General features: G+C 50.2%; 103 protein-coding genes and 1 other RNA gene (1 of these 104 running past the window's edge). 63 read left to right on the top strand and 41 right to left on the bottom strand.

Going from position 1 to position 115343, the window contains the following annotated elements:
• Positions 1–73 precede the first annotated feature (73 nt).
• Complete coding sequence (locus V3O24_RS11600; protein ID WP_331307344.1) at positions 74–1189, top strand: ISAs1 family transposase; 1116 nt, start codon at positions 74–76, stop codon at positions 1187–1189.
• A 159-nt stretch (positions 1190–1348) separates the two neighbouring features.
• Here the strand turns inward: V3O24_RS11600 and V3O24_RS11605 are convergent, their stop codons facing one another.
• The 3 genes from V3O24_RS11605 to flgA form a co-directional block, all read right to left on the bottom strand.
• Positions 1349–1843 (bottom strand): flagellar protein FlgN, encoded by a 495-nt coding sequence (locus tag V3O24_RS11605; RefSeq protein WP_104423753.1) that lies wholly within the window; start codon positions 1841–1843, stop codon positions 1349–1351.
• Positions 1844–1845: 2 nt separating this feature from the next.
• The gene (gene flgM / locus V3O24_RS11610) at positions 1846–2151 is read right to left on the bottom strand and encodes a flagellar biosynthesis anti-sigma factor FlgM (RefSeq protein WP_104423712.1); all 306 of its coding nucleotides are present in this window, start codon (positions 2149–2151) and stop codon (positions 1846–1848) included.
• A 91-nt stretch (positions 2152–2242) separates the two neighbouring features.
• On the bottom strand, positions 2243–2938 hold the full coding sequence (flgA, locus tag V3O24_RS11615; protein ID WP_104423711.1) for a flagellar basal body P-ring formation chaperone FlgA: 696 nt from the start codon (positions 2936–2938) through the stop codon (positions 2243–2245).
• A gap of 295 nt (positions 2939–3233) precedes the next feature.
• On the opposite strand from flgA, the gene flgB reads away from it, so the two are divergent.
• The 11 genes from flgB (at position 3234) to flgL (ending at position 15230) form a co-directional block, all read left to right on the top strand.
• A complete protein-coding gene (gene flgB, locus V3O24_RS11620) occupies positions 3234–3626 on the top strand; it encodes a flagellar basal body rod protein FlgB (RefSeq protein WP_104423710.1) in 393 nt (130 codons plus the stop codon).
• Between the two features lie 2 nt (positions 3627–3628).
• A complete protein-coding gene (flgC, locus tag V3O24_RS11625) occupies positions 3629–4042 on the top strand; it encodes a flagellar basal body rod protein FlgC (RefSeq protein ID WP_104423709.1) in 414 nt (137 codons plus the stop codon).
• A 10-nt stretch (positions 4043–4052) separates the two neighbouring features.
• Positions 4053–4733 carry a flagellar hook assembly protein FlgD gene (locus V3O24_RS11630; protein ID WP_331307345.1) on the top strand — a complete coding sequence of 227 codons (681 nt, stop codon included), beginning with the start codon at positions 4053–4055 and terminating at the stop codon, positions 4731–4733.
• Between the two features lie 15 nt (positions 4734–4748).
• Complete coding sequence (locus V3O24_RS11635; RefSeq protein WP_104423707.1) at positions 4749–6551, top strand: flagellar hook protein FlgE; 1803 nt, start codon at positions 4749–4751, stop codon at positions 6549–6551.
• An 82-nt stretch (positions 6552–6633) separates the two neighbouring features.
• The gene (gene flgF, locus V3O24_RS11640; protein ID WP_104423706.1) at positions 6634–7383 is read left to right on the top strand and encodes a flagellar basal-body rod protein FlgF; all 750 of its coding nucleotides are present in this window, start codon (positions 6634–6636) and stop codon (positions 7381–7383) included.
• 149 nt (positions 7384–7532) lie between these two features.
• Positions 7533–8321: a flagellar basal-body rod protein FlgG gene (gene flgG / locus V3O24_RS11645; protein WP_104423705.1), complete on the top strand. Its 789-nt coding sequence runs from the start codon at positions 7533–7535 to the stop codon at positions 8319–8321.
• Positions 8322–8337: 16 nt separating this feature from the next.
• Positions 8338–9024 (top strand): flagellar basal body L-ring protein FlgH, encoded by a 687-nt coding sequence (flgH, locus tag V3O24_RS11650; protein WP_258076615.1) that lies wholly within the window; start codon positions 8338–8340, stop codon positions 9022–9024.
• A gap of 15 nt (positions 9025–9039) precedes the next feature.
• Complete coding sequence (locus V3O24_RS11655; RefSeq protein ID WP_181049871.1) at positions 9040–10140, top strand: flagellar basal body P-ring protein FlgI; 1101 nt, start codon at positions 9040–9042, stop codon at positions 10138–10140.
• 56 nt (positions 10141–10196) lie between these two features.
• On the top strand, positions 10197–11252 hold the full coding sequence (flgJ, locus tag V3O24_RS11660) for a flagellar assembly peptidoglycan hydrolase FlgJ (protein WP_104423750.1): 1056 nt from the start codon (positions 10197–10199) through the stop codon (positions 11250–11252).
• Between the two features lie 43 nt (positions 11253–11295).
• Entirely contained in the window at positions 11296–13788 is a 2493-nt protein-coding gene (gene flgK / locus V3O24_RS11665) for a flagellar hook-associated protein FlgK (protein WP_331307346.1), read from the top strand.
• Positions 13789–13799: 11 nt separating this feature from the next.
• Complete coding sequence (gene flgL / locus V3O24_RS11670; RefSeq protein WP_331307347.1) at positions 13800–15230, top strand: flagellar hook-associated protein FlgL; 1431 nt, start codon at positions 13800–13802, stop codon at positions 15228–15230.
• Positions 15231–15379: 149 nt separating this feature from the next.
• Here the strand turns inward: flgL and V3O24_RS11675 are convergent, their stop codons facing one another.
• The 4 genes from V3O24_RS11675 to V3O24_RS11690 form a co-directional block, all read right to left on the bottom strand.
• Positions 15380–15622 (bottom strand): hypothetical protein, encoded by a 243-nt coding sequence (locus V3O24_RS11675; protein ID WP_104423703.1) that lies wholly within the window; start codon positions 15620–15622, stop codon positions 15380–15382.
• A gap of 124 nt (positions 15623–15746) precedes the next feature.
• Complete coding sequence (locus V3O24_RS11680; protein ID WP_331307348.1) at positions 15747–16475, bottom strand: ABC transporter ATP-binding protein; 729 nt, start codon at positions 16473–16475, stop codon at positions 15747–15749.
• The gene (locus V3O24_RS11685; RefSeq protein ID WP_104423701.1) at positions 16472–17218 is read right to left on the bottom strand and encodes an ABC transporter permease; all 747 of its coding nucleotides are present in this window, start codon (positions 17216–17218) and stop codon (positions 16472–16474) included. Before V3O24_RS11685 ends, V3O24_RS11680 begins: the two co-directional genes overlap by 4 nt.
• Before the next feature lie 62 nt (positions 17219–17280).
• Positions 17281–18240: an ABC transporter substrate-binding protein gene (locus tag V3O24_RS11690; RefSeq protein ID WP_331307349.1), complete on the bottom strand. Its 960-nt coding sequence runs from the start codon at positions 18238–18240 to the stop codon at positions 17281–17283.
• 309 nt (positions 18241–18549) lie between these two features.
• Between V3O24_RS11690 and V3O24_RS11695 the strand changes: the two genes are divergently transcribed.
• A complete protein-coding gene (locus V3O24_RS11695; protein ID WP_331307350.1) occupies positions 18550–19032 on the top strand; it encodes a C40 family peptidase in 483 nt (160 codons plus the stop codon).
• Between the two features lie 168 nt (positions 19033–19200).
• Here V3O24_RS11695 and V3O24_RS11700 read toward each other — a convergent pair whose 3' ends face one another.
• The 5 genes from V3O24_RS11700 to V3O24_RS11720 are packed head-to-tail and all read right to left on the bottom strand — an operon-like array spanning position 19201 to position 25169.
• The gene (locus V3O24_RS11700) at positions 19201–19398 is read right to left on the bottom strand and encodes a formate dehydrogenase subunit delta (RefSeq protein ID WP_308472013.1); all 198 of its coding nucleotides are present in this window, start codon (positions 19396–19398) and stop codon (positions 19201–19203) included.
• Positions 19399–19427: 29 nt separating this feature from the next.
• On the bottom strand, positions 19428–20279 hold the full coding sequence (gene fdhD, locus V3O24_RS11705; RefSeq protein ID WP_104423697.1) for a formate dehydrogenase accessory sulfurtransferase FdhD: 852 nt from the start codon (positions 20277–20279) through the stop codon (positions 19428–19430).
• Entirely contained in the window at positions 20272–23121 is a 2850-nt protein-coding gene (gene fdhF / locus V3O24_RS11710) for a formate dehydrogenase subunit alpha (RefSeq protein ID WP_104423696.1), read from the bottom strand. The genes fdhD and fdhF overlap by 8 nt, the downstream gene beginning before the upstream one ends.
• A gap of 21 nt (positions 23122–23142) precedes the next feature.
• The gene (locus V3O24_RS11715; protein ID WP_331307351.1) at positions 23143–24696 is read right to left on the bottom strand and encodes an NADH-quinone oxidoreductase subunit NuoF; all 1554 of its coding nucleotides are present in this window, start codon (positions 24694–24696) and stop codon (positions 23143–23145) included.
• Complete coding sequence (locus V3O24_RS11720) at positions 24693–25169, bottom strand: formate dehydrogenase subunit gamma (protein ID WP_104423748.1); 477 nt, start codon at positions 25167–25169, stop codon at positions 24693–24695. Before V3O24_RS11720 ends, V3O24_RS11715 begins: the two co-directional genes overlap by 4 nt.
• Positions 25170–25519: 350 nt before the next feature.
• Here V3O24_RS11720 and V3O24_RS11725 point away from each other — a divergent pair, with 350 nt between their 5' ends.
• Positions 25520–25867, top strand: a complete 348-nt coding sequence (locus V3O24_RS11725; protein ID WP_331307352.1) for a phenylpyruvate tautomerase MIF-related protein — start codon at positions 25520–25522, stop codon at positions 25865–25867.
• Positions 25868–25949: 82 nt separating this feature from the next.
• Here V3O24_RS11725 and V3O24_RS11730 read toward each other — a convergent pair whose 3' ends face one another.
• Entirely contained in the window at positions 25950–26348 is a 399-nt protein-coding gene (locus V3O24_RS11730) for a hypothetical protein (RefSeq protein ID WP_331307353.1), read from the bottom strand.
• A gap of 131 nt (positions 26349–26479) precedes the next feature.
• Between V3O24_RS11730 and mobA the strand changes: the two genes are divergently transcribed.
• The 3 genes from mobA (at position 26480) to V3O24_RS11745 (ending at position 29822) form a co-directional block, all read left to right on the top strand.
• A complete protein-coding gene (gene mobA, locus V3O24_RS11735; protein WP_331307354.1) occupies positions 26480–27079 on the top strand; it encodes a molybdenum cofactor guanylyltransferase MobA in 600 nt (199 codons plus the stop codon).
• A 687-nt stretch (positions 27080–27766) separates the two neighbouring features.
• Positions 27767–28981, top strand: coding sequence for an argininosuccinate synthase (locus tag V3O24_RS11740; RefSeq protein ID WP_331307355.1), 1215 nt, complete (start codon positions 27767–27769; stop codon positions 28979–28981).
• A 226-nt stretch (positions 28982–29207) separates the two neighbouring features.
• A complete protein-coding gene (locus V3O24_RS11745; RefSeq protein WP_331307356.1) occupies positions 29208–29822 on the top strand; it encodes a hypothetical protein in 615 nt (204 codons plus the stop codon).
• A 97-nt stretch (positions 29823–29919) separates the two neighbouring features.
• Here V3O24_RS11745 and V3O24_RS11750 read toward each other — a convergent pair whose 3' ends face one another.
• Together V3O24_RS11750 and cysG are read right to left on the bottom strand one after the other, a co-directional pair.
• Entirely contained in the window at positions 29920–30258 is a 339-nt protein-coding gene (locus V3O24_RS11750) for a cytochrome c (protein ID WP_104423689.1), read from the bottom strand.
• Positions 30259–30424: 166 nt separating this feature from the next.
• Positions 30425–31810, bottom strand: coding sequence for a siroheme synthase CysG (gene cysG, locus V3O24_RS11755; protein ID WP_331307357.1), 1386 nt, complete (start codon positions 31808–31810; stop codon positions 30425–30427).
• A gap of 76 nt (positions 31811–31886) precedes the next feature.
• Here cysG and V3O24_RS11760 point away from each other — a divergent pair, with 76 nt between their 5' ends.
• Positions 31887–32117, top strand: a complete 231-nt coding sequence (locus V3O24_RS11760) for a sulfurtransferase TusA family protein (protein ID WP_104423687.1) — start codon at positions 31887–31889, stop codon at positions 32115–32117.
• A gap of 79 nt (positions 32118–32196) precedes the next feature.
• On the opposite strand, the gene V3O24_RS11765 is transcribed toward V3O24_RS11760, so the two are convergent.
• The gene (locus V3O24_RS11765) at positions 32197–32715 is read right to left on the bottom strand and encodes a DNA-deoxyinosine glycosylase (RefSeq protein ID WP_331307358.1); all 519 of its coding nucleotides are present in this window, start codon (positions 32713–32715) and stop codon (positions 32197–32199) included.
• A 193-nt stretch (positions 32716–32908) separates the two neighbouring features.
• On the opposite strand from V3O24_RS11765, the gene V3O24_RS11770 reads away from it, so the two are divergent.
• From V3O24_RS11770 to V3O24_RS11815, 10 genes are all read left to right on the top strand, one after another.
• Positions 32909–35758, top strand: coding sequence for a response regulator (locus tag V3O24_RS11770; protein WP_331307359.1), 2850 nt, complete (start codon positions 32909–32911; stop codon positions 35756–35758).
• A gap of 300 nt (positions 35759–36058) precedes the next feature.
• Positions 36059–38215 carry a flagellin gene (locus V3O24_RS11775; protein WP_331307360.1) on the top strand — a complete coding sequence of 719 codons (2157 nt, stop codon included), beginning with the start codon at positions 36059–36061 and terminating at the stop codon, positions 38213–38215.
• A 600-nt stretch (positions 38216–38815) separates the two neighbouring features.
• A complete protein-coding gene (locus tag V3O24_RS11780; RefSeq protein WP_331307361.1) occupies positions 38816–39298 on the top strand; it encodes an SRPBCC family protein in 483 nt (160 codons plus the stop codon).
• A 43-nt stretch (positions 39299–39341) separates the two neighbouring features.
• Positions 39342–39797: a PAS domain-containing protein gene (locus V3O24_RS11785; protein WP_104423747.1), complete on the top strand. Its 456-nt coding sequence runs from the start codon at positions 39342–39344 to the stop codon at positions 39795–39797.
• Between the two features lie 29 nt (positions 39798–39826).
• Positions 39827–40657, top strand: a complete 831-nt coding sequence (locus tag V3O24_RS11790) for a sterol desaturase family protein (protein ID WP_331307362.1) — start codon at positions 39827–39829, stop codon at positions 40655–40657.
• Between the two features lie 47 nt (positions 40658–40704).
• Positions 40705–41661, top strand: a complete 957-nt coding sequence (gene msrP / locus V3O24_RS11795; protein WP_331307363.1) for a protein-methionine-sulfoxide reductase catalytic subunit MsrP — start codon at positions 40705–40707, stop codon at positions 41659–41661.
• Complete coding sequence (locus V3O24_RS11800; protein ID WP_104423680.1) at positions 41661–42338, top strand: protein-methionine-sulfoxide reductase heme-binding subunit MsrQ; 678 nt, start codon at positions 41661–41663, stop codon at positions 42336–42338. Before msrP ends, V3O24_RS11800 begins: the two co-directional genes overlap by 1 nt.
• A gap of 333 nt (positions 42339–42671) precedes the next feature.
• The gene (sodB, locus tag V3O24_RS11805; RefSeq protein WP_331307364.1) at positions 42672–43253 is read left to right on the top strand and encodes a superoxide dismutase [Fe]; all 582 of its coding nucleotides are present in this window, start codon (positions 42672–42674) and stop codon (positions 43251–43253) included.
• Positions 43254–43398: 145 nt separating this feature from the next.
• Complete coding sequence (locus V3O24_RS11810; RefSeq protein WP_331307365.1) at positions 43399–43869, top strand: SDR family NAD(P)-dependent oxidoreductase; 471 nt, start codon at positions 43399–43401, stop codon at positions 43867–43869.
• Between the two features lie 5 nt (positions 43870–43874).
• Positions 43875–44375, top strand: coding sequence for a DUF3455 domain-containing protein (locus tag V3O24_RS11815; protein WP_331307366.1), 501 nt, complete (start codon positions 43875–43877; stop codon positions 44373–44375).
• Between the two features lie 147 nt (positions 44376–44522).
• On the opposite strand, the gene V3O24_RS11820 is transcribed toward V3O24_RS11815, so the two are convergent.
• From V3O24_RS11820 to arsC, 5 genes are all read right to left on the bottom strand, one after another.
• A complete protein-coding gene (locus V3O24_RS11820; RefSeq protein WP_104423677.1) occupies positions 44523–45446 on the bottom strand; it encodes a 2-dehydropantoate 2-reductase in 924 nt (307 codons plus the stop codon).
• On the bottom strand, positions 45439–46143 hold the full coding sequence (hda, locus tag V3O24_RS11825; RefSeq protein WP_331307367.1) for a DnaA regulatory inactivator Hda: 705 nt from the start codon (positions 46141–46143) through the stop codon (positions 45439–45441). The genes V3O24_RS11820 and hda overlap by 8 nt, the downstream gene beginning before the upstream one ends.
• 2 nt (positions 46144–46145) lie before the next feature.
• On the bottom strand, positions 46146–46499 hold the full coding sequence (locus tag V3O24_RS11830; protein WP_181049869.1) for a DUF2069 domain-containing protein: 354 nt from the start codon (positions 46497–46499) through the stop codon (positions 46146–46148).
• Positions 46500–46632: 133 nt separating this feature from the next.
• Positions 46633–47223, bottom strand: a complete 591-nt coding sequence (gene wrbA, locus V3O24_RS11835; protein WP_331307368.1) for an NAD(P)H:quinone oxidoreductase — start codon at positions 47221–47223, stop codon at positions 46633–46635.
• Positions 47224–47235: 12 nt separating this feature from the next.
• Positions 47236–47583 carry an arsenate reductase (glutaredoxin) gene (gene arsC, locus V3O24_RS11840; RefSeq protein ID WP_331307369.1) on the bottom strand — a complete coding sequence of 116 codons (348 nt, stop codon included), beginning with the start codon at positions 47581–47583 and terminating at the stop codon, positions 47236–47238.
• A gap of 77 nt (positions 47584–47660) precedes the next feature.
• Between arsC and ubiA the strand changes: the two genes are divergently transcribed.
• The gene (gene ubiA / locus V3O24_RS11845) at positions 47661–48545 is read left to right on the top strand and encodes a 4-hydroxybenzoate octaprenyltransferase (RefSeq protein WP_331307370.1); all 885 of its coding nucleotides are present in this window, start codon (positions 47661–47663) and stop codon (positions 48543–48545) included.
• A gap of 43 nt (positions 48546–48588) precedes the next feature.
• Here ubiA and V3O24_RS11850 read toward each other — a convergent pair whose 3' ends face one another.
• Positions 48589–49497, bottom strand: a complete 909-nt coding sequence (locus V3O24_RS11850) for a YihY/virulence factor BrkB family protein (RefSeq protein WP_181049868.1) — start codon at positions 49495–49497, stop codon at positions 48589–48591.
• Between the two features lie 248 nt (positions 49498–49745).
• Here V3O24_RS11850 and V3O24_RS11855 point away from each other — a divergent pair, with 248 nt between their 5' ends.
• The 4 genes from V3O24_RS11855 to V3O24_RS11870 are packed head-to-tail and all read left to right on the top strand — an operon-like array spanning position 49746 to position 52458.
• Positions 49746–50045: a DUF6763 family protein gene (locus V3O24_RS11855; RefSeq protein ID WP_104423672.1), complete on the top strand. Its 300-nt coding sequence runs from the start codon at positions 49746–49748 to the stop codon at positions 50043–50045.
• Positions 50046–50061: 16 nt separating this feature from the next.
• Complete coding sequence (locus V3O24_RS11860; RefSeq protein WP_104423671.1) at positions 50062–50907, top strand: ATPase; 846 nt, start codon at positions 50062–50064, stop codon at positions 50905–50907.
• An 18-nt stretch (positions 50908–50925) separates the two neighbouring features.
• Positions 50926–51990: a homoserine O-succinyltransferase gene (locus V3O24_RS11865; RefSeq protein WP_104423670.1), complete on the top strand. Its 1065-nt coding sequence runs from the start codon at positions 50926–50928 to the stop codon at positions 51988–51990.
• On the top strand, positions 51991–52458 hold the full coding sequence (locus tag V3O24_RS11870; protein WP_104423669.1) for a nucleoside deaminase: 468 nt from the start codon (positions 51991–51993) through the stop codon (positions 52456–52458).
• 85 nt (positions 52459–52543) lie between these two features.
• Here V3O24_RS11870 and V3O24_RS11875 read toward each other — a convergent pair whose 3' ends face one another.
• The gene (locus V3O24_RS11875) at positions 52544–52948 is read right to left on the bottom strand and encodes a hypothetical protein (protein ID WP_104423668.1); all 405 of its coding nucleotides are present in this window, start codon (positions 52946–52948) and stop codon (positions 52544–52546) included.
• Positions 52949–53193: 245 nt separating this feature from the next.
• Here V3O24_RS11875 and purM point away from each other — a divergent pair, with 245 nt between their 5' ends.
• Positions 53194–54237 (top strand): phosphoribosylformylglycinamidine cyclo-ligase, encoded by a 1044-nt coding sequence (gene purM / locus V3O24_RS11880; RefSeq protein WP_331307371.1) that lies wholly within the window; start codon positions 53194–53196, stop codon positions 54235–54237.
• 195 nt (positions 54238–54432) lie between these two features.
• On the opposite strand, the gene V3O24_RS11885 is transcribed toward purM, so the two are convergent.
• Positions 54433–57081 carry an EAL domain-containing protein gene (locus V3O24_RS11885; protein ID WP_331307372.1) on the bottom strand — a complete coding sequence of 883 codons (2649 nt, stop codon included), beginning with the start codon at positions 57079–57081 and terminating at the stop codon, positions 54433–54435.
• A 360-nt stretch (positions 57082–57441) separates the two neighbouring features.
• Between V3O24_RS11885 and V3O24_RS11890 the strand changes: the two genes are divergently transcribed.
• On the top strand, positions 57442–57789 hold the full coding sequence (locus V3O24_RS11890; RefSeq protein ID WP_104423665.1) for an FUN14 domain-containing protein: 348 nt from the start codon (positions 57442–57444) through the stop codon (positions 57787–57789).
• A 789-nt stretch (positions 57790–58578) separates the two neighbouring features.
• Here the strand turns inward: V3O24_RS11890 and ntrC are convergent.
• Together ntrC and glnL are read right to left on the bottom strand one after the other, a co-directional pair.
• Entirely contained in the window at positions 58579–60009 is a 1431-nt protein-coding gene (ntrC, locus tag V3O24_RS11895) for a nitrogen regulation protein NR(I) (RefSeq protein ID WP_104423664.1), read from the bottom strand.
• On the bottom strand, positions 60002–61057 hold the full coding sequence (gene glnL / locus V3O24_RS11900; protein WP_104423663.1) for a nitrogen regulation protein NR(II): 1056 nt from the start codon (positions 61055–61057) through the stop codon (positions 60002–60004). Before glnL ends, ntrC begins: the two co-directional genes overlap by 8 nt.
• A 491-nt stretch (positions 61058–61548) precedes the next feature.
• Between glnL and V3O24_RS11905 the strand changes: the two genes are divergently transcribed.
• The 10 genes from V3O24_RS11905 to V3O24_RS11950 all read left to right on the top strand — a co-directional run bounded on the left by V3O24_RS11905 (position 61549) and on the right by V3O24_RS11950 (position 76132).
• Entirely contained in the window at positions 61549–62766 is a 1218-nt protein-coding gene (locus tag V3O24_RS11905; protein ID WP_331307373.1) for an FAD-dependent oxidoreductase, read from the top strand.
• Positions 62767–62874: 108 nt separating this feature from the next.
• Positions 62875–65517 (top strand): molybdopterin-dependent oxidoreductase, encoded by a 2643-nt coding sequence (locus V3O24_RS11910; RefSeq protein ID WP_331307374.1) that lies wholly within the window; start codon positions 62875–62877, stop codon positions 65515–65517.
• Between the two features lie 292 nt (positions 65518–65809).
• Positions 65810–66406, top strand: coding sequence for a nucleotidyltransferase family protein (locus V3O24_RS11915; RefSeq protein ID WP_331307375.1), 597 nt, complete (start codon positions 65810–65812; stop codon positions 66404–66406).
• Positions 66403–67191 carry an XdhC family protein gene (locus V3O24_RS11920; protein WP_331307376.1) on the top strand — a complete coding sequence of 263 codons (789 nt, stop codon included), beginning with the start codon at positions 66403–66405 and terminating at the stop codon, positions 67189–67191. Before V3O24_RS11915 ends, V3O24_RS11920 begins: the two co-directional genes overlap by 4 nt.
• A 154-nt stretch (positions 67192–67345) precedes the next feature.
• Entirely contained in the window at positions 67346–67813 is a 468-nt protein-coding gene (locus V3O24_RS11925) for a (2Fe-2S)-binding protein (RefSeq protein ID WP_331307377.1), read from the top strand.
• Complete coding sequence (locus V3O24_RS11930; protein WP_331307378.1) at positions 67810–70158, top strand: xanthine dehydrogenase family protein molybdopterin-binding subunit; 2349 nt, start codon at positions 67810–67812, stop codon at positions 70156–70158. The genes V3O24_RS11925 and V3O24_RS11930 overlap by 4 nt, the downstream gene beginning before the upstream one ends.
• Positions 70159–70539: 381 nt before the next feature.
• Positions 70540–71091 (top strand): DUF4912 domain-containing protein, encoded by a 552-nt coding sequence (locus V3O24_RS11935; RefSeq protein ID WP_331307379.1) that lies wholly within the window; start codon positions 70540–70542, stop codon positions 71089–71091.
• Between the two features lie 5 nt (positions 71092–71096).
• Positions 71097–72743 carry a 1,4-alpha-glucan branching protein domain-containing protein gene (locus V3O24_RS11940; protein WP_331307380.1) on the top strand — a complete coding sequence of 549 codons (1647 nt, stop codon included), beginning with the start codon at positions 71097–71099 and terminating at the stop codon, positions 72741–72743.
• A 172-nt stretch (positions 72744–72915) separates the two neighbouring features.
• On the top strand, positions 72916–74421 hold the full coding sequence (locus tag V3O24_RS11945) for an endonuclease/exonuclease/phosphatase family protein (RefSeq protein WP_331307381.1): 1506 nt from the start codon (positions 72916–72918) through the stop codon (positions 74419–74421).
• Between the two features lie 118 nt (positions 74422–74539).
• A complete protein-coding gene (locus V3O24_RS11950) occupies positions 74540–76132 on the top strand; it encodes a phospholipase D-like domain-containing protein (RefSeq protein ID WP_331307382.1) in 1593 nt (530 codons plus the stop codon).
• Between the two features lie 65 nt (positions 76133–76197).
• On the opposite strand, the gene glgA is transcribed toward V3O24_RS11950, so the two are convergent.
• Entirely contained in the window at positions 76198–77631 is a 1434-nt protein-coding gene (glgA, locus tag V3O24_RS11955; protein ID WP_331307383.1) for a glycogen synthase GlgA, read from the bottom strand.
• A gap of 194 nt (positions 77632–77825) precedes the next feature.
• Positions 77826–80000 (bottom strand): 1,4-alpha-glucan branching protein GlgB, encoded by a 2175-nt coding sequence (gene glgB / locus V3O24_RS11960; protein ID WP_331307384.1) that lies wholly within the window; start codon positions 79998–80000, stop codon positions 77826–77828.
• Positions 80001–80091: 91 nt separating this feature from the next.
• On the opposite strand from glgB, the gene glgC reads away from it, so the two are divergent.
• From glgC to malQ, 3 genes are all read left to right on the top strand, one after another.
• Positions 80092–81372 carry a glucose-1-phosphate adenylyltransferase gene (glgC, locus tag V3O24_RS11965; protein WP_104423650.1) on the top strand — a complete coding sequence of 427 codons (1281 nt, stop codon included), beginning with the start codon at positions 80092–80094 and terminating at the stop codon, positions 81370–81372.
• Positions 81362–83056 carry a glycoside hydrolase family 57 protein gene (locus V3O24_RS11970; RefSeq protein WP_104423649.1) on the top strand — a complete coding sequence of 565 codons (1695 nt, stop codon included), beginning with the start codon at positions 81362–81364 and terminating at the stop codon, positions 83054–83056. Before glgC ends, V3O24_RS11970 begins: the two co-directional genes overlap by 11 nt.
• 163 nt (positions 83057–83219) lie before the next feature.
• Positions 83220–84719 (top strand): 4-alpha-glucanotransferase, encoded by a 1500-nt coding sequence (gene malQ / locus V3O24_RS11975; protein WP_308472014.1) that lies wholly within the window; start codon positions 83220–83222, stop codon positions 84717–84719.
• A gap of 52 nt (positions 84720–84771) precedes the next feature.
• Here the strand turns inward: malQ and V3O24_RS11980 are convergent, their stop codons facing one another.
• From V3O24_RS11980 to V3O24_RS11995, 4 genes are all read right to left on the bottom strand, one after another.
• Entirely contained in the window at positions 84772–85641 is an 870-nt protein-coding gene (locus tag V3O24_RS11980; RefSeq protein ID WP_104423647.1) for a quinoprotein dehydrogenase-associated putative ABC transporter substrate-binding protein, read from the bottom strand.
• 123 nt (positions 85642–85764) lie between these two features.
• Positions 85765–87621 carry a methanol/ethanol family PQQ-dependent dehydrogenase gene (locus V3O24_RS11985; RefSeq protein WP_104423646.1) on the bottom strand — a complete coding sequence of 619 codons (1857 nt, stop codon included), beginning with the start codon at positions 87619–87621 and terminating at the stop codon, positions 85765–85767.
• Between the two features lie 422 nt (positions 87622–88043).
• Positions 88044–88769, bottom strand: a complete 726-nt coding sequence (locus V3O24_RS11990; RefSeq protein ID WP_331307385.1) for a UDP-2,3-diacylglucosamine diphosphatase — start codon at positions 88767–88769, stop codon at positions 88044–88046.
• 119 nt (positions 88770–88888) lie between these two features.
• On the bottom strand, positions 88889–89401 hold the full coding sequence (locus V3O24_RS11995) for a peptidylprolyl isomerase (protein ID WP_331307386.1): 513 nt from the start codon (positions 89399–89401) through the stop codon (positions 88889–88891).
• A gap of 218 nt (positions 89402–89619) precedes the next feature.
• Between V3O24_RS11995 and cysS the strand changes: the two genes are divergently transcribed.
• Together cysS and V3O24_RS12005 are read left to right on the top strand one after the other, a co-directional pair.
• On the top strand, positions 89620–91101 hold the full coding sequence (gene cysS, locus V3O24_RS12000; RefSeq protein WP_331307387.1) for a cysteine--tRNA ligase: 1482 nt from the start codon (positions 89620–89622) through the stop codon (positions 91099–91101).
• Between the two features lie 214 nt (positions 91102–91315).
• Positions 91316–91963: a DUF2959 domain-containing protein gene (locus V3O24_RS12005; protein ID WP_331307388.1), complete on the top strand. Its 648-nt coding sequence runs from the start codon at positions 91316–91318 to the stop codon at positions 91961–91963.
• Between the two features lie 3 nt (positions 91964–91966).
• Here V3O24_RS12005 and V3O24_RS12010 read toward each other — a convergent pair whose 3' ends face one another.
• On the bottom strand, positions 91967–92392 hold the full coding sequence (locus V3O24_RS12010; protein WP_104423641.1) for a hypothetical protein: 426 nt from the start codon (positions 92390–92392) through the stop codon (positions 91967–91969).
• Positions 92393–92521: 129 nt separating this feature from the next.
• Here V3O24_RS12010 and V3O24_RS12015 point away from each other — a divergent pair, with 129 nt between their 5' ends.
• The 8 genes from V3O24_RS12015 to V3O24_RS12050 all read left to right on the top strand — a co-directional run bounded on the left by V3O24_RS12015 (position 92522) and on the right by V3O24_RS12050 (position 101553).
• A complete protein-coding gene (locus V3O24_RS12015; protein WP_331307389.1) occupies positions 92522–94252 on the top strand; it encodes a GTPase in 1731 nt (576 codons plus the stop codon).
• Positions 94233–95849: a GTPase gene (locus tag V3O24_RS12020; RefSeq protein ID WP_331307390.1), complete on the top strand. Its 1617-nt coding sequence runs from the start codon at positions 94233–94235 to the stop codon at positions 95847–95849. Before V3O24_RS12015 ends, V3O24_RS12020 begins: the two co-directional genes overlap by 20 nt.
• Before the next feature lie 283 nt (positions 95850–96132).
• Positions 96133–96524: a transfer-messenger RNA gene (gene ssrA / locus V3O24_RS12025) on the top strand.
• 330 nt (positions 96525–96854) lie between these two features.
• Positions 96855–97643: a hypothetical protein gene (locus V3O24_RS12030; protein WP_331307391.1), complete on the top strand. Its 789-nt coding sequence runs from the start codon at positions 96855–96857 to the stop codon at positions 97641–97643.
• Positions 97636–100941 (top strand): DEAD/DEAH box helicase, encoded by a 3306-nt coding sequence (locus V3O24_RS12035; protein ID WP_331307392.1) that lies wholly within the window; start codon positions 97636–97638, stop codon positions 100939–100941. The genes V3O24_RS12030 and V3O24_RS12035 overlap by 8 nt, the downstream gene beginning before the upstream one ends.
• A gap of 84 nt (positions 100942–101025) precedes the next feature.
• On the top strand, positions 101026–101238 hold the full coding sequence (locus V3O24_RS12040) for a hypothetical protein (RefSeq protein ID WP_331307411.1): 213 nt from the start codon (positions 101026–101028) through the stop codon (positions 101236–101238).
• Positions 101190–101300 carry a hypothetical protein gene (locus V3O24_RS12045; RefSeq protein ID WP_331307393.1) on the top strand — a complete coding sequence of 37 codons (111 nt, stop codon included), beginning with the start codon at positions 101190–101192 and terminating at the stop codon, positions 101298–101300. The genes V3O24_RS12040 and V3O24_RS12045 overlap by 49 nt, the downstream gene beginning before the upstream one ends.
• Positions 101275–101553, top strand: a complete 279-nt coding sequence (locus tag V3O24_RS12050; protein WP_331307394.1) for a BrnA antitoxin family protein — start codon at positions 101275–101277, stop codon at positions 101551–101553. Before V3O24_RS12045 ends, V3O24_RS12050 begins: the two co-directional genes overlap by 26 nt.
• A gap of 136 nt (positions 101554–101689) precedes the next feature.
• Here the strand turns inward: V3O24_RS12050 and V3O24_RS12055 are convergent, their stop codons facing one another.
• The 4 genes from V3O24_RS12055 to leuC form a co-directional block, all read right to left on the bottom strand.
• Positions 101690–101884 (bottom strand): (2Fe-2S)-binding protein, encoded by a 195-nt coding sequence (locus V3O24_RS12055; protein WP_104423635.1) that lies wholly within the window; start codon positions 101882–101884, stop codon positions 101690–101692.
• A 51-nt stretch (positions 101885–101935) separates the two neighbouring features.
• The gene (locus V3O24_RS12060) at positions 101936–103480 is read right to left on the bottom strand and encodes an alpha-isopropylmalate synthase regulatory domain-containing protein (RefSeq protein ID WP_104423634.1); all 1545 of its coding nucleotides are present in this window, start codon (positions 103478–103480) and stop codon (positions 101936–101938) included.
• Positions 103481–103741: 261 nt separating this feature from the next.
• Positions 103742–104353 carry a 3-isopropylmalate dehydratase small subunit gene (leuD, locus tag V3O24_RS12065; protein WP_331307395.1) on the bottom strand — a complete coding sequence of 204 codons (612 nt, stop codon included), beginning with the start codon at positions 104351–104353 and terminating at the stop codon, positions 103742–103744.
• A 14-nt stretch (positions 104354–104367) separates the two neighbouring features.
• Complete coding sequence (gene leuC, locus V3O24_RS12070; RefSeq protein WP_104423632.1) at positions 104368–105765, bottom strand: 3-isopropylmalate dehydratase large subunit; 1398 nt, start codon at positions 105763–105765, stop codon at positions 104368–104370.
• 368 nt (positions 105766–106133) lie between these two features.
• Between leuC and V3O24_RS12075 the strand changes: the two genes are divergently transcribed.
• The 3 genes from V3O24_RS12075 (at position 106134) to rimO (ending at position 109975) form a co-directional block, all read left to right on the top strand.
• Positions 106134–107405, top strand: coding sequence for a dicarboxylate/amino acid:cation symporter (locus V3O24_RS12075; protein ID WP_104423744.1), 1272 nt, complete (start codon positions 106134–106136; stop codon positions 107403–107405).
• Between the two features lie 234 nt (positions 107406–107639).
• Positions 107640–108476: a thermonuclease family protein gene (locus tag V3O24_RS12080; RefSeq protein WP_331307396.1), complete on the top strand. Its 837-nt coding sequence runs from the start codon at positions 107640–107642 to the stop codon at positions 108474–108476.
• Positions 108477–108664: 188 nt separating this feature from the next.
• Positions 108665–109975 carry a 30S ribosomal protein S12 methylthiotransferase RimO gene (gene rimO, locus V3O24_RS12085; protein ID WP_331307397.1) on the top strand — a complete coding sequence of 437 codons (1311 nt, stop codon included), beginning with the start codon at positions 108665–108667 and terminating at the stop codon, positions 109973–109975.
• A gap of 150 nt (positions 109976–110125) precedes the next feature.
• Here the strand turns inward: rimO and V3O24_RS12090 are convergent, their stop codons facing one another.
• The 4 genes from V3O24_RS12090 to V3O24_RS12105 are packed head-to-tail and all read right to left on the bottom strand — an operon-like array spanning position 110126 to position 113480.
• Complete coding sequence (locus V3O24_RS12090) at positions 110126–110383, bottom strand: hypothetical protein (protein ID WP_104423629.1); 258 nt, start codon at positions 110381–110383, stop codon at positions 110126–110128.
• A gap of 37 nt (positions 110384–110420) precedes the next feature.
• Positions 110421–112232, bottom strand: coding sequence for a Na/Pi symporter (locus tag V3O24_RS12095; protein WP_104423628.1), 1812 nt, complete (start codon positions 112230–112232; stop codon positions 110421–110423).
• A 54-nt stretch (positions 112233–112286) separates the two neighbouring features.
• Positions 112287–113111 carry an MOSC N-terminal beta barrel domain-containing protein gene (locus tag V3O24_RS12100; RefSeq protein WP_331307398.1) on the bottom strand — a complete coding sequence of 275 codons (825 nt, stop codon included), beginning with the start codon at positions 113109–113111 and terminating at the stop codon, positions 112287–112289.
• An 18-nt stretch (positions 113112–113129) separates the two neighbouring features.
• Positions 113130–113480: a hypothetical protein gene (locus V3O24_RS12105; RefSeq protein ID WP_104423626.1), complete on the bottom strand. Its 351-nt coding sequence runs from the start codon at positions 113478–113480 to the stop codon at positions 113130–113132.
• A 322-nt stretch (positions 113481–113802) separates the two neighbouring features.
• Between V3O24_RS12105 and V3O24_RS12110 the strand changes: the two genes are divergently transcribed.
• Together V3O24_RS12110 and V3O24_RS12115 are read left to right on the top strand one after the other, a co-directional pair.
• Entirely contained in the window at positions 113803–114996 is a 1194-nt protein-coding gene (locus V3O24_RS12110) for an ABC transporter substrate-binding protein (RefSeq protein WP_331307409.1), read from the top strand.
• A gap of 2 nt (positions 114997–114998) precedes the next feature.
• On the top strand, positions 114999–115343 hold the 5' end (the start) of the coding sequence (locus V3O24_RS12115) for a PQQ-dependent catabolism-associated beta-propeller protein (RefSeq protein WP_331307410.1). The gene runs 618 nt beyond the window's last position; only the first 345 of its 963 coding nucleotides appear in the window; its start codon is at positions 114999–115001; the stop codon falls past the right edge of the window.

The raw sequence follows: 115343 nt of genomic DNA on the forward strand, positions 1-115343 counted from the left end.
CAGGGCAATCGCGCTTAAAAGTGCTTGAAAATATAATTTAGATGAGGTAATAATCCTATCATTTTGATTTTCAATGACAGCAAAACCAACACCTTCTATTATCCATCACTTTTCAAGCATTGAAGACCGCAGAGTAAACAGGCAAAAGAAACATCAGCTGCAAGATATTTTCTTCATTAGTATCTGCGCAATGATTTGCGGAGCTGATAACTGGGTTGCTATTGAAGAATTTGGTCTGGCAAAAGAAGAATGGTTCACCGAATTACTGGGTTTAGAAAATGGCATACCTTCGCATGACACCTTCGGCGAAGTTTATGCAGCCATTGATACTGAGCAGTTTAGCCTCTGTTTTTCCCGCTGGGTTGCTGATATAGCCAACATAACCGAAGGGGAAGTGATTGCGATAGATGGCAAGTGCTTAAGGCGCAGTTTGGACAAGGCCTCAAAAAAAGCCGCCATTTACATGGTCAGCGCTTGGGCACAGCAAAACAACTTGGTTTTAGGCCAAGTTAAAGTCGATGATAAATCGAATGAAATCACGGCCATTCCAAAATTACTTTCACGGCTTGATATAGCAGGGGCAGTGATTACTATCGATGCGATGGGTTGCCAAAAGAAAATAGCCAAGCAGATTAAACAGCAAGGCGGTGACTATGTGTTTAGCCTGAAAGGCAATCAAGGCAACTTGCATGACGATGTTAAAACCTTTTTCACTTCGTCTTTAGCGCCGGCAGTTGCCTCTGTTAGCTATGATGGTGAACATGGGCGTATTGAAACACGCACTATTCGTGCGACAGCCGATATAGCTTGGCTACAAGAGCGACATGACTGGAAAGGCTTGCAAAGCATTATCGCCGTCACCTCAAAAAGAGAAATCGGTGACAAGGTGGCTGAGGAAACACGCTATTTCATCAGCAGTCTTGATGTGAACGATCCGAAGCGATTAGAACGCGTGGTGCGGGCGCATTGGTCAATAGAAAACAATCTTCACTGGGTTTTGGATATTGCCTTCGATGAGGACAGCAATCGGACTCGCAAAGGGCATAGTGCTGAAAATCTAGCTGTTATCCGGCATATTGCCTTGAATCTGATCAAGGCTGAAAAAACGTCTAAAGTCGGTATCAAGATCAAACGGTTAAAGGCCGGATGGGACAATGATTATTTACTTCGTATCATCGGAATAATTTAAGCGCGATTGCCCTGTCCGTAGCGCCCCGATAAGTCTAAAGTTCTTGGTTGCCGGACAGAATGTTGCCAGATGGCGGCAGCGGATCGCCGAATTCGATAATAGAAATGGAAAGGGGGTTTTGAAAAGAATTGCCGGTATCAACCGGTACAGATATAGAGTTTATACCGAAATCAGGGTGTGGCTATGCCGGTCGCTTTGGGTCGATCCATCGGAGCCATAAGTGTTTGTAAATTCCGGTTTGCCTTTTAGAATATCCAGGGAGCGTTTGGTGTGGCGGGATAAAAGGTCGATACTGGCGCCGTTTTGTTCATTCAGGTTTCGGCATTCTGTGCAGGTGAGCATGAGCTGGGTCCAATTGCTCATTGATTGAGTGGCTAACAGGCCCGCTGTGACCGCCCTTTTAAAATATTCGTTGATACCTGCCTGATCGTTAGGCAGATTTTCGGTTGCCAAAACTTGAGTGAGTTGCGCGTTGAACTGTTCCATTTGCGCAACCAGCTGTTTTTTATTGGCAGCGATAGTGTTGATCAGTTCCGCCTGCTGTGTTTTTTTTAAGGCATCAGCTTCCTGAATAAGCTCATGATGCAGCTGTTGAGCCAGCTGGAGAGCATTGATGATTAGTTTTTCAGTAATCGGATATGTTTGCTCTATCATGTTCATGTGCTGTTTTCTTGAGACATTAATTTCTCAAATTGAATGAGTTTCTTTGCGGTCTTTTCAGTATTGACCGAATAGCTTCCGTCCGCGAGTGCTTTTTTTACCGCATTAACCCGATCAATATCTACCCGTGGCGTAGCTGAGCCAAGCGTCTTTTTCATTTCCTGCGTTGCGGCTGTCAATGCAATGCTATCGCTTTTCTCTGTGGTTGTAATAGCAACTTTTTTTTCGCCGTCGACTTCCGCTTTTGAGGGCGTTTTGATGGGAGTCGGGCTATTTGCTCTACCGGTTATCTCGATAGCCATGTCAAATTCCTTAAGATATTTTCATTTGCAAAAGTTATCGGCAGTGCGGTCAAAAACTTTAATAGTTTATTTGGCGAGATCATGTGTGAATTTAATATTTAACAGCGACCAATCCAGGTTCGATGACTGTTGCATTAACGATGCGCCCCGAGGACTGATTTTTAACGCTGATAAGTTGGCCTTTAATGCCATCCATCATCGCGACTCCGTTCATCCTGATCGAAAGATCCGCTCTCGTTGTGGTAATAATAACCTTATCTCCTCTTTTGACAAGTTTGGGTTCGACCAAGTGCCTAAAGCTAAGAATGCTTCCGGCATCTAATTGACGCGAAGCCTGTTTATTCTCAACGGGCTCTATTTCCGTGACAAAGTCGTCCCTGAGATTGGATACGTCTCTTTTTTCGATAGCAAGATGTTGTCGGGTGACAATTTCACCTCGACGCACCGTTTGAGATAAAACCACGACCATTTGATAAGACTTGATGACTGCGGACGTGAAAATCGACCATTTTTTTTCTGTATTACAACGCACGCCTACAGTCATTCTGCCGGCCTTAATGATATTGGTCGCTTTGAATGCTTCTAGCGGTTCGGCGCATTGAGGCAAATTTAGCCTGCTGTCCAATGGAATCAGCGTCACCTCATATTCACCCGGCAGGTTGATATTCTGCGCAATATATTCTTTAACCGCTTCACCAATAGATTCGTGCGATTGGGAACCTTGTTCCGCATGAGATGCGGAACAAATAAAGGCCAATACCAAAATGAGCGGGATGTTTTTTGTCATCGTTGAAGTTTGTTTTATGACGTATGTCAAATATTACGCACAATTGGTGCCAAGTTATTTTTCAGGTGTCAGTCAATTTATTGACGTATGCCCCCGGCCTGTTTGTTGCTTTATCTGTTTTACTGTTTATTGGCGGCTATTTTTTGCCGGATGACGGAGAGTATTTTAAGCGTAATCGCCAATAAATGAGCGGAAAATGACTTAATAATTCATATCATGATGATTTATATGTATTTAAAATTTATGGCATGTGCCGTGCTTTTATTTCTGCATACATAATCAGGAGGTAACTATCATGGCTATTAATTTTGACACAGCTCTTGGCATTCATTCTAAGGCCTTGGCTTTTCGAGAAAAACGAGGCGAGATACTGGCCGCTAATTTAGCAAATGCAGATACACCCAACTTCAAGGCGCGAGACTTGGATTTTAAGTCGGTTTTAAATCAAAGCCTGGCTTCGGGGGTACCCATGGAGCGTACTCATCAAGGGCATATTACACCACAGCAGCAAGTATTTGGAGCTAATGTCATGTATAGAAATCCCAATCAGGTGTCATTGGACGGCAACACCGTCGAACCCCATATCGAACAATCTAAATATGCTGAAAATGCGGTGCAGTATCAAGCCAGTTTACAGTTCCTCAGTAACAAATTTACCGGTCTTATGACCGCAGTGAAAGGTCAATAGTCATGTCTTCAAGTATATTTGATATTGCCGGTAGCGGCATGAATGCACAGTCGTTAAGACTTAATCTGGTCGCAAGTAACATATCGAACGCGAACAGTGTCGGTACCGATGCAAATGACGTTTACAAATCCAGGCAGCCGGTGTTTGCCGCTGAATTAAAGAACGTCATCGATAAGCAGAACGCTACCAGCAAGGTGAAGGTATTGGGAGTCGTGGAAAGCCAGGCTTCAGCTGTGATGGAGTTTGCTCCGAATCATCCGTTGGCCAATCAAGACGGCTTCATTTTTAAATCGAATGTTAATACGGTTGAAGAAATGGCCAATATGCTGTCTGCATCGCGCTCTTATCAAAACAATGTAGAAGTCCTGAACACGGCAAAACAGATGATGCTTCAGACTTTAAGAATGGGACAGTAAGGAGATAAAGATGGCTATTCAAGGTACAACAACTGATTACAGCAGCTTAACCGTTACGCCCAAAAAAGATTCCGAGGCGACTAGAAAAGCTTCATTGGGGCAAGAGCAGTTTTTAAAATTAATGACTGCACAGATGACGCATCAAGACCCATCAAGTCCGATGCAAAACGGTGAATTTATTACGCAAATGGCGCAGTTTGGGACGGTATCCGGCATCCAGGATTTGCAAAAATCGTTTGCCGATTTTGCCAGCTCGATCAACTCCAGTCAGGCATTGCAAGCAACGAGTTTAGTGGGGCGCTATGTATCCGTTCCCGGAACGAAAGCGGTGTTGCCGGCCGGCGGCGAGATAAAGGGCGCTATTAATTTATCGGACAGCTCATCCAGTGTTAAGGTCAAAGTCACCAATGCCAACACCGGGGAAATTGTACAAAATATAGACCTTGGCCAGCATAGCGCCGGAAAAGTACCTTTTGTCTGGGATGGTGTGAATTCAAATGGCGCCATGGCCAATCCCGGCGTGTATAAAATTGAGGCGACAGCCTATATCGATGGAAAAAATACGGTATTGGAAACAGATCTGAATGCGCAGGTTGACAGTGTCACTATGGGCAACGGTTCCACTGGCATGAAAGTCAACCTGACCGGATTGGACAGTGTGGATTTTAATAAGATTAAACAAATTCTTTAGGATTGGGGGTGTAACATGGGTTTTGCAACAGCATTAAGCGGATTAAAAGCCGCATCGACAAGTTTACAGGTAACCGGAAATAACATTGCCAATTCTCAAACCACCGGTTTTAAAGAATCGCGGGCGGAATTTGCCGATGTGTATGCTTCCAGTCTCGGCGGAGTCAGCAAGACTCAACCAGGAGCCGGCGTAAAAGTCACAGAAGTGGCGCAACAGTTCAATCAGGGTAATATCGAGTCCACCCAAAACAGCCTTGATCTTGCGATCAGCGGCAACGGTTTTTTTGTGTTGGCCGATGACGTGAATCTTCCCGATCCTGCCAATCCATCAGGGCCGGTCGATCCTTCGGTACCCAGCGCATATACCCGTAACGGTGCTTTTCAGTTAAACAGCGCGGGTAATGTAGTGAATGACAAGGGCCAGTATTTATTGACGTTTGCGCCCAACGGTACGACTGAAGCCGAGGGTTTCAGCGTCGGTGTTTTCAGGCCGCTAACGATCGATACCGCTCAGGGTTTGCCCAGCGCCACCGAAAATATCAATATGAAGTTGAATATCAACGGAGCTGCAAGCCAACCGTCAACGACGGTGTTCGACCCTAGAAATCCTTTGTCCTATAACAACACAACATCGATTACTACTTACGATACTCAGGGTAATGCGCATATCGCATCGACCTATTATGTCAAAACACCGGTCGCTAACGTATGGGATGCTTATTTGTTTCTCGATGGCTTCGGCATTACCACGGGCGGACAGGCTGTGCCGCCGGCAACGGCGCCGGACTCGACCGTATCGTCAACGGTTGACCAGCCTGGATTACCCATACCGATGACTTTCACCGCATCGGGCTTGCTTGATGAAGTCGGCCCTCGAGCGGCCTCGGTTAAGGCTGCGGCGATTGTGACGACGGGGGCCACGGCGGTTACCGATACTACGACGGCGTCTGCTGCGGCTGCGTTGATGGATTCAACGGCCATTCCGGTTGGAGCATATACCGCGCCGCTTGCCGCCACCGCTCTAGCCAAGGCCGTAGCGGCATCTACGACGGCGGCTAATTTTGCCGCCGCCGCGGCCGCCATTAACAGTACGCCTGCCGCCGCAGCGCTTGCCGCCACGGCTAAAAGTACCGCCGCCACTGCGGCGGCATCTGCAGCGGCTTATGCTACGGCTGCGGCGACCGTTACTGATCAAGCTACTGCCGACGCTGCCGCCATTCTTGCCAATACTGCGCAGACTGATGCAGCTACTGCGAAGGCTGCGGCCGATGCTTATAAGCTTGCTGTTGATGCGGCCTCTGCCGGCGCTTCGCAAGCGACCAAGGTGGATTTTGGCAACATTGATCTATCGCTTATCGATCCTAATATAAGTGTTGAGGATATGGCGTTCGATGTGGATTTTTTCGGCACCACCCAATTCGCGACGCCTTTTAGTGTCAATGGACTGGATCAGGACGGCTTGCCTGCCGGTAATTTGACAGGTATTGATGTTAACGATACCGGTGTGGTGTTTGCAAGATACAGTAACGGCGGCTCCAAGGCTTTGGGCCAAGTCGCTCTGGCTCGGTTCCAAAGCAATCAGTCGCTGGCCAAATTAGGGGATACCTCCTGGGCTACGACTTCAAGCTCGGGAGCGCCTATTTATGGCGCGGCCGGCGATAATAATTTCGGCGGGATTCAATCGTCAGCCCTGGAAGGCTCCAATGTGGATTTATCCGAGCAGTTGGTTAAGCTGATTATCGCGCAGCAGGCTTATCAGGCTAATTCTCAAACGATCACCACCGAAAAAAGCTTGATACAAACTATTTTGAATGCATAGTTTTTAGCTTGATATAGTTGGAACGATGTTTGCTTTTTATTCTGTTATAAGATTCTGGTTTTAAGGTAAAAGGGGAGCTGTTATGGACCGTAGTTTATATATTGCAATGAGTGGCGCCAAGCAGTCGTTACAGGCGCAAAACTCAAACGCCAATAATTTGGCGAATATGCAGACAACCGGCTTCAAGTCTGATTTGGAATGGTTCCAGAGCAGGCCCATGAACGGTGCGGGCTACCCTACCCGGGTTTTTGCGATGATAGAAAAACCCGGAACCGATTATTCCCCTGGCGCGATGCAGACGACGGGCCGCGATCTGGATGTGGCCATCAATGGTAAGGGATGGATTGCCGCTCAGGGGGGAGATTATGACAGTAAAGAAGCTTATACGCGTGCAGGCGATCTGCGTATTACGCCGGAAGGCTTGTTGAAAACCGGCGCCGGTTTGAAAGTGCTGGGACAGAATGGACAAATCACCATTCCGCCCGCCGAAAAGGTGACTATCGGAACTGACGGCACTATCAGTATTATTCCAATGGGTTCCGGTAATGCGACAACGCTGGTGCAGATTGACCGGATTAAACTGGTCAATCCTGAGATCGGCGAGCTGGAAAAACAAGGTGACGGTTTATTTCATACTAAAACCGGCGAACCGTTGCCGGTCGATGCCAGTGTCAGTTTGAATACCGGAACGTTGGAAGGCAGTAACGTTAATGCCTTTGTCGCGATGACGGAAATGCTGGAGTTGTCGAAAAACTTCGAGCTGCAAACCAAGGTGATGAAGACTGTCGATGACAACTCTGCAATGAGCGCCAAGTTGATGCAAATGGGATAGGTATCGCGGATCGGGATTTATGTGCGGAAAGCCGGGTTTAGCCCGGCTTTTTTTTAAGCTGAGTTCGGGCTTTGTGTGGATATGGAAAGATGGCACGAACCATGCTTTCAATTTAACTGAGACAATAAATTGGCACACAGGAGATTATCATGACAGAACGCTCATTATGGGTAGCTAAGACCGGTCTGGATGCCCAACAGACGAGAATGGCGGTTATATCCAATAACTTAGCGAACGTTAATACTATCGGTTTTAAGAAAGACCGGGCCATGTTTGACGATCTTATGTATCAGAATATTCGCCAAGTCGGTGGGGATACCACGCAGAATATACAAGCGCCAACGGGGACGCAGCTGGGAACCGGGGTTAAAACGGTTTCAACCGAAAAAGTTCATACTCAGGGCAATGTCCAGCAAACGGATAATGCGCTGGATGTGGCAATTAATGGCCGGGGCTTCCTGCCGATTTTAATGCCTAACGGTGAGACGAATTATACCCGTGACGGCTCGTTAAAATTAGATTCAACAGGGCAGCTGGTTACCTCCGGCGGATTAACGCTGAATCCGGCGATCACTGTGCCGGCCGACGCGATGAGCGTAACGATCGGGACCGACGGAACCGTATCCGCTTTGTTGCCGGGTACGACCGCGCCGAGCAATTTGGGACAAATTCAGCTCGCTAACTTCATCAATCCTACCGGGTTGCAAGCGGTTGGCGACAACCTTTACCGGGAGTCTGCCGCCAGCGGTGCGCCGATACTAGGAACGCCGGGGCAAGGCGAATATGGAACTTTGAATCAAGGGTCATTGGAAACGTCCAATGTCAATGTTGTTGAAGAGTTGGTTAACATGATCGAAGCTCAACGGGCTTATGAAATGAACTCCAAAGCGATTTCAACAGCCGATCAGATGTTGTCCTTTGTGACACAGCAATTATAACTAGAGGGTGATGGCCATGATGACTAAAAAACCTAACTTTACCTTAAGCATCGTTGCCGTCACGCTGTCGCTGCTAAGTGCTTGTGTAACTCCGCCGCAAAGAGATCCGGCATTTGCTCCGGTTGCGCCGGCCGATTTACGGCCGCCGGTACAAAGCAGCGGATCGATCTATCAGGCCGGATACGATATGCGTTTGTTTGAAGACCATACGGCAAAAAGGGTTGGGGATGTGCTAACCATTACGCTGTTGGAGAGAACCCAAGCGCAAAAGACTGACGACTTTGATGCTAAAAAGAACACTGCGATGTCAGCCGAAGTTCCCTCGATGTTCGGTATTGCGGCATCCGCTTTGACCGGGCAAAGCGTTAGAACCACCTTAGCGTCCAAAAAAGAATTTACAGGGACGGGCTCAGCCGATCAAAGCAATAGTTTAACCGGCGACATTTCCGTTACCGTCGTCAGCGTGTTGCCAAACGGCAATTTAAGCGTTCGGGGCGAGAAAAGAGTCACCCTGAATCAGGGGGATGAGTTTGTCAGGTTGTCCGGCATTGTCAGGCCGGTCGATATAAACGCAGCCAATATTATCACCTCGGACAAAGTGGCCGATGTAACCATTATGTATGTCGGCGAAGGCGCTATAGCGGACGCCAGCAAAATGGGCTGGTTGGCAAGGATTCTTCAAAGCCCATGGTTCCCATTCTAAGCTAAGGATTTTGACATGAACGCATTACATAAATATTTTACTCCGCTCATACTGGGCATTGTCTTTAGCGGGCCGGTTCATGCCGAACGCATCAAGGATATTGCCACTATCGAAGGCGTGCGGAGTAACCAGCTGGTAGGCTACGGTTTGGTCGTCGGGCTGGATAAATCCGGGGATAAAACCCCATTTACCGGGCAAAGCCTACGCAGTATGCTGGCGCGCCTGGGGATGACCTTGCCTCCCGGTATCGACCCTAAAGCAAAAAACATTGCGGCGGTTTCCATTCAGGCGGATCTGCCCGCATTCGCCAAGCCGGGTCAAACAATTGACGTTACCGTCTCTTCACTGGGCGACGCAAAAAGCCTGCGCGGCGGCACCTTGTTAATGAGTCCTTTGAAAGGGGCTGATGGACAGGTTTACGCTATCGCACAGGGCAGTCTGGTTGTGAGCGGCCTCAGTGCTTCAGGTAATGACGGCTCAAGCGTTACCGTCAATAATCCCAATGTGGGCCGCATCCCTAACGGTGCAATTGTCGAGCGCGTGGTTAACTCGTCTTTTTCTGACGGCGATGCCTTGATTTTTAATTTGCATAGTCCCGATTTTACTACCGCCAATCGCATGGCGGAGTCTATTAACAGGGTGTTGGGCGTTAATACGGCAAAGGCGCTTGATGCGACTTCTGTCAGGGTTAATGCGCCGGTGGATCCCACCCAAAAAGTGTCATTTGCTTCAGTGGTCGAAAACATGATGGTTACGCCGGATGATGCAGCGGCGCGCGTGATCGTGAACTCTCGTACCGGGACTGTCGTCGTTAACGGTAAAGTCAGGGTGCAGCCAGCGGCGGTGTCTCACGGCAGTCTGACCGTGACGATTACTGAAGATCTCCAGGTCAGTCAGCCTAACGCGTTTTCCAATGGCCAAACAAGGGTTACGCCTAAATCCGACGTAAAGGTTGAAGAAGAAAAGAACCACATGTTTGTGTTTAATCCCGGTGTCTCCCTGGATGAAATTGTTCAGGCAGTCAACAATGTAGGCGCCGCGCCCAGTGATTTAGTGGCTATTCTTGAAGCCCTGAAATCGGCAGGCTCCTTGCATGCGGAATTAATTGTTATTTAAAGCTGTTGTCGACCGTGGCGGATTGCTATCGCGATCCGCCTTACGCGGAGGTTGTTATGTTAAGTGGACCACAAAATGCCGATGTTTATACCGACTTTAGCGGTTTGGCCAAATTAAAAACCCAAGCCAAGGAAGCATCGCCGGAAGCATTGAAAGAAGTTGCCAAGCAATTTGAATCAATTTTTCTAAACAACGTGCTTAAAAGTATGCGTGAGGCAAAATTGGCCGACGGCATTATGGATAACGATCAAAGCAAGTTTTACGGCGAAATGTATGATCAACAATTGGCTTTGCATTTGTCAGGTTCTCCCGGCGTTGGTCTGGCTGACTTAATTGTCAAGCAACTGAGTCCCGATAGAGTTAAAAATGAAAAACAGGATATTGAAGATTATCTGAATAAATTCGGCGGTGTCTCACGAGGCGGTTCCGCACAGGCTCATGCCGCTAACCGGCAAGTGAGTGGCAAAGCCGACAGTTCTGCGGCCGGTTCCACAGACGATCAGGCTAAGATCAGCCCTTATACTCAGGATAGAAGTCCGTTTGATGAGATCACCGACATTCCGTTAGATAGCGATTCCGCGATGAACGGACTAAAGTCGGGGCGCACCGGGCCGATACAGTCGGCGGAAGAGTTTGTCAGCCGTTTGCATCCCTATGCCGAACGGGCCGCCAGGGAATTGGGCGTGGAACCCAAAGTTTTGTTGGCGCAAGCGGCCCTGGAAACCGGGTGGGGACGTTCGGTAATAAGAAACAGCAACGGCAGCAACAGCTATAACTTGTTTAATATCAAAGCCGATAAATCCTGGCAGGGTAAGCAGGCGCAAGTGGCGACACTGGAATTTGATCAGGGTATCGCTAAAAAAGTGAATGCCGGATTCAGATCCTACGATTCATACGAAGAAAGTTTCAGGGATTATGTGAGTTTTATAAAAAATAATCCACGCTATGGCGAGGCATTAAAAAAAGTCGGCAATGCGGAACAATATATGCATGAATTACAACGGGCGGGTTATGCAACCGACCCGAAATATGCCAACAAGGTAATAAGTATTTATCAGGGCGTTACGATGGCCGATTTTGAGCCCGATGTCATCATGGCGATGAATCAATGAGCAGATTAAGCGTGGCATCTAACTCCCGGAACAGGACGCTATCATGAGTGGATTATTATCAACATCATTGACAGGCTTAAGAGCCGCCCAGCGCTCATTGGAAGCTGTACAGCATAATATTTCCAATGTAAATACAGAAGGCTACAGCCGTCAGCGCGTGGAGCTTGGCGCCAGGCCCGCGCAATTTACCGGCGACGGATATATCGGCCAGGGCGTAAACATCAATAATGTCACGCGCAGTTACGACCAGTTCATTAATAAGCAACTGAGCTCCAGTCTTTCAGCGTTCGGCGAAGTGGATCGTTACCATCAGCTTGCTACCCGCGTTGATAATATAATGGCTGACGCCGGTACGGGCATAGCGCCCGTCATGAAACGTTTTTTTAATGCCGTCAATGAATTGGCGAATGATCCTTCATCGATTCCTTCCCGGCAGGTGCTGTTGGCTGAAACGGACGCTTTAACACAAAGCTTCAATACCATGAGCGGTAGATTTGAAGACATACGCGCGCTGAATAATAACGATATAGCCGTCATGGTTGACGAGATTAATTCTTTAGCTACGTCAATAGCCGATCTCAATGTGCAAATCGTCAATGACTTAGGCAAAACACAAGGCTTTAGACAGCCCAATGACTTATTGGACAAGCGGGATGCTTTGATTTCTTCATTATCTGAAATAGTCAACGTTTCTGTCGTTCAACAGAATGACGGTATGACCAGTGTTTTTATCGGTAATGGACAGGCCTTGGTTCTTAATGGCGGGGCGGCCGCGTTTACTACGCTTCAGTCGGAATTCGATCCGGGCCGTCTGGAAATCGGGATTAAGACGGTTAACGGCATCATGGAAATGACCGATCAGATAAGCGGCGGTTCGCTGGGCGGGTCGTTAAGATTCCGGGATGAGGTATTGGATCCGGCGCAGCAGAAACTGGGCCGGGTTGCCGTCGGTCTGGCGATGGATTTTAACGCCGTCCATAAAAGCGGCTTCGATTTGAGCGGCGCGGCAGGCCTGGACTTATTTAATTTTTCCGGCGTTGAAGTTCCTGTTATTCAAAGTTCGTCCAATAGCGGTAGTGCAGCGGTTACGGTTAATTTTCAGGATACCAATCCATTGGCGTCAGGAAGCCTGGATTTCAGCGATTTTAATTTGAAGTATGTCAATTCAGGCGGCGGGGTTGATTATACCCTGACCAGGATTCGGGATAATAAGGTGATTAACCTTACGGCTACCGATACTGTGCCGCCTACCGGCGTTTACAGCTTGTCGTTTGCGGCCACTCAGCCGTCAAATTTTGATCCAACCGATTTTACGCTGTCGACCAGCATCTCGCCCGGCGCTTTTACGCAGGCAGTGTCAAGCGGTACGGCGGCGGTAGCGCAAGAGGAACAGATCGGCGCATTTACAACTGCGGTGTCCAACGGCGCGGATACCTTTACCATGAACATCGACGGGATCCCCTTCTACACCGAGCCCGGCTCGGTCGGCGGCACCGTAACCGGCGCCGAACTGGACACCGCGCTGAATGCTTTTCTGGCCCAACCCGCCAATGCCGGAGCCTACACCAAAGTAAGCGGCTCTTTCAGCGGCGGCGACTTGGTGTTACGCAAGTTCTCCGGTACGGCGATTTCCGTTAACATCACCAGTAACTTCGCCACCACCCCCGGCGCTTTCGCGGCCAATACCGTCAATGTTGCGGGGTCGGTTGCCGTCGCCGCGACCGGCGGTCCCTTTACCCTGGAGGTCGACGGCCTGCAAATTTATACCGAAGCGGCATCGATCGGCGGCACGGTTACAAAGAACGAGCTTGATGCCGCACTGAATACATTCCTGACTACCGGAAGAGGGGCCGGCGTATATGTCAAAACCGGATCGTTTGCGACTAACGACCTCGTGCTCAGCAAGGCCGGTTCGGCATCCACTCTTACCATCAGCAGCAACTTCAGCGGCGTAGGCAGCACCCCCGGCGCGTTTTCAGGATCGACTACCGGCGTGACAGCCGTTCCGGCGGGCATTGATATAACGGTTGATTTGAGTGGGGGTAAAACCATTTCAGTCGGGGATCAATTTGTAACCCGGCCAACCTACAGTGCGGCCCAGAAGATTGGGGTTAATATCGATGACCCGAAAAAAATCGCGGCAGCCACCAATGTAGAAGTTGATCCGGTGACCAAATTGCCGGTGTTCCCCGCATCCATTATCAAAGGGGCGATGCCCAACGATAATAGGAATGCAATACTGCTGGCGGGTCTTGAGAATAGATTGGGCATGTTAGGCGGGAGCGCCTCGTTTAGCGATGCTTACGGTCAAATTGTTTCCGGTGTCGGAACCTTGACACGGACAGCCGAAGTCGGTGCTTCGGCGCAGGAAACCTTATTAAATCAGGCAAAGGACTCCAGAGAGAGTCTTGTCGGTGTAAACTTGGATGAAGAGGCCGCTAACCTGATAAAGTTTCAACAAGCTTATCAGGCATCCGCACAATCGATTTCAATGGCTAAGTCCTTATTCGATACTTTGATCGGCGCAGTTAGATAGGAGCGATAACAATGAGAATTTCAACAGCTTGGGCGCAACAGCTTAATGTTAACGCGATGGCCGGCCAGCAAGCTAAATTGGCTAAGGTGCAGCAGCAATTAAGCACCGGACTTAAAGTATCGACACCTGCCGATGACCCGGCCGCCGCGGTAAAGGTTTTGGATTTGCAGGCGACGATTGCCCAAACCACCCAGTATCAAAGCAATATCTCGACTGCCCGCGGGCGATTGAATATTGAGGAATCCGCGCTGGCAAGTTCAGCTAACATATTGTCACGCGCCAAAGAACTGACGCTTCAAGGTAAGAACGATAGTTTAAACAGCAACGACAGATTGGCGTTGAAGTTTGAAATAGATCAGTTGATTCAGGAAATGGCCGGCGTGGCAAATACCAAAAACGCCAATGGCGAATTTATTTTTTCAGGCGATTTTTCGACGGTACCCGCTTTTGCGCTACACCCTACGACAGGTGAATATGTGTACCAAGGCGGCCCGCAGCAGCGTGTTCTGCAAATTAGTCCTACCCGGCAGGTAGCCGACGGCGATTTAGGCTTCAATGTATTCGAAAATATAAACTCTACCAGTCCGGGGGCTGACGAGAACGGCAAGCGCAGTATTTTTAACACCTTAAAGTCGCTGTCTGATGGCTTGGCGGGGACTTTTAAGGCCACTCCGGCCCAAATCAGCGGCGACAGGTTTTTGCGCTATGGCTTGGATTATTCTGATCCTCTTTTGCCGCCGACTAAATTTGAGTTGGTGGGCAATATAGAGATGCTGCCTGCTACGGCGCCGCCGTCAGTCATCCCGCTTCCGGCCGCACAAATAGATCTGAGCGGTAAAGCCTTTGCTAATACCGAGGATGTGGTCACCGAGATCAATGCGCAGCTTTCAGGGGCGGCCGGTTTACTGCCTGCCGCTTTTGTCGCCCCTAACACGAATTTGCCTGTCGGTTCGCATTATAGCGATGTTATGCAGGCCCGGAGCAACGGCAATAGAATTGAATTTGGCGCGGTAACTGCCTATGTTACAGAAGCCACGGGCGTTAACACCAGCATCAAGATTAATAACACGTCAGGAACTTTTTTAACCGATGCCGGTTTTGTTGACGGGCAGAGTAATACGGGGGTTGACGTACCCGGTGCGGCAACGTCAACGAGCCAGATTTTTCAAGACCAGCTTGACGGTGTGTTAAACGATCTTGACGCGGCGCTGAATAGCTTTTTGGAAGCAAGAACCAGTGTCGGGGCAAGGTTGAATGCTTTGGATAATCAAGAGGCGCAAAATGAAAAGTTTGTATTAGACACGAAGACCACACTTTCCGAGACTCAGGATCTTGATTACGCCGATGCAATCAGCAGGTTTCAATTGCAATCTACCGCGTTGCAGGTCGCTCAGCAGACTTATGCCCAGGTAAGCGGGTTATCGCTGTTCAAATATCTCTAACGCAGGGCTTGATCAAACGTCAGGATCAAGGGTTTGGACGCCATAGCGGGGATTGATAGGACATCAGTCCCCTTTTTTTGTCCGAAAAAGAGGGGAAGGCCGGTAAAAGGTGAATCCGGTTTAGACGCACCTTTTATTAAAAAGCGAGGTTACGGATAAATTACTTTGGGCGTGAAGCTGGCGGCCGGATATTTAGGGTCGAACTCGGTTGCCTTTTCTGCGGGTTTTTGGTCTGAACATTTAGGTGAAGATTTGATCGCATCTTTGTCGATATAGACGACTTTAGGTTGAAAATTTGCAGCGGGATATTGGGCATCGCTCTCAGCCGATGCGGTCAATGAGGCCAATGCAATAACGGTAGTCGTCAATCCTAAGATAATTACTTTTTTCATATGATATTAACCCTGGGTAGTTTGTACGGTAAGCCCTGTAAGAATCCCCTCTAACATGGCTTGACGGTCAAGAGTATCGGATATTTTGAACGATGCCGCAACTGTTTTTCGATCCGGGAAACGGTCACAAAAGTTGTTTTATTTCAGGATGATGTTGTAGCAACTGCTGCCTGAATGCTTCAATAGCAAGCTCATTGTTCCGCTCGTTTCGGGGGATAGGCACGATGATTTCACTGATGGCTCGCATCGGCGTTGCCGATAAAAATACCAGCCGGTCAGCCAACGCAATGGCCTCGCGCAGATCATGGGTGACAAATAAAACCGTGTGCGGGCGTTGTTGCCACAGTTTCAGCAGCAGTTCCCTGACGTGCCTTGCGGTCGGCGCATCCAGCGACACAAACGGCTCATCCATCAGCAACACGTCGGGATCGACAGCGAACGCGCGGATGATTGCGACCCTGCGGCTCATGCCCAATGACAATCGTTCGGGATAAACCTGTTGCGCTTGGGTCAGTTGCATGGCCTCAAGCAAGGCGTCGATGACCTCGGGAGGCTGCGGTCGATCCAGCGCCAGCTCAATATTTTCCCTGACCGTCCGCCAGGGCAGCAGGCGGGGATTCTGGAAAACGTAGCCGATCTTGGGGTGCGTGTGTCGCCGTCCGACCAGAATTTCGCCATCGTAATCATTATCCAGACCGGCAATAATATTCAGCAGCGTGGTTTTGCCGCAGCCGGACGGGCCGACCAGGCAAATAAATTCATTCGAGTTCAGCGACAGCTCAAGGTTGGCGATGCTTGGCTTCGTCGCTGTCGGATAGGTTTTGTTGTTGATATTGATTTGGATGTCGGTCATCTGCGCCACCGCAGCGCTTTTTTGTCCAGCGGTTTTAAAACCAGCAGCTCTATCAGCTGAATCACGGCAACAAAAGCGATCGTATAAGCCAGAATACTTGCGACATCAAACAGTTGAAAGAACAGATGCAACTGGTAGCCCATGCCGTTGCTGCGGCCTAATAACTCGACCACCAGAATAATTTTCCAGATCAAGGCCAGACCCGAGCGGGTTGCGCCCATCACAAATGGATGCAGTTGCGGCCAGATCACATGAACCAGCGTTTTGCGCTTGCCGAAACGGTAACAGCGCGCCATATCCAGCAAATCCTGATCCAGCGCGCGCGTGCCTTCCCGGATCGTGACAATCACATTGGGCAGCTTGTTGATCACCACGGCGAGGATCGCCGCCGATTCAACCAGGCCGAACCAGACATAGCACAGGATAATGGTGACCAGCGCCGGAACATTTAGGAAAATCACCAGCCAGTTGTCAAAGAACGCATCGAGCTTTTTATTGCGTCCCAGCACGATGCCGATCGCGCAACCCAGCAGCATCGCAATGGTAAAACTGACCACCAGCCGGAGCAAGGTCACGCCCAAATGAAAAGGGAGTTGCCCCGATACGCAGCCTTGCCAGAAAACGTTGGCGACGGTTTCGGGAGACGGCAAGGTGTTGCTGTTTAAATAAGCGGCAAAACCTTGCCACATTGCCAAGAAAGCCAGTAATGACAAGGCGGGTAAAAAAATCTTAAGATTGATCAAGTTGCAATTATTGGGCAGTTAGAAAAATAGCATACAGATGCCAAAGGCGGCAGTTGAATAGTTTATTCAGCCGACCAGAATGTTCCGGGTTGCAGGGTATCGGAATGGCCTGTTAACTGTTTATTGCTTAAGGTGTGGAGCATCGTATAAATGCGCCCCGCCGCTTGTTGTTGTTCTTGTCCCCAGTGCTCAATGTTGCCCTCACAATAACGCTGACGAAGTTTGGTTTGGGTGGGTAAGTCATCCGTCTTGGTTAACGGGATTATTTTTTGCCAGGCGGCATCGGAGGTGCACAGCTGGTTTTTAGCTTGCTTGCCGGCCTTGAAGAAACTGTTAATCGCTTGTTTGCGGCTCATTGCCCAACTTTCTTTGAAAACATAGCCGAGGCTGGGAACATTCTCTTGAATGCCTAAACCTTTTAAGATGTCTCTGCCGTCAATTATCTGGCGATAGCCTTGAGCCTCAAGCTTGGCCGCAAAATGCCAGTAGGTGAGGGCGGCATCGACGCGGTTTTGCTTGATTTGCTCGCTGATCAGCGGCGGCGCACCGAAGACTTTTTCCACCGAGGCATTCAGGTCCAGCTGTTTTTGTTTGGCCAAGGCTTGTAGCAACAGCCAGTTTTTGTCCAGCTCGCCTCCGGCAATCCCCAATCGTTTGCCGTTGAGATCTTTTATGGAATGGATAGGGCTGTTTTCGGCTACAACCAAGGCGCCCGAGGTATCCGAATAGGGATAAAAAGTAAAATCGGAGCCGGTGGCGCGCAGGCTGGAAACCCAAATCCAGTCAGACACAATCATATCGACAGCGCCGGATTGCAGCGCGATTTTGCCGGCTTCAGCATTGGCGACGCGCTGTATTTCCAGTTGAAAATCAGTTTGGGGATTATCCTGTATAGCCGCAACCTCCCAATCGACCGTGCCGGAAGCCTGAACGCCAAGACGGATGACTGTTTTTTCCGCCGCATAACTGCCGGATGAGGCAAGCAGGCATAGACTGATAAAGAACAAGGCATTAAATTTCATGAAAGCTGTCTCTATGGCTAAAGTGAAAGATGACTATTCTATCGTATGCAGCGCTTGGTGCGGGGATGTTTGTGCTGTTATGAGTCTTGGCGATTCAACAAAAAGATGATGTCGGTCTCGGCCGCGTAGCCATTTGGCGGGTAATGGTCTATCTTTAGTAGCAGTAGATTTCATGTCAGCCGGTATTGACTGCAAAAAAATGCGGCAGATACGAAGGATACGAATTTTTCCTTTGTTGTCAAAACTCCAAAAGGAGAATTGCTGTTTTTATATGGAGTTTTTACTCAGTCTCGAACGGGTTATGAATTTGTGAACGCATCCGCCACTACCAACTATCACTGTTTTTTTACCCGAGGTGTTTTACTGATCGCGGCGGTTTTATTTTCCGGCTGCGCCGGCACTCCAGAAACCAAACCTACTGCGGATTATTCACCGATGGTCAGTTATGCGCTGAGCTTGCAGGGTACGCCTTACCATTACGGTAAGAGTTCACCTTCGGAGGGTTTCGATTGTAGCGGATTTGTTAAGCATGTCTACGAGCATCAGGGCATATCGTTGCCGCGCACGGTTCAGGGAATGGCCCAGTCGCTGAATCAGGTTCCGAAAGAGGATCTTCATTCCGGCGATCTGGTCTTCTTTAATACCGACGGCAAGCCGTTTTCCCATGTCGGCATTTATGTCAATAACGATAATTTTATTCATGCACCCAGTCAGCGCACTGGAAAAGTGCTGGTATCCAGCCTTAAAAACCGTTATTGGGAAGAGCGGTTTATTTGCGCACGCCGTCCATAGCTGTCGGGGATATGGGGCTGTAATAGGCCGGCAACGACGCGGCTACCTATAAGCCCTAAACTGTTTTCTCGTTTGTTTGGATCATGCCCCTATTCATTTTGAACTTCAAAATAAACCGTTTTTTAGAAATTTGTAATTTCCGATGACTTTTCAAACAGCGGCTTAGAATTACTTTGTTCCTGTTTGCAGGTGATTCGCCGCGTCGCGCGCCAATGCGCTTAATTCTGAGCCATCGGCTTGTGCATATTCCAGCAAAGCCTTCCGCATGCGGGGTTCCCAGTTCCGTAAGATGTGATTCTTAACGCCTTCAACCGCAACTTGATGATCGGGTTCGGCGGCAAAGAAATTGCTAATGTCATTAGCCATTCTAATAAGTCTTTCGATGTGCATAGTTTTTAATGTGTTAAACGTTGTGGATGGGTATAAATAACATGTTTGTCGTGGCGGGCAAAACCAACCAACGTCACTCCGGCTTGTTCGGCAAGACGAATCGCTAATCCGGTCGGCGCGGAAATGGCCACTAATAAGCCTATGCCCAGAAAGGCGGTTTTTTGTACCATTTCATAACTGGCGCGGCTGGTTACGATAATGAAACCGGCGTTGACATCCCGACCGGTGCGGCATAACAAGCCCAGCAGTTTGTCCAGTGCGTTATGGCGGCCTACATCTTCGCGTAAATCGACAATACCGCGTTCCGGTTCAACCCAAGCGGCGGCATGAATCGCGCCGGTTAATTGATTTAAGGATTGTTTATGCTGCAAATCGCCTAAAGCGGCAGTTAATTGTGCGGCGCTGACGCTAACGGTGCTGTGTACAGGTGCAGGCTGGCGAATCGCCTGTTTCAAGGTGCTTGCGCCGCATAAACCGCAACCGGTGCGTCCGGTCAAGTTGCGCCCTTTATCGGATAAACACTGAAACCGCTCCGGCGGAATTTTGATGCTGACCTCAATACCGTTGGCGCGCTGATAAACCCGCGCCGATAAAAATTCTTTAGGATTTTGGATAATGCCCTCGGTCATGCTAAACCCTAAGGCAAAATCTTCCAAATTGGTCGGGGTGGCTAGCATCACCACATGAGAAATGCCGTTATAAACCAGCACAACCGGCACTTCTTCCGCGACATAATCCTGTTCCTGACTATGTTGGCTTCCCTGCCAACGCTGCACCAGCCTTTGCTGATAATTTGCCCAACCTAATTCCGCTACGAAGTCCAAACCTAAGTCTGGACTCGCTTCAGCATTAGGCATGCTGTTGTCCTGATTCCAGCAATTCCAATTGTTGCTCGGTGAAATCGCGATAGCTTTTTTGCCATTCCGACGGTTGATGCACTTTAGTAATTTGCACCGCTGTGACTTTATATTCGGGGCAGTTAGTCGCCCAGTCCGAATTGTCAGTGGTAATTACGTTGGCGCCGGATTCCGGGAAATGGAACGTCGTATAAACTACGCCGGGTTGCACGCGGTCAGTTACCGAAGCACGCAATACCGTTTCACCGGCACGGCTTTTGATGCCGACCCAATCGCCGGTCACAATGCCGCGATCTTCGGCATCATGTGAATGAATTTCCAGACGATCTTCAGAATGCCAAGCCACGTTGTCAGTGCGGCGGGTTTGTGCGCCGACGTTGTATTGCGACAAAATCCGTCCGGTGGTCAAAATCAGCGGGAACATCGGCGTGACTTTCTCGATAGTCGGCACATATTCGGTCAACATGAACAAGCCTTTGCCGTTATCGCGCAAGAAATGATCGGTGTGCATAACCGGCGTGCCTTCCGGCGCTTCCTCATTGCAAGGCCATTGGATACTGCCCAGCTCGTCAATTTTTTCGTAACTGACGCCATTGAAACTCGGGGTTAAACGCGCAATTTCATCCATGATTTCCGACGGATGGCTGTAATTCATCGGATAGCCCAATGCATTGGACAACAATTGCGTCACTTCCCAATCCGCATAACCCGCTAAAGGCCGCATCACTTGCCTTACCGGAGAAATACGCCGTTCCGCATTGGTAAACGTACCGGTTTTTTCCAGGAAACTTGCTCCGGGTAAAAACACATGGGCAAATTTTGCGGTTTCATTCAGGAAAATATCCTGAACGATCACGCATTCCATCGCCCGCAGTGCGGCATGAACATGCTTGATGTCCGGGTCGGATTGGGCAATGTCCTCGCCTTCACAATACAGCCCCATAAAGCTGCCGTCCAGCGCGGCTTCGAACATATTGGGAATGCGCAAGCCCGGATTGGTGCTTAACTCCGTTTGCCAGGCTTCGGAAAATAAGGCATGGGTTGCAGGGTCGGAAACATGGCGATAGCCTGGGAGTTCATGCGGGAACGAGCCCATATCGCACGAGCCTTGGACGTTATTTTGTCCGCGCAATGGATTGACGCCCACTCCTTCGCGTCCCAAGTTTCCGGTCGCCATCGCTAAGTTGGCGATACCGATAACGGTGGTTGAGCCTTGGCTGTGCTCGGTGACGCCCAAACCATAGTGGAATGCGCTATTATCAGCGGTGGCGTATAAACGCGCGGCGGCCCTGATTTCTGCGGCCGGCACACCGGTAATCGATTCGGTTGCCTCGGGCGCATGACGCGCATCGGCGATAAAAGTCCGCCATTTATTGAATGCGGCAACGTCGCAACGTGCGTTGACAAATGCTTCATCCACTAAGTTTTCAGTGACGATGACATGCGCCAATGCATTGACCAACGCAACGTTGGTGCCGGGGCGCAATTTCAAATGGTAGTCGGCTTTGACGTGCGGGGTTTTGACTAAATCAATCTCGCGCGGATCAATGACAATCAGTTTTGCGCCTTGACGCAGGCGTTTTTTCATCATCGAACCAAATACTGGATGGCCGTCCGTTGGATTGACTCCCATGACCACAATCACATCCGCTTTCATGATCGAGTCGAAATCCTGTGTTCCTGACGATTCGCCAAAGGTTTGTTTCAGCCCGTAACCCGTTGGCGAATGGCAAACCCGGGCGCAAGTGTCCACGTTGTTGTTGCCGAAACCGGCGCGGATCAATTTTTGCACTAAATAAGTTTCCTCGTTAGTGCAGCGCGACGAGGTCAGCCCGCCGATAGAGTCTTTGCCGTACTTGGCTTGAATGCGTTTTAATTCGGACGCTGCGTAAGCAATGGCTTCTTCCCAGCTGACTTCTTTCCAGGCATCGTTAATGCTGGCGCGGATCATCGGCTTGGTGATGCGGTCTTTGTGCGTGGCATAACCGAACGCAAAGCGCCCTTTCACGCAGGAGTGGCCGTGATTGGCCTTGCCGTCTTTAGCGGGCACCATGCGGATGACCTGCTCGCCTTTCATTTCGGCCCTGAATGAACAGCCGACGCCGCAATAGGCGCAGGTTGTCACGATCGCATGTTCAGGTTGGCCGTTGTCGATCACGGTTTTTTCCATCAGCGTCGCGGTCGGGCAGGCTTGGACGCACGCGCCGCAGGAGACGCATTCCGAATCCATAAAGGCTTCATTTTGTCCCGGCGAAACCTTGGAATCGAAGCCGCGGCCGTCGATGGTTAACGCAAACGTGCCTTGGGTTTCTTCGCAAGCCCTGACGCAGCGCGAGCAAACGATACATTTGCTGGGATCGAAGCTGAAGTAGGGGTTGCTTTGATCTTTTACGGCGTTCAGGTGTGTTTCAACCGGGTTGTAACGCACTTCGCGCAGGCCAACGGCGCCCGCCATGTCTTGCAGTTCGCAATCGCCATTGGCTGAGCAGGTCAAGCAGTCCAGCGGGTGATCGGAGATATACAGTTCCATGATGCCGCGACGCACATCGGCCAGTTTTTTATTCTGGGTGACAACTTTCAAGCCTTCCGAAACCGGCGTCGTGCATGAAGCAGGCATGCCGCGGCCGCCTTCTATTTGTACCACGCAAAGCCGGCACGAACCGAACGGCTCTATGCTGTCGGTTGCGCATAATTTGGGGATTTCAATGCCGATGCTTGCCGCCGCACGCATAACCGACGTCCCTACCGGCGCCGTTACCTGAAAACCATCAATTTCCAGCGTAACCATGTTGTCGCTGGCGCGGGCCGGTGTACCAAAATCTTTTTCTTTATTGATCGACATTGTAATATCCTCTAATCATTATCAGGCGGCTGTAGCTTTGGCATTTATCCCGAAATCTTCGGGGAAATGATTTAAAGCGCTCAGTACGGGGTAGGGCGTCATACCGCCTAATGCACAGAGGGAGCCGTTGAGTAAGGTGTCGCAAAGATCACGTAACAAAGGGATGTTTTTGTCGAGGTTGCGACCGTTAATAATGTCGTCCATGACTTCTACGCCACGGGTGGAGCCGATGCGGCAAGGCGTGCATTTGCCGCAGGATTCGATTTTGCAAAATTCCATGCTGTAGCGAGCCATTTCAGCCATATTGACCGTGTCATCGAAAACGACAATGCCGCCATGTCCCAGTACCGTCCAGTTCGCGGCAAAGGCTTCGTAATCCAACGGCGTGTCGAATTGCGCTTCGGGCAGATAAGCGCCGAGCGGGCCGCCTACCTGGACGGCTTTAATCGGCCTGCCGGAAGCCGAGCCGCCGCCGAAATCATAAAGTAATTCGCGCAAGGTCAAGCCAAAGCCCAGTTCGACCAGGCCAGGGCGCTTGATGTTGCCTGCCAATTGTATCGGCAAGGTGCCGCGCGAACGTCCCATGCCGAAATCGCGGTAATAATCGCCGCCTTTGTCCAGGATAATCGGTACTGAAGCCAGCGATATAACGTTGTTGACGATGGTCGGTTGGCCGAACAGGCCGCTGATGGCGGGCAAGGGCGGTTTAAAACGTACCAGACCGCGTTTGCCTTCAAGGCTTTCCATTAATGAGGTTTCTTCGCCACAGACATAAGCGCCTGCTCCTTGCCGTACTTCCAGGTTAAAGGTCTTGCCGCTGCCTTGGATGTTTTCGCCCAGGTAACCTTCCTTGTAAGCCGTTGCAATCGCGGCATTGAGTATCTCGAAAGCGTGAGGATATTCTATGCGCAGATAAATGTAGCCTTGGGTAGCGTCGACTGCTAAACCCGCAATCGTCATGCCTTCGATTAACACGAAAGGATCGCCTTCCATGACCATGCGGTCGGAAAATGTGCCGGAGTCGCCTTCATCGGCATTGCAGATAATGTATTTTTGCAGCGATGCCGTGTTCAGCACCGTATTCCATTTAATACCGGTTGGAAATGCAGCGCCGCCGCGGCCGCGTAAACCTGAATCGGTTACCGCTTTGACGATGTCCGCCTGAGTCATGGTTAATGCATTTTTTAAACCGCGATAACCGTCATTTGCAACATAGTCAGTCAAGCTGATGGGATCGGTTTTACCGATGCGGGCAAAGGTCAAGCGTTGCTGTTTCTTGAAGTAATCCAGCTCTTCGGTCAGGCCTAAATTTAGCGCGTGCGCGCCGCCTTGTGTGAAGCTTGCGTCGAACAAGCCGGGGACGTCTCCGAGCTGAACAGGGCCGTAGGCCACGCGGCCTTTATCGGTCGCCACTTCAACCAGCGGCTCCAGCCAATACATGCCTCTTGAGCCGTTGCGGATCAGTTTAATATCGATGCCGCGTTTTGCGGCTTCTTCAGCGATGGCGATAGCAACGCGGTCTGCGCCCATTGATGCGGCGCTGGAATCGCACGGAACGTAAATAGTGATGCTCATGCCGATGCCTCTATATTGTTGATGGCAGCATCAAAGCTGTCAGCTGTCACACGGCCGTATATGTCCTTGCCGATTTGCATGGCCGGTGAACAGGCGCAATTACCTAGACAGTACACAGGCTCCAGGGAGAATTTACCGTCTGCGGTCGTTTCATGAAAATCAATGCCCAGTTTGCTTTTAGCATGCTCCTCCAGTTGTCTTCCGCCCATCGCTTGACAGGATTCCGCGCGGCAAAGATAAATGGTTTGTTTGCCCGGCGGCGTGTCTCTGAAATAGTGGTAGAAGCTGATGACGCCGTGTACTTCGGCGCGGGAAAGGTTAAGCGCTGCTGCGATGTCCGGGACGCTTTCTGCCGGGACATAGCCCAAAGCATTTTGTACGCCATGTAGAATAGGTAAAAGTGCGCCGGGCTTGTCTTTGAGTGTGGCGATTATTTCTTGCACGATTGATTGCATGGTGCCTGATTCTGTCATGATCATCTCAATATGGCGGTCCATCCTGGTTAAAACAACGGCTATCCCTGACTGTTGCGTATTTAAGTGTGCCGGGTAGCATAGCACAAGATATTTTGAGTGTAAAAATGCTATAAATCGGATAAATAATGTAAGTGTTTTAAAGAGTATTGGTTATGTCTCTATTTATAATAGATATTTTTTAAATGTAGCGATTTAAAATGATTTGTCTATTATCAAGCAACAGACTGTTCATGCATATGCTTATATTGACAAGATAGCGCGTTCAAAATTGGGCTACCTTTCTGTTTCATAAAACAGTTTTTAGCCTATTATTAGCCCCGGCCATTTAGAAAGTAAGAGAGGATTTTATGCCCTATTTAAAACTAACAACCAATATTGCAATCGATAAAAAACAGTCTCCAGAACTCATGAGCCAATTTTCGCAACTGCTGGCAAAAGAAACCGGCAAGCCGGAGCGTTATGTTATGGTTGAGCTAAGCGGTGGTAAAGACATGCTGTTTGGGGGCAGTAATGAACCATTGGCTTATGTCGAATGTAAGAGTATCGGTCTAAGCACCCAGCAGGCGCAGTCGCTTTCGGCGGCTATCAGCCAATTGTTGGCAAGCCGTTTACAGCTTCCAGCGGAGCGTGTTTATATTGAGTTCAGCAATTGTCCTGCTAACTTATGGGGCTGGAATGGATCTACCTTTGGATAGGCAAGCCAGAGCGCCGCTCTATGCATCAACTTAGGGGGTAAAAAATGAAAAAGCGGCTTAGGCCGCTTTTTTCGTGGCTTTCCTATTTCACAAAACAGCTTTTCTCGGCATATTGTTCCGCATCTTTGAGCCGTTTTCTCAAGTCCTTGGATTGAGCCGGATCGCGCAGCGCCGCAGCGGCATCGCCTGTTTGGCCTTTGGTTAAATAAGTAAAGGTTTTCGCGGCCTCGAATTCAGCGAAATTCAGTTTCTCGGCAATTTTGTCGATCTTGCAGCCGCAGGCGTATTGGGTGATGTAGGTCAGGCCGCCGTGTTGAGCAACGCAGTTCAAAACATACTCAACGCGGTCGCGGGTAGGGTAGTCGCTGACAAACGGCGCGGGCTCGGCTTGTTCAACGGGTTTTTCCGGTTCCGTGGCGCAGCCTGAAATAACGGCAATTAAAGCGAGGCTGAAAATAGATGATAGGTATTTAATTTTCATTGATGATCTTTTATTCCCATAAGTCAGAAAGTGAAAAAGTATGCGTAGCTTGCAATAAACAGCAGGCTTGCGAGAATAGTCTGTCGGTTGAACAAGTTGACCATTATCTACGGTATTCAAAGCTTACCATTATGAACAGTCAAACAAAAGTAGCGGGCGTGATTCTTGCGGGCGGCCGTGCGCGGCGCATGGATAATCGGGACAAAGGCCTGGTGGATTTTAAAGGCCGGCCGATGGTCAGTTATGCGATAGCCGCGCTGGCCCCTGTTGTGGACGCTGTTTTCATCAGCGCCAACCGGAATATCGACCAATACCGTCAGTTCGGATGGCCGGTTATCAGCGACCAAACCGACAGTTTTGACGGCCCCTTGGCCGGCGTATTAAGCGCAATGATGCATGCCGATGCCGATGTTTTGCTGGTCATGCCTTGCGACTCGCCGTTAATTAAAACCGAACATTTACGGAAGTTGTTATTAATCCGTGCGGAAAGCAATGCCGATGTTGCGGTCGCTTTTGACGGCATAAGGCTGCATCCGGTTTTTTTAGCGATAAAAACTACATTGCAAACCAGTTTGCAAGATTACTTGGCCAATGGTCAACGTAAGGTCGCGGTTTGGCTGGCTCAGCAAAGTTTGGTGCGGGTGGATTTCAGTGGAGAGCCGGAAATATTCAATAACATTAATTCCATGGACGAATTATCCATGCTGGAGGAAGCTAAGTATTTCAGTTAGAATCGAACGCAGTTATCTAAGGTAAGCAGGTGCTAAAACATCGGCCCGCCCGCACCAAATCCAAGAAGCTGTTTAAAAACCTAACAAATGCCGCGTAAAAGGCGGTGTGCCTCGATAATTTTGATAAATACCTCGGTCGTCGGTTAGGCGTTCATAATCCTTGGAAAGGCCCAAGCCGGGCAAAATAGCGTTCAACCACTCATCGGCGAGGTAACGCGACAAATTTACCTCGCATGGCGTCAGTCCGTTTAACAATCGTAAGGTTCCAGTTGAACATGTTTTTTGCCCATTCGACTAAAACGCCGCTATAACCGCCATTGCTCATCGGTTAAATTCGTGCCAACCCTCCTAGGCCAGAAATATTGCAGATTAGCTGATCATTGAGGTTTTTAAGCGGCTTCTTAGGTTTTGAGGTTTTGGCCGGAAGGCTTGGAGACGGGCGAACAATTGGCGTTCTTACAGGGTAAAGCCTGCAAGGCTATCTAAAAAGTAAACCGGTGACGGCAGAGGTGTTTGTCGAACTGCTGCGGGCGCAATAGCTTGAAAGTCTGTACTTTATTAATAAGCAGACAGTTATTATTGATCCCGGTATCCGCTAACACTGATGACTTCCGGCGTGTACGTTGCTGTCGGAATTTGTATTTTCCGGTATAATTTCCAACATTTTCAATTCAGGGTATAGGCGCTATGTCGGAAATCAATAAAGTTGTATTGGCTTATTCAGGCGGTTTGGATACTTCCGTTATTCTTAAGTGGTTACAGGATGTTTATGATTGTGAAGTTGTCACCTTTACGGCCGATTTGGGGCAGGGCGAAGAAGTCGAACCTGCGCGGGCCAAAGCCCAGGCAATGGGCATTAAGGATATTTACATCGAAGACTTGCGCGAGGATTTTGCGCGTGATTATGTGTTCCCGATGTTCCGCGCCAATACGATTTACGAAGGCGAATATTTGCTGGGCACTTCGATTGCGCGTCCTTTAATCGCCAAGCGTCTGATCGACATCGCCAATGAAACCGGCGCGGACGCCATTTCCCACGGCGCAACCGGCAAAGGTAACGATCAGGTGCGCTTTGAGCTGGGCGCCTACGCATTGCGTCCCGATATAAAGATTATTGCACCCTGGCGGGAATGGGACTTAACTTCCCGTCAAACCTTGCTGGATTATGCCGAGAAACACAAGATTCCGGTGGAAATGAAAAAAGGTAAAACCTCGCCTTATTCGATGGACGCCAATTTACTGCATATTTCGTATGAAGGCCGGGTTCTGGAAGACCCTTGGGCGGAACCTGAGGAAGATATGTGGCGCTGGACGGTTTCCCCCGAATCCGCACCCGATCAAGCAACTTACATTGAATTGACTTACCATCAGGGCGATATTGTCGCCATTGACGACGTGCCTTGCTCTCCCGCGACAGTGATGGAGCAGTTAAACAAGGTTGCCGGCGCAAACGGTATCGGCCGCTTGGATATCGTTGAAAACCGCTATGTCGGCATGAAATCGCGCGGCTGTTATGAAACACCGGCCGGTACGGTGATGCTCAAGGCGCATCGTGCGATTGAATCGTTAACGCTGGATAGGGAAGTGGCGCATTTAAAGGATGAGCTGATGCCGCGCTATGCTTCTTTAGTCTATAACGGCTACTGGTGGAGTCCCGAGCGCAAGATGATGCAAACCATGATCGATGCATCCCAGGCGAATGTTAACGGCAAAGTCAGGCTCAAGCTTTATAAAGGCAATGTGATCGTCGTCGGACGCGCTTCCGATAGCGACAGCCTGTTTGACGAAAGCATCGCAACATTTGAAGATGATGCCGGCGCGTATAATCAAAAAGATGCCGAGGGTTTTATCAAGTTAAATGCGCTGAGAATGAGAATAGCCGCCGCCAAGCGATTAAAGTAATGCTATAGGCAGCATAGGGTTAGAAACTTTATGCTGCCTTATCAAACCTGTCTTGCCGGATTTATATGCGGCATACACTTAAATAATATGCAGGACTTGAGCATTAAACTTGTATAATCGCGAGTTAGGTAGCACTACTACCGACATGGTTTGTTATGAAAAATAATAATTGTTCGGTCAGGATGGTTGGTCGCCGTAGGTTCCTGGTTCGAGGGGAAGTTAATTAATGAGCGATACAGATAAGACAAATTCAGTCGTGGAGGCGTTGCACGGCAACGCTCCGGCCGTTCTGCAAATAATACCTTCGCATCACGCATTAATGAAAGTTAACAGATTGTTGCTGACGATAATCTGTTCCTTGATGGTTGTCATTTTGATAGCCGGTTTTTTATTGTTCCCAAGCCAGAGTTTTATTAATAGCTATAGAAACGCCACTGCCACCGAGACTTATGCGGCTGAGATGAATCCGGTGGTATCTGCGGAAGTTAACGCACTGAAAGGTCAGCTTGTCGGTCTGGTCAGCGGTTCAATCGAAAGTAAATTAAACGCATTGGAAGAAAGTCTCCGGGTGGGGTCCGTTTCCAGTTCGATAGGTACGATAGAAGACTTGAAAAACGATCTTAAAGTGCTTCGCACGTATTCCGCAGAGCCTGCCAAGAAAGTAAATACGGCTATTTCTAATGAGCAGTTAATGCAGGAAATGTCCCAATTAAAACGCCTGATCTATGTGACGCTTGCTTCTTGCGGGTTGATGCTGGCGGCAGTTGCGGGCATCTGGATTAAAAATCGTAACCGATTGCCTTATAAAGAAGTCAAAACAAGCTATTTGGGTAAGGATTAGTTTTCGGGTCGCGCGTTTAACAATACCGTTTTTTGAATAAAAAAAGCCGCCCCGATCTCTGACTGGGGCGGCTTTTTTGTGTTCGCCGATCCAGGTTTTAGTTGCCGCCCAGATATTTGTACAAAGCGTCAACAGCTTGATCTTCGCCGTATCCGGCTTTAACAACGGCTGGGTTTTTCATGATTTCAGCGATAGCTTTCGGCATGCCGCCTTTACCTTCTTTCAGAACGTTTTCGAATTTTGCTCTGTCCAGTTGGCCGCCTTTAATTAAAGTAGTTAACTGTGGGTTTGAAGCGATGTCGTGGCAAGTGCCGCAACCGCGACCGAAAGCGCGCTCATAAATTTTCTTGCCGATGTCGCTGGCTTCGTCGGCAAATACTTGTCCACTTAAAGTGATTAAAGCGATGCCTGCCAATGTAGCTAATGATTTTTTCATAATGACCTCTCTTGGTAGTAAAAAGAACTGTTATTTTTGAAGAAAAAACAGTCCGATTAAAAGTTAAACCCGTAAAGGATAGGGAATTTAGCCGGAAAATTCAATTGTTTTGTTTATTTTTCCGAGTAATAGTATCAGCAGCGCTTATGAATGACAGCTTAACCGTTTAGCCGGCCTGAAACCAGCTTAGTTTGTCATGCAGCGTTACGACCGTGCCGATAATAATCAGAGTGGGCGGCTTGATGTCCTGACCGGCAACCTTGCCCGGCAATGTTTCCAAGGTGCCGGTAATCACCCGCTGGTTGGATGTAGTGCCTTGTTGCACAATGGCGACAGGTAAATCTTTGGAGCTTCCGTGTTCAATCAGGGACTGGCAGATTTTTTCCAGGCCGACCAAGCCCATATAGATGACGATGGTTTGATTGGGCGCCGCAAGTTGCGTCCAGTTTAAGTTGATGGAATTATTCTTTAGGTGTCCGGTGACGAAAGTGCAGGATTGCGCATGGTCCCGATGGGTTAGCGGGATGCCGGCGTAGGTTGCACATCCGGAAGCCGCAGTGATGCCGGGGACTACCTGAAAATTAATGCCTTGCTGCATCAAGGTTTCAATTTCTTCACCGCCGCGGCCGAATATGAACGGGTCGCCGCCTTTTAAGCGCACCACCCGCTTTCCCGCTTTAGCCAGATCAGCCAACAGAGTATTGATGGATTCCTGCGGCAATGCATGATATTGGCGCTGTTTGCCGACATAAATCTTTTCTGCATCCCGGCGCGCCAAATCGAGAATTTCCGGCGAAACCAGCCGGTCGTAAACGATCACATCGGCCTGCTGCATCAATCGCAGTGCGCGGAAAGTCAATAAGTCCGGTGCGCCGGGGCCTGCGCCAATCAGGTAGACTTCGCCGAGGTTAGCGCCTTGTTCTTGCTTAAGCAGGGTTTGCTCCAATTGCTGTTCGGCTTCCTGTTCTTTGCCGGAGAAGATCAGTTCGGCGACAGAACCCTGCAATACGTTTTCCCAGAAAATCCGGCGTTGTGCCGGCCGCTTGATATGCTGCTTGACTTTATCCCTGAACTTATCAGCCAGACCGGCCAGGCGGCCGTAGGCGGGAGGAATCACCGTTTCTATTTTAGCCCTCAGCAAGCGGGCCAATACGGGTGTAGCGCCGCCGGAGGATACCGCTGCAATAATCGGCGAGCGGTCGATAATGGCCGGAAATATGAAGCTGCAAAGCTCGGGGTTATCGACTACATTAACCGGGATGTTTTGTTCAGTTGCCGTTTTTGCAACCAGTCGATTGGTCTCTTCGTTATCCGTTGCCGAAACCACCAGCCTGAAGTTGCCAAGATCGACAGGGGAGAAAGATTGTTGCAGCAGCGTCAAGTTATGAGACGCCTGCAAGCTCGATACCGTAGGACTTATCTCCCTGGCGATGACCGTGATTTTTGCACCGGCTCGCGCCAATAATTCAATTTTTCGGGCGGCGATTTCGCCTGCGCCGACAACCAGGCAAGCCTGGTCTTTAAGTTTTAAAAATATCGGGAAATAATCCATTGTGTGTGATGATTCGTGGATTTAAAAGAGGATGGTATTATAAGCGCACCGAACTTAGTTGAGAAAACTTAAAACCATGATCGAATTTAATCTGGAACTAGATGCCAGCGGATTGAACTGTCCATTGCCCTTGTTGCGCCTGAAAAAAGCCTTGATGAGCATGTCCAGCGGCGAAGTAGTCAAGGTGATTGCAACCGATCCAGCCGCACATCTGGATTTTGGCGTTTATTCCGACCAGACCGGGCATCAAATTATTCTTTTGATAAAAGAATCCGATAAACAGGTTTTTTATTTCAAAAAGAAATAGCGTAGGCCGGCAACGTCAGTTTTAGCTGCCGCTCAAACTGGCTGCTTCGGCAAGCCTGTCCTGAGCAAGGCCGAAGGATTCAGGACCTGCCGACAGGTCCCAGCGCGATCCGCCATGCCTGAAGTTTTTGTTCATAGGACAGAGAGGCGTGCGCGGGGCTGGTCGATGGAAGACGCATATAGCTGAGCGGAACGTTGCTGATGCTAGGCAAAACATACTGCCGGTACGCCGACTCCGCCTTGGCGCCGTTGAAAAAGACCGCACGGATCCGGTTATGCGCAGCAAAGAAGCTCTGAAAGTTATTCGCCGTGATGGAGCTGTTATCAATGCTTGCATCCAAACTGCCGATTCGTGTACAAGATTTCAGTACATCCCATAGCGCGATGCGGGCCGTCTTCAGTTCGTGTAGCCGGGCCTCATACGAACAGCCGGGATCAAACTCAAGCAATTCGGCCATGATTTTCCAGAAAGCATTGCGGCGGTTTGCATAATATTGGCCTGCCGCCAAAGACTCCTGTCCCGGCATGCTGCCCAAAATCAATATCTCTGCGTTGCAATCCGCAACCGGTTCGAAACAGAATAAAAGTGGTTTTGTCATGATCCTTTACGAATGGATAACACCGTTTTTAACAGAATAACCGAAACGGTGTAATTAATCAGGCTGCTGTTAAAGTTAGATTTATAATGCCGAGAGCAATAAACGCAAGTAAGCAAAATAAATTTCCCCAAAAACACTTTTGAGTTTAAACAAGATGGTTAAACGAAGTATTTTTAGAAAACTTCTCGTTACGATGGTTGGGTTGATTATCGCTTTGTTGACGATGTTGACCTTTGTTCAGATCGAGTTTCAAAAAGATGTGTTTGAAAAGGAATTGGAAAAGCGCATTGTACTGATGAAAGGCAGGTTAATCGATAGAGGGCGGATTCTGTCCGATAACCTATCGGGTCAAGTCGAGAACGGCATCGCATCCGTAAACCTTTCGCTGGTTGCCGATCAGTTAAGAAACGCGGTGCGGGAAAATAAGGCGCTTCATTACATCATATTGATGCAATCCTCCGGGAGAGCCTATATCCATACGCTAAAGCCGCAATTGGAAATGGACGTTTTATCCGAAAAAGAGGATGTGTTTGCGGCAGGCCAAATAACCGCAACGGTTAATGAGTATGTCAGCAACGGCAAGTCCTTTATGGAATTTATCATGCCGATTCGAGTGAGTGCAAAGCCTTGGGGTGTGCTCCGGCTGGGTTTTTCTTTGGAGTTGCTTAATCAGGAGATTGTTAATTCCAGAGAGGAGAGCACCCGTCAAATCCGCGCAATGATAACGAGGCTATTAATAACCACAGCTATTTTTATCCTGATTGGCGCGTGTGTCGTATTGTTTGTATCTGAGCGATTGTCCCGGCCTCTGATGCACTTAACCCGGTTGGCGGATGAATTAGCGCAAGGTAATTTTTCGGTCGGCGACCATGTTAAAAAAATCCGTCAGGATGGGGAAATCGGCGCGCTAACGTTAGCGTTTGCGCAAATGGCCAGGAACTTGAAAATTTCTTACGATAAGCTTGAAGATTACAGCCGGACCTTAGAGCAAAAAGTAATAAACCGCACATCCGAATTGGCCGAAGCGCGAGACCAGGCGGTTGCCGCCAATAAAAGCAAGTCGGAATTTCTTTCGGTGATGAGTCACGAGATTCGAACCCCGATGAATGCAATCATCGGTATGACCCGGTTAGCGTTACAGACCGATCTGACTGCAAAACAGCGTGATTATCTGACTAAAGTTCAGGTTTCTTCGCGCGGATTGCTCGGGATTATTAACGATATTTTGGATTTTTCCAAAATCGAAGCCGGGAAACTGGAGCTGGAAGCTATTGCGTTTAATTTGCATGACGTGCTGAGTGATCTTTCCAGTTTAATGACGGACAAGGTGGAAGAAAAAGGCCTGAAGATGCATTTTATTACCGGAGGCGACGTGCCTTTGGATTTGGTGGGCGATCCGCTAAGACTGGGCCAGATATTGCTTAATTTAGTCAATAATGCGGTAAAGTTTTCCAATCACGGCGAGATCGTTGTTGAAATTGCGTTAGCGGAAGGCGGTGAACAACTGAAAAAACCGGATCAAATTATGCTGGAGTTTTTTGTTAAAGATACCGGCATAGGCCTGACGGAAGAACAAATAGGCGGATTATTTCAGTCCTTTAACCAGGCCGATAAATCGACCACCCGTAAATACGGCGGAACAGGCTTAGGCTTGGCGATTTGCAAGCGGATGGTGGAGATGATGAACGGCGCCATCAATGTAAGCAGTGAAATAGGGAAGGGCAGCACGTTTACGTTTACCGCCGTCTTTGGGCAACTCCAGGGGGCGGATCAAAAACGAGCGGCATCGCGCGATGCTTTTCGCGGCGTAAAGGCATTGGTGGTGGATGGCGACGAGGCGTCAAGGAATGTCTTGTGTCTGTATTTGGAAACCTTTTTCTTTCAAGTGACCCAGGCCGAGACAGCCGAGCAGGCTATTCAACTGTTGGAAAACGCCTCTGCTGAAGACCCTTATCAGCTGGTGTTAATGGATTGGGATCTACCTGGAATGGATGGTATTTCGCTGACGCATCATATTAAAAGTAACCTTAACATTACCCGCATTCCCCACATTATCATGATTGCCGCGCATGGCGCGGAAGACATTGAGCAGCGATCAACCGAATTTAATCCAGACGGTTTTCTGATCAAACCGGTGCATCCGTCTGCGCTGTTCAATGCGGTTGTCGATGCGTTTGATCAAAATCCTGTTTCGCAAGACCGCTGCGCCGGGGCGGGAAACGAAATTCCTGATGGGATTAAAGGCGCAAAGTTACTGCTGGTAGAAGACAATCATATTAATCAGCAGGTGGCGAAAGAAACGCTGGAGCAGGAAGGTTTCGATGTCACCATTGCGGCGGACGGCCGTGACGCCGTACAAAAAATACGGGAAAACCATTTTGACGCCGTATTGATGGATCTGCAAATGCCGGTTATGGACGGCTATGAGGCAACCCGAATCATCCGTTCCGAAGCGCAGTTTGACGATTTGCCGATTATTGCGATGACGGCTCATGCCGTCAGCGACGCTCGAGAGAGGTGTCTGCATGTAGGGATGGACGGGTATGTGACCAAGCCTATAGATGTTGATGAATTACTGGCAAGCCTGATCGATGTTATCAAACCGGAATTAAGGGCAACGCAGGGTTCCTGTTTGGCGAAGGCGGCCGAACAAAACGTGGCGTTACTGCCGGACTGTTTACCCGGTATCGATATGCTGCAAGGATTAAAAAATGTTGTGGGCAATGAAAGACTGTTCCGTGACTTGTTATTGAAATTCTATCAGAGCTATAGCGATGCCGAGACTCGGTTAGATGCTTTGTTGCAGGCAGGCGATGTCGATTCGGCTTTGAGCATGCTTCACGCCATGAAAGGCGTGGCGGCCAATCTTGCGATGCCGGAATTGAAAACCGGCGTAGAAATGTTGGAACAAACGCTTAAGAAGCCAGCGCAATATGAACCTGAAATATTAGCCGGCTTTGCGGATGCGCAAAACAGGGTGCTCGAATCGATTGCACGGCTACGCGAGGTTAGCGGTCAGGAAATAGAGACAGGGACGGTATGACTTGATTAGATGGAAGCGGTTTATTCGGTAGCGCCAAGAAAATGACAAAATGCCGTGAAGCAAGCCGCACAAATGTCAGGCTTAAAGTAACCTTATGTAAAATTATAAAAATAAATAATTGGTATTATTTGTGCTTAAAAAGTGGAAGCAGATAAGCGTATTAAAATCATTATGATACAGTCTCGATTTTATAGCTCTGTGTCCTGAATCTACCGGTAATCATTAATGGTTATTAAAGTTTCTTAAAGCAGCGTCGATAAGAACTTAAGATTGTATTAACTTCTACTTGAGAGAAGCACCATGGCCCAATATATTAATACCAATATGGGTGCGCTGACTGCGCAACGTAATCTAAATAAATCGCAGGCTGCGGGAATGCAGGCGATGCAGCGCTTGTCATCCGGCCTGCGTATCAACAGCGCGAAAGATGACTCGGCCGGTCTGTCCATTGTCGAACGTATGTCGGCGCAGATCAAAGGCCTCAATCAGGCCGTGCGTAACGCCAACGACGGTATCTCCATCGCCCAGGTGGCTGAAGGCGGTTTGGGTGAAATGAGCACCATCCTGCAACGGATGCGCGAGTTGGCCGTACAGTCCGCCAACGACTCCAACAGCGACACCGACCGTACCTCTATCCAAAACGAAGTCAAATCGCTTTACGATGAAATCGACCGGATTTCCGCGACCACCGACTTCAACGGCGTCAAGCTATTTTCCGGGGCCGGCGCCAATCAAGGCCGCAGCATTCAGGTCGGCGCTTACGCAGGCCAAAGCATTAACTTCACCATCGGTCAGACCGATACCAAAACCTTGGCGCTGAACAGTTCCGTGGCGGCTGGGCAAACCTTCTCAGGACGGGTTGCAAACACGACAGCGTCAACTGTGGCAGGCTATATGACTATTAACGGTGTGTCTGTGGGCGTCGTAGCTGGAGGTACAGATTCCACTAATATAGCCGGCATGGAAACGGCGATTAACAACACGTCCTCAACATCAGGTGTGACCGCGGATGCCTTTAACAAGGTCACCGGCAGTCGCGCTTCAGTGGACGCCTCCCACGCGGTTACCGGCTTAACCATCAATGTTCACTCGGCTGCCGGCACCACCGGCACCGCTGTGACCATTGATACGGCCGTTTCGCTGTCGCAATTGGCCGATAACATCAACCGGCAGATCGGCGGTGTCGAGGCGTCCATCGGCAAGGACGGCAATTTGATATTGAGCAACCAGAACGGCGCGGCAATAGAGATTGGTGGCGTCACCGCCAATTCCGGCTTGACGGCGGGAACCTATACCGGCTTTCTGGGGCTTACCAGCGGAAATGGCTCCGATATCAAGATCGGCACTTTGGCCGCCAACGATCCGAGCGTGCTCACTGCCTTTGGATTAAATATGGGGACCGGCAACGGCAGCGTGGGCGGGGATGGGGCAATCTCGAACACCTCTTACGCTACAGCAGCGTTAGCCGTGGCATACCTCGACGCCGCTTCCGGCGCTCCCGGCGCCGGTGCCGGCGTTTACGACCCGGCAACGAACTCGACCGACGTGGTAAAAATCAACGGCGTACTGGTTGGCGCCACCGCAACCGGCAGTGCGGCGGACAAAGCCGCCGCGATCAACGCGATCGGAGACCAAACCAACGTCAAGGCTACAGCCAAAACGGTTGCTTATGTCACCGTAGCCGGATCGACATTGGGAGCAACCAACAAGTTTACCATTAACGGTACAGTCATTTCGCTTGCGGCAACCGATGTGGCTTTATCGGATGTGATAACCAAAATTAATGCCGCAGGCGTCGCAGGCGTCAAGGCCTCGGCAGATGCCGGGACGGGGACGCTGGTACTGACCTCCGATTCCGGTGTTGATATTACCGTAGGCGATGAAGATGCTTCCGGCGCTACCGGCGGCGGAGTGGTCACGAAAGTCCGCGATATCCTCGAGGATCCGGGGGCGGGGCTGAATATAGCTGTTGCAGCTGGTGAAGTTGTCGGCATACGCGGACGCATCAGCTTAACCTCGACTAACGGCGGTGCAATCAGGATCGATGGTAACGGCATGCCCCAAGACAACGGACTTGGAATCCCGAATGGCGGCACCGGTTTGCAGAAGTTTGGCATACTTGCCCAAAACAACGACGACGTTGTGGTCGGTGGCGGGCTGGATGTCAGCACCGCGTCGGGCGCGACTGCGGCGATCAAGGCCATCGACGCCGCGATCAACACGGTGGTCGCCAAACGCGCCGCGATGGGTGCGGTGCAAAACCGATTCACCTCGGTGATTTCAAACTTGCAGGTTTCGTCCGAGAATATGACCGCATCGCGCAGCCGGATTCAAGACACTGACTTCGCATCGGAAACGGCGGAATTGAGCCGAACCCAGATCCTGCAGCAGGCGGGCACCGCGATGTTGGCCCAGGCAAACCAATCCAGCCAAGGCGTGATGGCCCTGTTACGCTAATCAAGTTCAGTTAATACAGCCAGGCTGGTTTTAGTCATGTTTAGCGCTACTAAAACCAGCCTGTTTCGCAGGTGAATGCCCGCAACAAATACAATCACTTTTCTGCCGAGTTGTTAGTGCGGTAGTTCTCCAATATTACCGGCATTACATCAGGGTAATGTTCGGGAAACGCAATGGCGATTTACACCCCGATTCCTCCCATGTTTTCAGCATGCCGGTAATGGCCCGGCATAAACGGCGGTTGACGGATTGGCTCAAAAATCACATGAGCGCCATCAGCAACGCGAGAAACTTGGCTCCACAGTAGAAGGTTTATCAAACGGATTTTCGTGCCGCATCGGCCGTTTTCCAATCGAAGTTCCACCTCGAATAGTTCATATTTAAACCGTATTGAAATGCTATAGCGCAAGATGAAATACGATTCGCCGCTTCCCGGTTCGCTTAAACTCAGCCTGCTCGGCCATGAGGCGTTTGACTTGGCATGAGAAAAACGATGAATCTAAATGGGTTCAGAGTTTGTAATTAATATTTATGCTGGTACATTAAAGAAGAACAGCAATGTAGTTGAGTGTTGCGCTCAATAAGGAATGGTTTTTTACAATGCAGATTAAGTTTCCATTTGATTTATCCAAGCCGGTTGTCGGTGAAGCGAGCATTGAGATTAATAAACCGGTTCACGATGTTTTTTCTTATATCGGCGAACATTTTTTTGATAACTACCCTAAATGGTCGGTAGAAGTTGTTGAATTTGAGCCCTTGGACGGTAAAGAGGTTTTTATCGGCGCCAAGGCGAAACAAGTTCGTAAAGACAACGGCGCGGAAGTCGAATCGGTTTTTGAAATTACAGATTATCAGCCCTCTATAAAACTTATTTTTAAAGGCCTGACCGAGCCCTATCAGCACAGTTATCTATTGGAAAGCAGCGAACAAAAACAACCCACGCGCCTGACTTTTCGTTTTGAGTTATTGGAGCTCGAAGTTTTTATGCGTCCGTTTGAAAAACTGATACGTTCGGCCATTGAAGAAGGGGCTGAAAACACGGTTGAAAACATCAAAAACTTAATCGCCGTTGAAGGCGGCTAACGTCTGGCCGATTCGTGATTTATATAAACATGGGAGTTTAATGATGCCTTTTATTGTTGAAAAAGACAGCGGTCTCATTCCGCAAGTGCTTTCCGCTATTTTAGATGAGTGTGTTAACGGTGTGACTTTAGCCGACCCGGATTTGGATGACGCTCCGATTGTTTACGCTAATAAGGCCTTTGAGCGATTAACCGGTTATAGTCAGGCGGAAATTATCGGCCACAATTGCCGTTTCCTCCAAGGTGACGACAGGGACCAGGAAGCACGCCGCCAAATAGCCGAAGCGATGAAAAATCATGAGGCAATCGAGGTAACCTTACGCAATTATAAAAAAGACGGTACTTTGTTCCATAACCGGTTGAAAATAACGCCTTTATTCGACAGAAAACAACGGGTTATTTATTATCTCGGCGTACAGTACGATATAACCGAGCAGATTAACGCCAATAATGAAATTAAAGAATTGAACGATTTACTAAAAGCCATGCCGAGCAAATAGCCCCGTTACTTAGAGAGAAGGGTAAGTTTATGAATCAGACAACAAGCGCCAATAATGGCGGCGACTTACTTTTTAATGAGGCGTTATTCGGTCTTGCGATATTGGCTTTTCTGTTGCTGCTGGTCATGGAGAAAGTTAAGCCTTATCGTGATTTTCCTCAAAAAATCAACAAGGAATCGTTTGTTACCAATACTACGGCGTTTTTGGTCAATAACCTGATTTTGACGGTATTAAGGGCATCGTCATTATTTCTTGTCGCGCAGCAATTTGCCGCTTATGGATTATTGGGCGGCTTGGAAAATGGCCCGGTCAAATGGGTATTGGCTTTTGTGTTTTTTGATTTGGCAATTTATCTGTGGCATGTGGCGAGCCACAAAAACGAGTTTTTGTGGCGGTTTCATAAAATACATCACAGCGATAAAAGTTTTAATGTCTCCACCGGCTTTCGCTTCCACGTTTTCGATTTATTGCTGGAAATCGTTTATAAGTCGATATTCGTCGTGGTCATCGGCGTGAACGCTTATCTGGTGCTTTCGATCGAGATTATCGAGCTGTTTTTCATTTTTTTTCATCACGCCAACCTTCGCGTTCCCAATGAAGAGGCGATCTCGCAAGTCATTATTACGCCGTCGCTACACCGCGCCCATCATTCCACGTTACGCAAAGAACACGACAGTAACTATGGGATTGTTTTATCAGTTTGGGATCGAATTTTTGGAACCCGAAAAGAGCTGGTTCCTGAAAATATAGGTTTGGACCTCATTGAGGCTGAAAATTTTATACAGCTGTTTTCGCTGGCGTTTATTACCGAGCTTAAAGTTCGGCAACTTTTGGGTTGGATTCCTAAAGGTAAAAAATAACCTGTTTCGGTTTGCTCGCATTGATAAAGCATTGGGTCACTTTGGCGATGATAATTAAAACAAAAAATGATATTCCGGCCAGCGAGATTACCGATCCTTTAATCTTTAGAGGGCGGCGCAAAATCATTAAGGCCGTGTTAGCGGTGATGGGGGCCGGCGCCGGTATTTCGCCGATATTGGCGGACAGCAATAAGCCTGCTTGGGCGGATTTGCCAACAGGGGATTTCTCTGCCGATTTTTTAACGCCCACGCCAGCCGAACTGATTAAAAATTACACAAATTATTATGAGTTTTCGTTCAATAAAAAAGATGCAGCGAACCTGGCGCAAAACCTGCGCACCGATCCCTGGTCCGTAGAGATAAGCGGCGAGGTCGAAAAGCCCGGCAGTTATTATCTGGAAGATGTTTTGCGCCAACAGACCCTTCAAGAGCGCATCTATCGGTTTCGTTGTGTCGAAGGCTGGTCAATGGTTGTGCCTTGGGTCGGCTTTTCGCTGGGCGAGCTGTTAAAAACGGTTAAGCCTTTATCAACCGCCCAATTTGTAAAATTTACCGCCGTTTATCAACCGGAAATAATGCTCAAACAACGCAATAACGCGATGCTTGAATGGCCTTATGTCGAAGGCTTGCGCATCGACGAGGCCATGCATCCGTTGACAATCCTGGCGGTCGGCATGTACGGCGATATTCTGCCCAAGCAAAATGGAGCGCCGTTACGTTTGGTGGTGCCTTGGAAATACGGCTTTAAAAGCATTAAAGCGATTGTAAAAATCGAGCTGTTAAAAAGACCGCCAGTCACATCGTGGAATCAATTCGCGCCTAATGAATACGGCTTTTATTCTAATGTAAATCCGGCTGTCGCCCATCCACGCTGGAGCCAAAGCAGCGAACGCCAATTAGGCAGCGGTTTTTTTACTCCGCGTCGGCAAACTGAATTATTTAACGGCTATGGCGAGCAAGTAGCTTCGCTTTATAGCGATATGGACTTGCGGCATTTTTTCTGATGATCTTTCGAATCAATAATTTGCGGTCAAAATTTATTGTCGTCTGTTTACTGCCATTATTATGGTTGTGTGTCGACATTGCGTTCGACAATTTAGGGTCAAATCCGGTTCAAGCGTTGCATATTCGTCTGGGGGATTGGTCATTGCGTTTTTTATGTCTGACCCTGGCGATTACGCCTATCCAGACGATTACAAAATGGCGCGGTATGGCCGATTACCGGCAATTGTTCGGGCTGTATGCTTTTTTTTATGCAAGCTTGCATTTGCTGGGCTACTTGCTTGCAGATCATGCCCTGATGTGGCGTATTATCGGTATTGATATTATTGAGAGTCCTTATATCTGGTTTGGGGTGTTAGCGTATGGCATTATTTTTCTATTAGCGTTGACTTCGCCTAAATGGGCTAAAAAGCGTATGGGTAAAACCTGGAAAAAACTTCACCGGCTTATTTATATTGCAGCTGTTGCGGCCATTATTCATTATTTCTGGCAACTCAAAGGTAATTTGGCCGAACCTTTGTTTTATTCGATCATCGTGTTTTTGCTGCTGGGTTTTCGAGTTTTAGTCTGGGTTAAAAACCGGCAATTAACTAAAATGATGATCCCAACCGGTCAGCGGGTCTTGGCGTTGGCGGAAAAGCAAGGCGTGATCCAGGAAGCGCCCCGTAAACAGCGTTGAGTTGCTGTTGACGCTTAAGCATTCAAAGCCCGGTTTCAGTGGTGAAATACCTGTTTGCTGCGGCAGTTTTTTCACTCAAGTTTCAGCATTGGGTTATTGGGATAGCTACCGGGAGTCCCTATATGCCGATAATCCAGAGCCGGACGTTTTTGCCGGTTAACACGGGGGGTTACGTGAGCAATTTTAACGATTTGGTGCTATCCGGCTTGGCTATTGCTTTATTTAATCGTCGAGCAATGCTAAAGTAATTGTTTATTAAAACGCTTGGTATTTGTTTTATCGCCGGCTGTTTGTATGCAATACTTTACATCAACTTTAATTTAGGAGAATCCCATGGCTTTCGAACTTCCTGCTCTGCCTTATGCCAAAGACGCATTGGCGCCCCATATTTCTGCCGAAACCTTGGAATATCATTACGGCAAGCATCACCAAACTTATGTGACAAACCTGAATAACTTGGTTCCGGGTACTGAATTTGAAGGTTTATCATTAGAAGAAATCATTATGAAATCTTCCGGCGGTATTTTCAATAACGCGGCGCAAGTCTGGAATCACACTTTCTATTGGAACAGCTTAGCACCCAATGCGGGCGGCGAACCTACCGGCGCTTTGGCCGATGCAATCAACGCAACTTTCGGTTCATTCGCGAAATTTAAAGAAGAATTCACCAAATGCGCAGTTACTACCTTCGGTTCAGGCTGGGCTTGGCTGGTAAAAAATGCCGACGGCAGCTTGGCGCTGGTCAGCACCAGCAACGCAGGTTGCCCATTAACCACGGGTCAAACACCTTTGTTGACTTGCGATGTTTGGGAGCACGCTTATTACATTGATTACCGCAATGCGCGTCCGGCTTATTTGGAAGCATTCTGGGCATTGGTTAACTGGGATTTTGCTGCAAAAAACTTTTCAGCATAATTTTAAAGTAGTATAAAAACCTCCTGCGTCGCCGATGCAGGAGGTTTTTTTATGGGAGCAATAAAAATCTACAACGTTCTGGCCGCGCTACCCTACTATTCAGCTGGAAAAACTCGATGTTTCAGAGTTTTGACAAATTGAGGTCTTGTCGCAAAAACTGGCGGGCAGCCGTATCGATGTTTTGATTAATAATGCCGGTATTTATACGGATGACAACAGTAACGGTTTTGGCCGTCTCGATTATCAGGCCTGGACCCATTCGCTGGTAGTTAACACCGAGGCCCCCATAAAAATGGCCGAGGCTTTTTTACCGCAAATTAAAACCAGCGATAAAGAACTGATTGTTAATATCATCAGCCTGATGGGCAGTATCTTGTACCGGTCCAGCAAAGCGGCGTTGAATGCGGCAATGAAGAGTTTGGCGATAGAGCTTAAAAATCAGTCTGTCGGCGTGCTTACTTTTCATCCCGGCTGGGTCAAAACCGAGATGGGCGGGCCGAATGCGCTAATCGATGCGGAGCAAAGCGTTACCGGAATGCGCACGTTGATAGAGAACTTTTCTTTGGATCAATCCGGCAGTTTCGTCAAATACGACGGAACGCCAATGCCATGGTGAATGTTATGATTAAAAAGATATTGATTTTATCGGTCATGTTACAAGGTGCGGTTCATGCCGAGGTTTCAACGCCCGAACAGATTAAAGCGCCTGCGGGCTATAGCCCCGTTTTGACCGCGCATGCGAAGGGCGATCAGATTTATCAATGCGCACTGAATAAAGGCGAGTATGCGTGGGAAACGCAGGCACCCGACGCCAAATTGTTCGATGCCAAGGGCAACATCGTCGGGAATCACTCCGCCGGCCCCCTGTGGGAATATAAAGAAGGCAGCCGCGTAGTCGGCCGGGTCGTCAATAAAGTCGATATGGCGCCGGGCAAGGCTATTTCCTGGTTGCTGGTCGAGGTGGTTTCCCATCAGGGTGACGGCCTGTTTTCGAACGTGGACTTTATCAACCGGGTTAATACGCACGGAGGCCTGCCGCCTGCGTCGGGATGCGACGCTAATCATTTGGGCGGTGAAAAACGGGTTGCCTATACGGCGGATTATATTTTTTATTCCAAATAACGTAACTTCACGTCATAACTGGTATTACGCAATGGCTAAAAGTATTCACCGCGAAGACACGAAGAAAAAATATAAAATTTCGGGCTCTTCGTGTCTTCATGGTGAATAAAAGTCTTTGTTCTGTGTCGTTTGTCGTTATTAAATAATCTAGTGCTGCTCTAGCTTCAATTCCCTCAGCTTCATCAACGCATAGACCGATTTCAGATGAGGCGCGACAATGCTCACCCGGCGGGCGGCGCGCAGGGCATTGCCGAGGATGGCTTCGGTCTCCATCGGCTGATCGGCCTCATAGTCCAGCAGCATGCTGGTTTTATAAGGCGGCATCGCGTAGGTATTTTCGATGTTGGTGTCAACAATATCGTCGGGCAAGGGATGCCCCACGGCCGACGCAATATCGCAAATTTCCTGCATGATGCTGCGCACGAAAAACTCCTGGGTTTGCAGGATGTCGAGCGTCAGCAAACCGCCTGACAGTACCGACAGCGGATTAAACGGCGCGTTCCAGACGCATTTTTGCCAGCGCCCGGTCACAATGTTGTCGATTGCCCCGCAATCAATGCCGGATTGATTAAACAGTTCGCAAAGCTGCGCGGTTTTAAGGCTGACGCCGTTCGGCAAATTACCTAAAGCCAGACGGCCGTAGGCCAAGTGCAATATTTCTCCGGGGCCTGTCCGGTTGCAGCAGATAAACGCCAGACCGCTGACGAGTTCATTATTCGGGAAAGCATTCAGCATTTCCTGTTCGATTTCCACGCCGTTTTGGATAAAGACTATCGACGTATTTCGGCCGACAACCGGGCGTATCAGTGCGACACGATCCAGCGTCGGAATGATTTTGGTGCAGAGTAAAATATAGTCCGGCGTCCCTTTAAAATCGGTCACATTTTTTAACACCTGTGCCGGGGTAAAATTCCAGCGGCCGAGCGCTTGGCTGTTGATGATGAAATCGTGTTGCTTGACTTGATCGTAATCGGAGCGGCAAACCACCGATACTTCGGCTCCGGCCTGCGACAGCAGCGAGCCGTAAAACGCGCCGACGGCTCCTGCTCCAATAACCAGCACTTTAATCATGGCTGTCTTCGTTCAGAATCTGCTTTAAAAAAGGGACGGTTAGTTTGCGCTTGGCGGCCAATGACGCCTTGTCCAGTTTTTCCAGTAAGGCCCATAAACCGGCCAGATCCCTATCGTAATGAGTCAGCAGGAAACGCCCGGTTTGCGGCGCGATCTCAAAGCCCATTTGATCAGCTTTAAAGATTAACGCCGCGATACGGTCGCTGTCGGTCAAAGGCTGTATTTTTAAGGCCAGGCCCCAGTTAAGACGGGTTTTCAGGTCGGGTAATCGGATGGCAATGTCATTGGGCGCGGCATATGACGATACGATCAGTTTGTGGCCCCGATCGCGATGCCGGTTGAAAAAATTAAAAAAGGCCAGCTCCCAATCCGCATTGCCGGCTATGCACTCGATGTTGTCGAAACAAACGACATCATATTCATCGAGTCCGTCCAGTATCGCGGGATCAGGCAATTCTGCATGGGCTAAATCAAAATAGAATGAGCGGATGTTTTGCCGTTGGGCCTGATGGCAGCAGGCTTGCAGCAGATGAGTCTTGCCCAGGCCCGATTTGCCCCAGAGGAAAATTTGCTGTTCGCCCAGGCCGGCAACACACCGCTGCAAATGAGTGACGATTTCGCGATTGGTTCCGGGGAAAAAATCGTTAAAGGTCTGGTTGGCCCGAAATTCAAAATGTAATGGAAGCTGCTCCGCCATTGTCAGTTCTGTTTTCCTGCAAAGCGGACATAAAACGCGGAGCCGAAAAACAGCATCAGGCTCAGCAGGATTTCAAGCGACGCATACAGCCGTTCGTCGGCGTTGACGTAGGCTTCGGCAGTGCCGTGGAGAAAATAGATCAGGCTGACGTAGGCGGCCCATGCGCAGCTTCTGGGATTGCGATCCAGCAAGCCGCGCATCGGCAGCAATAATGGCATAACGGAGACCAATAAAACCAGCGCCACCGGAAAACGGGTCGACGGCGCGAGCACGGTATTCCAAAGCATCAGCAGCGCGAACAGCCCGAAAAAACCGGTCAGGGCCGTGATATAGCAGTAAATCGGTTTTATGGTCATGAATGGTAATTTCTCAGTAATAACAGGTAAGTCCACAAAAAATCGGTTAAAAAGATTAACACCACGAAGACACGAAGTTTTATTCTTCGTGGTGAATAAGGGGTTTTTAATAGCCTGTTTACCCGCATCCGCTTCAAGCCTGTTTTAAGCGGAGCGCGGTTTTAGCGAGTCGTGCGCCGAGCGCTTTGCACAAGGTTTTTTCGTGATCGCTCAATCCGGTGTGGTTAGTCGATGCGTGACTGGGGCCGTATGGCGTGCCGCCCGACGTGGTTTCGCGCAATGCATGTTCGGTGCTGGGCAAGCCCACTATCAACATGCCTTGGTGCAGCAGCGGCAGCATCATCGACAACAAGGTGCTTTCCTGTCCGCCGTGCATGCTGCCGGTCGAGGTGAATACGCCGGCCGGTTTGCCGGACAATGCGCCTGAAAACCAGATTTCGGTGGTGCTGTCGATAAAATATTTTAGCGGTGCGGCCATATTGCCGAAATGGGTCGGGCTGCCCAGCGCCAGGCCGTCGCAGGATTTTAAATCGTCAAGCGTAGCGTAAATTGCGCCGTGCGCGGGGATGCTTTCCGCGGTTTTTTCGCAGACGGCTGAAACATCGGGGACGGTTCTGAGTACGGCTTCAGCGCCGTCAACCGATGCTACGCCGCGGGCGATATAATTGGCCATATCGGCGGTCGCGCCGTTGCGGGAGAAATACAAAACCAGGATTTTTGCCATAAGATTAAGCCATCAAAGAATGGCGAGCACGGCTTCCGGCGGACGGCCAACGGCCGCCTTGCCGCCCGCGATAACAATAGGCCGTTCGATTAAAATGGGATGGTCCGCCATGCCTTGTATCAGCGCCTGCCGGTCCAGCGACGTATCGTCCAGGCCGTTCGCCTTATATTCGGCTTCTTTTTTACGCATTAACTCGCGCGGTTCCATGCCCAGCTTTTGCAGAATCTCATCCAGTTCCTGGGCGCTGGGAGGCGTTTTAAGATATTCGATAACCTCAGGTTCGATGCCTTGCTCTTTTAACAGTTGCAAGGTTTGACGCGATTTGCCGCAACGCGGATTATGATAAATCTTTACGCTCATGGTTCACCTGCTCATTAAAATAAAAAAGCTATAATAGCATTTTTAATAAAATTCAGGCTTTGGAAAAGGCAATAACGATGATGGACAAAATAATGGATCGCGTACTGGATCGAATCAAGCAATACTGGCTATTAGCGCGATTCGACAAGCCTATCGGCATCCTGATTTTATTGTGGCCGGCATTGTGGGCGCTGTGGGTCGCCAGCGGCGGCAAACCCGATTTGCTGGTTTTGACCGTTATTTGTCTGGGCGTTGTGCTGATGAGGGCGGCAGGCTGCGTGATTAACGATTATGCCGACCGCGACTTCGATCCGCATGTGGAACGCACCAAGCAGCGGCCTATCGCCGCAGGCAGGGTAAGCCCCAAGGAAGCGCTGATAGTTTTTGCGGTGTTGTGTTTGTGCTCTTTCGGTCTGGTGTTATTGCTGAATATCTACACTATCATGCTGTCATTCATCGGCGCATTTCTGGCCGCCAGCTATCCGTTTATGAAACGCTACACTCATTTGCCGCAGGCCTATTTGGGCATGGCTTTCGGCTGGGCGGTGCCGATGTCGTTTGCCGCGCAGCTGGACAGCATTCCGCCGGTGGGCTGGGTGATGTATTTAGCCGTCATATTATGGGCGTTGGTTTACGACACCATGTACGCGATGGTCGATAAGGACGATGATCTGAAAATAGGCGTTAAATCGACGGCCATACTGTTCGGCGCTTACGACCGTCACATCATGGCGGCGTTACAGGTCGTCATACTCGGCCTGCTGATTACTGTGGGGCAAATGGCGAACACCGGTTGGCCTTATTACGGCGGTATTTTAATTGCGGCGGGCTTGTCGGTTTATCAGCAAAAATTGATTCTTCACCGGGAAAGAGCGCTTTGTTTTAAGGCGTTTTTAAACAACAACTGGTATGGCTTGGCCGTGTTTTTAGGCTTGCTGGCGGATTATTGGTTGCGACGATGACCGGACCGATTGTGACAGCCGGGGATATTCCCAAAGCCGCTTGCTAAGAACGGTTGTATATTTTGGCGTTTAGGTCAAAACCTATCAGCATAATCAAGCAGTTAAATTCGAGCCATAACATGATGACCATGATGGTGCCGATGCCGCCATACACCTTGTTGTAAGTGCCGAAGTTGTTGACATAATAGTTAAACAGCAATGACGCCGAGATCGATAAAACGGTCGCCAACAGCGCGCCGGGGCTTATAAACTGGTAGTTGGCCGAATTAACCGGGCCAAAGTAATACAGCAACGAGATGGCGGTATATAACAGCAAAAGCGCAACCAGCCACTTGCCCAGCATCAATAATAATATTTCTCGCCAGTCATGTAAGAGCCAGCCCTGATCAATTGCATAATTGATCGCAACTTCGCTGAATATAATCAGCAATGAAGCCGTCAGCAGGAGCAGCGAGAGCGCTACAAACAAGAGTAGCGAAACGCACCGCTGCTTGATAAAAGATCGGGTTTCAACGACATGAAGGGCCTGGTTGAACGCTTCCATCAACGCATTAATACCGTTGGTGGCAAAGTAGACTGTTACCAAAAATCCGAATGATAGCAATCCGTTATGCTGGTTTTTCACCAGATCGTTAATGGTTTCAACAGCGGCCTGATAAGCGTTTTCAGGTAATAGCGAGTGCATTTCGTTGAACACCTGCTGGTGCAGATTAGCGACGGGCAGGAAAGGTATCAACGAAAAAAAGAAGATGATGGCGGGAAACATCGCCAGAAACAGAGTAAAGGCTACTGCGGACGCCCGAGTGGTAATGGCGCTTTTTTGGATTTCCACCAGGAAGAAGAAGCCTATGTCATGCAATGTCAGTCCGGCGAAACCGGGAGGGCGAATTGCTTTCGACTGCGTAATCAGTTTTTGCAGTAACTCTAAAAACAGAGTTTTTGATCTGAACACATTATTCGTCATTATTGGCGGACTGTTGCAAGTAAGCGGTGCTTACTTTATAAATATCGCACCCGGATAATTCAATCAGCCTTGTCATAACAGGCTTTAACGCGGGTTTCAATATAAAAATACGGAAAATAAATTTATCCCGGCCAGTATAAAATACTTTTGTATTTTCTTTTGCATTGTTAGTAAGATCACTTACCTTTTAGATATTTTTGCGGCGAAACATTCTAGCTAAGCATTGAGGAATAATTATGACAACCATAGCAGACCCTATCATCGGCAGTTGGTACAAGGACGTGGAAAACAACCTGAAATTTAAAGTCGTCGCCATTGAAGAAAGCGATGATTCCATTGAAGTCCAATACCTTAACGGCGATATTGGCGAATACGACCATGACAGCTGGTATAGCTCAACTTTCGATTATATTGAGGCTCCTGAAGACTGGAGCGCGCCTTTTGACGATCTTGAGGTCGATGATTTGGGCTATACCGATACGGACGAACACAGACCCAATCCTGACGATCTGGACATAGAAGATTACCTGGATTAATGAGGGAAGCATCACAATGAAAATGAGTCCTCAGGAATTCCTGGACTGGCAAACAAAACGCATTACCCTGCTGGCTATGTCCGGCGCGGGAAAAACCACGCTAGCCAATAAATTGCCTAAAGCCAAATGGTTCCATTATTCCGGCGATTACCGGATAGGCACAAAATATCTGGAAGAGCCTATTCTGGATAATATCAAGCGCCAGGCCATGCGCGTTCCGTTTCTGCGCGAATTGCTGCTTTCCGACTCCATCCATATCAGCAATAAGATAACCGTCGATAACTTGGCTCCGGTTTCCAGCTTTCTCGGCAAACTCGGCAATCCTGAGTTGGGCGGACTGTCTTTGCAGGAATTCAAACGCCGGCAAAAACTGCACCATCAGGCTGAGATTGCCGCGATGAATGACGTGCCGGATTTTATCGATAAAGCGGTAGACATATACGGCTACAAGCACTTCGTCAATGACGCCGGAGGCAGCGTTTGCGAGCTGGATAGCCCCGAGGTGCTGGAAACGCTGGCGCAGAACACGCTGATTGTTTACATCAAAATTCCGCCGGAATTGGAGCAAACCATTATTGAACGCGCTAAATCCGATCCCAAGCCGCTTTATTATCGGGAAGCGTTCCTTGATGAAAAACTCGCCGAATTCATGAAGCTTAGACAGTATTCTTCCACTGATGCCATTCAGCCGGATGATTTTGTCTCCTGGGTTTTTCCCGAGCTATTCAAGTCCAGACTGCCCCGCTATCAGGCTATCGCCGATCAATACGGCTATACTGTCGATGCGAACGATGTCGCCGCCGTTAACGGCGAGGATGACTTTATCCGGCTTATCGCCGATGCCCTTGGTTCCCAGCAATAATATGGACGGAGTCCGGTTATGCCTTTAGTTGCACATACTGATTTACCGACATTTCAACGCCTTCGTGAAGAAGGGGAGGAAATACTGGATCCTGTTCGCGCCAGTAATCAGGATATACGGGAAATGCATATCGGTCTGCTCAATATGATGCCCGATGCGGCGCTGGAAGCGACCGAAAGACAATTTTTCCGGCTGGTGGGGGCGTGCAACCAGATCGTTCAGTTTCATGTGCATCCGTTTACCATTGAGGGACTGAAAAGAAGCCCGGAAGCGCAAGCCCATATCGCTAAATATTACGAACCCTTCGAGAAAATCAAACGGGATGGCTTGGATGCGCTGATCATCAGCGGCGCTAATGTCACGCATCCCCGATTATCCGAAGAAGATTTCTGGCAACCGTTGACCGAGGTTTTTTTCTGGGCGAAGGAAAATGTCACCTCGATATTGTGTTCATGCCTTGCGACGCATGCCGTCATTCAATATTGTTACGGCATCGAGCGAACCCGCTTGCCGGCCAAACGTTGGGGGGTGTTTTCGCATAAACTAACCGATCGCAGCCATCCGTTGGTCGCGGAAATCAACACCCGATTTGACGTTCCTCATTCCCGTTTTAATGAAATATTCCAGAGCGATATGGAACAACACGGGCTCAGGGTCCTGGCCGCCAGCAAAGAAGCCGGCGTGCATCTTGCGGTCAGCCCGGACGGTTTTCGCATTGTGTTTTTTCAAGGGCATCCTGAATATGACGACATCAGCCTGTTGAAAGAATACAAGCGTGAAGTCCTGCGCTTTTATCGTGCGGAAATAGACGACTACCCGCCGTTCCCGGAAAATTATTTTAATGCCGAGGTCCAGCAGATTTTTGCCGGTTATGAGCAGCAGGTCATATCGGCCAGACAGAACGGGCTGCGTCTGGCCGAGTTTCCTGAAAACCAGGTGCTGGAACATATCGACAACACCTGGGGCGATACGGCGAAAGCGGTATTCAACAATTGGTTGGGAAAAATATATCAATTGACCCATCAGGAACGTGGCCTGCCTTTCATGGATGGCGTAGACCCAAATAATCCCCTAGGTTTATAAATGGATGAGGAGTTTTTGCGGCAGGCGGTCGATCTGGCCGTAGAGAATGCCCGATCGGGACAGGGCGGCCCTTACGGGGCGGTTATTGTAAAAGAGGGACGGGTGATTGCCGCCAGCGGCAACAAGGTCACCAGCAATATCGACCCTACCGCCCATGCGGAAGTGATGGCGATACGTCTGGCTTGTCAAAAGCTCAATGATTTCCAGTTGCCGGGCTGCACCCTTTATTCCAGCTGCGAGCCCTGTCCGATGTGCCTGGGGGCGATCTACTGGGCGAGGCTTGAAAAGGTCTATTTTGCCTGTAGCCGGCATGATGCCGCTGCCGCCAACTTTGACGACAGCTTCATTTACGATGAGATTGCCGTGTTGCCGCATCAGCGCCGTATCGCCATGTTGCATTTAAATCTGCCGAATGCGATGCAGCCGTTTCAGATATGGGCTGAAAAGACCGACAAGGTGCTTTATTAAAACAGGCAAAAGGCTAAGGGCAAAAGGCGCAGAGCGATCCGGTGTTAGGTTTTTTTCGTCTTTCGCCCTTAGCCTTTCACCTCTGTTATTTATCGGTTACTTTAACCAGCCATCCGTTTTGGCCGGAGCATCCTAATTCGGCTTTGGCGCTGACATTGAGCCTGACATATTGGCCATTGAAAGCAGCAGGCAACTTTGCCTTAACCCGGTGAAAACTGCTGTTGCTTTCGACCGTATATTCGAGTTCTTGATTTTTGGCGGTCAATTTGATGGTGCTCGGCTTGGCCCAAGGCGAAACCATGAAGGAAAATGTTGATTCAGGCGGAATCTCGGTTTTTTCGGGCTCTTGAAAGACAGGAAGGCTGAAGTCTCTGAATTGGGGCTTTTTGCAAATCTCTTCTGTTAGACCCGACTCATAGGCGGAAACGGTGCCGGTAAATAATGTGGCTGCAATAAACAGCATAGGGTTAAACATTTTTGTTACGTTCATATATCCACTCCTCAAAAAGACTTGGTGTTGCCATGGGCGGTTTCGGTTGATCCACTGTAATTAACAGCCAACCACGTTAATTATTTTTTTCAATTTGCCGCGCTTAATAATGATATGAATCCAAATTCACACAAACGCTACGGTAACATCTGTCAGATAAAACCTGTGTATTCATATCCTTCAGACAAAACCGACGATGTCTTGTACAATAGCGGAAGTTTAAATTTTAGCAAGAGAACACCACATTGAGCGAACAAAATCAAGAAAGCTTGAATTATAAAAGCGCAGGCGTTGACATTGAAGCCGGTAACGCATTAGTCGAACGGATCAAGCCTATTGCAGCCAGAACACGGACGGCAGGGGTCATGGCGGGTCTGGGCGGTTTCGGTTCGATGTTTGAACTGCCGCTGGACCGTTATCGGCAGCCGATTCTGGTTTCCGGTACCGATGGCGTAGGCACCAAGCTGAAACTGGCCAATGAGTTGGGTATTCATGACACCATCGGTATCGACCTGGTTGCGATGTGCGTCAACGATATTATTGTTCAGGGCGCGGAGCCCCTGTTTTTCCTTGATTATTTTGCGACCGGTAAGTTGGATGTCGACACCGCCGCAGCGGTCGTGGACGGCATCGGCAAAGGTTGCGAGTTGGCAGGTGCTGCTTTGGTCGGCGGCGAAACCGCAGAAATGCCGGGCATGTATGCGGACGGAGAGTATGATCTGGCGGGATTTTGCGTCGGCATCGTGGAAAAAAGCAAAGTGCTCGACGGCGGCAAAGTCAAAGTCGGCGACAAGCTGATCGGCATCGCATCATCTGGCCCGCACTCCAACGGCTATTCATTAATCAGGAAAATCATCACCCACAGTCAGTCGGCGCTGACCGAACCCTTTAACGGCAAATCTTTGGGCGCAGCCTTGCTTGAACCGACCCGGATCTACGTCAAGTCGTTGCTGTCGCTGCTCGATAAAGTACCGGTGCATGCGCTGGCCCACATCACCGGCGGCGGCTTGACCGAGAATCTGCCGCGCGTGCTTCCGCAAGACACCAACGCCCACATCGACCTTGCTTCCTGGGAGTTTCCGGCCATCTTCAAGTGGTTGCAGGAAAAAGGTAACGTATCGCAGGCGGATATGCTGGTCACTTTTAATTGCGGCATCGGCATGATCGTTTGCGTGGCTCCCGAGGATGAGCGGGCGACGCTTGAAACCTTGAGTCAGTTGGGCGAGCAGGCTTTTACTATCGGCGAGCTGGTCGAGTCTGAAGGCAAGCCGGAAGTTAACTATCTGTAAACGGGATTTAATCGTTTCCGCTTAAGGCATAACACCACGAAGACACGAACGACTGCAAGGACAGATATTTGCTCCTGCAATATCTGCATTCCCTACATCCCAGTGGGTTATGCAGGAGGTCGAGCAACGCAGGGAGCAGTTGCCGAGATCACGAAGTTTTTATATTTCATTTTTCGTGATCTTCGTGGTGAAAAATTAATTTATTCTTTGCTCCCGCAATAACAGCGCAAACGCTTCCGCCGGCACAGGCGGGCTTTTGATGTAACCTTGATACGAATCGCAGTTCTTTTCCCGCAGGAACGCCAGTTGCTCCGGGGTTTCGACGCCTTCCGCCAGCACTTTAAAGCCCAGAATATGTCCCATTGCAATAATAGTCGCGGCAATTTCCATATCGTCCTGCAAGTGCGGAATGTCATCGATAAAGCTTTTGTCGATTTTTAACACGTCCAGCGGGAAATGCTTCAGGTAAGCCAGCGACGAAAAACCGGTGCCGAAGTCGTCAATGGCGAGACGGACACCTTGATAACGCAACTTGTTCAGAAGCTCCATCACATTGCTCTGGTTTTCCAGCAGTCCGCTTTCAGTCATTTCCAGCTCCAGGTGTTCGGCCGGGAACCCTGTTTCGTTCAGCACCGCCTCAACCAAGGCGCTAATATTACCGCGGCGGAATTGCTGGGGAGAAACATTGACCGCCAACGTTAGCGGCGGCAAACCCTCATCCAGCCATCGGCGACCTTGACGGCAGGTTTCACGGAGCACCCATTTGCCAATGTCCAAAATCAGCCCGGTTTCTTCGGCGATCGGGATAAAACGTAGCGGGGGAATCAGCCCCTCTGCCGGGTCTTGCCAGCGTACCAAAGCTTCGGCGCCGACGATGCGTCCGCTGGCAATATCGACCTGCGGTTGGTAAAAAACGCGCAGCTCCTGTTGCTCTATCGCCCGGCGCAGCCTTGTTTCCAAGGCAATGCGTTCACGGGCTGCGATCGTCTGGTCTTCGGAAAAATAGGCATAGCAGCCGCGTCCTTGGTCTTTGGCTTGATACAGCGCGGCATCGGCGTGATCCGTGAGCTCTTCATAGCTGGCGCCGTGTTCAGGATACAGGCTGATGCCGATGCTGACGCCAATCTGCACGTCATTGCTTTGGGTTAGTTGGAAGGATTTGCTTAACGCGAATATGATTTCTTCAGCCACCCGTGCGGCGTCTTCAGGATGCGCAATGTCTTCCAGCAAGACGACAAATTCGTCCCCGCCCAGACGCGCCACCATGTCCACATCGCGCAATCTTGCCGTGATGCGCGCCGCGACCTGTTGCAGTAACTCGTCGCCCGCCAGATGCCCCAAACTGTCGTTGACCGCTTTAAAGCGATCCAGGTCAAGCATCAGTAATGCCAGCCGTTTGCCGTCACGCCGTTCTATGTCGATGCTGTGTTTAAGGCGTTCCTGCAGCAGTCTGCGATTAGGCAGTTGGGTGAGAGGATCATAAAAGGCCAGTTGTTTGATTTCCTCCTCGGCGGCTTTGCGGGAGGTAATATCGGAAAAAGAGGCAACGTAATGATGAATCTGCTCAGTCTTTTCATCGGCTGCCTTTACCGCCGTAATAATAAGCCATTCAGGGAACACCTCGCCGTTTTTGCGTCGGTTCCATATTTCACCCTGCCATGCGTCGGTGCGATTGATACTATCCCACATCGCCGCGTAAAAAGCCTTATCATGCAGCCCTGAGCTGAGCAAATTGGGGGTTTTTCCCAGGACTTCCTCGGCACTGTAACCGGTGATCCGGGTAAATGCCTGATTGACTTTGAGGATAACGTTGTTTGCATCGGTGACCAACATGGCGTCCTGCAATTCAAATGCGGTGGCCGCGATGCGAAGATCTACCTCATCCTGCTTTTGCTTGGTGATGTCGGTGATGAAGCCGTGCCAAAGTACGGAGCCGTCGGCCTGCCGCTGCGGCAGCGCGTTACCGAACAGCCAGCAGACAGGGGCGTCGTCAAATTTCAAGCGGTACTCCTGGCGCCATGGCGTTAAGTTTTGCGCCGATACCTTAAAGGACGTCTTGAAAGCGTCCAGATCGTCAGGATGCACGGCGGCAAGTATCTTGGTCGCATCTTCGCTGACTTCCTCCGGGCTGACCCGGTAGATAGTGCGAATGGCCTCATTGGCGTAAGGGATGCAGGAGCGTCCATCGGGAAACCGCTGAAACTGGAACACCAGTCCCGGTACCTGGCTGGCGATTTTTTGCAGGCGATCCAGGGCGTCCTGGCTGGCTTGCTCGGCTTTCTGGCGTTCAACGACCTCCTTCGCCAGTTGCATGGTGCGTGAAGAAAGCGCATCGAACATCGAAAGCATGGTTTCGATCAGCACCTTCATCGCCCCGCTCATTTCCTGGTCGGCTTGCTTCTTGGCCTGGTTTAACGGTATGCCTGATTGTACCGCCAACACGACTTTGGCCATGCGCATGTCGGTGTCCAGAATATGAAAGGCCAGCCATTGGGTCAGAAATGTCAGGATTTCTTCAATCAGCTGATCCAGCGGCCTGCTGGTTTTCCCCCCCATTATTCTGTTCACCGTAGCCAAGAACCGCCTGTGATCCTCTTTATGTTTTGTTTCCCAGGGGTCTTCAGGGAAGAACGCATGCCAGATGCGCTCCTCGGCCTGAAAATGGTAAATAGCGTATTCAGCCAAGTCATTGAAAACATTGTTTAAGGTGGGGACGTCGGATTGGTAGGCCAAGTGACCTGCCAACACATTTAACAACTCGACCAACTTTTGGTGCTGTGCATCGATCAGCGGTACACCAACCTCGAAATTTTTATTCCATGGAAAAACTTCAACTGAATACATAATGCTCTCGTCCAACTTAAAAATTTAGCTGGGGACTTTGGGGTAAAAAATTGGAATGATTGTACGCTTATAAGCGATAAGGTTTTAATAAAACCTGGTTTTTGATGCGTAAGGGAAGATTCTTTTGTATATATCGCGCCTACAGCTTTGTTTTCTGACGCGGTTGAATTTGGTGATAGAATAAAAAAGTAAACAATAAAAACGAGCGGTTACTTTTACGGTCCCGGCAACAATTAATGCGGTAAAGATTTAGGTGTAGTGTGGATAAGCCCGTGCATCGACTGAATTTGCCCGATGCGCGATACTTTTACCCTGCCTGCCGGACTATCTCAATCATCACAATAGAGGAAGCTCACAACCATGAATACTCAACCAGTCGACGCCGCATCGTCTACCGACATCTTTTCTTCGGCTTTTTTACTTGGCAATGTTGGCACGCCGTTTGTAATCGGCTTGGCGGTCGGTTATTTCGCCAAAAAAATGTTGCGCACGGTGCTGTTTCTTGGGGGAGCTGCAATCGTGCTGCTGTTTGTTGCGGAATATTACGACGTCATCGATATAACCGATGAGAAGCTGCAACATGCGGCCAGTGCGGCTACAGAAGCCGCAAAAAGCTCCGGCGGGTTTCTGGTCGATCGCCTGACCAGCGTTACCAGCAAGGGCGCCAGCGGAGTCGGCGGTTTTTTTGTCGGCTTCAAGCTGGGCTAGTTCTCCTCTGGTCAGCTATTGTGGATATGAGCACGCCAGGCGGCGGGTTCAATATCCGGCTGTCGTTTAGCGCTGCCGGTAAACTTTTACGTTAGCCGTCGCCAATCAGGCAAAGTTTTCACTGCCGTCGCACGCCCCTTATCATTCCTGCCGGCAAAACATGCGGCCAATTAAGCCGCATTGGAGAAGGGTATAGCACGCTGAATTCGGATGAGGTTTGCATTTCAGCAGTTGCAGTTGTATCGGAGACAAATGTTGAGCAATGGAATGTAGCTTGTCCCGTGTGTCGGCATGCGACGGAACCGGTTTATCGCAGGCAAAAAAAATGCGGCTGATTAGGCCGCATTAGAGAAGGATATAACACTCTGAATTCCGAGGAGGAAGTTTGCATCTCAAGAGTTGCAGCTATATTAACGGCAAATATTAAGTAACGGAATGTGACAAATTGCCGCGTGTCAGAATGTCGCAGAACCGGTAGCGGATTGTTTTATCGTAAGCAAAAAACGGGTTGATTAAGCCGGATTACCGGGAGTAAATGACTTTCTTGCAGGCAAAAAAAATGCGGCCGGTTAGGCCGCATTAAAAAGGATATAAAACTCTGAATTTCGAGGAGGAAATTTGCATCTCAAGAGTTGTATATATATTAGCGATAAATGATAAATGATGGAATGTGGCATATTGTCGCAGTGTTCTAATTGCCGTAAGTATTCGCCTACATTGGGCGATCGTTATTCATCGGTTGCCCCGTGCAACGCAGCTCACGGCGGAATAAAAGACCCATCTGGACAGTTATATCCCCAGCTCCTGAATTTTACGGGTCAGGGTGTTTCTGCCGTAGCCCAATAAAATAGCCGCTTCATGGCGTTTGCCGTGGGTAAAATTTAACGCGGCCTTAATTAAAATGGTTTCAACCGTCGGAATGATGTGTTTGGCGATTTCACCCTCGTACCCATGCGCCAGATGAGAGTTCAACAGCAATTGCTGGTCTATCCAGCTCCTCAGTAATGCTTCCCAGCCGTTTTCAGTCTCGTTTTTTTCCGATAGGGTATTGAGCAACTCGGGCGGCAAGTCGTGTAAATGAATTTCCCGGCCCGACGCCATCACGGTCAGCCAGCGACAGCTGTTTTCCAGTTGCCTGACATTGCCCGGCCAGTCCAGCGTGCTTAAAAAAGCCTCCGCTTCGGGTTTTAGGATTTTAACTTCCGTATTGAGTTCAACGGCCGCCTGATTTAAAAAGTGGCGCAGCAGCAAGGGGATGTCCTGCTTGCGCTCGCGTAGCGGCGGGATGTGGATGCGGATCACGTTCAGGCGGTGGAATAAATCTTCCCGAAAGCGGCCTTGCTCAACCAGTGTTTCAAGGTTCTGGTGAGTGGCGGCGATAATGCGTACATCGACTTTGACCGATGAATACGACCCGACCGGATAGAACTCGCCGTCGGCCAGTACGCGCAATAAACGGGTTTGCAGTTCGGCGGGCATGTCGCCGATTTCATCAAGAAACAGGGTGCCGCCGTCGGCTTGTTCAAAGCGTCCGGCGCGGCGCGATTGCGCGCCGGTAAATGCGCCTTTTTCATGGCCGAACAGTTCCGATTCCATCAGGTCTTTGGGGATCGCGGCCATATTCAGGGCGATGAACGGGTTGTCGGCTCTGGGGCTGTGCCGATGCAGGGCTTTGGCGACCAATTCCTTGCCGGTTCCCGATTCGCCGTTGATCAGTACGGTGATCTGCGACCTTGCCAGCCGACCGATTGCGCGGAACACTTCCTGCATCGAAGGCGCTTCGCCGATAATTTCCGGCGTCGTTTCCTCGACCGTATGCGTATCCGAAACCGTCTCAATTTGCTGCTGCCGGCTATGGATGCAGGCTCTATGGGCAAGATCGACGACTTCTTTAATATCAAAGGGCTTGGGCAGGTATTCAAAAGCGCCGCCGTGGAATGCGGCGACGGCGCTTTCCAGATCGGAATGAGCGGTCATCACAATCACCGGCAGATTCGGGTGGCTCAGTTGAATCTTGTTCAACAGTTCCAGCCCATCCATGTCAGGCATACGGATATCGGTAATCAGCGCATCGGGCGAGTCGTCCTGCAATGCGTTCAGCAAGTCGGCCGCACCGGAAAAACTGCGGGTGTTGATGTCCGCTTTTTGCAGGGCTTTTTCCACGACCCAGCGTATGGATTTGTCGTCATCGATGATCCAGACAGTTTCGGCTTTAGTCATTGTCGGTCTCTCCCTGTGAAATAATGGGTAAGAAGATTGAAAACACCGTGTTTCCAGGCTCGCTGGTACATTCAATCAAACCGTTATGCTGATTGATCAACGCTTGGGCTATCGACAAACCCAGTCCTGTGCCGTCGGCGCGCCCGGTGATCATGGGATAAAAAATCTGGTTCATCATATCGGCGTCGATGCCCGGACCGTTATCGATAATGTCGCACTTCACGGCCAATTTATAGCGTTTGCGGCCAATGGTCACTTGCCGGTGGATTCGGGTTTTGATCAGGATGTCGCCTTCCCCGTTCAGTGCTTGAACGGCGTTTTTAGCGATATTTAAAATAGCCTGGATCAGTTGGTCTTTATCGGCATAGATGTCCGGGATACTGGGGTCGTAGTCCGATTTAATGGTCAGGTTGGACTCGGCTTGAACCAGCTGCCTGACCCGCTCCAGCACTTCGTGAATATTGATGGCCTTTTTATTGGGCAATTTATTGGGGCCGAGCATTTTATCCATCAAGCCTTGCAGGCGGTCGGACTCGGCAATGATAATCCGGGTGTATTCCTTGAGATCCTGGTCGCGTAATTCCAGATCCAGTAATTGCGCCGCCCCGCGCAAGCCGCCCAAGGGGTTCTTGATTTCATGCGCCAGCCCCCTGACCAGCATTCTGGCGGTATTCTGCTGGGTTAACAAGCGTTCCTCCTTGGATATGCGCAGGTGATTGTCCACTTGTTGTAATTCGACCAGGATTTCGTCGACCTGCTCATCCTTCAACAACGGCGTCGCGCTAAAATTGATGGTGATGCTGTGGGTCATGCGGTCCAGAATAAGCTCCCGATCCAGCAGCGGTTCCGCCATTGTTAAACATTGCTGCAAATTAAGCAGCAATGCGGGATCGGAGGATTTGAATATCTCATTAGCGCTGAGCCCCACCAAGTGGCGCGAGCTGTCGGCAAGCAGAATTTCTCCGGCTGAATTAAGGTAAGTGAGGCTCAGATCGCGATCAAATAACAAGATTGCGCCGTTAAGGTGATCAAGGATACGTTTATACATGGATTGCTTTAAAGTTATTCAAAGTTAAGAGCGTTATGGATTGTATAGCAATTTGCAGGCCGCCCGGCAGGGTGGAGTGGGGCGTTAGGTGGAATCCCACATAACCAGCCACGCTATACGATGGTTTTTGCGGCATGCTTTATTACGCTCCATTCTGTTGCACCATTATCGACCGTTTGGCTGTCTCTTCAAATTATTTATGCCCCATCTTGGCGCGTTAGCGTTCTTTTATATTTTCATGTTTTAGATGTCGGCCGGAATAAGATCGGACAAGTCCGATTGCACCCTTCGGTGCTGCTCAGGAGAGTCTTGTCGAAAAACATAGCGGGAGGCGGCGTTTCCGGCTTGTCGGCTCGCGAGTTACCGGAAATACCGGTTGTTACTGACGCTTGAACCGGTTTATTACGGTTTACAGGATTAAAGTCGGCATACCGATTGCTATTGAATATGGCATACAGTTTGAGCTGATGCATTCATATAAGGAACCCCAGATGAAACAACGCTTGGTCGTCATAGGTAACGGCATGGCGGGTATGCGTACCGTAGAGGAACTGCTGACCGCCGCGCCGGACAAATACGATATTACCGTGTTCGGCGCCGAGCCTTACGGCAACTACAACCGCATCATGCTGTCTTCGGTGCTGTGCGGCGAAAAAACCATCGAGGATATTGTGATCAATAACCGCCAGTGGTACATCGACAACGGCATAACCCTGCATGCGGGCGAGGGTAAGGCCGCGGTTTACATCGACCGGAAACACAAGGAAGTCTACGCCCAGGACGGCACGGTCGCCGGATACGAGCGGCTGCTGATCGCGACCGGTTCCAAGGCGGTCATGCCGGAGGTTCCGGGTAGTGACCTGGATGGCGTGATCAGTTTTAGGGATATTTTCGATGTGAATAAGATGCTCGACTACAGCCGCAGCCATAAAAAAGCCGTGGTGTTGGGCGGCGGGCTGTTGGGGTTGGAGGCCGCTAACGGCCTGGTTTTAAGGGGCATGGATGTCACCGTGATCCATAATCATGAAATCCTGCTGAACCGGCAAATGGACAGGCCCGCAGCAAAAATGCTGCAAATGGAGCTGGAGCAACGCGGCCTTAAATTTAAAATGGCCGCCAAACTTACGCAGTTGACAGGCGATCAAAACAATCACATCACGGCGGTTAGTTTTGCTGACGGCAGACAACTCGAATGCGATCTGTTTGTTGCGGCTATCGGCGTGCGTCCGAACATGGAACTGGCTCGAAAAGCCGGGATTTATTGTGAGCGCGGCATCGTGGTCAACGATACCTTGCAAAGTTACGATCCCAGCATTTATGCGGTCGGCGAATGCATCCAGCATCGCGGCGATACGTTTGGCCTGGTCGCCCCGCTGTTCGAGCAAGCCAAGGTGTGCGCCAATCATCTCAGCGCCCACGGCGCGGCGGAATATGTCGCGCTGCCGACTGCGACCAAGCTGAAGGTGACCGGCATCAACCTGTTTTCGGTCGGCGATTTTCAAGGCGATGAAAGTTGTCAAAGCATCTGTTTTACCGATCCCGCTTTAGGCGTTTATAAAAAACTGGTCATCAAGGCTAACAAGCTGGCCGGCGCGGTGCTGTACGGCGACACAGCCGATGGCGGCTGGTACCAGCAATTGCTGGAGCAAAGAGAAGACATTTCCGGCATCAGGGACGCGCTGATTTTTGGTAAAGCTTATGCCGAGTAAGGCGGTGTCTCGTCCAAATCAACTTAAAGCATTTCACCACGAAGACACAAAGATAAAAACTTCGTGTCTTCGTGGTGAATTAACCTACTTACATTCAAGCCGTTTTTAATGAATACAACCGTACAAACCACTTGTCCTTATTGCGGCGTAGGCTGCGGCATCAGCGCGAAGATCGATGAAGCCCATCATCACCTTAAAATCAGCGGCGACGCCACGCATCCGGCTAATTTCGGGCGGCTTTGCTCCAAAGGCTCCGCGCTCGGCGAAACCGTCGAACTGAAAGGCCGGCTGTTGCAGCCGAAAGTTTACGGGTGCGAAACCAGCTGGACGGAGGCGCTGGATCTGGTCGCCGATTCTTTTATTAATACTATTCAAAAATACGGTGCGGACGCGGTAGCGATTTACGGCTCCGGGCAATTGCTGACCGAAGATTATTATGTCGCCAACAAGCTGATGAAAGGCTTTATCGGCAGCGGCAATATGGATACCAACAGCCGCTTGTGCATGTCGTCTTCGGTCGCCGGACATAAACGCGCCTTTGGCTCCGATACCGTGCCGGGTTGTTATGAGGATTTGGAATTGGCCGAGATGATCGTGCTGATCGGCTCCAATGCCGCCTGGTGCCATCCGGTCAGTTTTCAGCGGATACGCGCGGCCAAGGAATCTAACCCTAAGTTAAAAATCGTCGTGATCGATCCGCGCCGCACCGTCAGCTGCGACATCGCCGATTTGCATTTGCCGTTGGCCAGCGGCAGCGACGCCGCCTTGTTTAACGGATTGCTGCATTTTTTAAGCGGGCAAGGCGTACTGGACCAAGCTTATATAAAAGCCCATACCGAAGGCTTTGAGTTAGCCCTGAATGCCGCCTGTATCGATATTGAACAGGTTGCAGATACTTGTCGGTTAGACAAAGACGACCTGCACCGCTTTTACGAATGGTTCGCCAGCCATGAAAAAGTCGTCAGCCTGTACAGCCAAGGCATCAACCAATCGTCATCCGGCACCGACAAAGTCAATGCGATTATCAATTGCCATCTGGCGACCGGCAGAATCGGCAAGCCCGGTTGCGGGCCGTTCTCGCTGACCGGACAACCGAACGCGATGGGCGGGCGTGAAGTCGGCGGCTTGTCGCACCAACTGGCCGCGCACATGGATTTTTCCAGCACCGATGACATCGAGCGGGTTGCACGGTTTTGGGGCAGCGACAATATCGCCCGTAAATCCGGTTACCCGGCCGTCGAACTGTTCGATGCGATCTATGAGGGCAAAGTCAAAGCCGTGTGGATTATGGGCACCAACCCCGTGGTCAGCTTGCCCAATGCCGATAAAGTCAAACAAGCCTTGCAACGTTGCGAATTTGTGGCGGTGTCCGATTGCATCGCCGATACCGATACTACTGCCCTGGCGCATGTGCTGTTGCCTGCGCAAGGTTGGAGCGAAAAAGACGGTACCGTGACCAATTCCGAGCGGAGGATTTCACGGCAACGGGCATTATTCAAGCCCGCAGGCGGCGCCAAGCCGGACTGGTGGATTATCACCCAAGTGGCGCGGCGCATGGGTTTCGAGCAGACGTTTCATTACCAGAGCCCGGTGGAGATTTTTCGCGAACACGCCCGGCTGTCCGGTTTCGAAAATAACGGGTCGCGCGATTTCGACATATCGGCGTTTGCGGACATCGCCGGGCAGGATTACGAGCGATTACAGCCGATCCAATGGCCGGTTAACCAGGCCTATCCGAAGGGCAGGGCCAGGTTGTTCGATGACGGTCGGTTTTTTACCGAATCCGGCAAAGCCAAATTTATCGCCGTCACGCCGCGCCCGCCGGTCAATCCGCCGGACCAGGATTATCCGCTGATTTTAAATACCGGCCGCCTGCGCGACCAGTGGCACACCATGACGCGCACGGCCATTGCGGCGAAGTTAAATCAGCACAAGCCCGAGCCTTTTGTCGAAGTGCATCCTGACGATGCGCGGCGTTATGGCTTGGTTACCAACAGCCTGGCAAGCATAGAAAGCCGTTGGGGAACCATGCTTGCGCGGGTGCAGGTTACCGACAGCCAGCTTCCGGGCAGCCTGTTCGTTCCGATGCACTGGACCGAACAATACGCCGGCCGCGGACGCATGGGCGCGTTAGTCAACGCGATAGTCGACCCGATTTCCAATCAACCGGAAAGCAAGCACACGCCGGTGCGGATCAAAACCTATCAACCCGCTTGGCAAGGCTTTATCCTGTCCCGCCGCGAGCTGGGCATCGACGCGCCGGATTATTGGGTGAAAATCAAAGGCGAACAGGTTTACCGTTATGAATTGGCCGGGATGACGCTGTCCGAAAACTGGCAGGATTGGGCGAAAAACAATCTCTGCGACAACGATGGCGCAGCGCCCCAGTGGCAGGAATATCAAGATCCAGGCCGGGGCAATTACCGGGCCGCGCGTATCGTGAACAATCAGCTCGAAAGCGTGGTTTTTATCGCCGCCGAGTCTGCGCTTCCCGAGCGCAACTGGCTGGCCGGGCTGTTCGAAAAAACAGAGCTGGAAAAAGCCGAACGCATGGCGTTATTGACCGGCAAGCCACCCGTCGGTCAAGCCGATGTCGGCACTATCGTTTGCGCCTGCTTTAATGTCGGGGAAAAAACCATACTTGCAGCAATCAGGGAACAAGGCCTCAAAACCCATCAGGAAGTCGGACGTTGTCTAAAAGCCGGAACCAACTGCGGCTCTTGCGTGCCGGAGATTAAGGCGTTGTTGTGAGGAGCCTGTACATGCGCTCGTTGCGTAGCACCCGAAGCGCGGGGACAGGGATGCGCCGAGAGCACCCACAGTAGGCGCTTTAGGCGACGCAAAAGAAGGTAACTCCCCCCGTCGGGTTCCAACCATCGCCGCTGTAGCGATACATTTTTCTTGTCCCCAAGCTGACTTCGTCTAAATGAAGAATCTTGCTAATCGGAGGGGGCGGTGATAATGTCCTTGCCCTGATTCACGAGAGCCCAGATAGATTTATGATTGCCCCTACATTGCCCAGCCGAAGCGGCCATTTAGACTGATGGATTCGATTGTCGGTATCTTGCTGGCCGCCGGAGCCGGCCGGCGCTTTGGCGCGGACAACAAACTGACCCGTAGCTTGCCCGATGGCGATTTGGTGGCGGTGCGAGCCTGCCGCAACCTGTTAGCGAGCACGGACAAGGTGCTGGCGGTGGTGCGGCCCGGCGGCGGGGAGCTGACCGCTCTATTGCAGGCCGAGGGCGCGGAAGTCCGGGTTTGCTCCGACGCCGAGCAAGGGATGGGAGCGAGTCTTGCATTCGGTATCCGGGCCTGTCCCGACGCCGCCGGCTGGCTGATCGCGCTGGCGGACATGCCTTGGATAGAGCCCGCGACCATCGGCAAGGTGGCGGATGCGCTTCGCTCGGGTGCGCCCATTGCCGCGGCCTGCTGGCAAGGCCGACGCGGACACCCTGTAGGTTTTTCACGAAATTTAGGCCCGGAACTGGCCGCGTTGGGCGGCGATCAAGGCGCGAAAACGGTGATTCAGGCGCATCTTGATCAACTTCGGCTGATAGATTGCGCTGATGCAGGCGTGCTTCGGGACATCGATAAGCCGGAAGATTTGAAAATCCTGACAAAAATTATAAAACCATTGTGACCCGCGATATTCTCGACCTCCAGATCGAACTGCGCATGGCGCGCCGTCCTTATGCCTTGGCCACTGTCGTGGAAATACTGGGCTCATCCTCGGCAAAACCTGCGGCCAAGGCGCTGATCGACCTCTCCGGCAAGGTCATTGCCGGCTGGGTCGGCGGCGGTTGCGCGCAATCCCTGGTGTCCGGTGCGGCGCTTGAATGTCTTGAAACAGGAGAACCTCGCGTGATTGAAGTCGACTTGAATGACGAAGTTTTCGGCGCGGGCATGCCGTGCGGCGGCAGCATGCGGGTGTATGTGGAACCGGTCTTGCCCAAGCCGGTACTCTGGCTCATGGGACATGGACGCATCGTGGAAAGTCTTTGCGAATTCGCCAGCCGCTTAGAGTTCGAGGTGGTTGTCAATGACCCGCAGGCCACGGCGGAGCGCTTTTCCTCCGCTGAGAGCATCATCAGCGACGATTGCCGGTATCAGCAATTGCAGCCGCAAACGGGCGATTTTGTAGTGATAGCGACCCATCACAAGGGCGACTACGACTCTCTAGCCCGCGCTGTGCAATCCGAAGCCGCGTATATCGCGCTGGTTTCCAGTCGCAAGCGGGCGAATCTGGTCTTGGCGCGATTGGCGCAGGAAGGTTTTTCAGCGTCCGGCCTTGCCAGGGTGCGCGCCCCGGCCGGCCTGGATCTCGGCGCGAAGTCGCCTGAGGAAATCGCCTTGTCTATCGCCAGTGAAATGGTGCTGGTGCGGCGAGGCGGCTGCGGCGAGTCGTTGAGCAAGGCGCTGGAATAATCATACAGCCGAGTAAAATCCTGACACGAACCTCGGCTTAGGCGCCTTTACTGGCCGATCCAAGCCCTGTAAGATTTCGTCCGACATACTTGCGGCCAGTGACACTGCGATGCGAGTGCCCTGTAGCTCTGATAACTGGAAGGAGAAATATCCGATGATTACGCTCAACATCAACGGCAAGCCCCGGCAGATCGATTTGCCGACGGATACCCCCCTTCTTTGGGCCTTGCGCGACTATCTGGGCCTGACCGGAACCAAATTCGGCTGCGGCATGGCTTTATGCGGAGCCTGTACGGTGCATCTCGACGGGGAACCCACGCGCGCTTGTGTGACGCCGATCTCGGCCGCCGTCGGCAAGAAAATCGTCACGATCGAAGCCATCGGCCAAGACGCAACAGGGCAAAAGGTTCAGGATGCCTGGTTAACGCTGAGTGTGCCGCAATGCGGGTATTGCCAGTCCGGCCAGATAATGGCGGCCACGGCGCTGCTCAAGCAAAACCCCAAACCCAGCGACGCCGATATAGACAAGGCCATGAGCGGCAATATCTGCCGCTGCGGCACCTATCCCCGCATACGCGCCGCGATCAAGCAGGCCGCCGGGTCAACGGAGCGTAAGTCATGAAAAAGTCTCTGGATAATCCCACTGTATTGAGCCCGGACGACGCCGGCCTGTATATCGCCAACATCAGCCGGCGCGCGTTTATCAAGAATTTTGCCTTGACCGGATTTGTATTGGCTGCCGGTTTTCCCTCGCTGAGCGGGGCCGACGAAACGGCCGCGCCTTCAGAAAAAGGCAAGTACGGCGCCGATGCAATGCCGCACGGCTGGGTGGATAATCCGCTGGTGTTCGTCGCGATAGCGGAGGACGGCACGGTGACCATTGTTTGTCACCGTTCGGAAATGGGGCAGGGCGTGCGCACCAGCCTGCCGATGGTGGTGGCCGACGAACTCGAAGCCAACTGGCTGCATGTACGGGTCGAGCAGGCGACCGGCGATGAATCGCGTTACGGCAACCAGGATACCGACGGCTCCCGCAGCATGCGCCATTTCTTTATGCCGATGCGCCGGGTCGGCGCGGCCGCCCGCAGCATGCTCGAATCGGCGGCGGCAGCGCAATGGCAAGTGCCGGTGCAGGAAGTCCGCGCCGAGCTGCATCAGGTCCTTCATCCCGCGACCGGCAGAACACTTGGTTACGGTCAGCTGGCCAAGGCCGCGGCAAAACTGCCGGTGCCGGATCGGGAAACCTTGCGCCTGAAGAAACCGGCGGAGTTCCGCTACATCAGCAAAGGGCGGCTCGGGATTTATGACGGGCAGGATATAGTCACCGGCCAGGCACAGTACGGCATCGACACCCGTCTCGACGACATGCTTTACGCCGTAGTGGCGCGCCCGCCGGTATTCGGCGGCAAAGTCTTGAGTTACGATGCCAAGGATGCCCTGAAGCTGCCGGGCGTGGTTAAAGTGGTCGAGCTGCCGAGCAGTCCCCTGCCTGCCGGCTTCAACCCGCTCGGGGGAATCGCCGTGATCGCCCGCAATACCTGGGCGGCTATTCAGGGACGCAAGGCGCTGAAGATCGAATGGAACAACGGGCCTCACGGAACTTACGATTCGGTGATGTACAAGGTCGAGCTCGAAGCAGCGGCGCGCAAACCGGGCAAAGTGGTCCGCAACGAAGGAGACATCGACGCCGCTTTGCAAGGCGCGGTCAAACGGCTGGAAGCCGAATATTACGCTCCGCATCTCGCCCAGGCCCCGATGGAGCCGCCGACCGCAACCGCCCGCATCGTTAAGGGGAAATGCGAAATATGGACCTGCACGCAGGCTCCGCAGGCATCCCGCGACAGCGTGGCCAAATGGCTCAAGCTGCCGGAGGACGATGTTACGGTGCATGTCACCCTGTTGGGCGGCGGTTTCGGACGCAAATCCATACCCGACTACGTCATTGAAGCCGCGCTGTTATCGCAGGCGATGAACGGCAAGCCGGTCAAGCTGACGTGGACGCGCGAGGACGACCTGCACCACTCTTATTTCCACACGGTTTCAGTCGAGCGGCTGGAAGCGGGCCTGGATGCCCAAGGTAAACCGGTAGCGTGGCTGCACCGAACGGTAGCGCCGACCATTTCGTCCACTTTCGGCCCCGACAGCAAGCACCAGATGCCGATCGAACTCGGCATGGGCGTTATCAATGCGCCCTTTGCGATTGCCAACCTGCGCATCGAAAATCCGGAGGCCGAAGCGCATACCCGCATCGGCTGGTTTCGTTCGGTGTCCAATATCCCGCATGCTTTCGCGATCCAGTCCTTCGTTGCCGAATTGGCCGCTACGGCGGGACGCGATCCTAAGGATTTCCTGCTTGAGCTGATCGGCCCGCCGCGGCGCATTGATCCGAGCACCCTTGGCGACAGCTGGAATTACGGGGAGTCGCCCGAGGCCTACCCGCTGGACACCGGACGCCTGCGCCGGGTGATCGAAACCGTTGCGCGCGAGACGGGCTGGGGACGCACCTTGCCCAAGGGCGGAGGATTGGGCTTGGCGGCTCATTACAGCTTCGTCACTTATGTTGCGGTTGTGGTCGAGGTAGCCGTCAACGGCGACGGCGAATTGAGCATTCCCCGCATTGACGTGGCGGTGGATTGCGGGCCTCAGGTTAATCCTGAGCGCATCCGTTCGCAGATCGAAGGCGCCTGTATTATGGGGATCAGCCTGGCGACGCTGGGCGAAATCAGCTTCAAGGAGGGAGCGGTGGTGCAGGATAACTTCCATGCCTATCAACTCACCCGTATGGATGACGCGCCCCGCGAAATCCGGGTTCATCTGCTGCCCGCGACCGAGTTCGATGCGCCGCTCGGCGGCGTCGGTGAGCCGGGCGTCCCGCCCATTGCGCCCGCATTGTGCAACGCGATTTTCGCCGCTACCGGCCAACGCATCCGCCAACTGCCTATCCGGGATCAATTGCGCAAAGCCTGAACACGTTGGTTAAGTGCAGCCCCGTAGCCGGACATCGCAGAAAGACCTGGAACGGGGCTGTAGACTAATGATGTTGGACGGGTTCAATCTCGATAAGCAGCCGATCAAATCGCCTTAGGGGACGGCCGTTATAATCGACAAGCATTTATTCCAAGTACGCGGCGCGCTTCGGCGGTAATTAAAGCGGCACACTGGACCCTACGGAATTTACTCCGTATACTTGGACGAGCCTGCTTTTTGGGTTTTCTTTGAAAGATAACTTGGGAAGAAAGAGGCGGGTGTAGGGAAGAAATTCAGATAAGGTAATCGTAACGCTTAAGGCCGGCAATGACGTTTTTGCACTCAGAGTACCATTCCAAATTCAATCTATCGGCAAAAGACATGCTTGAGATCAGTCGGGAAATCAGTCGGGATTTTACGCCATGCTTTTCAAGCCAGATGCCGGAGCGTGTCGAAAAAATAAGGCTTACGCCGAGAGAACTCTTGGATATTGGCAAGGAAATCAGCCGCGATTTTGCGCCGAAAGTGTCTTGCAGCAAACCGGAATTGATATTGTTGCCGGTCGATCCCGAACATCTTCATGCGTATTGGAATCTTGGCGAAAGCCGGGAAACGCCCGAGCCTGATGACGGGCTTACTCTAAGAATCTATACCCAAGCCGAGGAAGACAGCGCCGATACCGGCGAAGCATTATGGTTCGACGTAGCCGTCGACAGCCCCAATACCCAGCAACAAGTGACTTTGCCAAGCCCGGTTGAGGAAACGGTTTATTCGGCCGCGATCGGCAAACAGGGTGCGGACGACAGCTTTATCGTTTTGGCGCAGTCGAATATTATTCATGCTCACCATGGACAGGCCCAGCGGCATCAAGACTCAGAGAACTCCACCTCTTGCCTGAATAAAAATGCCTCCGGTCTAGGCATCAGCAACTAAACATCATGACAAACAGCTTACCGCGTACCGGGCAGGGATTCCTGAGTATTATTCTTCACGCGCATCTTCCGTATGTGCGGCACCCCGAGCATGACAGTTTTTTTGAGGAGAACTGGCTGTTCGAAGCCATGACCGAATGCTACCTGCCGTTGATCGGCGTGCTCGACCGCTTACATGCGGATAACGTCGATTACCGTCTGACGCTGTCATTGTCGCCGACGTTGATCTCGATGCTGCGCGACGACCTGCTGCAAACGCGTTTCCTGAAATACCTGCATAGCCGGCTGGAATTGGCCGAGAAGGAAATCATCAGGACCCGCGAGCAGCCGGCGTATCAAAAGTTAGCGCGGCTGTACCGGCGCTTTTTTCTGAATGCGTTGGACACTTACCAGAATCGCTATCAAGGCGACTTGCTGGCGGCTTTTATAAAACATCAGGCCACCGGCAAGCTTGAGTTGATAACGACTGCCGCGACCCACGGTTTTTTGCCGTTGCTGAATGTCAGCGAAACCGCAGTCCGCAACCAGATCAATACCGGCATCGCAACGTTTAAGGCCTCGACAGGCAACGCCCCGAGCGGTTTCTGGCTGCCCGAATGCGGCTATTATCCGGGGCTTGAGACGGTGCTCGCCGATGCCGGGATCAAGTATTTTTTCGTCGATACGCACGGCGTTATGGATGCAAGCGAGCAGCCCCGCAACGGCGTTTATGCGCCACTTGATTGCGGCAACGGTGTTGCGGCGTTTGCGCGCGATCCCGAGTCGTCGAAGCAAGTCTGGAGCGCTAAAGAAGGCTATCCGGGCGATTTTGACTACCGCGAATACTATAGCGACATCGGTTTTGAGCGGGAGCTGGATTATATCGCGCCCTATATTCTGGACCGGGAAACCCGCATCAACACCGGAATCAAATACCATCGCGTGACCGGCGGCAACCTGCCCAAGGAAATTTATAATCCGAGACAGGCCAAGGCGAAGGCGTATCGGCATGCCCAGGACTTCATCGATAAACGCCGGGGCCAAATCGACCGGCTTGGCGCTACGATGGACAGGCCGCCGGTTATTGTCGCGCCTTACGATGCGGAACTGTTCGGCCATTGGTGGTTTGAAGGCACGCATTGGCTGGAATGCGTGCTGAGATTGGCAAGCGAAAAAATTAGCAGCATTCAGCTGATCAGTTGCGGCGAGTATTTAACACAGCAGCCGTCGCTTCAGGTCGCCACGCCAGCCGCATCCACCTGGGGCGATCAGGGTTACTCCGGTTACTGGATCAATGAAACGAACGACTGGATTTATCCCTTGCTGCACAAGGCCGAGCTGGATATGGAAAAACTGGCGAACGACGTTAAGGGATTAGCGTTGACCCCGCTGCAAATACGGGCGTTGAATCAGGCCGCCAGGTCGATTCTGCTGGCGCAAGCTTCCGATTGGCCGTTTATCATGAAATCGGGTACAACCATCGACTATGCGAACAAGCGCATTACCGATCACCTGGCCCGGTTTAACTATTTGCACGACAGCATTCGCAAGAACAGGCTCAACGAGCGTTATCTGACCGCTTTGGAGATCATGGATAATATTTTTCCTGACATTGATTTTCGGGATTACAATCCTTCAAATGTAAGTGCCGGTTATAAACCTGATAAGCATTAACTTAAAGTAGAACACCACGAACGACTGCATGGATGCAGAAGGTAGAGCAATGCAGGAGCAATTGCCTAGACACAAAGTTTTATTTTAGTTTTTCTTCGTGTCTCCGTGGTGAATCAAGCCACTACTTTTCTTTTCGATCTGTCGCGCGGACCAGTAATAACGGAGACAAAGGATGGACAAAATCCAACTGCTGTATGTTGAAAATGTGATTACCCGAAAAAAAACCGGCGTTCAGCAGACCTTGGTTTTTTTTATGCAGGTGGAAAGCTCAAGCTACGACAAACGGATTGACGTGCTTTGGGCGGGTGAAGACGGCGACTGGCAAACCCTGCCTGCAAACTATCACAGCAAGCTGGAGCACGATCAGGAATACTGGCAGGCGCAGGTCAGTTTTCAGCTCAGCCCGGCCAAATCGCTGCCCGGCAATATCCGTTTCGGGCTTCGCTGCCGGACCTCGGCGGGCGAGTGCTGGGATAACAAACAGGGCTTAAATTATTCCAGTCAGGCCGACTCGGGCATCAAGGTGGCTTGCGCTGTTCCGGTTTTAAACACAGGTTTTACTAACAAGCTGGAAGACGGGCAAAAAAATATTCCTATCACCGTGGCGGTGGACAAATTTATTGATGCCGACCAAGTGACGGTGCACTGGACGACCGATAACTGGCGGCATACCCATAAAACGCCCTGCCATTTTAAAAGAACCTACTGGGATAAAGAATCGCTCAGCAATGCCAGGAATCCCAACCAGTACGGGGTTGCAGCCTGGAAAGGCTGGCTCAGGATAGGCCAGGCTTTTCGCTTGGAATACAGCATCTCGCTTGAACGCCACGGCCAGGTTTTTTGGGACAATAACCGCGGCAAAAACTACTCGCTCAGCCGCGAGCCGCTGAAGGTCTTGATTCTTAACCTGCATTGTTACCAGGAAGACAATCAGGATTATAAATTCTCCCAGATAGCCAAGGCGATTGACGAACTGAATGCCGACGTCGTCTGTCTACAGGAAGTAGCGGAACTTTGGAATGGCGGGGCAGGGGATTGGGCGTCCAACTCCGCCAGGATAATCAACGACCGATTGCCTACGCCGTACCATATCCACACCGACTGGTCGCATCTGGGCTTTGACAAGTATCGCGAAGGCGTCGCGATTCTAAGCAAATATCCGTTCGTCAAGCAGGATGCCCGGTATGTGTCGGACAGCCATGATGCCTACAGCATCCACTCCAGAAAAGTGGTCATGGCCCAAATCAAGGCCCCTTACATGGGCCGGGTTAATGTTTTTTCGGCGCATTTAAGCTGGTGGGAAGACGGTTTTGCCGGGCAATTTAAACGGCTGTGCGAGTGGGCCGAGACGCAACAGTCGGCGCATGTCGGCGCCACGTTGCTGTGCGGCGATTTTAACATTGCCGCCGGGTCCGAAGGCTACCATCTGGTGGTCGATGGCCACCAATATGACGACCAGTATCTGGCGGCCAATTCAGAAGGCGTGTTTGAAAAAATATTCAGGGTGAACGATCCGCATTGGCAGGATTATCCTAGCGATGATTACCGTATCGATTATATTTTCTTGAATAAAACCAGCGAGCTGCATGTCACTTCGGCGAGGGTTTTGTTTACCGATCAGGATTACGGCCGGGTTTCCGATCATTGCGGTTATTTCATGACCTTTGAGCCTAAATGAGAAATTGTAAGCGGCTTACAAGGTATTCGCATGGATTGTATTATCGTCATCCCGGTAATCCCTGCCGGGATGACACGTTGTTTAGATGCCTATGCCCTTTTATCATGGAGATAAACCTATGCAGATAGCCGAACACTATGCCTCGCCCACTCACGGAAACCTGGGCGGCTCTTTCCAGAGAGTTAACGATTTCAACGACAAATTCTATATCCGCTGGGGAAAAATAGATTTCGATGTGTTCTACGGCGTTCAGGCCAATGTAAAGGTTATCTTAAAAGTCTACCGCGATGCGGTCTGCGAAACCTACATCGTCGATACCGACGCCTATGACATTCAGTGGGACCGCCACAAACGCTGCACGCGGGATTTTTATATCCACCCGTTTTCCAGCAACTTCGGCCAGATCAATTGCGTTAAGTTCGCTTTTATCGTGCATCTGGACGAGCACTCGATTGCCTCCCAAAACGAATATATTTTCATGGACTGGCACCAGCTCCAGGGAGACAGCCCGCAGTACCGAAGGATTACCGGCGATTGGTCGACGCCTAGCAGTTATCGGGCCTATGAGCTGAATGCCGGTGAATTGCAGAGCGATGTGGATTGGTACAACCATCATTTTGAAGCCTTGCAGCTGGTGCCCAAATTCACCAAGGGACAGCAATACCATCCTTACCATCCGAAGCGCTATATTCACGACCTGATCGACAAGGTTATCCGCTGCAAGCACGAGAATCCCGGGCGCTTATGCACGATAAAAGTCAGTGTCGATTGCATAGACGATTATGATTTTACGACGCATTTGCTGCACGCCGGCGATCAGGGGGTGTTGGTGCAGTGCATCGTCGATTGGCGAAAAATGACGCTGACCAACAGTCACAACTATGCGCGCTTAAAGCGTTCCCGGATCGAGTTGATCGGCGTGTTTTGCAGTCCCAAGCATCATCTGATCGAAGTGGAGCCGGATATGCACACCAAGTTCATTATTTTTAATGACGAGGATTGCATACTGGGTTCGTTCAACATCACCTTCGATCGCTGGTGGGCCAACTGGGAATCGGGCATGACTTTCCATTCCAAAGGCATCTGCAGACTGCTGGATAACATCTTCCAAAGCCAGCGCGGCGGCGTCAACCAGAAATACGGCATCGATCCGTTGAGTCATTTCAACCTGCTCTATACCTTCGGCCGGCATGTGATGCTTAACGGCAAACCCTATCGCCCGCATCACGCGATATTGGCCGAAATCAACCGCGCCCGATATTCGGTTAAAGTGTCGTTATTCCTGATCGGCGATTTGTTGGGTGATCACCACGACAGCGCGGTCAATGCGTTGATCAATGCCCATCACCGGGGCGTCAACGTTCATATCCTGCTGAACGGGCATCTGGCCAGACAGGGGCGTATCGGCGTGGAGCGGCCGATGGCGGAAGAGCTGGCCAGGCCGTTGCTGCCGACAGTGGACCGGCTAAAGTATGCGGGCATTTCGGTCGGCCTGGTTTACGGGCAAGACGATCATCCGGTGCCGTATTCGCCGATCCATTCCAAATACTGCATTATTGACGACTACATCGTTATTGAAGGCAGTTTCAACTGGTACAACACCTCGGTTTTTTCACACGACCTGCTGGTCGTGGCCGCCAATTACGAAGTGGCAAAGCCTTATCTGTATGAGTTTGAGCAAATACGGCGGTCGTTTAGAGTGTATTACTGAGCCGGTTTATGTGTGAACGATCGAATACCGAAAGGTACGCATAGCGTACCCTTGCGGCTTGCCCGCTACAGATGACTGTACAAAGTCATGTATTGCTGGGCGCTTGTGCTCCACGAGTAGTCTCTTTTCATGCCGGTGGTTTGCAGCTGTTTCCAGGTTTTAGGGTGGGTATACAAAATCAGCGAGCGTTTAATCGCTTCCATCAATGCCGCAGGGCTTGCTTCATTAAACACAAGGCCTGTCGCGGTTTTGTTGTCCAGCGTTTCCGGCACCGCGTCGACGACGGTATCGGCCAGTCCGCCGGTTTTTCTGACGATGGGTATGGTGCCGTAGCGTTGGCTGTAAATCTGGTTTAAGCCGCAGGGCTCAAAGCGCGAGGGCATCAGGAATATATCCGCCCCTGCTTCAATCATATGCGCCAGCGTTTCGTCATAACCGATGGTGACCGATATTTTGTCGGGGTGGCTTTCGGCAAAATTATGCAGGCGTTGTTCAAAACCTTTGTTGCCGTTGCCGAGCAGTACAAATTGCAGCCGGTGGGTCAGCATCTCGGGGAGGCATTCCAGTATCAGGTCGATGCCTTTTTGTTCGATCAATCGGCTGATAAGCCCGAATACGGGGATGCTATCGTCAACGGGCAGGGATAGTTTTTCCTGTAGCGCCGTTTTGTTGAGCCGTTTTTTGGTTAGCGTTAAATGATTATAGGTTTGGCTGATGTTGGTGTCGGTTTCCGGGTTCCAGTGGTCGGTATCTATGCCGTTGATAATGCCGCTCAGAAAGTCTTTGCGGTGGCTTAACAGGCCTTCCAGGCCGTAGCCGAACTCGGCGGTTTGAATTTCCTTGGCATAGGTCGGGCTTACGGTGGTGATGCGATCCGAATAGACCAGGCCGCCTTTAAGGAATGACAGCATGCCGTAATATTCGATACCGTAAGGATTCCAAAGTTGGCCGGGCAAATTCAAGGAAAGGTAAGTCGCGCTGGGGAATATCCCCTGATAAGCCATGTTATGTATTGTAAAAACGGTAGCGGGCCTGCTGTATTCCAAAGACAGCAGCGCCGGGACCAGTCCGCTTTGCCAGTCGTTGCAGTGAACGATGTCGGGCTTCCAGTCCAGATAGCTCCGGTTCATTGCGACTTCTACCGTGACGCGGCAGAAAAGGGCGAAACGTTCGGCACTGTTGGCCCAGGGATTGCCGTGTTTATCATGATAGGGATTGCCCGGAACATTGAAGAATTCCGGGGCGTCTACCAGCCACACGATGACGCCGGTGCCCGGCAGCCGGGTTTCCAGGATATTCACCGCGTAATTATTGACATAGATAGTGCTTAAGTAGCGAATTTCTTCGGTCGTTTTGATGGCTTGATAATTCGGCATGATAATGCGCGCATCTTCGCCCAATTCGACGAGTGCTTTGGGCAGACTGCCGGAAACGTCAGCCAGTCCTCCGGTTTTAATCAGAGGATGCGTTTCACTGGTGACAAAAAGTATTTTTTTCATGGTCTTGCTTGTTTTATTAAAGGATAACTACTCAACAGATGTTAGGTTTGTTATCGAACACCGGATGATATTTTCAAGGCTAAAGGCTAAAGGCTAAAGGCTAAAGGCTAAAAATTGGAACGTTTTTTAAATTTAGATGCAAACTTTTTCGCCCTTCGCCCTTCGCCCTTCGCCCTTCGCCCTTCGCCTAAAACCTATAATTTCAAAATTACGGCGCCTAACGGAGGTAAGGTAAGGCTGATAGAGTAGGGCTGATTCATCCACGGCGTAGGTTCCGACAATGCTACGCCGTTGCCGACATTGCTGCCGTCGTAGTAGCCGGAATCGGAATTGAATATTTCCGTATAGGCGCCTTCCAGAGGCACGCCTATCCGGTATTCTTCGCGGGGTACCGGGGTAAAGTTGAGTATGACAATCAAGTCTTCATTTTCGGTTTTGCGTCGGTAACTGATGATGGACTGTTGCACATCATGGCAATCGATCCAGTCAAAACCGTGATGATCGAAATCATGCTGGTACAAGGCCGGGTGCTTTTTATAAAGATGGTTCAGGTCTTTTACCAGCGTTTGTATGCCTTGGTGATGCGGGTAGTCCAGTACATACCAGTCCAATGGCCTGTTAAAGTTCCATTCGGAGCCTTGCCCGAATTCGCAGCCCATAAACAGCAGTTTTTTGCCGGGATAGGTGTACATCAAGGTGTAAAGCAGCCGGAGATTGGCGAAGCGTTGCCATTCGTCCCCCGGCATTTTGTTGACCAGGGAGCCTTTGCCATGCACGACTTCGTCGTGGGAGAAGGGCAGGCAGAAGTTTTCGGTAAAGGCATAGAGCATCCCGAACGTGAGCTGGTCGTGATGATATTTGCGGTGTATCGGCTCCTGGCTCATATAGGCCAGCGTGTCGTGCATCCAGCCCATATTCCATTTCATCGAGAAGCCCAAGCCGCCGGTCCAGGTTGGCCGGGTTACTTGCGGCCAGGACGTGGATTCTTCCGCCATCATCACCGTGCCGGGGTGCTGGTCGTGGGTGACGGTATTGAGTTCCCTCAAGAAATCGATCGCTTCCAGATTTTCGTTGCCGCCGTACATATTCGGAATCCAGTCATTCTCGTTGCGGGAATAATCCAGATACAGCATCGAGGCCACGGCATCGACCCGCAAGCCGTCGAGATGGAATTCCTCCAGCCAGAACATCGCGCTGGCCAGCAAAAAGTTTTTAACTTCGTTGCGGCCGTAGTTATAAATCAATGTGCCCCAGTCGCGGTGTTCGCCTTTGCGCGGGTCTTCGTGCTCATAAAGCGCGCTGCCGTCGAAACGGGCCAGCGCAAAGCTGTCTTTGGGAAAATGTGCGGGTACCCAGTCCAGGATTACGCCGATGCCGTTTTGATGGCAGGTGTCGATGAAATAGCGGAAATCGTCCGGCGTGCCGTGACGGCTGGTCGGGGCGAAATAGCCGGTGGTTTGATAACCCCAGGAGGCGTCCAGCGGGTGTTCGGTGACCGGCAATAACTCAATATGGCTGAAGCCCATCTCCTTGACATAGTCGACCAGCTGTACGGCCAGTTCGCGGTAATTGAGGAAATTGCCCAGATAATCGCGGCGCCAGGAACCTAAGTGAACCTCGTAGATAGACATGGGTTCATGCAGCCAATTGTGGCGGACACGGTCATCCAGCCATTGCTGATCCTGCCACTCATAGCTGTTTTCATGGACAACAATGGACGAGGTATTGGGTCGGAATTCAAATTGCTGGCCGTAAGGGTCGGTTTTTAACAGAACCTCATGGGTATTGCGGTTTAATATCTCAAATTTATAGAAACAGCCGGCTTGCAAATCCGGTACGAACAGTTCCCAAATGCCGCTGCCGCCCAAGCTGCGCATCGGATTGCAACGTCCGTCCCAGCGATTGAAATCGCCGACTACGCTGACCCGTCCGGCATTGGGCGCCCAAACCGTAAACAAAACCCCGGCAATGCCGTCGACGCTGTGCAGATGTCCGCCCAATTTTTGGTAGATATGCCAGTGCTTGCCTTCGCCGAATAGGTGTTGGTCAAATTCCGGCAGTTGCGGACCGAAATCATACGGGTCGTAGTTTTCGTGGCTGTTGCCGTCTTTATCGATCCAGGACAGGCGGTAATGAGCCGGCAACCGGCCGGGTTCGGCGTTATATTCAAAAAAGTCGGTATCCGGTATCCGGTTCAAGGCCGCGCCGTTGTGAGTGAAGCCGACCGTTTCCGCGTAAGGCAGGTACACTTTAACCTGAATGTGATCGTTCTTGGGGTGGCGGCCTAAAATTGAAAAAGGATCATGATGTTTGGCTTCCATGATTTTTATAGCATCTGAATCAAGTGCGTTATTAGATTGCTTTTTCACTATGAATAGCCTCGGTGTAGTGGAATAATAGTTGCGTGAATGTTACCAAACACATCAAGAGTTGTCAGTCTATTCCACATGGAGATGAAAAATGTCAGCGTCAAGTAATCATAAGTATGATCATAATGTCAGCCAGTTAACCCGCAATACCATTGCATTAATACTGGCCGGTGGCCGAGGTTCGCGGTTAATGAATATGACCGATTGGCGCGCCAAGCCGGCTGTACCGTTTGGCGGCAAGTTTCGGATTATCGATTTTCCGCTGTCGAACTGCATGAACTCGGGGATACGCAAGATAGGCGTTTTGACCCAATACAAGTCGGATTCGCTGATCAGGCACATCCAGCAGGGCTGGGGGTTTTTACGCGGCGAATTTGGCGAGTATGTCGATTTGATGCCGGCCCAGCAACGGCACGACGAGAATTCCTGGTATAAAGGAACAGCTGACGCTATTTTCCAGAATATTGATATTTTGCGTAGCCGTAGCCCTGAACATATCCTAGTGCTGGCCGGTGATCATATTTATAAAATGGATTACGGCGCGATGCTTGCCGATCATGTTGAAAAAAAGGCCGATTTGACGATCGGCTGTATCGAAGTCTCGCTACAGGATGCAACCGCTTTCGGCGTGATGGATGTCGATGAAAACAGGCGGGTCAGGGCTTTTGTTGAGAAGCCGGAGCATCCTCCGGTTATGCCGGGCAGAACGGACACTGCGTTGGCATCCATGGGTATTTATATTTTTAATGCCGGTTTCCTGTTTGAACAATTGCTAAAAGATGCCGACACCAAGAGCTCAAGCCGGGATTTCGGCAAGGATATTATTCCGGCGGTTATCGATAAATATGTCGCCAACGCTTACCCCTTTTTGGATTTGCAAAGCGGGGTGCAAAGTTACTGGCGCGATGTGGGGACCATCGATGCATACTGGGCGGCCAATATGGAATTGATTGGCGTAAAGCCGGATTTAAATTTATACGATAAAACCTGGCCTATCTGGACCTATCAGGAACAAACACCGCCGGCCAAATTTGTTTTCGACAGCGACAAGAGACGGGGCCAGGCAGTTGACTCTATGGTTTCCGGCGGTTGCGTGATTTCCGGGGCGAAAGTCAGGCATTCCCTGCTATTTTCTAATGTCCGCGTTAACTCATACACAACGTTGCAAGACACCATTGTTTTGCCGGAAGTGAATATCGGCCGCCATTGCCGCATTACCAAAGCGATTATAGAGAAAGGCAGCGAAGTCCCGGAAGGCACCATCATCGGCGAAAACAGGGCCGAAGATGAGAAAAGATTCCATGTGAGCCCCGGTGGAGTCGTTTTGGTTACGCCGGACATGCTGGGACAAAGAAGACATTATGTCAGATAAAAGAAAACTGAAACTGGTCTTGTGCTGGCATATGCACCAGCCGGAATACAGGGATTTACAGACGGGGGAATTCAAGCTGCCGTGGACCTATCTGCATGTTATTAAAGACTATGTGGATATGGCGGCGCATCTGGAAGCCGTGCCGAAGGCCAAGGCGGTGGTGAATTTCGCGCCTATACTTCTGGAACAAATCGAGGAATATGCCCGGCAAGTCAACGGCTATTTGCATGACCGCATTTCGATTACCGATCCTTTATTGGCGGCTTTGGTTAACCCGAGTATTCCGGCGGATCCTGAAGAGCGCATGAAACTGGTTAAAGACTGCATGCGTGCGAACAGGGAACGGCAAATCAACCGTTATCCGACCTTTAAAAGATTGATTGAAATGGCCGAATGGCTTGAGCAGCATTACGACTCTTTGACGTATGTCAATTCTCAATTTATCAGCGATATTCTGGTTTGGTATCATTTGGTTTGGATGGGTGAAACGATAAAGTTGGCGGATAGCCGAATAAAACGCCTGATAGAGAAAGGCTCCGGCTATACCATGCACGACAGGATTGAAATTGTAGAAGTCATTGCCGAGCAGCTGACCAGTATTATCTGTAGATACAAGGCATTAGCCAGAAAAGGGCAGGTTGAACTTTCCGTGACGCCTTACGCCCATCCTATCATGCCGTTGTTGCTGGACTTGAACTCCACCCATGAGGCTATGCCGAGTGCTCCTTTGCCTGAGTTGGATGCCTATCCGGGAGGCAAGGAGCGCGTATGGTGGCATCTTGAAAAGGGCGTGCAGACGTTTAAACGGTTTTTTGGTTTTGAGCCTAAAGGATGCTGGCCTTCGGAAGGCAGCATCAGTGAGCAGACCTTAAAAATATTGGGTGACTTCGGTTTTGATTGGGCGGCTAGCGGCGGGTCCGTGCTGCATAATAGTTTGAATCTTCCTGAAAACGCCAAACACACAGGGATTCATCATCCTTTTAAACTGAAAAAAACCGATATAGCCTGCTTTTTCCGGGATGACGGCTTATCCGATCTTATTGGTTTTGAGTATTCAAAATGGCATGCCGATGATGCGGTCGGCGATTTGATCCACCATCTGGAAAATATTGCCATGCATGAAGCCGGAGACAAGGTGGTTTCAATTATTATGGACGGCGAGAATGCCTGGGAGTATTTTCCTGCTAATGGTTATTACTTCCTCAACGGCCTGTATCATCGTCTGGCCGATCATCAGGCTATTGAATTAACGACTTTTTCGGAATGTCTGCGCAAGAATGTTGACGTTAAGCCGCTGTCGAAAATGGTTGCGGGCAGTTGGGTTTACGGCACTTTTTCGACCTGGATAGGCGATGCGGACAAGAATCGAGGTTGGGATATGCTCGGGGATGCTAAATGGACGTTTGACAAAGTCATTGCCGCCGGTAGGTTAACGGATAAACAAGCGCAACAGGCCGAGCTTCAGTTAGCCGTTTGTGAAGGGTCCGACTGGTTTTGGTGGTTTGGCGATTATAATCCGGGCGAAGCGGTCAGCAACTTTGAGAAACAATTCCGGCTTAATTTGGCTAATTTGTATCGATTGCTGGGTGAAGATCCCCCCGCTTATCTGGCGATGTCATTTACCCAAGGTTCCGGCGCTCCGGCTATGGGAGGAGCAATGCGTCCAGGCGTCGAGCTTGTATGAAGCTAACATATTTGGCTGATTAAAATTGAAAGTTGTATGAAAGCTATAACAGGTAAAGTTATTAAAGCCTGTTGTAAAGGGCATAATGGATTTGGCTTTTGGCAATCCGGCCGAGTCTGCCGCGCAGTGTTAGCCGCGTTCCCATAAAGTTAGCATTTGCTGAATAGTTACCACAAACAAGAGATCATTAAGAGTGAATGACGTCTTAAATAAACGCCGCGCCGGCATTCTTTTGCATATTACATCGTTGCCGGGTGCGGGCCGTCAGGGTGATTTGGGGCAGGAAGCTTACCATTTTGTAAAGTTTCTGCATGATTCGGGGGTGAGCGTATGGCAAGTTTTGCCTTTAGGCATGACCCATGCGGATGGTTCGCCCTACCAATGCCTGTCCGCCCACGCCGGGAATCCTGCATTAATCAATATTGAGTGGCTGGTCAAGCGGGGGTGGCTGCACCGCACCGAGAAATGCGAAGAATGTGCCGGCAATTGCGCCACAAGGTGTCTGGTAACAAAAGCTTATTATGGATACCTGGAAAGCGCCGAACAGCGGGATAAGGAGGACTTTGAACTTTTTTGCCGGGACAAGGCGTTCTGGCTCGATGATTTCGCGTTGTTTCTGGCGCTTAGAGTTGAATTTAACCAGCAATGCTGGAACCAGTGGCCGGAGCATTTCAAGGAAAGAGATGCAAAAGCCATAAAAGAAGCGCGTCGCCGGCTAAAAACACAAATTGAATGTATTAAATTTGAGCAATATGTGTTCTTCCGGCAATGGCTGGAATTAAAAGTCTACGCCAACCGGCATGGTGTTTTTTTATTCGGCGATATTCCTATTTTTGTGTCTTATGACAGTGCCGATGTCTGGGCGCATCGTGAGGTTTTTAAGCTCGATAAATCAGGTGAGATGTCTGTTGTGGCCGGTGTGCCGCCCGATTATTTTTCTGAAACAGGGCAGCGCTGGGGGAACCCGCACTATAACTGGGACCATCTGGAGAACACCGGATTTCATTGGTGGGTCGAAAGGATGGAAACCCAGCTTGAGTTGTTTGATATTATTCGGATCGATCATTTCCGGGGACTTGAAGCCGCCTGGGAAATACCCGCCAATGAAGATACCGCAATTAATGGCGTTTGGGTTAATGCGCCGGGCCAGGCGTTATTAAATGCAATAAAAGCCGAGCATGGGTCGATTCCGTTGGTTGCCGAGGATTTGGGTATTATTACACCCGAAGTTGAGGCGTTAAGGGATGAGTTTGGTTTGCCGGGCATGAAGATCTTGCAGTTCGCATTTGGCGACGGCCCTGATAACCCTTATTTGCCGGACAATTATGAGAAAAACTGCGTTGTTTACACCGGTACTCATGATAATGACACAACGTTAGGCTGGCTGCAGGGTATTAGCGATGATGCTAGGAACCACATTTACGATTACCTCGGCAGGCCCGCTATGCCGCTGCATTGTGCGTTAATTCATGCCGCATTGGCATCGGTTGCAAACCTTGCGGTCATTCCGATGCAGGATATTCTGGAATTGGGGTCTGAGCATCGTATGAATACTCCAGGTACAACTGTGGGTAATTGGAAGTGGCGTTTTCAGTGGGATCAGTTGTCACATGAACGGGCGGTCAGATTTGCGTATCTGGTTGGCTTGTTTAATCGTAAATAAGGTTTTCGTAGGGCGGCCGGCCGGGCCGCCCTTGAATATAGATTAATTGGGGTCAATCGTCGTCTTTGCGAACAGCCTGTTTAGGGAGCGGTAGCAACGGAAAGTTGTAACCTGCCATGATGGCCCGAATCTTATCCGCTTTATCCGCTATCAGCTTGTCAAGAGCCTCTTTTCTTGCTTTATCGCCATTGCGAACGCCCATCGCCATCGCAAATTCGAATTTCATGTCCGGTGTTGATTTCATCGGGATCATTGAGTAACTGTTTTTAGGGCTTTGCGCAACGACATAGCCCGCCATAGGTCCCCACAGAATAACCATATCAATCTTCTTCGCTTTAAGATCCTTTTCTATCTGCATGGCGACATTATTTTCGCCGTCGCCCGACATCGATTGATAAGGGATGCCCACATCGAGCAGACCGTTTTTTTGCATCCAGGTTGTGCCGGGGCCGCGGTCAAACATCGCAATTTTTAATGCCTCCTGTCTTTTTAGCGGCAGATCGGCTAATTGGGCGGCATCGATAATATCATCCCAGCCGCGTCCTTTGGCGATTAACAGCACATAAGTCGACTGGTAGTACGGAGAGGTTGTCAAGGTAAGCTCGTAACCTGCCGGAACGCCCATAATGACGTCACATTTATATTCATTGCTGTCCACATCGGTGTCTTTTAACGGCGCATTTAACGTGTTGCGGATAAAGCCGATGCGTTGCGGCAACCATGTGTATTCAACGGTCTGTCCCAGTTCTTTGGCAAACAGTTCGGCGATTTTGTTTTCAAAGCCGTCTTTGTTTTTTGTGGAATAGGGCGGATTCAAAGGGTCGGCGCAGACTTTGAATTTTTCTTCTGCTGTGGCGGAAAAGCTGATTGCGGCTAGAAACAAGATGGCGAAGTATGCTGTATGTTGAGGTAAGGTCCTCATTAAGATCTCCTTGTGTGAATCAAACAGTAAGGGGTCATAGTTTACTGGATAAAGAGGCAAAAAAAAGCCCCGGTTGATAAATCAACCGGGGCTTTTAATTCACAATCTAAAAATCAGATCGATTTAGTTGCTGGGTAATGTAAATACAGTTAATGTACCGCCCAGTTTAGTGAAAGAGCTTAAGCTTCTGTAAGCGCCCACAGCGCCCAAACCTTCGGAGTTTGAACTTGCTTCACCGCTGTCAAGGCCGGCAGCGATACCGATGCCAGCCCAGCCGCCGATACCTGAAAGAACGCCAACATATTGCTTGCCGTTATATTCCCAAGTATTAACGTTGCCGATGATGCCGGAAGGTGTTTTGAACCGATAGAGTTCTTTACCTGTTTTAGCGTCAACCGCTTTCAGGTAGCCTTCCAGAGTACCGTAGAATACTACGCCGCCGGCAGTTGCAACAGAACCTGACCAAACAGAGAATTGTTCTTTGTTAGACCAAGCGATTTTACCGGTTTTGGCGTCATAAGCTGTGAACTGGCCCAGGTTGGTTGTGCCGTCTGGTTTGCCGGTCATAACGTCCGCGCCGGCAGGCATCATAGTCAAAGTAGCGCCAACGTAGGGTTGACCCGCTGTGTATGATACTTCGAATGGTTCGTAGTCCATGCACAAGTGGTTGCCTGAGATATAGAACAAGCCGGTTTGTGGAGAGTAAGAAACCGGTTGTTGGTTTTTACTTCCTAACGCAGCAGGGCAAACGCCTTGTGTGTTAACGTCTTCGCCGTTTTGCTCAGTACTGTATTTAGATACAACTTGTGGACGGCCGGTGTTCATGTCGACATGAGTTGCCCAGTTAACTGATTTGTCGAATTTTTCAGCAACAAGCAGTTCGCCGGTTTCACGATCTAACGTGTAGCCAAAACCGTTACGGTCGAAATGCACGATAGTTTTGTGCATTTTGCCTTTAACTTCTTGGTCAACCAGAACGGTTTCGTTGATACCGTCAAAGTCCCACTCATCGTGTGGAGTCATTTGGTAAACCCATTTAACCGCACCGGTGTCGGCGTCACGAGCCCATAATGACATGGACCATTTGTTGTCGCCAGGACGTTGAACCGGGTTCCATGTAGATGGGTTGCCTGATCCGTAGTAAATCAGGTTCAATTTAGGATCATAGCTGTACCAGCCCCATGTCGTGCCGCCGCCGATTTTCCATTGGTCGCCTTGCCAAGTGCTAGTGCTTGAGTTTTCGCCAACCGGAGTGACTTTGCCGTCTTTCCAGGTGGTTGTCTTCTTGGGATCAATCAGTGTGTCTTTATCAGGACCCATGCTGTGGCCTTTCCAGACCAGCGCGCCGGTATTGATGTTGTATGCCGCCAAGAAACCGCGAACACCAAATTCACCACCGGAAATACCGGTTAAAACAGTATCTTTAACAACTAACGGAGCCTGTGTGTTGGTCATGCCCAGTTTAGGGTCGCCGTTTTGTACGCTCCATACGCGTTTACCGGTTTTAGCGTCCAGTGCAGTTAAAACGGTATCGGATTGTTGCAGGAAGATTTTGCCGTCGCCATAAGCCAAACCACGGTTGACAGTGTCGCAGCACATAACAGGAATAGTTACGTCAGCATCTTGAGTCGGCGTGAATTCCCAGATTACGGATTGAGTTTTTTGATCAATTGCGTAAACAGTGTTAGGGAAAGGTGTATGAATGTAAAGAACATCGTTAACAACCAAGGGGCCGCCTTCGTGGCCACGCAAGACGCCTGTAGAAAAAGACCAGGCTGGTTGCAGATTTTTCACATTGCTGGTATTGATTTCGCTTAGCTTGCTGTAACGAGTACCTGCGTAATCACCACCCCAAGTTGCCCAGTTGGCTGGGTTTTGGGTCAGTTTTTCAACTTCGCTGTTAGCAGTTGAAACTGCTGGCGCGGCTAGAATAGCAGCCACACTGGAAGCAAGCAGCCAACTTTTCAAAGGCTTCTTCATATTATATTTCTCCTGGTATTCTGTTAATTTGACAGAATAGTGATTGTGTTTTTTAGGACTAATATTAGTTTTTAGGGTGTTTTTCATGTTCCATGGATACAGGAAATTTTCACTCTAGGGGCCTAAATTTAATGATTTTGCCCCAAAAGTCAACTTTTATAGGCGTCGATGCGGAGTGATTTTCTGTAACGTTTTGATAAAACACAGGGTGGCCGGTCATTGCTCCTGCATCCGTGCAGCCGCTACGAGGGCTTTAGATTTTCAGGATATTTCGTTACAGATGCGGTTGAGCGACACGTCATTGATTTAATTGTCGCCGAGGAGGAAGAGGAGGTTCTACAAAGATTGTATTTGTAATAGTGCTCGAATTAAAGTCGCTGAATTTATTTTTGACTTTTATCTATGTAAAACAAATAGACAGGTTAAATGGCTTCGATGTGGTAGCCGTTGCTGTTCCAGCATAATACTTCGGCCGCATGCTTGCTCCATGCGGAAAGAACAAAGCGCTGTGCGGGTTGTCCGTCTATTTCAAAGTCATGGATAGCGGGACGGTGCGTATGCCCATGAATCAAGCGCAGGCAGCGTCGCTTGCGCATAACGTTGATCACCGTGTCCTGATTGACATCCATAATGTCTTGGGACTTCCGGCGTTTGTGGAAATAACTGCGGACACGATACCAGCGTGCCGCCAGCAGCCGTAAAAACAAGGGCTTTGACAACACGGATTGTTGCCATTCCAGGGTATGGGATTTGGCGCGGAATGCCTGATAAGGCCGGTCATCGGTACACAATAAATCGCCGTGAGTTAACAGCGTCGGCGTGCCATGCAAATCGATCACGGCGTACTCATCGAGAAGTATGACGCCGGTATCCTCGGCAAACCGCTTACCTAGCAGGAAATCGCGGTTGCCTTGCTGTAAATAAACCTGAGTGCCTGAATCGGTCAGCTGTTTAAGCTGTTTTCGGATCGTGTTGTTGGGTGGAGTAAAGTCGTCGTCGCCTATCCAGGCATCGAAAAGATCGCCCAATATATAAACCGCGGCTGCTTTGGGCGCTCTATCGCTAAGGAATGAAAGAAACCGGCGGGTGATTTCAGGCTTTTCCAGGGAAATATGCAGGTCTGAGATGAATAGGATTTCTTGATTCAAAGGCGAGTGAGAGGCAAAAGGGCAAAAGGGCAAAAGGGCAAAGGGCAAAGGGCAAAGGGCAAAGGGCTAAAGACGGGGGGTGTGTCGGCACCTTTCGCCTTTAGCCTTGCGCCTTTCGTCTATTTTATAACTTCAGCTTTTTCGACAATGATGTCGGTTTTGGGTACGTCTTGATGTCCGCCACGGTTGCCTGTGGGTTGTTTTGCCATTTCATCGACAACATCCATGCCTTCAATGACTTCGCCGAATACCGCGTAGCCCCAGCCACTGGGTGTTGGGTTGGTATGATTCAGGAACGAGTTGTCTTTATAGTTGATAAAGAACTGGGCGGTTGCGGAATCGGGAACATTGGTGCGCGCCATTGCTATGGAGCCGCGCTTGTTCGGCAAGCCGTTATCGGCTTCGTTTTTGATAGGATCATGAACCGCTTTTTGGTTAAAGTCAGTATCAAAACCGCCGCCTTGCGCCATAAATCCGGGAATTATGCGATGGAAAATAGTGTTGCTGTAAAAGCCTTCGTTAACATAAGTCAGGAAATTTGCCGATGAAATAGGCGCTTTTTCAGGATTCAGCTGGATAATGATTTCACCCAGAGAGGTGGTTAATTTAACTTTTGATGGTGTATCTGACATTTTGTTTTCCGTTGCAAATGAGAGTGATGTGGTTAAAAGCAGCATCATGGAGAAAATGAAGGTACGCATGGATTTCCTTGTAGAGTGATGCAAAGAGCAAATTCTAAGTGTTTTTGTCTTGAAAGAGAAGCATACGCTTGGTAGATTGTACCGTTTTGTTTAACCGGTCCCGACTTATCGGCAATGGAAAATTTTGCCTAATTGAATAATTTAATAACATGTTGAAAATATATAACACCCTGACCCGAAAAAAAGAACTGTTTCAGCCGCGCGTAGCGGGCAAAGTCGGCATGTATGTCTGCGGCATGACGGTTTACGATTATTGCCATATCGGTCATGCACGGGTCATGGTCGTGTTCGATACGGTTGCTCGTTACCTTCGCTATCAGGGTTATGAATTGAACTATGTGCGCAACATTACCGATATTGACGACAAGATCATTCAGCGCGCGATCGAAAACGGCGAGGACTATCATAAGCTGACCGAGCGCTTTATAGACGCGATGCATGAGGACGAACGAGCGTTGGCTGTTGAGCCACCCACCCGAGAACCGAAGGCAACGGACTCTATCGACGTTATTAAGGCGATGATTAAAACCCTAGTGGATAAAGGACTGGCTTATGTCGGCACGAACGGCGATGTGTTTTATGCGGTGACTAAGTTTAAGGATTACGGCCGGTTATCGGGCAAGAACCTGGATGATTTGCAGGCCGGCGAGCGGGTCGATGTCGATCTGGCCAAGCGCAATCCGATGGACTTTGTGCTGTGGAAAATGGCCAAGCCCAACGAGCCGGCCTGGGAATCCCCTTGGGGCTTGGGGCGTCCCGGCTGGCATATCGAGTGTTCGGCGATGTCCACCTGTTGTCTTGGCAATCATTTCGATATACACGGCGGCGGCATGGATTTGCAGTTTCCGCATCATGAAAACGAGATCGCCCAATCGGAAGGCGCGACCGGCGAGAAGTTTGTGAACCTGTGGATGCACAACGGCTTTGTCCGCATTGATGACGAGAAAATGTCCAAGTCGTTGGGCAATTTTTTTACCGTGCGTGAGGTGTTGAAATGCTATCGAGATCGCTATGGAGATGGCGCAGGAGAAATAATACGTTTTTTTATCCTGTCCAGTCATTACCGTAGCCCGCTTAATTATTCCGATGACCAATTGAATGACGCAAAAGTGGCTTTGGATCGATTTTACATTGCTTTGGACAAAGCTTTGCCGGACGATGAAATTCCTGAAAATTTTATTGTACTGGATAATTATAAAGTACGTTTTGAGCAGGCGATGGATGATGACTTTAATACGCCGGTCGCGCGTTCAGTGTTATTCGATTTAGCCAAAGAACTGAATAAAGCCAAAAAAGCAGGTGATAAAGAAAAAGTCGAAACGTTGGCAGCCAACCTGAAATATTTAGGAGGTTTGCTGGGGATATTGCAGCATAAGCCTGGTAATTGGTTGAAACGTAATATTACGCTTATTATGGATAACCTTTTGAGTACGTCCCATGTTGATTCCCCAGAATTAATAGTAGGAAACGGTATCTCTGAAGAACAACTCGAACAGCAAATCCAGGCGCGTCTGGATGCCAAAAAAGCCAAAGACTGGGCTTTGGCCGATAAAATCCGTAACGACCTGAAAGAGCAGGGGGTGATTCTGGAAGATTCGCCCGACGGCACAACCAGTTGGCGGCGCGAATAGTTAGCCGAGTAACGGTATTCCCGCGGGAGTCGTGGAAAAAGTGCAATGTTAAGTTGTAAAAAATATCACCACGAAGACACGAAGGACGCGAAGAAATAAACTTCGCGTCCTTCGTGGTGAATAAAAAGATTTCAAGTGATAAAACTCAAGTAAATACATCAAGGTTTTAATAGCCGATCAAAATACATCGGCATCCAACGATTTGGTAAAAATATTGTTAAATTTAATCAGAGGCTTCCTCTCAAAAAAAATCCGCAACGTCTATTACAGCGCCAGGGAATCGATTGGCGAACATAAGCGCGATATAGTGGTTGCTCATGTCGAGCAGGCCTGCGTGGGTTTGCGGGAAACCAAAAATGAGTTTGAAGATGCGCTGGAGCGGTTTAAGACCCTGGTTTGCGTCAATGAGACGGCGCTGGACCATAAATATAACCTGCTGAACAGACAGTATCAGTTTTGCTGTGCTAAATCCGAAGCGGTCAGCAACAGAATCAGGGCGATCGAACAGGTCAGCGAGGCGCTGTTTAAAGAATGGGAAAGCGAACTGAATGAATACACGAACCGTAACTTACGCTCACACAGCAAGCAGCAATTAAAGTTAGCCAGACAAAATTACGCCCGGCTTATCAAGTCCATGCAAAAGGCGGAAGCAAAAATTCAGCCGGTGCTGGCGGCATTCAAGGATCAGGTGTTGTATTTGAAGCACAACCTTAATGCCCAGGCTATCGCGGCATTAAGACATGAATTTATTGAGATAGGCATCGATATTTCCCAGCTGATCCATGCAATGGAGCAGACCATCACTGAGGCAAGTCAATTTGTTGCAGTATTAACCGAACAAAAAGCCTTGCCTGGCCGGTAAGGCTTAGAGCTTGTACAAAACGTCGTTGGCTTTGTCTTTAGGGTCTTCTTTTGGGCCTTTACGGTTATCCTGGTCAATTCTTTCCTTGCCGAATTTGGCGATCATATCATCCCAGCTTGTGTATTTCTCGTAGCCTGCAAAACCGCTGTTTTTCCGTTGCTGATAAAGTTCTTTGCCCATTGCAATGATCTCTTCAGGTTTTTTACCGTCAACAGTATTAAGAAATTCTTTTTCACTTTTAATGGAATCGCGAAGCATCCAGAAAGACACTTCAAACTCAATGCGAGCATCGGGCGATAAGCGGTTTTTTAGCGCCTTTACTGATTTAAAAGCGGTGCGGGTAGTATGGCCATTAATTTGTGAGCCCTTGCTACATGCGATTAAAGAAGTGCAGCAGAGAATGAGCAGAAGAATAGGTAATTTCTTCATAAAGATAACCTCAAGTTTAAGTAGGGACGCATGTCATGCTATTTACATGGTTTGCGATGTTTATTATATAACGCTGGTTTGTCAAACGAAGTAAAATAGCAGGTCATTATAATCCTGAGCTGGCTTTTCATGCTGGAATTTATCCAATTATTAAAACAACGTTACCAGGCGGTTTCGGCTCAACTGGGCGGTGACTCTGTCAAAACAAGCTATCAACAACGGATTGATCAGCTTATTCTGGCTGAAGCCTTTATCCGTAAGGGCCAGCTGATTGCTGCGTCGCAGCAGCCGTTGTTACAAATGGCCGTGGTGGGACCCACGCAGGCCGGAAAAAGTTCGCTGGCCAACGTGCTGTTAAACAGCAGCGCCGCCGGCGTCAGTCCGTTGGCGGGTTACACTATTCATCCTCAGGGTTTTTGCAACGGCGTCAGTATTGAAGACTGCAACGGCCTGCAACGTTATTTCGGCCGCTTCCAGCAGTTGCCGCAAACCCAGCTCAGCAAAGACCGGCACGATTGCTATTCGCTAAGCGAAAACACCACCGATTCAGGACTTTTGCCGCATGGCGTTTTATGGGATACGCCCGATTTCGACTCGATAGACTCGGCTACCTACCGGGAAGGCGTTATCAGGGCGATTGCGCTGGCGGATATGGTGATCCTGGTGGTCAGCAAGGAAAAATACGCCGATCAGTCGGTTTGGGACATCATGGCCGCTGTTGAAGAACTGCATCAGCCGACGATCATTTGCCTGAACAAGCTGGTTGAAGGGTCGGAATCGGTCATTATCGAGTCCTTAAAGGAAAAATGGCGGCATGCCAGAACCGATGAATTTCCCGAGGTCGTTCCGCTGTACTACCAAAAGCCGGGCGGGCTGCCGGTATGGCCCGAGTCCAGGCGTCAGTTGCTTAACCAACTGGCGAATAAAGTAAGGCGCGACAAGCACGCGCGTTTTGAGCAGGCGTTATTGAGAAGGCACTGGCAAACTTGGCTGGAACCTGTGTTTGCCGAACATCGGGTATTAAACGAGTGGGCAGAATTAGTCGACCTGATGATAGGGCAGGCGATGGAAAGTTACCAGCGCGATTACCTGAATCATCCGCATCATTATGAAACCTTTCAGCTTGCGATGACCGAACTGCTGCACTTAATGGAAATACCCGGATTAGAACGCGTTTTGGCCGGCACCCGCAAGGTCTTGACTTGGCCGGTCAGGCAGTTCATGAAGTTAGGCCGTAAGAGTCTGCATATTTCAGACAGCAGCTACGAAATAGTTTTGTTAAATCAAATAGCCGAACATACGCTGATTCAATTGTCCGACAAGCTGATCGACAAGACCGAACAAAGCCAGTGGTGGCGGCAGATCAACAGTGTGCTGCGCAGCCGGCGGCAGGACGTGTTACAGGATTTCGGGCTGGCGGCTAAAGATTATCACCTGTCTTTCCAGCAGGATGTGGAAAGCGCCGCGCATCGTTTGTATTACAAGCTGCAAGAACAGCCGGTGGTGCTCAATAGTTTACGCGCAACCCGTGCCACCGCCGATGCCGCCGTTATCGCGCTGACCTTGCAAATGGGCGGCATCGGCCTGCATGACCTGGTTGTCGCCCCGGCGATGCTGACAGTGACCTCGCTGCTGGCTGAAAGTGCGGTCGGCAGCTATATGCACAAAGTGGAAGCCGAATTAAAGCAGAACCAATTCGATACCGTCAAACAGGCGTTATTTGCCGGGAGCCTGCGCCTTAAACTGTTGCAGCTGCCCGAGCACTTATCGATGAATACTCATTTTAATATCTCCCCTGACCAGCTGCATGCGGCAGAGCTACAACTGACAGAAAAGCGACATGGCTTACGATTACTCTAGTTTGGTACAAACGACAAAACGCTGGACCGAACAGGCGTCGGCGGCAGGCTGGATCAATGCCGACACTGCCCGGCAGTTAAGTGATGTCGATGCGAGAACGCCCGATACATTGTTTGATCATGACGGTTCCAGGCCGCTGATAGTCGCTTTCATGGGCGGCACCGGCGTCGGCAAGAGTTCATTGCTGAATCGCCTGGCAGGCAAAGCCATCGCCAGAGCCGGAGTCGAGCGGCCCACTTCGCGGGAAGTCACTCTTTATCATCACCATAGCGTTGCGATCAAGCATTTGCCCGAGCAACTGCCGCTGGCCCAAATCAAAACCGCCGAGCATGACAATGAGGCCAGGAAACATGTGATCTGGATCGACATGCCCGACTTCGACAGCACCGAGCAAAGCAACAAACACCAAGTGCTGGAATGGCTGCCGCATATCGATGTGCTGATCTACGTGGTCAGCCCCGAACGCTATCGCGACGAAAAAGCTTGGCGCTTGCTGCTTGCAGAGGGCGGCAGGCATGCCTGGCTGTTTGTGCTGAATCAGTGGGACAGAGGCCTGACAGAACAGTATGAAGATTTCAAGCGGCAACTGCATAAAGCGGGTTTTGCCGAGCCGATTATCTTCAAGACCGCTTGCGCCGAAGGCCTGCAAGTCGACGAGTTCGGCGCGTTGGAATCGACTATCAGCTCGTTGGCGACCGAGCATGTCGTTGCGCAACTGGAGCAACGAAGTTCGCAGGCCAGGAAAGACGAGTTAAAGAAAAACCTGGAAAACACCGGGTGGCTACTGGGTTCCGCATCGGCGTTTCAACAATTACCGACGCTGTGGCAGGATCAATGGCGACGCTCAGCCCAAGTATTGCAACAGGGTTTTGCATGGCCTATCCAGCAATTAGCGCGGCACTATGCCGACCATGCTGCTGATTTATTAGGCAATCCGTCGGCTGCTAAATATGTAGCGACTGGTGCTAAACTCAACTTATGGGACGAGTGGGCCGAAGCCCGTTTCGACGACGCGCTGGATGAATTCGTGATCAATGCGGACCAGTTGGGCGTACCGGTGAGTCCGCTTAAGAAACAGCTGTCCGCATTACGGGAAAAAGTGCCCAAAATCGTCCAGGCTCAAAGCGAACTGGCCGCCAGGCAGGCCTTGGCGAATCCCGGCAATGCCTTGCATCGCGGCTTTTTAAAGTTCATGCGCCTATGTGAAATCGTCCTGCCGCTTGCCGCCATTTGTTGGGTCGGCTATCAGGTTTTTATCGGCTACTACACCAGCAACATGACCGACGTAGCTTATTTGGGCGTGGACTTTGCGATACATAGCGGCTTGTTAATCGCCATTACTTGGCTGACACCTTTTTTCATCCTGAAAAAATTAAAGCCGTCGCTGGAAAAAAGCGCCTTAAGAGGACTAAACAAAGGGTTAAACAATGCGCTTACCATGATCGATGGCGGTGTGCTGCTGGTGATAGAAAACATCTGTGCTCAGCATGTCGAGCAGATCAGCCGGCTTGACGGGATTATCGAGCAGTGCGGAGCCGCTGACCGGCAGCTACCAATAGACAGCAACAGTCCCTTGGCTAGGATGCTGATTGATTAACACGATGCTTTTATTCCCTCTCTCCTGTTGGAGAGGGCTAGGAGACGACTGCATGGATGCAGGAGGTAGAGCAATGCAGGAGCGATTGCCGAGGAAAATTAAAAAATAAGGATTTTGACGTACAGAAACGACAGTCAAGGCTTTGCCGTCCTGAGCCCTTCAGCTGCGCTCAGGAGAGCCCTGGCGGAGGATGAACGGTAAAGCCCCCTGGAACCCTTATAAATACCGGGCTAAAAAAATAATTGTACAATTTTTATACAATTCGTATATTATACACATCACGGGGGGCGACATGGCTTCGACGTGGGTAGCGAAACCTTAAGCGCATGCCGAGGACAGTACACCTCGTAAAATCTACTGAAACTAAAGTATTCGCAAATGACGAAAACTACTCAATGGCTTTAGCTGCTTAAAACCAGCACCATTCCTCTGACCATCTGTGCTTATGCGGGTGGAGTTTTTAGTACCTTTTAGGTATGAAAGGCGCTCAGAGGTCATCTACATAAGATCGCGCCAAAATCTGTCCGGTGTGGCGGCGCTAAAACCTTACGGAATCGCTGGTGATTTTCTTGGCCCGACGGGTAGTCACTAGCTAAATCAAAAGTGCGGGATAAGCATGTAGACCTTGTGGCGGAGTACTTGCGGACGCGGGTTCAATTCCCGCCGCCTCCACCAAATTATTAAACCAAATAGAAACCCGCAAGCCGTAAGGCTTAGCGGGTTTTTTATTGTCCATTGAAACGCAACAAAATGCAGTAACAATCTGTGATTTGTAGGGATATGCTCTCAATCTGTTTTGATATATTAATCTGATATTTGATGTTGATAGTGCCCAAGAAACTGGTTTTCGGCAGGACGGTGTCGCGTTAGCAATCCGCCAATCAACTCACAACGCCAATATCAACTTGCCGCAAAAGCGAACAGTCGGAAAGTTTACAGAATCAAGTGGAACCGACCCCTATCGATTTCATGTGGAACAATAAACAGATAATTTGAAGGAAATAGATGCCAATAAAATTAACGCCATTTGATCATAAGCCGCTTTGTTACGGTTACACTTGGACTATTAATGATGAAGATCATCTCGCAGAACAGATAGCATATATCGCCCTTGGGCAGTCGTTGCATGTTCAAAAAATATTGGTTGATGCGAATTTTGTCCCACGGGCACCAACCGAAAACGCCGCTAAGGGTGCAATAAAACTACTAACTGTTGATAGCGGAAAAGATCCATGGCATCGCGATGGCTGGATGTTTCAAGCCATGTCTTGGATTGCGGCTAACAAAGGCACACCAAACGGAGTAATTCGAGGACCGCAAATGATTGCCGCCGATAAGGGGTTCGACGGACTCCAACTGCAACTAGATAACGCTAAAAATGTTGTTGCTGCAATCATTTTTGAGGATAAGGCAGTCGAAGATCCTCGTAAGACCATACATGAAAAAGTTTGGCCTGAATTCTCGATGTTCGAATCAGGTGAGCGTGAGAACGAGCTTACTGCTGGAATTACCGCAATTTTGCAAACTCGGCATGACATTGACCCTGATGCGGCAATCGAGACTATCCTTTGGAAGGATATTCGTCATTATCGAATCAGCATCACTGTCGGCGACACACATAGTAACGATGCTGGTCGCCAGCGTCTTTTTAAAAACTATGATACGACTATCACTGGGATAGCCGAAAAAAGAAGAGGAGAAACATTCCATATCAATAACCTTCGTGATTGGATGGAGAGTTTGGCACAAAAGGCGATAATTTCAATCCAGAACAAGGTGGCAACAAATGTTTGACTCTGAAACTGTTGATCTAATTTCTGGCGCACCCGCATTGGATGGTTTGAGCTTAGCTGAATTGCCTCAACTTCTTACCAAAGCCTATACGACTATAGTTTCCGCCCGCATCCAGTTACGGGAATCGGCCGATGAAAATAAGTACTCAACGGACATCGTCAAAATTAATAGTGAGATGAGGCGGCTCGCTTTTACTCAAGAGGCGTTTGTTTCCGTTTTAGCTGAACGGGAAAATCGAGCAGCGGCAGCATTTGTAGGTGGTACAGCGCACTATGTTAGTTTACTTACTGAGAAGATTCGACCAGCGTCGCGTCCAAGCTATCTTGGCTATCAGGCAATCTCACCAGAAGTGTCAGCTACATTATTGTTCATGATTGCAGAAGCCAATGCCGATGCTGCCGAAATGTCAAAATCCATTATTGTACAGACAGATGATACTGTCGAAGCAGCTCTACTGACTGCAATATGCAATTTAGCCAAGGGGCGTTTGCGAGCAGTGCTAGAAATGGATGTGCCATCCCCCGACCAATTCCTTAATACCGACCTTTGCTCTCAGGCAGTTCGTACGCTCTATTATCTTTTGTTACAGGGTATACGTTTACTTGCGACGAATATGCTAGGTGAGAATATTGACGAAAATAATTTTATAGAAAAAGAGCCGAAAGCTTTATTTGACCATGTCAAAAGTCTTTGTATCGAACCTTTAGATATGGGATTAAATAACAAAGAAAATGTTCAATACAGCCTGTATCCAGGCCCCCTGCATCTTGCGTCGTTGCTCTCGTCAGTTGCTCAAGATTTATCATCTTCAGCTTTGGTGAACATACCTCCTCCTGATGGAATTGATGGCGAACCTTGGTTAAGTATTATGCAAGAAATTGCAGAATACAGGCCCTATTTATGGCGGAATCATCGCAAGGCTATCAGTGATGGATATTTAAATCCAGGAACATCCTCTGTAATTAGTTTTCCGACAGGCGCAGGTAAATCAACATTGGCCGAATTGAAAATCGCTGCAACACTTCTGCGCGGTTTAAAAATTGTTTTCTTAGCACCAACACTTGCTTTAGTTGATCAGACAACCAAAGCACTCGCTAAAACTTTCCCAAAGGCTAAAGTTCGGAAAGACCAGTTAAATGACAATCTGTTCGATTTTAAAGATGATGAGTTGCCGAACATCTCAGTCATGACCCCCGAACATTGCTTAGCCATGCTTTGTTTCAATCGTGAGATTTTTACCGATTTAGGACTCATTATTTTCGATGAATGCCATTTACTACATCCTCGCGACATAGATCGCAGTCAACGTGCAATAGATTCTATGCTTTGTGTTCTGAACCTCACAAGTATTGCGCAAGAGGCAGATATTCTCTTTCTTTCGGCGATGATGAAAAATACGGAGGAAATTGCTGGCTGGGTGCAAAGTCTAACAAATCGTCCCTGTTTGCCATTGGTTTTGTCATGGAAACCCACCCGCCAAGTTCGTGGATGTGTTGTTTACAATTCGGACAGGATACGTGTACTTAATAGCCGTCTCCGGGAAGTCCGTACACAAGTGAGCAATATAAATATACCCGCTCGGTTACAGAGTGAATTGACCGTTCGGCCATTTGGATTTTTTTGCCTTCATCAAACATGGAAAACTCAAGAACTTGACGACTACGCTCTGCTCCCTTTACTCCAAGATCCGGTTGTGTTGGCTACTGGAACAACCAGAGATCGGAATTGGTATTTGACACCGAATGGTAATCAAGTCGCATCCGCCATAGCAGAAGCTACTGCTAAGCAAAGCATAAAGACACTTGTTTTTACTCAAACCATTCCATTAGCTAACAGCGCAACGAAGAATCTTAACAGTAGCTTAGTATCCCAGTGTGTACTAATAGAGGAAGAAAAGCGACTATACGATATAGCTATGGATGAAACTGGTGGCTCGGATCATCTTTATATTGAAGTCAATGTTAATGGTAAATTACTATCGTCGTGTGTATGTCATCATGGTCTTCTTCTTCCAGTTGAACGTCATTTGCACGAATCCTTGTATAAAAGAACTGATGGAATCAATGTGATGGTCGCAACATCGACCCTTGCACAGGGTATGAATCTTCCCAGCGAGGTTGTCATCATTGCCGGAGATAGTCGCTTCGATCCAGGCACAAATCAAATGGAGCAGCTTGAGGCTTTTGAACTTTTGAATGCTGCTGGCCGAGCAGGAAGAGCCGGTGAAGGTTCATATGGGTTTGTACTTGTTGTACCTAGCAAGGTTATTGATTTTGACGATAAGGCAAACAGAATCCATCGTCACTGGGCCGAATTAAAAGCCATCTTCACTCAGAGCGATCAATGTCTGAAGATTGACGATCCAATTGAATCATTACTCGACCACATCCATATTGCAGCGACAAACCTGTCCCCAATGGCCTCATATCTCGTAAGACGACTACCCATAGGAGAATCATCGAAAGAGGATGACACTGATGCACCTGCCCGTGAGCTTCTTGGTAGATCATTTGCAGCATATAGGGCGAGACAGAAGGGAGATCAAGAATGGGTTGGAACGCGAATTGCGTCGGCAATTGCCGCTAGAAATAACGATCCAGAAACATTGAGTGTTATGACATGGGCTGATCATCTTGCTGCCAGTGCTGGCGTACCTGTTAGCATTATTCGCGATCTTGGCAAAGAATTTGCCGAACAGCCATTGGACAATGATGCACTTATGCTTGATTGGCGTAATTGGTTACTCGATTGGTTGAATAAACGACCAAAGTTAATCACCCTGTTGTTACGAAATGAAAATCTTGAAGGTCTTTTTGGTAGGGAATATAAAGAGCTGTATGGTGACGAAGCCCGTGGAAAATATGCACTACCGCATTTAGCTCGATTGCTGAATTGTTGGATGACTGGTGATAGTCTTGCTGATCTTGAACTCAGCTATGGAACTAGAATGGAGCGTATCGGAAAATGTGAAAATGCCCGTGAATTTGTACTACGACTTGTTCCAGATCTTGCGTATATTTTCGGTCTACCTGCACAAGTTTTTCAATCGATGTACAAGGATAATATTGAAGTTGTTGATCTGCCAATAGGACTAGAAACACTCGGTAGCTGTGTTCGTGAGGGATTTGATCAGACAGAAAAACTTGCCCTTTGGCAACACAGAAAAAGAATTATTGCTCGTCGTGCTGTGCATAGAGAGTTCAAGTCGATTGAGCCTTATTTGGAGCCTGCAATTCCAGGTGAAAAATTCTCAGATGTCATTGCCCGTATCAAGAGTGCGATAAATATTGCCAGTTAGGGCTTTGTTTACCATAGTGAGGGTTATTTTAGTCCATGGCACACAATGACAGGTTTAAATATTTTTTGTTACTACAATAAAATAATGCGAATTGACTTTGACCCGGCCAAAAACGCTAAGAACATCATGGAACGCAGTTTGAGCTTTGAACACGCGGCGGCGTTTGATTTTTTGTCGGCAACCTTCCTGATGACGAGCGGCAGGATTATGGCGAACAGCGCCAAATCGCTATCGGTTATCTGGACGGATTGCATTTTCTTTGCTTCGTGCAAATTCCTGACGGCATCCGCGTCGTGAGCTTTCGCAAGGCCAACAGTAGAGAGGCGCGTAAATATGACAAACCAATTACCCTTAACTGACGCGGACGGCGAAGTACGTGAGCTTACCGAAGAAGATTTTAAAAACGCCGTGCCGTTTTCCGCCTTGCCTGAATCGTTACAAACCACGCTACGAGGCTTAAAAAGACGGGGTAAGCAACAGTCGCCCACCAAGGTATCTACTACGGTGCGTTTTGACCGCGATGTGCTGGACGCATTTCGAGCTACAGGTCGCGGCTGGCAATCGCGGATGAATGAAGCGCTGAAGGAGTGGCTTAAGGAGCATGCCGCCTGATCAAGCACCTGGGTTTGGCGTCGTTCCGACGGAACTCATTCGGCAATGCTCCGGCAATTGCTAACCGTGACGCTGGCGCGTTATTAATTGCGTTCCCATACAGGAGGGAACGATGAATGAAAGGGTGGCAAGCACCTCAATCGGTTCTATTCCCGGCCAGCAATTCCAATATTGAAGCATCGCAAGCGCCGCAGCCTGAGCATGCGCCGGTCATTCTGGATATTCTGTCCAGATCGTCGACTCCCTTATTAACAAGTTCCTTAATTTGCTGTTTAGTGGTTCCGCTACAGTGGCAAATAACGTCGTTTTTATACGGGTTAATATCATTCATAGCGTGCTTAGGCTTCTGTATTGCTCTGCATGCATCTCGAGACAATGATTTTCAGGTCTGACTAAAACCCAGTTCGTGCAGCTGCATGTTGATGATTTTAAGCGCGGCCAATACCGCAGCAAAAACCTGGTTGGAATGCACGGCGCGGGTTTTGCGCAGTTCGTCGCCGCAATTCCAAGTGATGACGCATTCGGTTAAGGCGCTGGTATGTCCGCCTCTGGGTATCCGTATTTCAAAGTCGGCCAGTGCGGGCAGGGTGTAGTTGTGTTGCTGCATGACTTTGTTGATGGCGTCGACGAATGCGTCAAAGCCGCCGTTGCCGGAACCGGATGCAATGTGCGTCGCGCCCATCACTTTGACTCGCAGGCTGGCAGTCGATTCCAAATCCAAACCGCTGGTGATCGAGCAGTTCAGCAGTTTGATATGCTGGTAACTCTTGCTCTCCAACACGTCGGCAATGATAAAGGGCAGGTCGTCGGTGGTGATGGTCTCTTTTGAATCGCCGAGGCTGACGATCCGGGCCAGCACTTTTTTCTGGTTCTCTTCCGACAGGTCGAGTTCCAGCATTTCCAGATTCTTTTTCAGCGACGCTTTGCCGCTCATCTTGCCCAAGGCGTAGCTACGGGTGCGGGAGAAACGTTCCGGGCCCAATTTGGTTTTGTACAGTCCGCCTTTTTGATCGCCGTCGGCATGGATGCCTGCGGTTTGGGTGAAAACATCGGCCCCGACGATCGGCGCATTGGCGGCGATGCGTTTGCCGGAAAAGTTTTCGACCATAGAGCTGATGCGGACGATATGGCTTTCATCGATGGACAGCTGCATGTTCATTTTATCGCGCAACACCACGGCCACTTCGGCCATTGAGGCATTGCCCGCGCGCTCGCCGAGGCAGTTAACAGTGCAGTGTATCGCGTTGACGCCGGCGCGAACCGCTTCCATCACGTTGGCGGTCGCCAGGCCGTAATCGTTGTGCGGATGAAAATCGAATTGCAGCTTCGGGTAGCGGCTGCACATATCGCTGAAGCTTGAGAACACTTCGGCAGGCGACAACACGCCGAGGGTATCGGGCAGCATGAAATGATTGATGCCCGCGTTTTGCAGGTTGTCCATCAAACCGTAAACATAATCCCGGTCGTCTCGATAGCCGTTAGACCAGTCTTCAAGATAGACGTTGACTTTCAGGCCCTTTTCCAGCGCGTAGTTGACGGTTTGCAAGACATCTGCGGTATGTTCGGCGAGTGTTTTGCCCAATTGTACGCGGCAATGCTTTTCGCTGCCTTTGATCAGCAGGTTGATTACGTCGCCGCCGGTTTCCAGTATCCAGTCGACGCTGCGCGTGTGATCGACAAAACCCAGGACTTCAACGCGTCCGGCAAAGCCTTCCTGTTTCGCCCACTCGTTAATGCTGGTGACCGCTTCTTTTTCACCCTGGGAGACGCGGGCGGAGGCGACTTCAATCCGGTCAACCCGCAGAGATTGCAACAGGGCTTTGGCAATACTGACTTTTTCCACCGGCGTAAAGGAAACGCCTTGAGTTTGCTCGCCATCACGCAAGGTGGTGTCCATCAGCTGGATATGTCTTGAATCGGTGGACATGGTTGTCGCCTGTGCTCTCAATGTAAGCGGATTGATTAAAGTTTCTGTTGGGTTACAACTGCATGGGCCGGTTTGCTCCGGCTTCCATGCCCAATGCTGCTGATTTTAGAAGATACGCTCTCTCCTTCAGGGAGAAGGTTGGGATGAGGGGATAAAAAGCTTATTTTGGTTCCCCTCACCCAACCCTCTCGGCAATTGCTCCTGCATTGCTCTACTACCTACATCCTTGTAGGTATCCCGCTGGAGAGGGCTTTGCGCTGCTTAAACCCAAAGCCAAGGAAAGTTTTGCTTGTGCTGCTGTTCATACTGCGTGATCTTGTCGACATGTTTTAAGGTCAAGCCGATGTCATCCAGTCCGCTAAGCAGGTTGCCTTTGCGGAACGGGTCGATCTCAAAGCTGAAGCTGTTGCCGCCTGGCGTGGTGACTTGCTGGTTTTCAAGATCGACGACAAAACGAACGCCTTCGTTGGCCGCAATCTCGGCCATCAATTTATCCAGCTGAGCTTTATCGACTTTGATCGCCAGGATGCCGTTTTTAAAACAGTTGTTGTAGAAAATATCGGCATAGCTGGTGGAAATGATGGTGTTAAAACCATAATCGGCAATCGCCCAAGGCGCGTGTTCGCGCGATGAGCCGCAGCCGAAGTTGTCGCCGACCACCAGGACTTTAGCGCCCTTGAATGCAGGCTTGTTCAGCTCGAATTCCGGGTTGTCGCTGCCGTCGTCGTTAAAGCGCCAGTCGTGAAAAAGATGCTGACCAAAACCGCTGCGTTCCACTTTTTTCAGGAACTGCTTGGGGATAATCTGGTCGGTATCGACGTTGCTGCGGTTCATCAATGCCGCGATGCTTTCATGTTTTTTGTACGGTTCCATAATTCTTTCCGATCTTATAGTTTGCGAATATCGACAAAATGGCCTGCCGCCGCTGCGGCCGCCGCCATTGCAGGCGAAACCAAGTGCGTCCGTCCGCCTTTACCTTGGCGGCCTTCAAAATTGCGGTTTGAAGTCGAAGCGCAACGTTGGCCTGGAGTCAATTCATCGCCATTCATCGCCAGACACATCGAACATCCGGGCTCGCGCCATTGCCAACCGGCATCGATAAAGATTTTATCCAAGCCTTCGGCTTCGGCCTGTTGCTTGACGTGATAGGAACCGGGGACTGCAATCGCGGTGACGCCGCCCGCTACTTTGGTGCCTTTTGCCACTTCGGCGGCGATCCGAAAATCTTCGATACGGCCGTTGGTGCATGAGCCGATAAAAACATAATCTATCGCAATGTCGGTTATTTTGGTGTTCGGTTTTAAGCCCATATAGGCCAGCGCGCCCTCGCAGGCTTTGCGTTTTGTTTCGTCGGCAAAGCTTTCGGGGGCAGGCACAACGCTATCGACGCCGGCCACTTGTTCAGGCGACGTTCCCCATGATACTTGAGGGGCAATATCGGCTGCATCCAGCGTGACGACAGCATCGAATACCGCGCCTTCATCGCTGGGCAGGCTCTTCCAGTAAGCCAGCGCCTGATCCCAGTATTGACCGGATGGCGCAAACTCGCGGCCTTTAAGATATTCGTAAGTTTTTTCGTCCGGTGCGACCAATCCGGCTCTGGCTCCGGCTTCAATCGCCATGTTGCACAGCGTCATCCGGCCTTCCATCGACAGTTCCCTGATCGCCGAGCCGGTATATTCGATGACATAACCGGTGCCGCCTGCCGTGCCTATTTTGCCGGTAATCGCCAGCGCAATGTCTTTCGCAGACGCGTATTTGGATAACGCGCCGTTGACCACGACCTGCATGGTTTTGGATTTTTTCTGCGGCAGGGTTTGAGTCGCCATTACATGCTCAACCTCGGACGTGCCGATGCCGAAAGCCAGTGCGCCGAACGCGCCATGCGTTGCGGTATGGCTGTCGCCGCAGACCACGACCATGCCGGGGTGGACGAAACCGTGCTCAGGCACCACGACATGAATTACGCCGTTGTTCGGGTTTTTCATGTCGTACAGGTTCAGGCCGTTTTCGAGGCAGTTTTCGGCCATGGTTTCGATCTGCTTTTTAGCAATCGGGTCGGCAATCGGCAGGTCGCGATTTTTGGTCGGTACGCAGTGATCCATCGTAGCCAGAATGCTGTGCGGATTGCGCACCTTGCGACCTGACAAACGCAGGCCTTCAAAGGCCTGTGGACTGGTGACTTCATGCATCAAATGCCGGTCAACATAAAGCAAAGGAGCTTGCCCGGCCTCGTCAACGACAAGGTGGCTGTCCCAGATTTTTTCGTACATGGTCTTTTTCATAGCGTATTCCAAAGCTTGCACAGCGGCTCTATATCGAGCGTATGGCGTGTTACGGGGGCAATCAAAAGCATAGTAAAGCTTATGCGTAGCCGTATATTATCCTCTAAAAGAGAGCTAATTTGCAATTTGACAGAAACACTCTCGCGCCGGAGAGTCGGGTATATCGAGAATGGGGGTGTTATGGCAAAAAATCAAGTCGGTTTTTGATGGTTTATCAGTGGGTTTTGATAGCTCTATTGCCTACCGTCGGCTATCAAGGCTGCCTGTCGATGCTAAATAAAGGCGCCGTTTCATTTACAGATGCAATATCGAATACAATCAGCCTTTCTTTATTTGAAACTGTATTTTTACCCATCGGAAGGTTATCCGTGCAAATTGCTTATGCACCTAAAAAGCTTTATCAGCATCTGTATTTTCAAGTCCTGACCGCTATTTTTATCGGCATTCTGCTTGGTCATTTCTACCCTGAAACCGGTGTTGCGATGAAGCCTCTCGGCGACGGCTTCATCAAGCTGATTAAGATGATCATCGCGCCGATTATTTTCTGCACCGTGGTAACCGGCATTGCCGGTATGCAGGTCTTGGATAAGGTAGGCCGCGTCGGCATTAAGGCGCTGCTGTATTTTGAAGTCGTCAGTACGCTGGCGTTGCTCATCGGACTGGTTGTCGTGCATGCCATTAAACCCGGCGCGGGCATGAATGTCGATGCAAGCGCGCTGGATGCCACTGGCCTCACCGCTTATACCGCCGCCGCGAAAACGCAGAATACGGTCGATTTCCTGCTCAACATTATTCCTGCCAGCGTAATCGATGCGTTTGCCAAAGGCGACATATTGCAGGTTTTGCTGTTTTCACTGCTGTTCGGCTTTTCTCTGGCCGCGATGAAGGAGACGGGGGCGGAAGTGGTGGCGTTCATCAACAAGGTTTCACAGGCCTTGTTCGGCATTGTCGAAACCATTATGAAGCTGGCCCCGATCGGCGCTTTCGGCGCGATGGCGTTTACCATCGGCAAGTACGGTGTGGCGTCTCTGGTGCCGCTGGCGAGTTTAATGGGCAGTTTTTATCTGACCTGTCTGTTGTTTATCTTTATCGTACTCGGGTCGATCGCACGATTCGCAGGTTTCAGCATCATCAAATTCATCGCTTATATCAAGGACGAGCTGTTGATTGTGTTAGGCACGTCGTCGTCGGAATCGGTGTTGCCGCGCATCATGGCCAAACTGGAAAGGTTGGGATGTTCCAAGTCCGTAGTCGGCCTGGTCATTCCGACCGGTTACTCGTTCAACCTCGACGGCACCTCGATTTATCTGGCGATGGCCGCTGTTTTTGTCGCCCAGGCCACTAACACCCCATTGACCATGACGCAGGAGCTGACCTTGCTCGGCGTGTTGCTGCTGACCTCGAAAGGCGCGGCAGGCGTGACCGGCAGCGGCTTCATCACCCTGGCGGCAACGCTCTCGGTTATTCCGACTATTCCTGTTGCGGGACTTGCGCTGATTTTGGGGATAGACCGCTTCATGTCCGAAGCCCGCGCCTTGACCAATCTTATCGGCAACGGCGTCGCCACCGTGGTTGCCGCGAAATGGGAAAACGAATTGGATATGCAAAAATTTGATGCTGAGTTGAATACTCCGCAGTGATGTTCATTTAACAATGGAACTCGGATTGGGCGGATTTAAACGGATAAAAAAGGCAAAAGGCAAAAGGCAAAAGGCAAAAGGCGAAGGGCGAAGGGCGAAGGGCGAAGGGCGAAGGGCGAAAAAACGCCTTTCTTCTTTTGCCGTGATTTTTATAGAGAGGCTCGGTTTTTTCCGTGTTTATCAGTTAAATCCGTGCCATCCGTGTTCTATTTACTCATTTACACAGACAGACTCATGAGAATTTTACTGGTTCTATTATTATGCCTGCCCGGCTGGGCTAACGCCGAAATCTACGAATGGAGGGACGCGAACGGCAGCACGCATTTTTCCGACCGGCCGGTTGCCGATGCCAAAACAGTCGATATAAAACCGGGCTATGATTTTTACAAGGTCAAGACGGTTTACGACGGCGACACGGTGGTGTTGGAGGACAGCCGTAAAATCCGCTTATTGGGCGTCAATACGCCGGAGGTTCAGCACCGGGATAAGCCTGCCGATGCGGGCGGCGACGAGGCCAAGCACTGGCTGAGCGACAAGCTGAAAAATACCAGGGTACGCCTTGAAATAGGCGTCGAAAAAACCGATAAGTACGGCAGAACATTGGCGCATTTGTTCACCGAAAACAAAGAACATATTAATCTGCAACTGATTGAAGCGGGCTTGGCGGCGGTCAGCATCTATCCGCCCGAGCTACGCTATGTAAACGAGTTGGTTAAGGCTCAAGATAAGGCGGAGCAAGCCAAAATCGGTGTTTGGGGGCGGCCGGAATATGCCGCAACACCGGTCGGCAGCCTTACCGAAGCCGGGCATCCGGGCTGGACGCGTCTGGTCGGCAAGGTGGCTAATATCCGCAAGACCCGGAAGTCGGTTTACCTGGAATTCTCCCCTGTCCTGAGCGCAGCCGAAGGGGATACCTTTGAGGCGCGCATCGAAAGCAAATGGTTGGATTTATTCCCCGATGTTAACGGCTATTTGGGCAAAACCATCGAAGTGCGCGGCTGGCTGAACAAAAACAAGGGGCATTGGTCGATGTTGATCCGTCATCCGAGTGCGGTTAAGTTCCTTTCCTAACTATTTTTACCACGAAGACACGAACGACTTGCATGGATGCAGGAAGTAGAGCAATGCAGGAGCAATTGCCGAGGACACGAAGAAATAAAACTTCGTGTCCTTCGTGTCTTCGTGGTGATTGCTTTTTAATTTTTATTTGCGCAGCCACTCCTATAAACTAACGCGCTTTAACATTATCTGAGATTTAAATGACTGCCCCACATATTGGTTTTATTAGTTTGGGCTGCCCCAAAGCCCTGGTCGATAGCGAACGGATCTTAACCAAGCTGCGTTCAGAGGGTTACACCATTTCGCCGACTTACCAGGACGCCGATCTGGTCGTGGTGAATACCTGCGGCTTTATTGACGCGGCGGTCGAAGAATCGCTGGACAGCATCGGCGAGGCGCTGGCCCAGAACGGCAAGGTCATCGTTACCGGCTGCTTGGGTTCCAGGGAAGCGGAAATCCGGGAGCGTCATCCGCAAGTCCTAAAAGTGACCGGCGCGCACGCCCTCGAAGAAGTTGTAGCTGCCGTGCATGAGCATTTGCCGCCTCCGCACGATCCGTTTATCAGTCTGGTGCCGCCGCAAGGCATCAAACTGACGCCAAGGCATTACGCCTATTTGAAGATTTCCGAAGGCTGCAATCATCGCTGCACCTTCTGCATCATCCCTTCGATGCGTGGCGATCTGGTCAGCAGGCCGGTCGATGATGTAATGCGGGAAGCGGAACGTCTGGCCAATGCCGGGGTCAAGGAATTGCTGGTGGTTTCGCAGGATACCAGCGCCTACGGTTTGGACTTGAAATATCAAAGCTACGACTGGAAAGGCCGTTCGGTCAGAACCCGTTTTTATGAGTTAGCCGAGGCGTTGGGCGACCTGGGCATCTGGGTCAGGATGCATTACGTTTATCCTTATCCGCATGTCGATGAAGTGATTCCGTTAATGGCCGAGGGTAAAATCCTGCCTTATCTGGACATACCGTTCCAGCACGCCAACAGTCGCATTCTTAAACTGATGAAGCGTCCGGCTGCCGGCGAGAACAACCTGGAACGCATTAAAGCGTGGCGGGAAATCTGCCCCGATATTACCTTGCGCAGCACGTTTATCGTCGGCTTCCCCGGCGAAACCGAGCAGGAATTCGAGCAGCTGCTGGATTTTCTGAGCGAGGCGCAAATGGACAGGGTTGGCTGCTTTGCCTATTCGCCGGTCAAAGGCGCGGCCGCCAATGAGCTGCCCGACCAGATTTCCGAAGAAGTCAAACAGGAGCGTCTGGCGCGGTTTATGGCGCATCAGGCCGAAATCAGCGCGGCGCGATTGCAGCAACGGGTAGGTCGAATCGAAACGGTACTGGTCGATGAAGTCGTCGAAGAGGGCGCCGTGGCTAGAAGCAAAGCCGATGCGCCGGAAATAGACGGTCAGGTGTTTATTGATGGCGCGACGCATCTTAAAGTCGGCGATTTTGTCGATGTCGAGCTGGAAGAAGCGGATGAATATGATTTGTGGGGACACTTGGTTTAAGGTCCGCTAACGCATAAACCTAAAAATCGCAGACCCGTCCGTTTAGATGCGGTTTTTAGGATAAACAATACTGTGTTACTTAAATCTTCCTGAGCATTTTGTTGCTCAACAAAGATAACGTGAGTGTTGAGTGTATTCAGGAGGGTGTGTCTACGTTTTTTTGTGTTCTTTAAGCTGTTGTAAAGTTTCAATGCCCTTTTTCCTTTGCACCCGGATAATTTCCAATTCGGTTTGATAATGCTTCCTTAAGCAATCCTCGTCAGCCTGTTGCATAGAGCGGGTGATTTTTCGCTCTTTTTTCTTCAGTTTTAACAGGATTTTTTTCAGTTCCTCGATGTGCTGCCTTTTTTTATGTTTGTCGGTATCGAAAAAGGCCTGTAATTTATGGAGCAACTTTTCTATTTTCATCGCTTTAATTACCGATTAGGTGAGTGCAGGGATGGTGCTATTGGGTATCCACGGTGTGAACAACATCGTTAATTTCAGTTTCATTCAGGGTTAATTGCTGCTCGGCTTTGGCGGCGCCGGTATCGCTGTGCAGGAACAGTGTTTCGGCGGCTTTTAACAAATTCTTTTTAATGCTGCGCATGTACGAGCTGTCATTAATCAGGGAAGAGCCGGTTTCAGGGGTTATTTTTCGTTCCCTGATCAGCGTTTCAATGGCGCGATTCATTTGCATGTCGTCATTCCTAATACTTGCTTTTAATGCGTCCAACGATAACAGCGGCAATTCGTTGTCCTCAATGTCATGCCTGAAATCTTCAATCTGCCGGATATGCAAGACTATCTGGTAGGCGATTTTGTTGTATTCGTCGGTTGCGGCTTGATTTCTTGACACCCTGAAACGGATCCAGTTTTTTTGCAAGTGCTTGGTGTCTTTAATGGCTTCGACAAGATGCTTGTTGGCCTCGCGCAGCCAGGAGAGCTTGGAAGACTGGCTCATTGCCCAAGTGAATCCGGCTTGGCTGATGAACGCGATAATGGCGCTGTAGAGGCCTTTTATCCGCTTTTCATAGCCGGCATCGATATTGTATTCGACGGAGTTGTTATCCTGTCCGATGAGTTGCTTGAGTGCGTCGTCATTTTTTTGCAGATCGTGTTTACGCAGGCCAAAGGTGCGCAAAATAATATGAATGGCGTTCTCATATAAATGGATGCTTTCGAGCCGGACCGATTCGACGACTGTTTCGGGGAAATCCATGGCGGATATGTCCAAATATTTCGGTTGGAAAATAACGGGACGCTTTTCTATGAGCAGCTTTTCCAGTAATGCAACTTGTTGATTAATGAACGGGAAAAAGATCATGATGCCCGCAAGATTAAACAGGCTGTGAAAGGTTGCCAGTTTCATCGCGTTGTCCGATGCGGCAATACCCAAGCTTGCGCTGATGATGTCAACCGCGATGCCGAATTGCTTGATAAACAGCAGCACAAAGATTCCGGTGCACAGGTTAATTAACAGATGCGCGCCCGCCAGGCGTTTGCCCTGAATATTGGCGCCGAAAGCAGCAATGATCGCGGTGACGGTGGTGCCGATATTGGCGCCGATGACCAGCGCCAGTGCATTGTTATAGGTGATTTGATGCACCGAAACAGCGGTAATCGTTAGCAGCATCGTGGCGTGGCTGGACTGCATGATAATGGTCGCGATGATTCCTACGGCGGTGTAGGTCAATAGCCCTTTGACGCCGGGCATTGCGAATTCGGACAGGTTTATGGTGCTTTCAACGTGTTCGAAACTTTCTTTCATGTAATGGATGCCGAGCAGCAAAAAGCCCAGGCCGGTCAGGATATAGCCGACGCCTTTTAACTGTTTGCCGCTCTGGAAAACGCATAACACGCCGAAAACCAGCAGCGGCATGGCGTAGGTCGCAATGTTGACCTTCAGTCCCAGCCCTGCGATCAGCCATGCGCCGGTCGTTGTGCCTAAATTGGAGCCGAAAATAATGCCGATGCCGGCGACTAAATCGAGCAAGCCAGCGCTTAGGAATGAAACGGTGATGACCGAGACCAGGCCGCTGGACTGCATCAAGGTGGCGGACAGGAAGCCGAAGCCGAAGCTTTTCCAGGAGGTATCGGTGGTTTTTTGCAGAATCCGCTCCAGCACACCGCCGGTAAAGGCTTTAAATCCTTGCTCCAGCGACAACATGCCGAACAGGAAAATCGAGACGCCGGCCGCAATGCCTTTAAATTCCGCGCTTAGCCAAAAGCCGTAAGACAGCAGCGGGATGACGATCAGCAAAAGGGCTTTATGCATGGATGTTCGGGAAATTTATTAAATGACAGGCGATTGATGCGTCGCCTAAACAAGCTAGATCGGCGGTTGCTTTGCGCCGGTGGATTTGATCTGTACCGTATCACCGACGGTCAAGCGGCCGCATTGGTTGTGCAGCGCATTTTGCCCAAAATAAACATTATTTTGCCATTTCCGGGTGCGGTTCAGCGTGATTAGCGGTTCCTTACCGATTTGCGCGGTTTCAGGATCTATTGCCGGAATGGAGCACCGGGAGCAGGGCTTGGGTAGCCTGAAGTCTATAGCGCCGATGCTGATCTCGCGCCAGCTGTCTTCCCCGTAGGCGGGGCAGCCGGAAACAACCAGATTGGGCCTGAAACGGGTCATCGGTAAATTCAGTTGCATGTCATCGTTTAACGCAGCCAGCGAGTTTTCGGAAACAATCAGGAAAGGAAATGCGTCGGCAAACGCCACCTTGTCCGCAGGATTGGCGTAATCGGGATCGACCGGCCGAACGACCTCGTCGGGCTGGTAGACCAGTCGGCAGTCCCGTTTTAAAAAGTCGCCAAGCCATTGGTCAGCTTCTGTTGAAACGCTACGGGCGTCGCACTGGTCATGCCAGATGGTGCTGTTAATGATGTGTCCATCGGCGGGGTTTAGGGGAAGCGACAGGTTTTCCATGCCCGGTGCGGACAGGATCAGGTTTTGATCGGTCAGTGCGGTTTTAATTAAAGCCATTCTCGGCAACTTCCGCTGGCTGAGGAATTGCCGGTTATTGTCGATAATCATCCATTTTCTGTCGTGCTGAAAGCCTTTTTCAGTGACAGGCCAGCTGTTTGCGCTGATGCCCGCTAATGACTTGACCGGATAAACGAATATTCCGCTTAATACAAAGTGCGTCATTGGCGATAAGCTGTAATATTAACCTAGCAATGATTGTACAGCGCCGGAGAAAACGTTGCTGTGAGCGCCATGTGCCTGAGACGGATTGCTTTGCATGTCGGCGAGAAGCCGGCTGAGCGCTTGTTGAGCTTGATCTTGGTTTTCTATCGGCGCGGATTGGTCGCTGCTTTTTACCGGCGAAGACGACGATAGTTTTAACGATGTGTCGGAAAGATTGATTGTTTCTTTGGGGACTTTCAGGCTGTCGTCCTGACCGTTGTCCGGCCGGGTTTCGATAGCGGGCTCGTTATTGTCCACATTTTTCGTCCGCTGGGCAGTTGCCGGGCTAACGAGCGTCTCTTGTCGCGGTTGTATTTTACTGGCGTCCATTTTTATGTCCTCTTAACAGAGTAATAGGGCCGTAAAAAACGGCGTTGGTTTTATCTTCATTCTAACAAATAACTCTGGAATCAGGGTTATTTGTTGATGCTGAACTCTTTGTTGATCGAAGTCAATGTCCTATTTGTAACGGATATTGGTCAAGTCAACGGGATGTATCTTGCTTAATCATAACGCATTGATTTTCCAATTAAATAAGGCATCATGGGGGCAAATTATTTTGCCGGTTTTAGTGAACTCCATCGAAAAACGAAACAAAGTTAATGAATACGTTAAAATTAGCGCCTATGTGTTTTATTTCCGTTAGAAAATGATGCGACCAATTAACTTGTTTTTCCAGGTAACTGTTAAATTTTTATTTATTATTCATCTATTTAGCTCTGGTCTTGTTTATGCAGAAGCCAAGCAGACGATCAATATTGCTTATTTGACGCAAGAGCGGAAAGTTCCTCCGCCGCTGTCCAACCTCGATGCTTTTATCCCGAACAAGGGCGTGCTGGGGTCGGAACTGGCGGTTGCCGACAATAATACGACCGGGCAGTTTACCGGGCAGCAGTTTGTGCTGAAAAAATTCATCGTGCCGTTGGATGGTAATGTTGTCGATGCTTTTAATAAGGAGATTGACGATCAATATCCCTATGTCGTTGTCAACTTGCCTGCCGACTCTCTTAATAAAATCGCCGACTTACCCGGCGCAAAACAAAAGTTGTTATTCGATGCGGCGACGATCGATGATGCGCTACGCAATGAGCAATGCCGCAATAACGTTCTGCATCTTTTGCCCAGCCGGGCGATGCGGGCCGATGCGCTGGCGCAATACATGATGAAAAAACGCTGGAACAAGTGGTTTCTGGTCGTAGGCGCTACCGATGAAGACCGTTTATTTGCCGATGCGATCAGGCGGGCGGCTAAACGCTTCGGCATGAAAATAGTCGAGGAAAAAGCCTGGGAGCACACTTACGATGCGCGGCGCACCGCGCAATCCGATGTGGCGGTGTTTACCCAGGTGGACGATTACGATGTGCTGGTCGTTGCCGACGAGCAAGGCCAATTCGGCGAATACCTTGAATACAGAACCTGGAGTGCAAGACCGGTGATCGGTACGCAGGGACTGGTTGCAACGGCATGGCATCGAACCCACGAACAATGGGGCGCGGTGCAGATTCAAAACCGCTTTAAAGACCAGGCAGGGCGTTGGATGGAGGAGCAGGATTATGGCGCTTATCTGGCGGTCAGGGCCATCGGCGAAGCGGCCACCCGCACCAAGTCCAACGACATAAAACTGCTGAAGGATTATATATTCAGCGATGCGTTTGCGTTGCAGGGTTATAAAGGCAATCCTTTGTCGTTCCGGTCCTGGGACGGGCAGTTGCGGCAGCCTGTTTTGCTGGCGGCGCCGAGATCGCTGGTTGCGGTCGCGCCGATTGATGGTTTTTTGCACCCAAAAACCGAACTCGATACCCTGGGTTATGATCAACCTGAGTCAACCTGTAAATGGAGCAAATGATGATGAAGAAAAATGTTTTAGGGCTGTTTTTGACCGTTGCGCTGACCGGAACGGCGCAGGCTGAAACGGTGTTCGTTACGCTGGAAAAAGATAATGCGCTGGCGGTAGTCGATCCTGTCGCCGGTAAATTAGTCAAAACGGTAGAAATCGGCCAGCGCCCCAGAGGCATAGCGATCAGCCCGGATAATAAGTTTTTGTATGTGGCGACCAGCGATGACAACACCATCAAAATCATCGATACCGAGACGCTGAAGGAAACCGGAAAGTTGCCGTCCGGCGAAGATCCTGAGACCTTCGCGTTAAACCCGGCGGGCGACCGGCTGTATGTGTCCAATGAAGATGACAGC

Source organism: Methylobacter sp. Wu8 (assembly GCF_036440755.1).
Classification (GTDB): Bacteria; Pseudomonadota; Gammaproteobacteria; order Methylococcales; family Methylomonadaceae; genus Methylobacter_A; species Methylobacter_A tundripaludum_A.

Coding starts and splice junctions, on each gene's coding strand:
- V3O24_RS11750 (WP_104423689.1), bottom strand. CDS start 30,258: ATGAAAAAATCATTAGCTACATTGGCAGGCATCGCTTTAATCACTTTA.
- msrP (WP_331307363.1), top strand. CDS start 40,705: ATGATAATTAAAACAAAAAATGATATTCCGGCCAGCGAGATTACCGAT.
- cysS (WP_331307387.1), top strand. CDS start 89,620: ATGTTGAAAATATATAACACCCTGACCCGAAAAAAAGAACTGTTTCAG.
- V3O24_RS11760 (WP_104423687.1), top strand. CDS start 31,887: ATGATCGAATTTAATCTGGAACTAGATGCCAGCGGATTGAACTGTCCA.
- V3O24_RS11785 (WP_104423747.1), top strand. CDS start 39,342: ATGCCTTTTATTGTTGAAAAAGACAGCGGTCTCATTCCGCAAGTGCTT.
- V3O24_RS11675 (WP_104423703.1), bottom strand. CDS start 15,622: ATGAAAAAAGTAATTATCTTAGGATTGACGACTACCGTTATTGCATTG.
- ntrC (WP_104423664.1), bottom strand. CDS start 60,009: ATGACTAAAGCCGAAACTGTCTGGATCATCGATGACGACAAATCCATA.
- V3O24_RS11770 (WP_331307359.1), top strand. CDS start 32,909: ATGGTTGGGTTGATTATCGCTTTGTTGACGATGTTGACCTTTGTTCAG.
- V3O24_RS11935 (WP_331307379.1), top strand. CDS start 70,540: ATGCTTGAGATCAGTCGGGAAATCAGTCGGGATTTTACGCCATGCTTT.
- V3O24_RS11940 (WP_331307380.1), top strand. CDS start 71,097: ATGACAAACAGCTTACCGCGTACCGGGCAGGGATTCCTGAGTATTATT.
- flgJ (WP_104423750.1), top strand. CDS start 10,197: ATGTTAAGTGGACCACAAAATGCCGATGTTTATACCGACTTTAGCGGT.
- glnL (WP_104423663.1), bottom strand. CDS start 61,057: ATGTATAAACGTATCCTTGATCACCTTAACGGCGCAATCTTGTTATTT.
- hda (WP_331307367.1), bottom strand. CDS start 46,143: ATGGCGGAGCAGCTTCCATTACATTTTGAATTTCGGGCCAACCAGACC.
- V3O24_RS12055 (WP_104423635.1), bottom strand. CDS start 101,884: ATGAATGATATTAACCCGTATAAAAACGACGTTATTTGCCACTGTAGC.
- V3O24_RS12090 (WP_104423629.1), bottom strand. CDS start 110,383: ATGAAAATAGAAAAGTTGCTCCATAAATTACAGGCCTTTTTCGATACC.
- flgG (WP_104423705.1), top strand. CDS start 7,533: ATGACAGAACGCTCATTATGGGTAGCTAAGACCGGTCTGGATGCCCAA.
- V3O24_RS11870 (WP_104423669.1), top strand. CDS start 51,991: ATGGATGAGGAGTTTTTGCGGCAGGCGGTCGATCTGGCCGTAGAGAAT.
- V3O24_RS11830 (WP_181049869.1), bottom strand. CDS start 46,499: ATGACCATAAAACCGATTTACTGCTATATCACGGCCCTGACCGGTTTT.
- V3O24_RS11780 (WP_331307361.1), top strand. CDS start 38,816: ATGCAGATTAAGTTTCCATTTGATTTATCCAAGCCGGTTGTCGGTGAA.
- flgH (WP_258076615.1), top strand. CDS start 8,338: ATGATGACTAAAAAACCTAACTTTACCTTAAGCATCGTTGCCGTCACG.
- V3O24_RS11765 (WP_331307358.1), bottom strand. CDS start 32,715: ATGACAAAACCACTTTTATTCTGTTTCGAACCGGTTGCGGATTGCAAC.
- V3O24_RS11980 (WP_104423647.1), bottom strand. CDS start 85,641: ATGAGGACCTTACCTCAACATACAGCATACTTCGCCATCTTGTTTCTA.
- arsC (WP_331307369.1), bottom strand. CDS start 47,583: ATGAGCGTAAAGATTTATCATAATCCGCGTTGCGGCAAATCGCGTCAA.
- V3O24_RS12110 (WP_331307409.1), top strand. CDS start 113,803: ATGCGACCAATTAACTTGTTTTTCCAGGTAACTGTTAAATTTTTATTT.
- leuC (WP_104423632.1), bottom strand. CDS start 105,765: ATGAAAAAGACCATGTACGAAAAAATCTGGGACAGCCACCTTGTCGTT.
- V3O24_RS11890 (WP_104423665.1), top strand. CDS start 57,442: ATGAATACTCAACCAGTCGACGCCGCATCGTCTACCGACATCTTTTCT.
- V3O24_RS12060 (WP_104423634.1), bottom strand. CDS start 103,480: ATGTCCACCGATTCAAGACATATCCAGCTGATGGACACCACCTTGCGT.
- V3O24_RS11730 (WP_331307353.1), bottom strand. CDS start 26,348: ATGAAAATTAAATACCTATCATCTATTTTCAGCCTCGCTTTAATTGCC.
- V3O24_RS12040 (WP_331307411.1), top strand. CDS start 101,026: ATGCGAATTGACTTTGACCCGGCCAAAAACGCTAAGAACATCATGGAA.
- flgC (WP_104423709.1), top strand. CDS start 3,629: ATGTCTTCAAGTATATTTGATATTGCCGGTAGCGGCATGAATGCACAG.
- flgK (WP_331307346.1), top strand. CDS start 11,296: ATGAGTGGATTATTATCAACATCATTGACAGGCTTAAGAGCCGCCCAG.
- V3O24_RS11875 (WP_104423668.1), bottom strand. CDS start 52,948: ATGAACGTAACAAAAATGTTTAACCCTATGCTGTTTATTGCAGCCACA.
- V3O24_RS11885 (WP_331307372.1), bottom strand. CDS start 57,081: ATGTATTCAGTTGAAGTTTTTCCATGGAATAAAAATTTCGAGGTTGGT.
- fdhF (WP_104423696.1), bottom strand. CDS start 23,121: ATGTCGATCAATAAAGAAAAAGATTTTGGTACACCGGCCCGCGCCAGC.
- V3O24_RS11700 (WP_308472013.1), bottom strand. CDS start 19,398: ATGGCTAATGACATTAGCAATTTCTTTGCCGCCGAACCCGATCATCAA.
- V3O24_RS11630 (WP_331307345.1), top strand. CDS start 4,053: ATGGCTATTCAAGGTACAACAACTGATTACAGCAGCTTAACCGTTACG.
- V3O24_RS11925 (WP_331307377.1), top strand. CDS start 67,346: ATGATTACGCTCAACATCAACGGCAAGCCCCGGCAGATCGATTTGCCG.
- ubiA (WP_331307370.1), top strand. CDS start 47,661: ATGATGGACAAAATAATGGATCGCGTACTGGATCGAATCAAGCAATAC.
- V3O24_RS11715 (WP_331307351.1), bottom strand. CDS start 24,696: ATGAGCATCACTATTTACGTTCCGTGCGATTCCAGCGCCGCATCAATG.
- V3O24_RS12020 (WP_331307390.1), top strand. CDS start 94,233: ATGGCTTACGATTACTCTAGTTTGGTACAAACGACAAAACGCTGGACC.
- V3O24_RS11930 (WP_331307378.1), top strand. CDS start 67,810: ATGAAAAAGTCTCTGGATAATCCCACTGTATTGAGCCCGGACGACGCC.
- V3O24_RS11745 (WP_331307356.1), top strand. CDS start 29,208: ATGAGCGATACAGATAAGACAAATTCAGTCGTGGAGGCGTTGCACGGC.
- V3O24_RS11855 (WP_104423672.1), top strand. CDS start 49,746: ATGACAACCATAGCAGACCCTATCATCGGCAGTTGGTACAAGGACGTG.
- V3O24_RS11600 (WP_331307344.1), top strand. CDS start 74: ATGACAGCAAAACCAACACCTTCTATTATCCATCACTTTTCAAGCATT.
- V3O24_RS11860 (WP_104423671.1), top strand. CDS start 50,062: ATGAAAATGAGTCCTCAGGAATTCCTGGACTGGCAAACAAAACGCATT.
- flgB (WP_104423710.1), top strand. CDS start 3,234: ATGGCTATTAATTTTGACACAGCTCTTGGCATTCATTCTAAGGCCTTG.
- leuD (WP_331307395.1), bottom strand. CDS start 104,353: ATGGAACCGTACAAAAAACATGAAAGCATCGCGGCATTGATGAACCGC.
- rimO (WP_331307397.1), top strand. CDS start 108,665: ATGACTGCCCCACATATTGGTTTTATTAGTTTGGGCTGCCCCAAAGCC.
- V3O24_RS11775 (WP_331307360.1), top strand. CDS start 36,059: ATGGCCCAATATATTAATACCAATATGGGTGCGCTGACTGCGCAACGT.
- glgC (WP_104423650.1), top strand. CDS start 80,092: ATGTCAGCGTCAAGTAATCATAAGTATGATCATAATGTCAGCCAGTTA.
- V3O24_RS12050 (WP_331307394.1), top strand. CDS start 101,275: ATGACAAACCAATTACCCTTAACTGACGCGGACGGCGAAGTACGTGAG.
- V3O24_RS11800 (WP_104423680.1), top strand. CDS start 41,661: ATGATCTTTCGAATCAATAATTTGCGGTCAAAATTTATTGTCGTCTGT.
- V3O24_RS11815 (WP_331307366.1), top strand. CDS start 43,875: ATGATTAAAAAGATATTGATTTTATCGGTCATGTTACAAGGTGCGGTT.
- V3O24_RS11635 (WP_104423707.1), top strand. CDS start 4,749: ATGGGTTTTGCAACAGCATTAAGCGGATTAAAAGCCGCATCGACAAGT.
- V3O24_RS11995 (WP_331307386.1), bottom strand. CDS start 89,401: ATGTCAGATACACCATCAAAAGTTAAATTAACCACCTCTCTGGGTGAA.
- sodB (WP_331307364.1), top strand. CDS start 42,672: ATGGCTTTCGAACTTCCTGCTCTGCCTTATGCCAAAGACGCATTGGCG.
- flgA (WP_104423711.1), bottom strand. CDS start 2,938: ATGACAAAAAACATCCCGCTCATTTTGGTATTGGCCTTTATTTGTTCC.
- glgA (WP_331307383.1), bottom strand. CDS start 77,631: ATGAAAAAAATACTTTTTGTCACCAGTGAAACGCATCCTCTGATTAAA.
- V3O24_RS11725 (WP_331307352.1), top strand. CDS start 25,520: ATGCCCTATTTAAAACTAACAACCAATATTGCAATCGATAAAAAACAG.
- V3O24_RS11915 (WP_331307375.1), top strand. CDS start 65,810: ATGGATTCGATTGTCGGTATCTTGCTGGCCGCCGGAGCCGGCCGGCGC.
- V3O24_RS12105 (WP_104423626.1), bottom strand. CDS start 113,480: ATGGACGCCAGTAAAATACAACCGCGACAAGAGACGCTCGTTAGCCCG.
- V3O24_RS12095 (WP_104423628.1), bottom strand. CDS start 112,232: ATGCATAAAGCCCTTTTGCTGATCGTCATCCCGCTGCTGTCTTACGGC.
- cysG (WP_331307357.1), bottom strand. CDS start 31,810: ATGGATTATTTCCCGATATTTTTAAAACTTAAAGACCAGGCTTGCCTG.
- fdhD (WP_104423697.1), bottom strand. CDS start 20,279: ATGCCTAATGCTGAAGCGAGTCCAGACTTAGGTTTGGACTTCGTAGCG.
- wrbA (WP_331307368.1), bottom strand. CDS start 47,223: ATGGCAAAAATCCTGGTTTTGTATTTCTCCCGCAACGGCGCGACCGCC.
- V3O24_RS11690 (WP_331307349.1), bottom strand. CDS start 18,240: ATGAAATTTAATGCCTTGTTCTTTATCAGTCTATGCCTGCTTGCCTCA.
- V3O24_RS12080 (WP_331307396.1), top strand. CDS start 107,640: ATGAGAATTTTACTGGTTCTATTATTATGCCTGCCCGGCTGGGCTAAC.
- V3O24_RS11820 (WP_104423677.1), bottom strand. CDS start 45,446: ATGATTAAAGTGCTGGTTATTGGAGCAGGAGCCGTCGGCGCGTTTTAC.
- V3O24_RS12030 (WP_331307391.1), top strand. CDS start 96,855: ATGCCAATAAAATTAACGCCATTTGATCATAAGCCGCTTTGTTACGGT.
- V3O24_RS12035 (WP_331307392.1), top strand. CDS start 97,636: ATGTTTGACTCTGAAACTGTTGATCTAATTTCTGGCGCACCCGCATTG.
- flgL (WP_331307347.1), top strand. CDS start 13,800: ATGAGAATTTCAACAGCTTGGGCGCAACAGCTTAATGTTAACGCGATG.
- V3O24_RS12015 (WP_331307389.1), top strand. CDS start 92,522: ATGCTGGAATTTATCCAATTATTAAAACAACGTTACCAGGCGGTTTCG.
- V3O24_RS11905 (WP_331307373.1), top strand. CDS start 61,549: ATGAAACAACGCTTGGTCGTCATAGGTAACGGCATGGCGGGTATGCGT.
- V3O24_RS12100 (WP_331307398.1), bottom strand. CDS start 113,111: ATGACGCACTTTGTATTAAGCGGAATATTCGTTTATCCGGTCAAGTCA.
- V3O24_RS11790 (WP_331307362.1), top strand. CDS start 39,827: ATGAATCAGACAACAAGCGCCAATAATGGCGGCGACTTACTTTTTAAT.
- V3O24_RS11655 (WP_181049871.1), top strand. CDS start 9,040: ATGAACGCATTACATAAATATTTTACTCCGCTCATACTGGGCATTGTC.
- mobA (WP_331307354.1), top strand. CDS start 26,480: ATGAACAGTCAAACAAAAGTAGCGGGCGTGATTCTTGCGGGCGGCCGT.
- V3O24_RS12010 (WP_104423641.1), bottom strand. CDS start 92,392: ATGAAGAAATTACCTATTCTTCTGCTCATTCTCTGCTGCACTTCTTTA.
- V3O24_RS11950 (WP_331307382.1), top strand. CDS start 74,540: ATGCAGATAGCCGAACACTATGCCTCGCCCACTCACGGAAACCTGGGC.
- V3O24_RS11680 (WP_331307348.1), bottom strand. CDS start 16,475: ATGACCGACATCCAAATCAATATCAACAACAAAACCTATCCGACAGCG.
- V3O24_RS11985 (WP_104423646.1), bottom strand. CDS start 87,621: ATGAAGAAGCCTTTGAAAAGTTGGCTGCTTGCTTCCAGTGTGGCTGCT.
- V3O24_RS11910 (WP_331307374.1), top strand. CDS start 62,875: ATGAATACAACCGTACAAACCACTTGTCCTTATTGCGGCGTAGGCTGC.
- V3O24_RS11605 (WP_104423753.1), bottom strand. CDS start 1,843: ATGATAGAGCAAACATATCCGATTACTGAAAAACTAATCATCAATGCT.
- flgM (WP_104423712.1), bottom strand. CDS start 2,151: ATGGCTATCGAGATAACCGGTAGAGCAAATAGCCCGACTCCCATCAAA.
- V3O24_RS11865 (WP_104423670.1), top strand. CDS start 50,926: ATGCCTTTAGTTGCACATACTGATTTACCGACATTTCAACGCCTTCGT.
- V3O24_RS11945 (WP_331307381.1), top strand. CDS start 72,916: ATGGACAAAATCCAACTGCTGTATGTTGAAAATGTGATTACCCGAAAA.
- V3O24_RS11720 (WP_104423748.1), bottom strand. CDS start 25,169: ATGACAGAATCAGGCACCATGCAATCAATCGTGCAAGAAATAATCGCC.
- flgF (WP_104423706.1), top strand. CDS start 6,634: ATGGACCGTAGTTTATATATTGCAATGAGTGGCGCCAAGCAGTCGTTA.
- V3O24_RS11740 (WP_331307355.1), top strand. CDS start 27,767: ATGTCGGAAATCAATAAAGTTGTATTGGCTTATTCAGGCGGTTTGGAT.
- V3O24_RS11970 (WP_104423649.1), top strand. CDS start 81,362: ATGTCAGATAAAAGAAAACTGAAACTGGTCTTGTGCTGGCATATGCAC.